126 protein-coding genes and 8 pseudogenes (1 of these 134 running past the window's edge) are annotated in these 115,343 nt (G+C 34.4%); 97 read left to right on the forward strand and 37 right to left on the reverse strand.

The annotated features are described in order from the left end of the window. The first annotated feature begins 238 nt into the window (after nucleotides 1-238). Nucleotides 239-1,186, forward strand: coding sequence for an HD domain-containing phosphohydrolase (locus tag CWS01_RS08930; protein WP_235852009.1), 948 nt, complete (start codon nucleotides 239-241; stop codon nucleotides 1,184-1,186). 54 nt (nucleotides 1,187-1,240) lie between these two features. On the opposite strand, the gene CWS01_RS08935 is transcribed toward CWS01_RS08930, so the two are convergent. The 3 genes from CWS01_RS08935 to CWS01_RS08945 all read right to left on the reverse strand — a co-directional run bounded on the left by CWS01_RS08935 (nucleotide 1,241) and on the right by CWS01_RS08945 (nucleotide 3,036). Then, nucleotides 1,241-1,924, reverse strand: coding sequence for a DsbA family protein (locus CWS01_RS08935; protein ID WP_101176851.1), 684 nt, complete (start codon nucleotides 1,922-1,924; stop codon nucleotides 1,241-1,243). 255 nt (nucleotides 1,925-2,179) lie between these two features. After that, on the reverse strand, nucleotides 2,180-2,686 hold the full coding sequence (locus CWS01_RS08940) for a GNAT family N-acetyltransferase (protein WP_101176852.1): 507 nt from the start codon (nucleotides 2,684-2,686) through the stop codon (nucleotides 2,180-2,182). A gap of 89 nt (nucleotides 2,687-2,775) precedes the next feature. Further along, nucleotides 2,776-3,036: a YueH family protein gene (locus CWS01_RS08945; RefSeq protein ID WP_157827608.1), complete on the reverse strand. Its 261-nt coding sequence runs from the start codon at nucleotides 3,034-3,036 to the stop codon at nucleotides 2,776-2,778. Between the two features lie 435 nt (nucleotides 3,037-3,471). Here CWS01_RS08945 and CWS01_RS08950 point away from each other — a divergent pair, with 435 nt between their 5' ends. The 4 genes and pseudogenes from CWS01_RS08950 to CWS01_RS23455 form a co-directional block, all read left to right on the forward strand. Beyond that, nucleotides 3,472-4,074, forward strand: coding sequence for a TVP38/TMEM64 family protein (locus CWS01_RS08950; protein ID WP_157827609.1), 603 nt, complete (start codon nucleotides 3,472-3,474; stop codon nucleotides 4,072-4,074). 103 nt (nucleotides 4,075-4,177) lie between these two features. Further along, a complete protein-coding gene (locus CWS01_RS08955; RefSeq protein WP_101176855.1) occupies nucleotides 4,178-4,393 on the forward strand; it encodes a hypothetical protein in 216 nt (71 codons plus the stop codon). Between the two features lie 707 nt (nucleotides 4,394-5,100). After that, the gene (locus tag CWS01_RS08960; RefSeq protein ID WP_101176856.1) at nucleotides 5,101-5,571 is read left to right on the forward strand and encodes a hypothetical protein; all 471 of its coding nucleotides are present in this window, start codon (nucleotides 5,101-5,103) and stop codon (nucleotides 5,569-5,571) included. A gap of 533 nt (nucleotides 5,572-6,104) precedes the next feature. After that, a pseudogene (locus CWS01_RS23455) lies at nucleotides 6,105-6,206 on the forward strand (acetyltransferase); the annotation flags it as partial. 73 nt (nucleotides 6,207-6,279) lie between these two features. Here the strand turns inward: CWS01_RS23455 and CWS01_RS08970 are convergent. Further along, on the reverse strand, nucleotides 6,280-6,582 hold the full coding sequence (locus CWS01_RS08970) for a hypothetical protein (RefSeq protein WP_101176857.1): 303 nt from the start codon (nucleotides 6,580-6,582) through the stop codon (nucleotides 6,280-6,282). 529 nt (nucleotides 6,583-7,111) lie between these two features. Here CWS01_RS08970 and CWS01_RS08975 point away from each other — a divergent pair. The 3 genes from CWS01_RS08975 to CWS01_RS08985 all read left to right on the forward strand — a co-directional run bounded on the left by CWS01_RS08975 (nucleotide 7,112) and on the right by CWS01_RS08985 (nucleotide 9,345). Further along, on the forward strand, nucleotides 7,112-7,933 hold the full coding sequence (locus CWS01_RS08975; RefSeq protein ID WP_101176858.1) for an alpha/beta fold hydrolase: 822 nt from the start codon (nucleotides 7,112-7,114) through the stop codon (nucleotides 7,931-7,933). Nucleotides 7,934-8,214: 281 nt separating this feature from the next. Next, nucleotides 8,215-8,856 (forward strand): YcnI family copper-binding membrane protein, encoded by a 642-nt coding sequence (locus CWS01_RS08980; RefSeq protein ID WP_101176859.1) that lies wholly within the window; start codon nucleotides 8,215-8,217, stop codon nucleotides 8,854-8,856. Between the two features lie 171 nt (nucleotides 8,857-9,027). Further along, nucleotides 9,028-9,345 carry an iron-sulfur cluster biosynthesis family protein gene (locus tag CWS01_RS08985; protein WP_101176860.1) on the forward strand — a complete coding sequence of 106 codons (318 nt, stop codon included), beginning with the start codon at nucleotides 9,028-9,030 and terminating at the stop codon, nucleotides 9,343-9,345. 50 nt (nucleotides 9,346-9,395) lie between these two features. On the opposite strand, the gene CWS01_RS08990 is transcribed toward CWS01_RS08985, so the two are convergent. Further along, the gene (locus CWS01_RS08990) at nucleotides 9,396-9,848 is read right to left on the reverse strand and encodes a YrvL family regulatory protein (RefSeq protein ID WP_101176861.1); all 453 of its coding nucleotides are present in this window, start codon (nucleotides 9,846-9,848) and stop codon (nucleotides 9,396-9,398) included. A 186-nt stretch (nucleotides 9,849-10,034) separates the two neighbouring features. Between CWS01_RS08990 and CWS01_RS08995 the strand changes: the two genes are divergently transcribed. From CWS01_RS08995 to CWS01_RS09010, 4 genes are all read left to right on the forward strand, one after another. Then, complete coding sequence (locus tag CWS01_RS08995) at nucleotides 10,035-10,373, forward strand: DMT family transporter (RefSeq protein WP_101176862.1); 339 nt, start codon at nucleotides 10,035-10,037, stop codon at nucleotides 10,371-10,373. After that, a complete protein-coding gene (locus tag CWS01_RS09000; protein WP_101176863.1) occupies nucleotides 10,373-10,684 on the forward strand; it encodes a DMT family transporter in 312 nt (103 codons plus the stop codon). Before CWS01_RS08995 ends, CWS01_RS09000 begins: the two co-directional genes overlap by 1 nt. A 32-nt stretch (nucleotides 10,685-10,716) precedes the next feature. Next, on the forward strand, nucleotides 10,717-11,292 hold the full coding sequence (locus CWS01_RS09005; protein ID WP_101176864.1) for a TetR/AcrR family transcriptional regulator: 576 nt from the start codon (nucleotides 10,717-10,719) through the stop codon (nucleotides 11,290-11,292). A 128-nt stretch (nucleotides 11,293-11,420) separates the two neighbouring features. Continuing rightward, entirely contained in the window at nucleotides 11,421-12,725 is a 1,305-nt protein-coding gene (locus tag CWS01_RS09010) for a GHKL domain-containing protein (RefSeq protein ID WP_101176865.1), read from the forward strand. Nucleotides 12,726-13,039: 314 nt separating this feature from the next. Here CWS01_RS09010 and CWS01_RS09015 read toward each other — a convergent pair whose 3' ends face one another. Further along, nucleotides 13,040-14,173, reverse strand: coding sequence for an IscS subfamily cysteine desulfurase (locus CWS01_RS09015; protein WP_101176866.1), 1,134 nt, complete (start codon nucleotides 14,171-14,173; stop codon nucleotides 13,040-13,042). A 157-nt stretch (nucleotides 14,174-14,330) separates the two neighbouring features. Between CWS01_RS09015 and nadB the strand changes: the two genes are divergently transcribed. From nadB to CWS01_RS09040, 5 genes are all read left to right on the forward strand, one after another. Then, entirely contained in the window at nucleotides 14,331-15,914 is a 1,584-nt protein-coding gene (gene nadB / locus CWS01_RS09020) for an L-aspartate oxidase (RefSeq protein WP_101176867.1), read from the forward strand. Then, nucleotides 15,868-16,701: a carboxylating nicotinate-nucleotide diphosphorylase gene (nadC, locus tag CWS01_RS09025; RefSeq protein ID WP_101176868.1), complete on the forward strand. Its 834-nt coding sequence runs from the start codon at nucleotides 15,868-15,870 to the stop codon at nucleotides 16,699-16,701. The genes nadB and nadC overlap by 47 nt, the downstream gene beginning before the upstream one ends. Nucleotides 16,702-16,733: 32 nt before the next feature. Further along, nucleotides 16,734-17,840, forward strand: a complete 1,107-nt coding sequence (nadA, locus tag CWS01_RS09030; RefSeq protein ID WP_101176869.1) for a quinolinate synthase NadA — start codon at nucleotides 16,734-16,736, stop codon at nucleotides 17,838-17,840. Nucleotides 17,841-18,062: 222 nt separating this feature from the next. Next, the gene (locus CWS01_RS09035; RefSeq protein WP_101176870.1) at nucleotides 18,063-18,467 is read left to right on the forward strand and encodes a hypothetical protein; all 405 of its coding nucleotides are present in this window, start codon (nucleotides 18,063-18,065) and stop codon (nucleotides 18,465-18,467) included. Nucleotides 18,468-18,670: 203 nt separating this feature from the next. Beyond that, complete coding sequence (locus tag CWS01_RS09040) at nucleotides 18,671-20,089, forward strand: sigma factor-like helix-turn-helix DNA-binding protein (protein ID WP_101176871.1); 1,419 nt, start codon at nucleotides 18,671-18,673, stop codon at nucleotides 20,087-20,089. Between the two features lie 74 nt (nucleotides 20,090-20,163). Here CWS01_RS09040 and CWS01_RS23155 read toward each other — a convergent pair whose 3' ends face one another. Next, entirely contained in the window at nucleotides 20,164-20,295 is a 132-nt protein-coding gene (locus CWS01_RS23155) for a hypothetical protein (protein WP_268877061.1), read from the reverse strand. Nucleotides 20,296-20,575: 280 nt separating this feature from the next. Between CWS01_RS23155 and miaA the strand changes: the two genes are divergently transcribed. The 9 genes from miaA to CWS01_RS09085 all read left to right on the forward strand — a co-directional run bounded on the left by miaA (nucleotide 20,576) and on the right by CWS01_RS09085 (nucleotide 29,275). After that, nucleotides 20,576-21,529: a tRNA (adenosine(37)-N6)-dimethylallyltransferase MiaA gene (miaA, locus tag CWS01_RS09045; protein ID WP_101176872.1), complete on the forward strand. Its 954-nt coding sequence runs from the start codon at nucleotides 20,576-20,578 to the stop codon at nucleotides 21,527-21,529. A gap of 36 nt (nucleotides 21,530-21,565) precedes the next feature. Then, nucleotides 21,566-21,802, forward strand: coding sequence for an RNA chaperone Hfq (gene hfq / locus CWS01_RS09050; RefSeq protein ID WP_101176873.1), 237 nt, complete (start codon nucleotides 21,566-21,568; stop codon nucleotides 21,800-21,802). 183 nt (nucleotides 21,803-21,985) lie between these two features. Continuing rightward, complete coding sequence (gene spoVK / locus CWS01_RS09055) at nucleotides 21,986-22,945, forward strand: stage V sporulation protein K (protein WP_101176874.1); 960 nt, start codon at nucleotides 21,986-21,988, stop codon at nucleotides 22,943-22,945. Nucleotides 22,946-23,062: 117 nt separating this feature from the next. After that, complete coding sequence (locus tag CWS01_RS09060; protein ID WP_157827610.1) at nucleotides 23,063-23,230, forward strand: hypothetical protein; 168 nt, start codon at nucleotides 23,063-23,065, stop codon at nucleotides 23,228-23,230. A 77-nt stretch (nucleotides 23,231-23,307) separates the two neighbouring features. Continuing rightward, on the forward strand, nucleotides 23,308-24,561 hold the full coding sequence (hflX, locus tag CWS01_RS09065) for a GTPase HflX (RefSeq protein ID WP_235852010.1): 1,254 nt from the start codon (nucleotides 23,308-23,310) through the stop codon (nucleotides 24,559-24,561). Nucleotides 24,562-24,571: 10 nt separating this feature from the next. After that, the gene (locus CWS01_RS09070; RefSeq protein WP_101176877.1) at nucleotides 24,572-25,849 is read left to right on the forward strand and encodes a methionine gamma-lyase family protein; all 1,278 of its coding nucleotides are present in this window, start codon (nucleotides 24,572-24,574) and stop codon (nucleotides 25,847-25,849) included. A 109-nt stretch (nucleotides 25,850-25,958) separates the two neighbouring features. Continuing rightward, nucleotides 25,959-26,378, forward strand: a complete 420-nt coding sequence (locus CWS01_RS09075) for a MerR family transcriptional regulator (RefSeq protein WP_101176878.1) — start codon at nucleotides 25,959-25,961, stop codon at nucleotides 26,376-26,378. A gap of 42 nt (nucleotides 26,379-26,420) precedes the next feature. Further along, on the forward strand, nucleotides 26,421-27,758 hold the full coding sequence (gene glnA / locus CWS01_RS09080; RefSeq protein WP_101176879.1) for a type I glutamate--ammonia ligase: 1,338 nt from the start codon (nucleotides 26,421-26,423) through the stop codon (nucleotides 27,756-27,758). Nucleotides 27,759-28,216: 458 nt separating this feature from the next. Then, nucleotides 28,217-29,275 (forward strand): PIN domain-containing protein, encoded by a 1,059-nt coding sequence (locus CWS01_RS09085; RefSeq protein WP_101176880.1) that lies wholly within the window; start codon nucleotides 28,217-28,219, stop codon nucleotides 29,273-29,275. Nucleotides 29,276-29,375: 100 nt separating this feature from the next. On the opposite strand, the gene CWS01_RS09090 is transcribed toward CWS01_RS09085, so the two are convergent. From CWS01_RS09090 to CWS01_RS09110, 5 genes are all read right to left on the reverse strand, one after another. Next, entirely contained in the window at nucleotides 29,376-30,563 is a 1,188-nt protein-coding gene (locus CWS01_RS09090; RefSeq protein ID WP_101176881.1) for a tyrosine-type recombinase/integrase, read from the reverse strand. 138 nt (nucleotides 30,564-30,701) lie between these two features. Further along, nucleotides 30,702-32,276 (reverse strand): hypothetical protein, encoded by a 1,575-nt coding sequence (locus CWS01_RS09095; protein WP_101176882.1) that lies wholly within the window; start codon nucleotides 32,274-32,276, stop codon nucleotides 30,702-30,704. Nucleotides 32,277-32,314: 38 nt separating this feature from the next. Then, nucleotides 32,315-33,379: a nucleoid-associated protein gene (locus tag CWS01_RS09100; RefSeq protein ID WP_101176883.1), complete on the reverse strand. Its 1,065-nt coding sequence runs from the start codon at nucleotides 33,377-33,379 to the stop codon at nucleotides 32,315-32,317. Nucleotides 33,380-33,405: 26 nt separating this feature from the next. Beyond that, entirely contained in the window at nucleotides 33,406-33,993 is a 588-nt protein-coding gene (locus CWS01_RS09105; RefSeq protein ID WP_101176884.1) for an ImmA/IrrE family metallo-endopeptidase, read from the reverse strand. 127 nt (nucleotides 33,994-34,120) lie between these two features. Beyond that, complete coding sequence (locus CWS01_RS09110; protein WP_101176885.1) at nucleotides 34,121-34,561, reverse strand: helix-turn-helix domain-containing protein; 441 nt, start codon at nucleotides 34,559-34,561, stop codon at nucleotides 34,121-34,123. A 159-nt stretch (nucleotides 34,562-34,720) separates the two neighbouring features. Between CWS01_RS09110 and CWS01_RS09115 the strand changes: the two genes are divergently transcribed. Further along, a complete protein-coding gene (locus CWS01_RS09115) occupies nucleotides 34,721-34,936 on the forward strand; it encodes a helix-turn-helix transcriptional regulator (protein WP_101176886.1) in 216 nt (71 codons plus the stop codon). 110 nt (nucleotides 34,937-35,046) lie between these two features. Next, nucleotides 35,047-35,301 carry a hypothetical protein gene (locus CWS01_RS09120; protein WP_101176887.1) on the forward strand — a complete coding sequence of 85 codons (255 nt, stop codon included), beginning with the start codon at nucleotides 35,047-35,049 and terminating at the stop codon, nucleotides 35,299-35,301. Here the strand turns inward: CWS01_RS09120 and CWS01_RS09125 are convergent. Next, complete coding sequence (locus tag CWS01_RS09125; protein WP_101176888.1) at nucleotides 35,293-35,604, reverse strand: hypothetical protein; 312 nt, start codon at nucleotides 35,602-35,604, stop codon at nucleotides 35,293-35,295. The two genes, CWS01_RS09120 and CWS01_RS09125, sit on opposite strands and share 9 nt — an antisense overlap. Nucleotides 35,605-35,675: 71 nt before the next feature. Between CWS01_RS09125 and CWS01_RS22315 the strand changes: the two genes are divergently transcribed. The 12 genes from CWS01_RS22315 (at nucleotide 35,676) to CWS01_RS09175 (ending at nucleotide 40,125) form a co-directional block, all read left to right on the forward strand. Continuing rightward, nucleotides 35,676-35,834, forward strand: coding sequence for a hypothetical protein (locus CWS01_RS22315; RefSeq protein ID WP_157827611.1), 159 nt, complete (start codon nucleotides 35,676-35,678; stop codon nucleotides 35,832-35,834). An 11-nt stretch (nucleotides 35,835-35,845) separates the two neighbouring features. Then, the gene (locus CWS01_RS09130) at nucleotides 35,846-36,358 is read left to right on the forward strand and encodes a helix-turn-helix domain-containing protein (protein ID WP_101176889.1); all 513 of its coding nucleotides are present in this window, start codon (nucleotides 35,846-35,848) and stop codon (nucleotides 36,356-36,358) included. Between the two features lie 13 nt (nucleotides 36,359-36,371). Further along, nucleotides 36,372-36,635: a group-specific protein gene (locus tag CWS01_RS09135; RefSeq protein ID WP_101176890.1), complete on the forward strand. Its 264-nt coding sequence runs from the start codon at nucleotides 36,372-36,374 to the stop codon at nucleotides 36,633-36,635. A gap of 13 nt (nucleotides 36,636-36,648) precedes the next feature. After that, nucleotides 36,649-36,957 (forward strand): hypothetical protein, encoded by a 309-nt coding sequence (locus CWS01_RS09140; RefSeq protein WP_101176891.1) that lies wholly within the window; start codon nucleotides 36,649-36,651, stop codon nucleotides 36,955-36,957. Between the two features lie 21 nt (nucleotides 36,958-36,978). Further along, the gene (locus tag CWS01_RS09145) at nucleotides 36,979-37,329 is read left to right on the forward strand and encodes a hypothetical protein (RefSeq protein ID WP_101176892.1); all 351 of its coding nucleotides are present in this window, start codon (nucleotides 36,979-36,981) and stop codon (nucleotides 37,327-37,329) included. Between the two features lie 149 nt (nucleotides 37,330-37,478). Then, nucleotides 37,479-37,850 carry a hypothetical protein gene (locus CWS01_RS09150; protein WP_101176893.1) on the forward strand — a complete coding sequence of 124 codons (372 nt, stop codon included), beginning with the start codon at nucleotides 37,479-37,481 and terminating at the stop codon, nucleotides 37,848-37,850. 22 nt (nucleotides 37,851-37,872) lie between these two features. Next, a complete protein-coding gene (locus CWS01_RS09155) occupies nucleotides 37,873-38,052 on the forward strand; it encodes an Arm DNA-binding domain-containing protein (RefSeq protein ID WP_101176894.1) in 180 nt (59 codons plus the stop codon). Continuing rightward, complete coding sequence (locus CWS01_RS22320) at nucleotides 38,046-38,279, forward strand: hypothetical protein (RefSeq protein WP_157827612.1); 234 nt, start codon at nucleotides 38,046-38,048, stop codon at nucleotides 38,277-38,279. The genes CWS01_RS09155 and CWS01_RS22320 overlap by 7 nt, the downstream gene beginning before the upstream one ends. Beyond that, a complete protein-coding gene (locus CWS01_RS09160) occupies nucleotides 38,221-39,297 on the forward strand; it encodes a DnaD domain-containing protein (RefSeq protein WP_157827613.1) in 1,077 nt (358 codons plus the stop codon). Before CWS01_RS22320 ends, CWS01_RS09160 begins: the two co-directional genes overlap by 59 nt. Before the next feature lie 2 nt (nucleotides 39,298-39,299). Beyond that, a complete protein-coding gene (locus CWS01_RS09165) occupies nucleotides 39,300-39,488 on the forward strand; it encodes a Fur-regulated basic protein FbpA (RefSeq protein ID WP_235852011.1) in 189 nt (62 codons plus the stop codon). A gap of 93 nt (nucleotides 39,489-39,581) precedes the next feature. Further along, nucleotides 39,582-39,902, forward strand: coding sequence for a hypothetical protein (locus CWS01_RS22635; protein ID WP_101176896.1), 321 nt, complete (start codon nucleotides 39,582-39,584; stop codon nucleotides 39,900-39,902). 19 nt (nucleotides 39,903-39,921) lie between these two features. Further along, complete coding sequence (locus CWS01_RS09175; RefSeq protein ID WP_101176897.1) at nucleotides 39,922-40,125, forward strand: XtrA/YqaO family protein; 204 nt, start codon at nucleotides 39,922-39,924, stop codon at nucleotides 40,123-40,125. A gap of 532 nt (nucleotides 40,126-40,657) precedes the next feature. On the opposite strand, the gene CWS01_RS09180 is transcribed toward CWS01_RS09175, so the two are convergent. After that, a complete protein-coding gene (locus CWS01_RS09180) occupies nucleotides 40,658-42,694 on the reverse strand; it encodes a tetratricopeptide repeat protein (RefSeq protein WP_101176898.1) in 2,037 nt (678 codons plus the stop codon). 330 nt (nucleotides 42,695-43,024) lie between these two features. Between CWS01_RS09180 and CWS01_RS09185 the strand changes: the two genes are divergently transcribed. The 24 genes from CWS01_RS09185 (at nucleotide 43,025) to CWS01_RS09300 (ending at nucleotide 66,468) form a co-directional block, all read left to right on the forward strand. Continuing rightward, nucleotides 43,025-43,609, forward strand: a complete 585-nt coding sequence (locus CWS01_RS09185; protein WP_235852012.1) for a hypothetical protein — start codon at nucleotides 43,025-43,027, stop codon at nucleotides 43,607-43,609. Nucleotide 43,610: 1 nt separating this feature from the next. Further along, the gene (locus CWS01_RS09190) at nucleotides 43,611-44,153 is read left to right on the forward strand and encodes a site-specific integrase (RefSeq protein ID WP_101176899.1); all 543 of its coding nucleotides are present in this window, start codon (nucleotides 43,611-43,613) and stop codon (nucleotides 44,151-44,153) included. A gap of 253 nt (nucleotides 44,154-44,406) precedes the next feature. Beyond that, a complete protein-coding gene (locus tag CWS01_RS09195) occupies nucleotides 44,407-44,724 on the forward strand; it encodes an HNH endonuclease (protein ID WP_407938551.1) in 318 nt (105 codons plus the stop codon). Beyond that, the gene (locus CWS01_RS09200; RefSeq protein WP_101176901.1) at nucleotides 44,725-44,907 is read left to right on the forward strand and encodes a hypothetical protein; all 183 of its coding nucleotides are present in this window, start codon (nucleotides 44,725-44,727) and stop codon (nucleotides 44,905-44,907) included. A gap of 195 nt (nucleotides 44,908-45,102) precedes the next feature. Further along, complete coding sequence (locus CWS01_RS09205; RefSeq protein ID WP_101176974.1) at nucleotides 45,103-45,597, forward strand: P27 family phage terminase small subunit; 495 nt, start codon at nucleotides 45,103-45,105, stop codon at nucleotides 45,595-45,597. Beyond that, nucleotides 45,575-47,230 (forward strand): terminase large subunit domain-containing protein, encoded by a 1,656-nt coding sequence (locus CWS01_RS09210; protein ID WP_235852017.1) that lies wholly within the window; start codon nucleotides 45,575-45,577, stop codon nucleotides 47,228-47,230. Before CWS01_RS09205 ends, CWS01_RS09210 begins: the two co-directional genes overlap by 23 nt. A gap of 15 nt (nucleotides 47,231-47,245) precedes the next feature. Beyond that, a complete protein-coding gene (locus tag CWS01_RS09215) occupies nucleotides 47,246-48,418 on the forward strand; it encodes a phage portal protein (RefSeq protein ID WP_101176902.1) in 1,173 nt (390 codons plus the stop codon). Continuing rightward, nucleotides 48,415-49,146, forward strand: a complete 732-nt coding sequence (locus CWS01_RS09220) for a head maturation protease, ClpP-related (protein ID WP_101176903.1) — start codon at nucleotides 48,415-48,417, stop codon at nucleotides 49,144-49,146. The genes CWS01_RS09215 and CWS01_RS09220 overlap by 4 nt, the downstream gene beginning before the upstream one ends. A gap of 35 nt (nucleotides 49,147-49,181) precedes the next feature. Further along, nucleotides 49,182-50,411 carry a phage major capsid protein gene (locus CWS01_RS09225; protein ID WP_101176904.1) on the forward strand — a complete coding sequence of 410 codons (1,230 nt, stop codon included), beginning with the start codon at nucleotides 49,182-49,184 and terminating at the stop codon, nucleotides 50,409-50,411. Between the two features lie 18 nt (nucleotides 50,412-50,429). Further along, entirely contained in the window at nucleotides 50,430-50,699 is a 270-nt protein-coding gene (locus tag CWS01_RS09230) for a hypothetical protein (RefSeq protein ID WP_101176905.1), read from the forward strand. A gap of 11 nt (nucleotides 50,700-50,710) precedes the next feature. Then, complete coding sequence (locus CWS01_RS09235; protein WP_101176906.1) at nucleotides 50,711-51,022, forward strand: head-tail connector protein; 312 nt, start codon at nucleotides 50,711-50,713, stop codon at nucleotides 51,020-51,022. Beyond that, nucleotides 51,009-51,368, forward strand: a complete 360-nt coding sequence (locus CWS01_RS09240; RefSeq protein ID WP_101176907.1) for a phage head-tail adapter protein — start codon at nucleotides 51,009-51,011, stop codon at nucleotides 51,366-51,368. Before CWS01_RS09235 ends, CWS01_RS09240 begins: the two co-directional genes overlap by 14 nt. Further along, entirely contained in the window at nucleotides 51,352-51,741 is a 390-nt protein-coding gene (locus CWS01_RS09245; RefSeq protein WP_101176908.1) for a hypothetical protein, read from the forward strand. The genes CWS01_RS09240 and CWS01_RS09245 overlap by 17 nt, the downstream gene beginning before the upstream one ends. After that, nucleotides 51,725-52,156: a hypothetical protein gene (locus CWS01_RS09250; protein ID WP_235852013.1), complete on the forward strand. Its 432-nt coding sequence runs from the start codon at nucleotides 51,725-51,727 to the stop codon at nucleotides 52,154-52,156. Before CWS01_RS09245 ends, CWS01_RS09250 begins: the two co-directional genes overlap by 17 nt. Then, nucleotides 52,156-52,737, forward strand: coding sequence for a phage tail protein (locus tag CWS01_RS09255; RefSeq protein WP_101176909.1), 582 nt, complete (start codon nucleotides 52,156-52,158; stop codon nucleotides 52,735-52,737). Before CWS01_RS09250 ends, CWS01_RS09255 begins: the two co-directional genes overlap by 1 nt. A gap of 14 nt (nucleotides 52,738-52,751) precedes the next feature. Further along, a complete protein-coding gene (locus CWS01_RS09260; RefSeq protein ID WP_101176910.1) occupies nucleotides 52,752-53,255 on the forward strand; it encodes a hypothetical protein in 504 nt (167 codons plus the stop codon). A gap of 164 nt (nucleotides 53,256-53,419) precedes the next feature. Beyond that, complete coding sequence (locus CWS01_RS22925) at nucleotides 53,420-55,063, forward strand: phage tail tape measure protein (protein ID WP_235852014.1); 1,644 nt, start codon at nucleotides 53,420-53,422, stop codon at nucleotides 55,061-55,063. A gap of 145 nt (nucleotides 55,064-55,208) precedes the next feature. Next, a complete protein-coding gene (locus CWS01_RS09270; RefSeq protein WP_101176911.1) occupies nucleotides 55,209-58,421 on the forward strand; it encodes a hypothetical protein in 3,213 nt (1,070 codons plus the stop codon). A 1-nt stretch (nucleotide 58,422) separates the two neighbouring features. Continuing rightward, entirely contained in the window at nucleotides 58,423-59,262 is an 840-nt protein-coding gene (locus CWS01_RS09275) for a phage tail family protein (protein ID WP_101176912.1), read from the forward strand. Between the two features lie 10 nt (nucleotides 59,263-59,272). Further along, a complete protein-coding gene (locus CWS01_RS09280; RefSeq protein WP_101176913.1) occupies nucleotides 59,273-61,609 on the forward strand; it encodes a phage tail protein in 2,337 nt (778 codons plus the stop codon). Between the two features lie 46 nt (nucleotides 61,610-61,655). Next, a complete protein-coding gene (locus CWS01_RS09285) occupies nucleotides 61,656-64,625 on the forward strand; it encodes a hypothetical protein (protein ID WP_101176914.1) in 2,970 nt (989 codons plus the stop codon). 42 nt (nucleotides 64,626-64,667) lie between these two features. Beyond that, nucleotides 64,668-64,967: a hypothetical protein gene (locus CWS01_RS09290; protein ID WP_101176915.1), complete on the forward strand. Its 300-nt coding sequence runs from the start codon at nucleotides 64,668-64,670 to the stop codon at nucleotides 64,965-64,967. A gap of 84 nt (nucleotides 64,968-65,051) precedes the next feature. Further along, nucleotides 65,052-65,429: a phage holin family protein gene (locus CWS01_RS09295; RefSeq protein ID WP_101176916.1), complete on the forward strand. Its 378-nt coding sequence runs from the start codon at nucleotides 65,052-65,054 to the stop codon at nucleotides 65,427-65,429. A 61-nt stretch (nucleotides 65,430-65,490) separates the two neighbouring features. Further along, nucleotides 65,491-66,468 carry a glycoside hydrolase domain-containing protein gene (locus CWS01_RS09300; protein WP_101176917.1) on the forward strand — a complete coding sequence of 326 codons (978 nt, stop codon included), beginning with the start codon at nucleotides 65,491-65,493 and terminating at the stop codon, nucleotides 66,466-66,468. 43 nt (nucleotides 66,469-66,511) lie between these two features. Here CWS01_RS09300 and CWS01_RS09305 read toward each other — a convergent pair whose 3' ends face one another. From CWS01_RS09305 to CWS01_RS09320, 3 genes are all read right to left on the reverse strand, one after another. Next, nucleotides 66,512-66,811 (reverse strand): hypothetical protein, encoded by a 300-nt coding sequence (locus tag CWS01_RS09305; protein WP_101176918.1) that lies wholly within the window; start codon nucleotides 66,809-66,811, stop codon nucleotides 66,512-66,514. A 416-nt stretch (nucleotides 66,812-67,227) separates the two neighbouring features. Beyond that, a complete protein-coding gene (locus tag CWS01_RS09315) occupies nucleotides 67,228-67,512 on the reverse strand; it encodes a hypothetical protein (RefSeq protein WP_101176920.1) in 285 nt (94 codons plus the stop codon). Between the two features lie 135 nt (nucleotides 67,513-67,647). Then, nucleotides 67,648-67,848: a helix-turn-helix transcriptional regulator gene (locus tag CWS01_RS09320; protein ID WP_101176921.1), complete on the reverse strand. Its 201-nt coding sequence runs from the start codon at nucleotides 67,846-67,848 to the stop codon at nucleotides 67,648-67,650. 200 nt (nucleotides 67,849-68,048) lie between these two features. On the opposite strand from CWS01_RS09320, the gene CWS01_RS09325 reads away from it, so the two are divergent. From CWS01_RS09325 to CWS01_RS09340, 4 genes are all read left to right on the forward strand, one after another. After that, nucleotides 68,049-68,909 (forward strand): ParM/StbA family protein, encoded by an 861-nt coding sequence (locus tag CWS01_RS09325; RefSeq protein WP_101176922.1) that lies wholly within the window; start codon nucleotides 68,049-68,051, stop codon nucleotides 68,907-68,909. Next, nucleotides 68,906-69,160 (forward strand): hypothetical protein, encoded by a 255-nt coding sequence (locus CWS01_RS09330; RefSeq protein ID WP_101176923.1) that lies wholly within the window; start codon nucleotides 68,906-68,908, stop codon nucleotides 69,158-69,160. Before CWS01_RS09325 ends, CWS01_RS09330 begins: the two co-directional genes overlap by 4 nt. 140 nt (nucleotides 69,161-69,300) lie before the next feature. After that, the gene (locus CWS01_RS09335; RefSeq protein ID WP_168714374.1) at nucleotides 69,301-69,693 is read left to right on the forward strand and encodes a hypothetical protein; all 393 of its coding nucleotides are present in this window, start codon (nucleotides 69,301-69,303) and stop codon (nucleotides 69,691-69,693) included. Continuing rightward, a complete protein-coding gene (locus CWS01_RS09340) occupies nucleotides 69,693-70,283 on the forward strand; it encodes a hypothetical protein (protein WP_101176925.1) in 591 nt (196 codons plus the stop codon). Before CWS01_RS09335 ends, CWS01_RS09340 begins: the two co-directional genes overlap by 1 nt. A gap of 295 nt (nucleotides 70,284-70,578) precedes the next feature. Here CWS01_RS09340 and CWS01_RS09350 read toward each other — a convergent pair whose 3' ends face one another. After that, nucleotides 70,579-70,836 (reverse strand): tyrosine-type recombinase/integrase, encoded by a 258-nt coding sequence (locus tag CWS01_RS09350; protein WP_101176927.1) that lies wholly within the window; start codon nucleotides 70,834-70,836, stop codon nucleotides 70,579-70,581. Nucleotides 70,837-71,533: 697 nt separating this feature from the next. On the opposite strand from CWS01_RS09350, the gene CWS01_RS09355 reads away from it, so the two are divergent. Further along, nucleotides 71,534-71,797 (forward strand): SprT family zinc-dependent metalloprotease, encoded by a 264-nt coding sequence (locus CWS01_RS09355; RefSeq protein ID WP_101176928.1) that lies wholly within the window; start codon nucleotides 71,534-71,536, stop codon nucleotides 71,795-71,797. A 9-nt stretch (nucleotides 71,798-71,806) separates the two neighbouring features. Here the strand turns inward: CWS01_RS09355 and CWS01_RS09360 are convergent, their stop codons facing one another. Beyond that, nucleotides 71,807-72,034 (reverse strand): hypothetical protein, encoded by a 228-nt coding sequence (locus tag CWS01_RS09360; RefSeq protein ID WP_101176929.1) that lies wholly within the window; start codon nucleotides 72,032-72,034, stop codon nucleotides 71,807-71,809. Nucleotides 72,035-72,241: 207 nt separating this feature from the next. Between CWS01_RS09360 and CWS01_RS09365 the strand changes: the two genes are divergently transcribed. Beyond that, entirely contained in the window at nucleotides 72,242-72,508 is a 267-nt protein-coding gene (locus tag CWS01_RS09365) for a hypothetical protein (RefSeq protein ID WP_101176930.1), read from the forward strand. 625 nt (nucleotides 72,509-73,133) lie between these two features. On the opposite strand, the pseudogene CWS01_RS22930 reads toward CWS01_RS09365, so the two are convergent. Further along, nucleotides 73,134-73,199, reverse strand: a pseudogene (locus CWS01_RS22930) (YjcZ family sporulation protein); the annotation flags it as partial. A gap of 847 nt (nucleotides 73,200-74,046) precedes the next feature. Here CWS01_RS22930 and CWS01_RS23460 point away from each other — a divergent pair. The 3 genes and pseudogenes from CWS01_RS23460 to CWS01_RS09385 form a co-directional block, all read left to right on the forward strand. Beyond that, nucleotides 74,047-74,151, forward strand: a pseudogene (locus CWS01_RS23460) (DUF3850 domain-containing protein); the annotation flags it as partial. A 499-nt stretch (nucleotides 74,152-74,650) separates the two neighbouring features. Further along, a complete protein-coding gene (locus CWS01_RS09380; RefSeq protein WP_101176932.1) occupies nucleotides 74,651-75,082 on the forward strand; it encodes an Rrf2 family transcriptional regulator in 432 nt (143 codons plus the stop codon). A gap of 76 nt (nucleotides 75,083-75,158) precedes the next feature. Further along, a complete protein-coding gene (locus CWS01_RS09385) occupies nucleotides 75,159-76,064 on the forward strand; it encodes an NAD(P)/FAD-dependent oxidoreductase (protein WP_101176933.1) in 906 nt (301 codons plus the stop codon). Nucleotides 76,065-76,426: 362 nt separating this feature from the next. Here CWS01_RS09385 and CWS01_RS22640 read toward each other — a convergent pair whose 3' ends face one another. Then, nucleotides 76,427-76,594, reverse strand: a complete 168-nt coding sequence (locus tag CWS01_RS22640; protein WP_168714375.1) for a hypothetical protein — start codon at nucleotides 76,592-76,594, stop codon at nucleotides 76,427-76,429. A 333-nt stretch (nucleotides 76,595-76,927) separates the two neighbouring features. Between CWS01_RS22640 and CWS01_RS23160 the strand changes: the two genes are divergently transcribed. From CWS01_RS23160 to CWS01_RS09430, 10 genes and pseudogenes are all read left to right on the forward strand, one after another. After that, nucleotides 76,928-77,053, forward strand: a complete 126-nt coding sequence (locus CWS01_RS23160; protein WP_268877062.1) for a hypothetical protein — start codon at nucleotides 76,928-76,930, stop codon at nucleotides 77,051-77,053. Nucleotides 77,054-77,292: 239 nt separating this feature from the next. After that, nucleotides 77,293-77,775, forward strand: a pseudogene (locus CWS01_RS09390) (DUF2975 domain-containing protein). 10 nt (nucleotides 77,776-77,785) lie between these two features. Further along, nucleotides 77,786-78,007: pseudogene (locus tag CWS01_RS09395) on the forward strand (helix-turn-helix domain-containing protein). Between the two features lie 85 nt (nucleotides 78,008-78,092). Next, on the forward strand, nucleotides 78,093-78,863 hold the full coding sequence (locus tag CWS01_RS09400; RefSeq protein WP_101176934.1) for a DUF817 domain-containing protein: 771 nt from the start codon (nucleotides 78,093-78,095) through the stop codon (nucleotides 78,861-78,863). A gap of 837 nt (nucleotides 78,864-79,700) precedes the next feature. Further along, the gene (locus CWS01_RS09405; RefSeq protein WP_101176935.1) at nucleotides 79,701-80,039 is read left to right on the forward strand and encodes an ArsR/SmtB family transcription factor; all 339 of its coding nucleotides are present in this window, start codon (nucleotides 79,701-79,703) and stop codon (nucleotides 80,037-80,039) included. A 234-nt stretch (nucleotides 80,040-80,273) separates the two neighbouring features. Beyond that, nucleotides 80,274-80,600, forward strand: a pseudogene (locus CWS01_RS09410) (ArsR/SmtB family transcription factor). Nucleotides 80,601-80,615: 15 nt separating this feature from the next. Further along, nucleotides 80,616-81,914 (forward strand): arsenic transporter, encoded by a 1,299-nt coding sequence (locus tag CWS01_RS09415; RefSeq protein ID WP_101176936.1) that lies wholly within the window; start codon nucleotides 80,616-80,618, stop codon nucleotides 81,912-81,914. 123 nt (nucleotides 81,915-82,037) lie between these two features. Further along, the gene (locus CWS01_RS09420; protein WP_101176937.1) at nucleotides 82,038-83,684 is read left to right on the forward strand and encodes an FAD-dependent oxidoreductase; all 1,647 of its coding nucleotides are present in this window, start codon (nucleotides 82,038-82,040) and stop codon (nucleotides 83,682-83,684) included. A gap of 627 nt (nucleotides 83,685-84,311) precedes the next feature. Then, a complete protein-coding gene (locus CWS01_RS09425) occupies nucleotides 84,312-84,950 on the forward strand; it encodes a trimeric intracellular cation channel family protein (RefSeq protein WP_101176938.1) in 639 nt (212 codons plus the stop codon). Between the two features lie 591 nt (nucleotides 84,951-85,541). Then, nucleotides 85,542-85,874, forward strand: coding sequence for a hypothetical protein (locus tag CWS01_RS09430; RefSeq protein ID WP_101176939.1), 333 nt, complete (start codon nucleotides 85,542-85,544; stop codon nucleotides 85,872-85,874). 494 nt (nucleotides 85,875-86,368) lie between these two features. On the opposite strand, the gene CWS01_RS09435 is transcribed toward CWS01_RS09430, so the two are convergent. The 4 genes from CWS01_RS09435 to CWS01_RS09450 form a co-directional block, all read right to left on the reverse strand. Beyond that, entirely contained in the window at nucleotides 86,369-87,076 is a 708-nt protein-coding gene (locus tag CWS01_RS09435) for a DNA alkylation repair protein (RefSeq protein ID WP_101176940.1), read from the reverse strand. Between the two features lie 106 nt (nucleotides 87,077-87,182). Beyond that, the gene (locus tag CWS01_RS09440; RefSeq protein ID WP_101176941.1) at nucleotides 87,183-87,614 is read right to left on the reverse strand and encodes a VOC family protein; all 432 of its coding nucleotides are present in this window, start codon (nucleotides 87,612-87,614) and stop codon (nucleotides 87,183-87,185) included. Nucleotides 87,615-88,045: 431 nt separating this feature from the next. Beyond that, nucleotides 88,046-88,549 (reverse strand): DinB family protein, encoded by a 504-nt coding sequence (locus CWS01_RS09445; RefSeq protein ID WP_101176942.1) that lies wholly within the window; start codon nucleotides 88,547-88,549, stop codon nucleotides 88,046-88,048. Nucleotides 88,550-89,027: 478 nt separating this feature from the next. Further along, nucleotides 89,028-89,540: a hypothetical protein gene (locus CWS01_RS09450; RefSeq protein ID WP_101176943.1), complete on the reverse strand. Its 513-nt coding sequence runs from the start codon at nucleotides 89,538-89,540 to the stop codon at nucleotides 89,028-89,030. 516 nt (nucleotides 89,541-90,056) lie between these two features. On the opposite strand from CWS01_RS09450, the gene CWS01_RS09455 reads away from it, so the two are divergent. Continuing rightward, nucleotides 90,057-90,581, forward strand: a complete 525-nt coding sequence (locus CWS01_RS09455) for a GNAT family N-acetyltransferase (RefSeq protein WP_101176944.1) — start codon at nucleotides 90,057-90,059, stop codon at nucleotides 90,579-90,581. Between the two features lie 349 nt (nucleotides 90,582-90,930). Here the strand turns inward: CWS01_RS09455 and CWS01_RS09460 are convergent, their stop codons facing one another. The 3 genes from CWS01_RS09460 to CWS01_RS23465 all read right to left on the reverse strand — a co-directional run bounded on the left by CWS01_RS09460 (nucleotide 90,931) and on the right by CWS01_RS23465 (nucleotide 93,011). Further along, entirely contained in the window at nucleotides 90,931-91,608 is a 678-nt protein-coding gene (locus CWS01_RS09460; protein WP_101176945.1) for a cupin domain-containing protein, read from the reverse strand. A 901-nt stretch (nucleotides 91,609-92,509) separates the two neighbouring features. Then, entirely contained in the window at nucleotides 92,510-92,779 is a 270-nt protein-coding gene (locus CWS01_RS23165) for a putative sulfate exporter family transporter (protein WP_101176947.1), read from the reverse strand. Continuing rightward, on the reverse strand, nucleotides 92,763-93,011 hold the full coding sequence (locus tag CWS01_RS23465; RefSeq protein ID WP_101176948.1) for a putative sulfate exporter family transporter: 249 nt from the start codon (nucleotides 93,009-93,011) through the stop codon (nucleotides 92,763-92,765). Before CWS01_RS23465 ends, CWS01_RS23165 begins: the two co-directional genes overlap by 17 nt. A 174-nt stretch (nucleotides 93,012-93,185) precedes the next feature. On the opposite strand from CWS01_RS23465, the pseudogene CWS01_RS09480 reads away from it, so the two are divergent. From CWS01_RS09480 to CWS01_RS09490, 3 genes and pseudogenes are all read left to right on the forward strand, one after another. Then, a pseudogene (locus CWS01_RS09480) lies at nucleotides 93,186-93,401 on the forward strand (RtcB family protein); the annotation flags it as partial. Nucleotides 93,402-94,596: 1,195 nt separating this feature from the next. Beyond that, nucleotides 94,597-96,519 carry an endonuclease MutS2 gene (locus CWS01_RS09485; RefSeq protein WP_101176950.1) on the forward strand — a complete coding sequence of 641 codons (1,923 nt, stop codon included), beginning with the start codon at nucleotides 94,597-94,599 and terminating at the stop codon, nucleotides 96,517-96,519. Between the two features lie 164 nt (nucleotides 96,520-96,683). After that, on the forward strand, nucleotides 96,684-97,184 hold the full coding sequence (locus CWS01_RS09490) for a CBO0543 family protein (protein WP_101176951.1): 501 nt from the start codon (nucleotides 96,684-96,686) through the stop codon (nucleotides 97,182-97,184). 735 nt (nucleotides 97,185-97,919) lie between these two features. On the opposite strand, the gene CWS01_RS09495 is transcribed toward CWS01_RS09490, so the two are convergent. The 5 genes from CWS01_RS09495 to CWS01_RS09510 all read right to left on the reverse strand — a co-directional run bounded on the left by CWS01_RS09495 (nucleotide 97,920) and on the right by CWS01_RS09510 (nucleotide 101,818). Continuing rightward, nucleotides 97,920-98,774, reverse strand: a complete 855-nt coding sequence (locus CWS01_RS09495; protein WP_101176952.1) for a manganese catalase family protein — start codon at nucleotides 98,772-98,774, stop codon at nucleotides 97,920-97,922. Nucleotides 98,775-99,020: 246 nt separating this feature from the next. Beyond that, nucleotides 99,021-99,128, reverse strand: a complete 108-nt coding sequence (locus CWS01_RS09500) for a YjcZ family sporulation protein (protein ID WP_101176953.1) — start codon at nucleotides 99,126-99,128, stop codon at nucleotides 99,021-99,023. A gap of 122 nt (nucleotides 99,129-99,250) precedes the next feature. Further along, nucleotides 99,251-99,724, reverse strand: coding sequence for a CBO0543 family protein (locus CWS01_RS09505; RefSeq protein WP_101176954.1), 474 nt, complete (start codon nucleotides 99,722-99,724; stop codon nucleotides 99,251-99,253). 260 nt (nucleotides 99,725-99,984) lie between these two features. Then, complete coding sequence (locus CWS01_RS22330; RefSeq protein ID WP_157827616.1) at nucleotides 99,985-100,152, reverse strand: hypothetical protein; 168 nt, start codon at nucleotides 100,150-100,152, stop codon at nucleotides 99,985-99,987. Nucleotides 100,153-100,321: 169 nt separating this feature from the next. Beyond that, a complete protein-coding gene (locus CWS01_RS09510) occupies nucleotides 100,322-101,818 on the reverse strand; it encodes an MDR family MFS transporter (protein ID WP_101176955.1) in 1,497 nt (498 codons plus the stop codon). Nucleotides 101,819-101,941: 123 nt separating this feature from the next. On the opposite strand from CWS01_RS09510, the gene CWS01_RS09515 reads away from it, so the two are divergent. Next, complete coding sequence (locus CWS01_RS09515) at nucleotides 101,942-102,589, forward strand: TetR/AcrR family transcriptional regulator C-terminal domain-containing protein (RefSeq protein WP_101176956.1); 648 nt, start codon at nucleotides 101,942-101,944, stop codon at nucleotides 102,587-102,589. 106 nt (nucleotides 102,590-102,695) lie between these two features. Here the strand turns inward: CWS01_RS09515 and fabF are convergent, their stop codons facing one another. Beyond that, the gene (fabF, locus tag CWS01_RS09520; RefSeq protein WP_101176957.1) at nucleotides 102,696-103,940 is read right to left on the reverse strand and encodes a beta-ketoacyl-ACP synthase II; all 1,245 of its coding nucleotides are present in this window, start codon (nucleotides 103,938-103,940) and stop codon (nucleotides 102,696-102,698) included. Nucleotides 103,941-104,055: 115 nt separating this feature from the next. On the opposite strand from fabF, the gene CWS01_RS09525 reads away from it, so the two are divergent. From CWS01_RS09525 to CWS01_RS09540, 4 genes are all read left to right on the forward strand, one after another. Continuing rightward, nucleotides 104,056-104,898, forward strand: a complete 843-nt coding sequence (locus CWS01_RS09525; RefSeq protein WP_101176958.1) for a helix-turn-helix transcriptional regulator — start codon at nucleotides 104,056-104,058, stop codon at nucleotides 104,896-104,898. A 57-nt stretch (nucleotides 104,899-104,955) separates the two neighbouring features. Continuing rightward, the gene (locus tag CWS01_RS09530) at nucleotides 104,956-105,537 is read left to right on the forward strand and encodes an LOG family protein (protein ID WP_101176959.1); all 582 of its coding nucleotides are present in this window, start codon (nucleotides 104,956-104,958) and stop codon (nucleotides 105,535-105,537) included. A gap of 348 nt (nucleotides 105,538-105,885) precedes the next feature. Continuing rightward, complete coding sequence (locus CWS01_RS09535) at nucleotides 105,886-107,556, forward strand: ATP-binding protein (protein WP_168714376.1); 1,671 nt, start codon at nucleotides 105,886-105,888, stop codon at nucleotides 107,554-107,556. Between the two features lie 47 nt (nucleotides 107,557-107,603). After that, nucleotides 107,604-108,125 (forward strand): YfiT family bacillithiol transferase, encoded by a 522-nt coding sequence (locus CWS01_RS09540; protein WP_101176961.1) that lies wholly within the window; start codon nucleotides 107,604-107,606, stop codon nucleotides 108,123-108,125. 119 nt (nucleotides 108,126-108,244) lie between these two features. Here the strand turns inward: CWS01_RS09540 and queF are convergent. Both queF and CWS01_RS09550 read right to left on the reverse strand, forming a co-directional pair. Next, nucleotides 108,245-108,574, reverse strand: a pseudogene (gene queF / locus CWS01_RS09545) (preQ(1) synthase); the annotation flags it as partial. Nucleotides 108,575-108,799: 225 nt separating this feature from the next. After that, entirely contained in the window at nucleotides 108,800-109,009 is a 210-nt protein-coding gene (locus CWS01_RS09550) for a tunnelling fold family protein (RefSeq protein WP_407938552.1), read from the reverse strand. Nucleotides 109,010-109,563: 554 nt separating this feature from the next. On the opposite strand from CWS01_RS09550, the gene CWS01_RS09555 reads away from it, so the two are divergent. The 4 genes from CWS01_RS09555 (at nucleotide 109,564) to CWS01_RS09570 (ending at nucleotide 114,158) form a co-directional block, all read left to right on the forward strand. Further along, nucleotides 109,564-110,019, forward strand: coding sequence for a hypothetical protein (locus CWS01_RS09555; RefSeq protein ID WP_101176962.1), 456 nt, complete (start codon nucleotides 109,564-109,566; stop codon nucleotides 110,017-110,019). Between the two features lie 507 nt (nucleotides 110,020-110,526). Further along, on the forward strand, nucleotides 110,527-112,848 hold the full coding sequence (locus CWS01_RS09560) for a xanthine dehydrogenase family protein molybdopterin-binding subunit (RefSeq protein WP_101176963.1): 2,322 nt from the start codon (nucleotides 110,527-110,529) through the stop codon (nucleotides 112,846-112,848). Continuing rightward, complete coding sequence (locus CWS01_RS09565) at nucleotides 112,845-113,669, forward strand: FAD binding domain-containing protein (RefSeq protein ID WP_101176964.1); 825 nt, start codon at nucleotides 112,845-112,847, stop codon at nucleotides 113,667-113,669. The genes CWS01_RS09560 and CWS01_RS09565 overlap by 4 nt, the downstream gene beginning before the upstream one ends. Continuing rightward, nucleotides 113,670-114,158, forward strand: coding sequence for a (2Fe-2S)-binding protein (locus CWS01_RS09570; RefSeq protein ID WP_101176965.1), 489 nt, complete (start codon nucleotides 113,670-113,672; stop codon nucleotides 114,156-114,158). It abuts the gene before it with no gap. Nucleotides 114,159-114,221: 63 nt separating this feature from the next. Here CWS01_RS09570 and lepB read toward each other — a convergent pair whose 3' ends face one another. Further along, a complete protein-coding gene (lepB, locus tag CWS01_RS09575) occupies nucleotides 114,222-114,767 on the reverse strand; it encodes a signal peptidase I (protein WP_101176966.1) in 546 nt (181 codons plus the stop codon). A gap of 155 nt (nucleotides 114,768-114,922) precedes the next feature. On the opposite strand from lepB, the gene CWS01_RS09580 reads away from it, so the two are divergent. After that, a protein-coding gene (locus CWS01_RS09580; RefSeq protein WP_101176967.1) for an NUDIX hydrolase crosses the window boundary here: on the forward strand, nucleotides 114,923-115,343 show its 5' portion. The gene runs 206 nt beyond the window's last position; the window shows 421 of its 627 coding nt (coding positions 1-421); the start codon lies at nucleotides 114,923-114,925; the stop codon falls past the right edge of the window.

Below are 115,343 nucleotides of genomic sequence, written 5' to 3' on the forward strand. Positions count from 1 at the left end.
CCATAAAAATATACTAACTCCAATATTAATTAATACATAGGAAAAAGGTGATATAATATTTATGTAATTCGTAACAATATGAAAAGACAAATAATAATGGAATTCCCTAAAATATGTTATTATCTATAAGATAATAGCGGGAGAATAAAAGCCTAATGTTTACACTAATAAAATGAGGAGAAAGAAGGTAGTTTTTCTGGAACAGGCAAAACAGCTGCCTCCTATCTTAGAGGGATATTTGCAGTTAGCGGATGCAGTTATGATTACAGACGATAAACATATAATTTTAGATGTAAATAAAGAGTATGTCGATACAACAGGATATAAAAAAACAGAAGTGATTGGACAACAAGCTGGTTTTTTTAAATCCTATCTTACTCCAGCCAATACGTATGTCTCTTTAAATGAAGCGTTGCAGGCAAAACAGCCATGGAAAGGTGTATTGATTAATAAAAAAAAATGCGGCGATCTTTGGCATTCCTCTTTAACGATTACTCCTATGAAATATGAGAATACTTTTTATTATATCGGTATTTTTAGAGAATTGGAGCAGCTGAAAGAAGGAGTATATATTCCTGAAAATGAGAAGGCAGGAACAGAACGGGAATTATTGCGGGTGCTTGCTATTTCTTGTGAAATTCGAGATCCAGGAATTGAAGATCATCTATTAAATGTACAGCATTTAACAGAGCAGCTAATCATATCATTTCAAAAAAAGCATAGTAGTCGTTTTCCAAGTGCCTATCTTTATCAAATTATTCATGCGAGTATTCTGCACGACATTGGAAAAGCAGGCATTCCCGAGGGCATTTTATATAAACCTGGCAGTTTAGCAGAGTATGAAAGAAAAATCATTGAAATGCACCCATTAATGGGAGAAGATATGCTTAGCAAAATCTCAACAGGCTTACATAATGATTTTATTAAAAGTCTGGAAGTGGCAGAGAATATTATAAAATATCACCATGAAAGATGGGATGGAACTGGTTATCCTTATGGTCTTAAGGGAGAGGAAATTCCTTTTGAAGCAAGAGTTGTTGCTATTGTGGATGTGTATGATGCGTTAATATCCCGAAGATCATATAAAGATTCATGGCCAAAAGAAAAGGCGATTGAATATATCATCGATCAAAAAGGAAAGCATTTTGATCCAGAGCTGGTGGATGCATTTATGGAGATGTTTTAGCAGAAAAAATACAAAAAAGTGGCCTAGTTTGTTTAGACCACTTTTTTGTATTTTTTATTTTGATGCTTTTTCAACCATTTCTCGGAATTCATCATAAGTTTTTCCTTCAAATTTAACGCCGTTTACATAAATGGTTGGAGTGCCGGTAATATTTAATGTGTCTACATAAGATAAGTCTTTGTCTACTCGTTTTTGATAGTTTTCTTCTTTATAGACAGAAGCAACCTTTTCAGCATTTTCTTTTGAGGTCACTTCTTTTAGCGTGTCTGTTAAAAATTCTTCCGTATTAAGCTCTACATTTTCCTTGCTTGTATCATCTGGCTGTTTTTCATAAAGTAGCTCATGGAATTTCCAAAATGTATCATTGCCCAATTCCGCATATACGGCTTCTGCAAATACAGCAGCTCTTGTTGAATCGACTGGATGGATAAATGGATAATTCATAAAATAAAATTTTGCTTTTCCTGTATTAATAAAATCTTTTTCAATTAGTGGGAAAAAGGATTGATTAAAACTTTTGCAGACAGGGCATTTATAGTCGCCAAATTCAACAATGTTCACATCAGCTGCTTCTTCGCCAAGAAAGGGCTGGTCTTTGTAATCGAAATCAAATCCATCTTTTGGCTTATTAGCTAATATAACCAATCCAATTATGCAAACAGCAACAAGACCTATCATCCAATAGAGAAATTTAGAAGTTTGCTTTTTTTTTGCCGTTTTTTTTTGTTTTTTTGCCATTTTTTAGCTCCTTTTCTGTTTCAAATGGTATTTTTCAAGGATAAATTGACTGTGTTAATAAATAATGCAGATAAAATATGTATATAGCCAGTAAACGAAGCTATTTTTCATTTTAGGATGCTTCACTAAGAATCGTCAAGCTTTCTGTTTTTAATCCCATATTAACAGGCAGTAATACCCTAATTGTTCGCTTTGCGTCATTGTCTCGAAAAAACATCTGACTAAAAAAACTTCAGATGTTTTAAAGAATACTTGTTAGTTAAAATTTAAGGAAAAAAAAGCCTCTTCTTGTTCTACATCTTCTACATATTGAATGCCTTTATAGTCAAATCCTATTTTTCCAAGAATACGAAGAGCTTGTTTATTGTTAATTGTGCTTGAAGCTGTTATTGTCTGTACAAAATTTAAAGAGTGAGCATAGTTTAAACAAGCAATTGCGGCTTCTGTTCCGTAGCCTTTATGCCACATATCTTTTCTTAAGTGAAAAATAAGTTCTACATTCTTTAAAGATTCTTCAATATTAAATCCAGCGGCACCGATTACTTCTTCTGTTTCAAGGTGAACCACCCCGTAAACAGATAAGCCATATTCCAGTTGGGACTGCTGATAAAAAGACAGGACATCTGGGAGCAGCTCTAAAGACATGCTTCCACCGCAATCGCTCATAACCTCTTCATTTCCCCAAAAAAATCCGCATGCTGAGGTATCTTCTTGCTGCAATAATCGAAATCCTAATTTTTCTGTCGTAAATAAATAGCTCAAAATAAAACCCCTTCGCCATATGCTTTTAAAATTCTACTATAGAGGAAAGGGAGAGAAAAGTAAATTATCGTGTAAAACCAAAAGGGAATTTAATGAATATATTCATCATAATGCATGGTATGCGATGTAATATTGTTTGCAAGCAGATCAATATTACCATCATACATATGAAAGGTGAGGGAGGCATGGATGTGTTCAAATCTTTGTTCCGCATCATCTGCTTCTTTTAATTCAGCAGACCAATGAATTTTCGGAATGGCAATAATAAAACGGCCGTTATCTGTTTTCATCATATAAAGCTTTGTATTTTTCTGTCCACATTGAGAAATATCTTCTAATAAAGCTATCATATGGAAGCACCTCCAATATACATTAATCATAACACAATAAATGTAGGGTATAAAAAAGGAAGGCATTTTTAACTAAAATGTAATATTTATGTAAATGAGAGGGAATTTAGTCTGTTTTTGTCGCTTCATTTGCAGAGATAGAAACATAGTAAAAATAAAAAGACATAAAAATGAAATGGAGAATATAATTATATAACTTATAATTATCCTTTATACTCTTTTTTCTTTGCTTTTTTATAAAAAAGAGTATAATAAAGTTTTGTTTCTAAAAAAATGGGGTATCAACAAACTGAAATGTGCGCATTTATAAGTGTCTTTTGAATGGTAAATGCCATATATATATGAAAAAGGTGATTAACTATTAAAAAATACTGGAAACTTATAACCTTTATTGGAATGGTACTGCTTTTTGTTTTTTTCTTTTTCGAAACAGGCATGTTTCAAGCGATTCAAAAGGGAGAAATAAAGGCAGTTTCTTCGTTAAGCGAAAATATATTTTATACTTTACTTATTAGCCTAATTATTATGATTATCCAAAATACATTTACCCTCATTCCATTAATTTTTGTTATTACATTAAATTATTATTCTTTTGGATTTCTTAATGGATTTATTTGGAGTTGGCTTTCTAGTGTAGTGGCGGCTGTCATTGTTTTTTATGCTGTTCGTTTTTGGTTTCAGGATATGATTATTCGCCAAAAGCATCATGATTTTATCAAAAAAATCGAAAAAAAAGGGACCCATTATGTATTTTATGGAAGAGTATTTCCGTTTTTTCCTACAAGTCTCTTAAATATAATTGCAGGCATCAGCACCATATCAATAAAGGCATTTATTATAGGTACGTTGATTGGAAATTTTATTTATTTTTTTATTTTAAGTCTTATTCCATTTGGTTTATTTTCTACAGATATTCCTCCTGCTTTAATAATTATCCTTATTGCTTTAGCTATTCTTTTATTTTATTTGTTAAAAAAAACAAAACCTGCTTTTTTGCAGCAGCTAAAAAAGGAGAAAGAAAAAAGCAGCAATATCTAACTAAACCTCTCCTCTTCTATAATTTGGTGATTTTTTGAAACTTTTTTATTTGATGCCCGTATGCTTAGAGAGGAGAACTTTTTAAGCAGAAGGAGGAAGATAGATGTTATTATTCGTATTCATTATTGGAGTATTTATTCTTTTATCTTTTCTGACGAAATCTACTAATAGAACAAGGAATCATTCTACCAATTCTTTTATTCCATATCAAGGGAGCCATGATCATAGCAATTACTCTAGCACAGATGGAGGAAATGACTGCGGGGGATCTTTTGGTGGCAGTGACGGTGGTGGATGTAGCGGTGGCGGGGGAGATTAGATTACCTAAAACAGAAAAAATGCAGAGGGCAAACTATTCCCTCTGCATTTTTTCGTATTATTTCATAGAGCAGAAAGTTGTTATTACTAATTAATAAAACCAATTACGTATAAAGAATATATCAATATTAGTCATTACATTTTTTTATAAAGTAAGTAATAGATAGAAATATATGAACATATTAGGAAAAGGAGGGATAAAGATGAAGTCAAAACTTATAAAATAACCAAAATGAAATAAGCTTGCTTCTATGTTCGTAGGGCTAAGCCTATTTTTAACTTTCGAATAAATTTAACATAGCCTATAAATTAAAACATCATAGTATTTGTTAGTTTCATTGTTTTAATAAGTTTTAATTTTTAAATGAAAATACATAATGGAATATAAAAAAGTGTATAGTCACTGTGTTTTTTCATGAAATGCCTAGAAATAGCTTGCTGCAGTTGAGTTATCTAATTTTTGTAAAAGGACAGATTGTGATGGGCACCAACAAGGATCGAGCACAAATGCAATAGAAATAATAGTATGCATAATAAACAAAAGTATAAGATTTTTTCTGTTTTATCCGTATCTCTTCTGATTCTTTTTATCTATCATATCGAAAATTCAGGAATGATTTTTTACAGAAAATAAAAAAGTCGAAGTTAAGATAAAGTTAAGGAACTTCTATCATAATGAAGATACATTAGAGATAGGAGAGAATAAAAATGAACTTAATGAAAAAAGCACAATACTTTATTGGAATTATTGCAATGGCATTTTTGCTTGTACAGGGAGTAATGGATATAACGAACTACTTTAGCAGCGACAGTGAATCTCAGATGGCTACGATGGAAATGGGACAAATGCCAAGTATGGGGCAAAATGGAGATAATACAGCAAACGACAGTGGAAATACTTCAGGAGACACTAGTACTAGCAGTGATTCAAGTACAGCAACTGATGAAGAAACAGCTGGCAGCGATAGCGATACGCAAAGCCAAGCTCAAGGCCGAGGTCAAATGACGCCCCCATCTGGTGATTTCAGCGGCAATGGTCCACAACAAGGCGGCAGCGGTTTTAACAGCATCCATCAAGGGACTTCTGGTTTAGTTACAGGTATTATATTAGTATTGCTTTCTGGTGCAGGTTTAGTATTTACTGGAATGTCAGTAATGAGTAAAAGAAAAGAAGCTTAAAAAGAATAGAGCCATCATCCAAATTAATTTTGATAAATTTGGATGATGGCTTTTTTATTGAGATGCAACAATAGATTTTTCCAGCAGGTTATATGTATAATGAAAACGCTAATGCTAACCTTTAGTTGAGAGAGATGCAGACAACGAAAACAGAAAAAGAAAAAATGATTGCTGGTGGAATGTATAATCCATTAGACAAGGTTTAAGTAAAAGAAAGAGACCATACTTGTTGTATGACAAGTATGTTTAATAATACGATAGAAACAGAGTAGGAAAAAAGAGTGGAACTTCTCAAAAAGCTGTTTGGCTCAACAGAGGAGCAATTATATACAGAACCAACTTTCCACTGTGATTATGGCTATAATATTCATGTTGGCGAAAATTTTTATGCCAACTTTACTTGGTTATTATTAGATTTCTGTCCGATTATAATAGGAGATTATTGTTTTATTGCGCCAAGTGTTCATATTTATACAGCAACACATCCATTTGATCCGTTTAAGAGAAATTCTGGAGCGGAATATGGAAAATCAGTGACAATCGGCGACAATGTTGTTGTTGCATCAGATTCTGTTGTAACAAAAAATGTCCCAGCAGATATCGTTGTCGGAGGAAATCCTGCCAAAATAATAAAACAAATAGAATTAAATAAGTAAGTGAAATGCTAGGTAATGCAGTTTCTGCTATTCCTAGCATTTTCTTTTGCAGTTAATAATATGTCGGAATACTATTCATGTAATAATTTGGGTAGGCTGGATACGTATACTGCCCATAATTGCTATAGTGAAAGTTTGAATGATAATAAGGATTTTGGGTTATTAAAGTATCAGGAGTAGTGTAAAAGGGAGCAAAAATAGCTGGGTTTAGACCTCCGGGATTGGCGACAGTTGGAACAGCGCCTGTAGGGACAGCTCCGACACCAACAGCTCCAAAACCAATAGCGGGAGCAACTGGAACGGCGCCTATTCCTGCTCCACCATGTACACGATTAATAGAATGTATTGGAAACATATTTCTTCACCTCTCCTTACTATATGTGAGGAAAATAGAGATGTTACCTCAGCTTGTAAGCTCGATATTTTTGGAAAAACTATTTCTGGAAAGAATTTCATAAAGGGTTCAAACGATGATTTATATTTTCTTTTGGTAATAGGACATGAATCTATGTTTGATTGGATTGATGCAAAGCAGTGTGAAAGGGACTGATGATTAGAAGTCAGGAGTGTTTTTGATAAAGTCTTTCCATAATTTTCTCATTTTCCTTAATCGCTGGGTACAGCAGTGGTGCTGCAGCACCACTGTTATAGCCTTGAAAAAATACCGTCAGCAAATTCATACAATGGTTATCCAAATGCATGGAAGCCAGACCTGCCAAAATCAGTGTTAACAGCGGGAGAGCTGCAAAATAAACTATACACAAAAAAGAAAAAAACTAAATGCTGGACGTTCTTGCTGTTAAGGTCCGTTTTACCGTTCCCGTCTTAGGGTAATTAAGAAAAAGAATAGAAACGAAACATTCACAAAAATAAGGAGTGAAGAAATGGGAAGATATGTGGAAGTTGAAAAAAATGTATCATTATACGTGGAAGATATCGGCGAAGGGCAGCCAATTGTGTTGATTCATGGTTGGCCATTATCACAGCAAACTTTTGAATACCAATTGAATGAACTTCCTAAGCATGCTCGTGTGGTTGCCATTGATTTAAGAGGGCATGGAAAATCAGATTGTCCTATCGATGGATATACGTATGATCGTATGGCAGATGATATTAGGGCAGTAATTGATGCCCTCGATTTAAATAATATCGTCTTGGCTGGGTTTTCTATGGGTGGTCCAATTGCAGTCCGCTATATGACAAGATATGCTGGATATCGAGTGGAAAAACTCGTATTAATGGCTGCAGCTGCGCCTGTTTTTACACAAAGAGTGGATTATCCTTATGGCATGAAAAAAGCAGAAGTAGATGAATTGATTCAGCAAATAGAAGCAGATAGACCACTTGCTTTAGCTGGATTTGGAAAAAAATTCTTTAATAGCGACATTTCAAAGCCATTTTCCAACTGGTTCCAACAAATTGCATTAAGTGCATCTTCTTATGGCACCATTCAAGCAGCAGTTTCCTTGCGTGATGAAGATTTACGGATAGAATTGCCTGCTATACAAGTTCCAACTCTTATTATGCACGGCAAAAAAGATCAAATTTGTCCATTTGAATTTGCATTAGAAATGGGTGAGCTTCTGCCAAATGCAAAACTTATTCCTTTTGAAAACAGTGGCCATGGTTTATTTTATGATGAAAAAGAGGAATTTAATAACCAATTAGTGCAGTTTATCCAATCGAATCGAACGATTGCTTTCTAGTGTCGGGATTCCAATTACTTTAAGCTTTGACTCTCCCCCCTGGTTTATAACATCAGGGGGCTAACCTGTTTGTTTAATTTTTGCTGTTTTTGGAAATTATGGGGGGGAGATGTTTAACAAGAGTTTAAAATAGCAACTTGTTCATAGAATTGTCACAGTTTAAAGGAAGAAATTCTTTTCCTATCGATAGCCATTTGTTATGATGAAAATTGAAAACACTATCAAGATGTTGTTTACAATAGATTGTGAAAAAACAAACAGATAAAAGAGGAGAACATACAATGCTACATAAAAAAAATCTATTATCCATATTTGCCGCAGTATTGGCTATATTTTTAGTTGCTTTTCCTGCCAGCGCTCATGTTACGGTGAAACCTGCCACTTCGATCACAGAAGCTTGGGAAACATACAGCATGAAAATACCTGTTGAAAAAGACATTCCTACAACAAAAGTTGTCCTAAAGATTCCGTCTACTGTTGAATTTAAAATGTACGAACCTGTTGACGGCTGGAAAACAACAACACAAACAGATGACAACGATAAAGTGACAACGGTAACGTGGGAAGCGGAAAATGATGCTGCAGCAATTCAAGCAGGACAATACCGAATTTTTACTTTTACTGCACAGAATCCTGCTGATGCAGGCGAGGTCGCATGGGATGCTTATCAATACTATAAAGATGGAAGCATTGTAGAGTGGACTGGCGACGAGGATGCAGATCTTCCACATTCTATAACAGAAGTTACAAAATCAAATGCTGATGTAGACAGCCATGGACACAATCATGATACTGCAGATGATGAAGCAGCAGAAGAAGACCATGAGCATAGTGTAAGCACTTCTGTTGGAACAATCCTTTCTATCATTGCCATTATTGTTTCTATCGCTGCGATTATTCTAACATTTGTTAGAAGAAAATAAGAATGAAAAAAAACTGATTCGTATATGGGTCAGTTTTTTTGTAAGCAAATAAATAGGTAATTCAAACGATAGTCATTATACTAATAGTATGGAAATAGGTTTAACTATGCTGCTTTAATGGAATAAAAAGAGTGGATGACTATTTCCATCTGAAAAAGGAGCTGAAGTGGCATGAAATTTACAATTACAGATCAAGCAAAAAAAAAACTAAAAACATATGACTTGCCAGAAGATGCAAGTTTTAAAATAACGTCTATCTTTAGCGGTGGCTGCAGTTACACGTATAATTATGAATTTGTTTTAGATCATATCCAAGCAGATGACACAAAATTTGAAGATAATGGCATGACGATTTATTTGGATGCATTAACACTAAAACATATTAATGAAGATTTAAAATTGGATCATGTAGATGGAACTGGTTTTCGCTTAATTGGACCAAGTCAAATTTATTCTTTTCATTTGAATGTAAAACGCAAAATACAATAAAAGCAAAAGGTGCAGCTAATTAGTGGCACCTTTTTTTGAATGGAAAATTTTTATTCTTCCGAACCGTCTTTTTTCGGACCATCAAAAGCCAACTCTACTAAGCTAAAAATAAGGGTCGTGATAAGTTGGACCGAACTTCCCAATTGGACTGAATCCATCCAGTTATCTGCAATAGAAAAACAAGTCCATATAATAGAAAAAATAAGCAAAAAGGACAAAAAGAGTTGTAACCAGTTAGATGGGATAATAGCATGTATAAAAATTCTGAGGACTTTAATGATAATATCTCCAATAACGCTTATTAAAAGAAAAACAAGAACAAATAAAAACAGGGATTTAAGTGAATCATAGTGTACATTTAATAAATGAAAAAGCCCTAATAAACCAAAATAATAAAGACCAATTATCATCAGCAAAATGACGGATACAGCAAACGCAATAATGGCAATAATTATTATTTTTTCTTTTAAAGGCTCTTTCCTAAACGGTTTTTCTGTCTTCATATATCAGCACTCCTGACAAAATTTTCTGATGCTTGTTATTTATAGTATAGACGGTGTCAGATCACTTTTTAAGAGGGGATTTATACATAAAGCAAAGAGCAGTTTCTTGACAAATTATAGATAGTATTAGACAATAACTACCGAACGGTCGTTAGTTAAAAACAATAGCTTAAAGGAGGAAAACAGATGAACCGTTATTGGATGATGGTGTTTGGAGCAGGATTTATTGAAGTAGCTTGGGTATCTGGATTAAAATATGCGGCGACACCACTTGAATGGATTGGAACAGGGCTTGCAATCATTGTTAGTTTTTTTATCTTAATTATTGCAACAAATCATTTGCCTATAGGAACGGTGTATGCGGTTTTTACAGGACTTGGAACAACAGGAACGGTTATTGCCGAAATTATTATTTTTCACGAACCTGTCCTCCCGTTAAAATTAGCGCTAATTGCTATGCTGCTTATTGGCGTTATCGGATTAAAAATTGTGACAGATAGGCAAAAAAAAGAGGGGGATATGTGATGGCTTGGTTTGCTTTAATTATTGCGGGTTTATGTGAAGTGTTTGGCGTTATCAATATTAAACGTCTTACGATGAAGAAATGGGATGCACTGATTTATCTTACAATCGGTTTTATTTTAAGTTTTGCGATGTTAACATATGCTATGAAGACAATTTCTATGGGAACAGCCTACGGAGTATGGACAGGAATTGGCACAGTAGGCTCTGCGCTTGTTGGCATGTATATGTATAATGAGCCAAAGGAGTGGACACGAATATTTTTTATTGGATTGATATTAGCTGCGACTATTGGCTTAAAAGTGATATCTTAGTTTGTTTATACCCATAAGTAGGAGGATTATATGTGAAAAAAGAGGAACTGAAAAAAGCAGCACTTAAATTTTTTGCTCTAAATGGTTATGAAGGAACATCATTAAATCAGATAGCAGATGAAGTAGGCATCAAAAAATCTTCCATCTATTCTCATTATAAAGGCAAAGATGAGCTCTTTTTAGAAGTAGTAAGAGAGGCTAAACTAACGGAACTTCAAATGAAAAAGGACTATTTTCAAAAGAATAGCAAACTAGATGCAAAAGAATTTTTGTATGGATATTTAGTGTATATAAAAGAGATCTTCCAGCAAAATCAAAGCCTTAAATTTTGGTTGAGAATGGGTTTTTTTCCACCGGTACATCTATACACAGTTGTCCAAGAAGAAGTAATGGAAGTGGAGATTTTTCAAGAAAAATGGCTAGAAAAGATGTTTTTGCATTGGATAGAGCAGGGAAATATTATAGTAGAAAATGAAAGAACAGCCACGATTGCTTATAATGGCGTCTTAATAGCGATGATGGTAGAACTGGTATATTATGAACAAACAAAACGAGTAGATGAAAAAATAGCGGCACTATGGACGGTTTTTTGGCAGGGAATAAGCTAACTGCAACCCGGTACATGCAGTTGTTTAGTCTGCAACCACAAAAATAACTAATGTATTTATTAGGACAATATAGTAAAATACCTTAGGACAGTTGCAGTCTTTTTAGAGAATTGAGGTATTTTTTTATTATGCGAAATAAAAAAATTAGAATAATCATCGTACTATCCATTGTTATGCTTCTATTTTTTATCTGCTTAAATTTAATCATTTCCTATATGTCTATGAAAAATTCGGTGGAAGAAGCGATTGCCAATCAAAATTTGAAAAGCGCTAAATCAATCGCAGAAAGCATCGATACAGAGAAGTATGAAACCTTTTTAGAGAATCCTGTCAGGAATAAAGAGTATTGGGAAATTAGACATTTTTTAAATGACTCTCGTGAAAAAATTGGCGCATTATATGTGTATACATTAAAGATAGATAATAATATTTATTCAAAAGACATGATTATTGGAGTGCCTAATGATGTGTCAGGATTTCCTATTGGCGAAAGATGTACGGTTCCAACGAAACAGGTAAGACTTGCCTTAGAGGGAAAAGACTATACAACAGGTGTTTTAAACGATCCAAAATACGGAGATTATCTATCTGTAGGTGTACCAATCAAAGATGAGAATCAACAAATAATTGGCTATTTAGGCATAGATATCAGTACAGAATTAGTCAAAGATATTGAATATAAAGTCTTAGTAAACAGCACTCCTATTATTTTGATTAATATTTTATTTGTTTTTGTTCTGCTTATCGCCTTTTTTATCATGAATCGCTGGTATCATAAAGAATTGCAGAATGAAATCAATCATACAGAGGATACGTATCAAAAAGAGGTCCTTTCCTTAATGTCATCTGTTCATTCCTTCCGCCATGATTATTTAAATCATATTCAAGTGGTTCAAGGTCTTTTGAAAATCGGAAATCAGGAACAAGCACTTCAGTATGCGAATCAATTATTAAAAGAAGCGAATGCCCTAAAGACCAGTGAAACAATTGTGATTGGCAATCCAGCCCTTTCTGTTTTGCTGCAAACGAAAAAAATGGCGGCGCAAAATCGTAATATCATTATGGAAGTAAAGTCCACAGACACTGACTTTATGAAAATAAAATCCATTGATATTATTAAAATTCTCTCTAATTTAATTGATAACAGCATGGATGCAGCAGAAGAACTCCCAGAGTCTTCTAGGAAAATTTTTGTATCGTGTGAGGAAAAAGAGGACCACTATGTATTTCGTGTATCCAATACAGGTCCTCTTATTGCTAATCTAGAAAAGATTTTTGAAAAAGGATACACAACGAAAAAATATTATCCTTCTGTCACACGAGGCTTTGGTCTTTCGATTGTAAAAGAAACGGTAGAGCGCTATAAAGGAACGATACAAGTGGATTCTAATGAAGAAAAGACAACTTTTATTGTCACTATTTCTTTGATTTAATTAAGCGTTGCTTGCGGCAGGGCTGTCCAATAAGTCGATTTTTTCGGCTATTGGATGGCTCTTTTTTTATAGTTGGTTTGAAAAGGGGGTGGCCGCGAATAAATTGGGTAGTTGCTGATTTTTCAGCATGAAATGGTCAAAGTATTTGTTGCACAAATGAAACTAGCCAACAAAAACTGGTGGCGTTCTCACAAACTGTTCAAAAAGAGGCAATAATAAATAAGAAGAATGCCTCTTTTTGGAATCTATCCATATTTTTAATTTTCTATTTTCCCTAAATTTTTCCTCTTGAAAACAGCTTTTGTCGGTTTAGCTTAGTTTGTCTGGTGAATGTTTTTGGCAATGTCTTGCAAACTTGCAGCAAATTGTTCGACTTCTATTGGAGAAGTATTTCTTCCAAAGGAGATGCGCACTAATTCTTTTGCTTCTTCGTCAGAATATCCTAATGCTTTCATCGTTTTAGAAGGTGCCTGCTGGCCAACTTGACAGGCGCTTCCAGTTGAAATGGCAAATCCTCTTCGATTGCTTTCCAAAAGCACCCATTGCCCCTCCGTTTGTTTTATTCTTAATGCAATAATAGATGGAAGCTGTGCCTCGTTTTCTATAACAGACAGGGATGGATAATTTTTTATTTTCTCTAAAAATAGCTGACGCAATTTGTTATAATGAGTGGATTCTTCCGAAATAAGCTGATTTGCTTTATTTGCTGCAATAACCATCGCTACAATTCCAGGTGTATTTACCGTACCAGGGCGAAAGCCATTTTCATGGGTGGTATGTGGATAAAAGCTTTTTCCATTTAATCGGGGGTGGATATAACAAGCGCCAACCCCTTTAGGACCGTAAAATTTATGGCTGGATAAAGAAAATCCATCTACCATTGTGCTTAAGTCAGGAATTGGAAGCTTGCCAAAACTTTGCACAAGATCACTATGAAATAAAAGCTGATATTTTCGGCAGATAAAGCTGATTTCTTCGATTGGCTGGATGGCTCCTGTTTCCGAATTGACATGTTGAATGGAAACAATAGCGGTATTTACTTGAATGCTACTTTCTAATACAGCAAGATCAATTGCTCCTGTTGCGGTATATGGCAGATACGTAATTTCGTAGCCTTTTTGTTCTAGTATTTTCATGGTGCTATGAATGGAAGAATGCTCTCCCATTGCAGTAATAATATGATTTTTAGAGGAAGGCAAACTAGACAATAAAGCATGGATCGCTAAAAAATTGCTTTCCGATCCGCCGCTTGTAAAATAAAGCCCCTCTTTTTGTGCGCCTAATATGCTGGCTAATTGTTTGCGGCAATTCTCCAAAATATGCTGGGCATCCCCACCGATATCATGAAGACTATTTGTATTGGCAAAATAGTTTTTTGAAATTTCTATATAAGCTAAAAGAGCATCCTCATCAATTGGACATGTTGCCGCATAATCTAAATAAATCAAAATAGTTTCCTCCTAAAAGGGATTATAAATAGTGTTTAATAAATAAGCATTTAGCTAGATAGAAATAATCATATCTTTTTAGAATAAAATGCTTGTCATAATTTTAAATCTATGTAAATATAAGTGTCAAGACACCTGTTAAGAAAAGAGGGCGAAAATGTTGAAATCAGATGTACTGATTATTGGCAGCGGAATGGCTAGCTTACAATTGGCAAAATTATTATCTCGTGACCTACATGTGATTATTCTCACAAAATCTAAGCAGAATGACAGCAATTCCTATTTGGCACAAGGAGGCATTGCTGCATCAATCAGCCCACAAGATAATGATGATAAACATGCCCTCGATACATTGGAAGCAGGCAGATTTCATAATAATAAACAAGCAGTGGAAGAAATGACTAAACATGCTGCCGTCCTTATTTATGAATTGGCAAATAACGGCTGTTTATTTGACCGTAATAAAGATGGCCGGCTGCTCCTTGGCATGGAAGGAGCACATAGTGAATCGAGGATTGTCCATGGCGGCGGGGATGCAACAGGAAAAACAGTAGTGGAGTTTTTAAGCAAGCAATTAACGGACAATATAACCATAGTGGAAGACTTTTTTGTAGATGAACTGCTATTAAATGACAAGAATGAATGCATCGGAGCAAAAGGATTAAATGCACAAAATGAAAAAGAAGCTTATTTTGCCACACATACAGTAATTGCTGCAGGAGGTTGTGGACAAATTTATGAGTACACTTCAAGTGCTGAGACCGTAACTGGCGATGGAATAGCTCTTGCCTATTTGGCAGGAGCAAAAGTGTATGATATGGAGTTTATGCAGTTTCATCCTACCCTTCTTTCTGTTGGCGGAAAAACAGTTGGTCTTGTATCAGAAGCGGTTAGAGGAGAGGGGGCTGTTCTCATAACAGAAGCGGGTGAGCGAATTATGAAACATATTCATCCCTACGAAGACCTTGCCCCTCGCCATATCGTTTCCCAAACGATATACAGCTATTTGAAAAAGGGAGAAAAGATTTATTTAGATAGTAGCCCAGTAGAAAATTTCGAAAAAAGATTCCCTTCCATTACGAAAATGTGTAAAGATCATCAAATCAATTTGGCAGAAAAAAAACTTCCCGTTGCACCAGGCAGCCATTTTTTAATGGGAGGAATTGCAGCAAGTTTAGATGGAAGAACATCGATCAAAGGGCTATATGCAATCGGTGAATCTGCTTGTACAGGTTTTCATGGAGCGAACCGCCTTGCAAGCAACTCTTTGCTAGAAGGTTTATATATGGGAAAAGAACTGGCAAATCTGATTAATAGGAATAAAGAGACAAAAAGAAGCTGGAGGATAAAAGAAGGAGTACTCCCATCTATGCCGATTTATTTACCGGAAAAAAGGGAACTAAAAAGGAAAATGATGGAGCATGTTGGCATTGTCCGTAATGAAGCCAGTTTGGTTAATCAGCTTGAATGGATAAAAAGCTTTGGAATAAAAGATTATCGCATGGTGCAAAAGGGAAATTACAGTAAACAAGAAAAAGAAACAGCATTTATGCTCCTTGTATCTTGGCTCATTACAAAATCTGCTTTAGAAAGAACAGAAAGCAGAGGAGGACATTTTAGAAAAGACTATCCTTTTGAACAAACAGAATGGCAGAATCGTTTGATTATGCAGCAATTGGAAAGGAATGAACAAAATGAACAAGTTAAAACTCAAAAAACAGCTGGAATCCTTTTTTATTGAAGATATTGGCGAAGGAGATATTACGACAGATACGATATTTCCTAGCAGTAAGAAGGGGGAAATTGTATTTATAGCTAAAAGTAATGGCATATTTTGCGGTAGAGATGTGATTGAAACAGGCTTTCAACTCCTGGATCCAACAATGGAGATTGCTTTTTTTAAGGAAGATGGCGAAACAGTAGAAATCGGAGAAAAAATTGCCACAGTAGCTGGCAGTGTTGTTAACCTGTTAAAAGGTGAAAGAGTCGTATTAAATCTTATCCAAAAAATGAGTGGTATTGCAACGATCACCAATCAAGCGGTAAAAACATTAAACAGTGTCTATACAAAAATTTGTGATACAAGAAAAACAACACCAGGACTCAGAATGTTAGAAAAATATGCCGTAACAAAGGGGGGAGGCTATAATCACCGCTATGGATTATATGATGCTGTGATGATTAAAGATAATCATATTTCCTTTGCAGGCTCGATTACAGATGCCGTGAAAACAGTAAAAAAATCGATTGGCCATACGGTGAAGGTGGAAGTGGAAACAGAAACAAAAGAACAAGTATTAGAAGCCCTTGAAGCAGGAGCAGATATTATTATGTTTGATAACCGCAAACCAGATGAAATCAAAGAATGGATCCAACTTGTGCCAGAAACGGTAATAACAGAGGCCTCAGGAGGGATCACTCTTGATAATTTAGCGTCATACCGAGACGCAGGGGTGGATTTTATTTCACTTGGGTTTTTAACCCATTCGGCAGTGGCATTAGACATTAGTGTTAAAGTCAATTTTTAACGATTAAAAAGGGTTAGAGGGGGAAATGGTGGATGAGCATGCTAGAGCAATTACAAGTGAAAACGGGTAGACTGCCAGAAAAGTATACAAAAATGGCAACAGCAGAGCTTGAAGAAAGAGTAGCGAAAGTAAAACAGGAACTCGGCAAACGATTATTTGTGCCAGGCCATCATTATCAAAAAGATGAAGTGATTCAGTTTGCAGATACTACTGGGGATAGTTTAAAACTTGCACAAGTGGCTGCTGAAAATAAGGATGCAGAATTTATTGTGTTCTGCGGTGTCCATTTTATGGCAGAAACTGCCGATATTTTAACAGAACCACACCAAAAAGTATATTTGCCAGATATGCGGGCAGGCTGCTCTATGGCCGATATGGCCGATATTTATCAAACAGATCGTGCGTGGGAAACGCTGCAAGCAATGTTTGGTGATACAATTATGCCCCTAACCTATGTAAATTCAACAGCTGCGATTAAAGCATTTGTCGGCGTTAACGGGGGAGCAACGGTTACATCCAGCAATGCGGAAAAAATGGTTTCATGGGCATTGACGCAAAAGGAAAGACTATTATTTTTGCCTGATCAGCATTTAGGAAGAAATACGGCCTTTAATTTAGGCATTCCTTTAGCAAATATGGCGGTTTGGAACCCTATACTGGATCAATTAGAGTACGATGGGGAGATGGAAAATATTCAAGTGATTTTATGGAAAGGGCATTGCTCTGTCCATGAAAATTTTACGGTTGAAAATATTAGACAAGTCCGCAGCGACTATCCAGACATGAAAATTATTGTCCATCCAGAATGCAGACGGGAAGTGGTTGCTTTGTCTGATTATGCAGGATCTACTAATTATATTATTGATGTGATAGAAAAAGCAGGACCAAAAAGCTCCTTTGCGATTGGGACAGAAATGAACCTTGTAAAACGAATTATAAAAGACCATCCAGATAAACACATTATTTCTCTAAATCCAAATATGTGTCCATGTTTAACGATGAACCGCATTGATTTGCCTCATTTTCTCTGGTGTCTTGAATCGCTAGAGACAGGATTTGAAGATAATCGCATTATTGTTAATGAACCAACTGCAAGCAATGCAAAACTTGCGCTTGAAAGAATGCTTGCTTTTTCTTAAATATAGAGAAAAACAAAAACCTGCCCCCAAAAAAAGTGGCAGGTTTTTGTATAGAAAAAATAAATAGCAGTGCTATAATTAACTATTTTAAAAAAAATAATAGAAAATTTAATAATATTGTAACTTTTTTTCTTTTCATTCGTTTAAGTATATAGATAGAAAAAATGGATGTTATTTTCCAATTATGTTTGTTGAATAAAGAAAAAGGAGTTGTAGTGTTACATGTGGCTGTCGATAGGTATTCTGCTAATCTATTTTGTCCTGTTTTATCGTGATTTATTTTTCGCAAAAAAAGCGCAGTTAAAGAGAGTGGATATTGCCGAGCAGGATGAAGTAGAAAAGAAGCGAATCGAAGATATAAAAACGCTGCATGAGCTGCAATATGTTTGGGACCATGCATGCTGGCAAGAAGAGAATGTCAGCATGCCCAGGCTAGAAGATATGGATATACATCTTTGTTATGTATACAGCCCTAATATCCCAGAGTCAATTGAAAATTATAAAATTTGGTTCTCGAGCAGCAGCACTGAAATCATTAATCCTATTGCCCATACATACGCATATTTAGAGGGAGAAGCTGCTAATAAAGTGAAAGAGATATTATTAAGTCAGTCAAAGTGTATGTGAATGTTGATCTCCATACCAGTTCATTACATATTTTTTCATTAGTTGCCATTAGTGTAAAGATAGAAATGGCTTCTTTACTCTGTATTTTTGTGAATGAATTCACAATATGTATTTTTTAATGACAATAGGTTCAGGATTCTTTACTATTAAGGTAAATATTGTATTATTTTCCGATAAATCTTAATAAGAGGAGAAGAAATAAATTGTTTTTCCAAAAAGATAAAAAAAAAGCTTCTATACCTTGGCAAACCAAAAAGGAAGTATATCTTATAGCCTATTTCCTGACAGGCAATAAGGAAAAAGCGTATTTTTTAACGGAAAAAGTACTGCTTAAGAAAAAGTTTACATATCAGCAAAAGCAGTTCGAGGACTATGTTAAAAACCTTTATAAGCTATGGAGGAAATTTGAAGAACACGATAAGAAAACAGGGAAAGACGATAATCATTTTTTGCTTTTGAACTTGCCGAAACTGTCAGAAGAAGAACAAATGATTATCCTTCTTCGTTATGGAAAAAACTTTCCTATCGATAAAATTGCCAAAATTCTGCATATGTCAGTCCGTAAAGTGAGAACCTGTTTAATAACTACGTTGTCAATTTGGAGAGATTCGAAACGCTTTTCTTCTCTAGAAACATATCGAGAAGCTTTTCAAAAATGCTGGGGCCAAGTGGAGGTGGATGAGCTAAAACTTTCTTCTATTGAAGATGGCAGCAATCATAAGACCAGCAAGGGTAATCGAAAGAAATGGATCGCTGTGCCTTTTTTTATCTCTTTTATTTTCATAACCGGAGGAACAGTTGATGCTGCTCTTATCAAAAAAACAAAAGTTAGTGCTGGTCCGGATATTATCAAACTATTTAAAGAAGGAACAATAGAATCAGAAATAAATAAAAAATTGGAAAAGCAGGGGTTTTATAATTTTTATCTTTCTGTTTATCACGAAGAAAAAGTTATTTACATGTATTTGGATAAGAAAAGGAATACCAACGAAAATAAAAAAATGCTTGCAATTGTAAACACCGTGCTAAAGGAGAGGAAAGCTGAGTATAATGTTGTTTTAGATTATTTTGATACGGTAGAAACAGAAGATACAGATAGTAAAATAACTGAAAAAGAGGAAAACGAACATCAAATGATGGAAGAAGCGTCTGACTTGAGGGTGCGCCAGGTCTCCATTTTTTCTGTAGATATGGAAGAAGAAAAATGGACCTTATGGGTTCCCAATGATTTTTCAGGCAAAGAAAAAGTGGATTTGCTAGAAAAAATGGAGCAAATACAAAAAAAGTATAAAGACAAAAGAAAAATTTCTTTTCATTATTATAATGAGAAAAAAATAGAAAGTGAAGCAAGATGGAGTCAACTGTTGCCATATATAACAGAAGCATTGGAGCTAAATGAAAACTATCATTTTCGTAATGTAGAACTCCGTTATAAGCATGGTGTAATGGAGGTCGCTATCTATACCGATCTGCTGAAAGAAAACAAAAAAAGTAAAGAGACAGCTCAAGAAATGGAAAGAGGAGTTAGAAAATTTATTGAATCAAAAGAATTGGCGGATATTACAAAACAAGATAAGTATCAACTAAAAATAACTGGAGCTGGTGGAGACAAGTTAAGATAGAAGGAAAAGAATAAGGGTGGCTGAAATAAGAATCTATTTTGAGCTAGGCAGATGCTTATATTCAGCCTCCATTTCTAATATTTTGGTGAATGATTTTCACTTAAGAGTTCTCCTTGTTCATCATCATAATCAGAGTCATCAAGATAAATAGAAAAGTCTTCGTCTTCTTCGTTAATCTGAAAAATGCTGAGCAATTGTCGAAGCATTTATTTAAGCCTCCTTCTCTATAATTCAATGGGATATATTATTAATATATCCTTATTTTTTGCTGATTATTCGAACATGGGATGTTACAGAAGGCGTTTTTTAAAATGAAATAAACAATCGCAACAGGCAGAGGAAAGCAGGATAAAGCAGTGGTTTTTACGTATAAAGTTAGAACATTTGGCAATAATGCTATAAGATGTGAAGGAAGTGCATTTGTGGTAAAATAAAAGATATCATGGAGTGATTACCAAAAATGCAAGTAAAGGCAGTTGAAATGGATTGACAGAAAAAGAAAAGGTAGTGGTTTTGATAGGTCCTACCGCTGTTGGCAAAACGAAATTAAGCATTGAACTCGCCAAAAAATTTAATGGTGAAATCATTAGCGGTGATTCGATGCAAATTTATAAAGGAATGGATATTGGCACTGCCAAAATCTCAAAAGAGGAAATGGAAGGAATTCCCCATCATCTTATTGATATTATCGATCCAGATGATTCCTTTTCTGTTGCAGAATTTCAAAAATTAGTCAGAGAAAAAATCAGCGAAATTACAAAAAGAGGGAAAACTCCTTTTATTGTCGGAGGAACGGGCCTTTATATACAGGCAGTTCTTTATGATTATCAATTTGAAGAAACAAAAACAGACTTAGATTATCGCCGTCAAATGGAAAAAGCTGCCGAAGTGAAAGGAGCAGAAGCCTTGCACCAGCAGTTAATGCAAATAGATCCAATAGCTGCCGAAAAAATTCCTTATCAAAATGTCCGCCGTGTTATCCGGGCTCTGGAAATACACCATGTTACGGGAAAAAAGGCTTCTGAATGGCAAGAAGAGCAAAAAAAAGAATTGCTTTATGATGCAGCAATTATTGGTTTAACAATGGATAGAGAGCTTCTTTATAGCCGCATTAATGAACGAGTGGATAAGATGATTAATCAAGGGCTTTTAGAGGAAGTAAAAGGCTTTTATGAGCAGAATTTGCGAGATTGCCAATCTATTCAAGCAATCGGCTACAAAGAAGTTTATAAATATTTTGACGGCCTTTCGACAAGAGAAGAAGCAGTCGATGAATTAAAACAAAATTCAAGAAGATATGCCAAAAGACAATTTACTTGGTTTCGCAATAAAATGAGTGTACAATGGTTTAATATGACAGAATGTGTGAAAAATAATAACATTCAAAAAAAAGTAGAAGAAATTTCGAACTTTTTGGAAGGAAAGCTCGAACGGAAATAGAATACATACTAGTAGCGAGAAAAGAGGAGGATATTCATGAAGCAATCTGTTAATATTCAAGATCAATTTTTAAACCAACTAAGAAAAGATGGTGCAAGTGTTACCGTATTTTTAATAAGCGGCTATCAAATTCGCGGCGTGATTAAAGGATTTGATAATTTTACTGTCTTATTTGAATCAGAAGGAAAACAGCAACTTGTCTATAAACATGCTATTTCAACTTTTTCTCCGTTAAAAAATGTGCATATTGATTTAGAAGGAAATCAAGCTTAATAAAATAATCCAAAAAACTTCACACAAACTTTTGTGTGAAGTTTTTTTGCGCAAGTTTTTAGGATTTCAAAAAAATCATAATGATTGCACTTATCGTTGAATATATATATTTTATGGGGGAATTTGAGAATTATTTTGCATCATAAGATATAAGCCGGATTGGTCTATTAGGAGGTGTGGCTTTTGGAAAATCCGATAAGGATGAAAAACAATGGACAGATTACGGTAATGATTAACTCGCAGAAAAAAAAGGTTCTTCCAAGAGAGCTGCCAGAAAACAAGCCAATCCCTAAAAATCTGCCAAGTGAACATGCAGCACTTAGGGAAATAGAAGAGGAATTAGGAAGCCTTGTTGGTATGGATGAGATGAAAAAAATGATCAAAGAGATATATGCTTGGATCTATATAAATAAAAAAAGAGAAGAGAATGGTCTGAAATCAGGCAAGCAAGCACTTCATATGATGTTTAAAGGTAATCCAGGAACAGGAAAAACAACGGTTGCAAGATTAATTGGCAAGCTATTTCAAAAAATGAATGTTTTATCAAAAGGACATTTAATTGAAGCAGAAAGAGCTGATTTAGTAGGAGAATACATTGGGCATACCGCCCAAAAAACAAGAGATCTTGTAAAAAAAGCAATGGGAGGAATTTTGTTTATAGATGAAGCTTATTCCCTTGGAAGGGGAGGAGAAAAGGATTTCGGCAAAGAGGCAATTGATACCTTAGTCAAGCATATGGAAGATAAACAGCATGATTTTATTTTAATTCTTGCAGGCTATTCAAGAGAGATGGATTTTTTTCTATCGTTAAATCCTGGTCTTCATTCCCGTTTTCCCCTTGTCATTGACTTTCCAGATTATTCAACAGAGCAGTTAATGGAAATCGGCTATCGAATGCTGGATGAGAGGCAGTACACACTAAGCCATGAAGCGGAAAAGGTGATAAAAGACCATTTAGCTTCTGTTCGAAGTGAACAAAATACAAAAACATTTTCGAATGGAAGATATGTGCGCAATATTATTGAAAAATCCATAAGAGCTCAAGCAATGCGTCTTTTAATGCAATCTAACTATGACAGGCATGAATTAATGACAATTCGCAGCAATGATTTAATTTTTGAAAAAAAGGATAGTGATTATTAAAACGCCACTAACTGTTTGATAGTTAGTGTTTTTTTTCGCATATTAACGGGCAATATTAAAAGAAGAAGGAGGAGAAATCTAGATAGGGAAAACGTCCGCTATTGGATGGTTTTTTTTATGGAAAAATTAGAATTTTGTCAGTTTTTGTTGTTTTCCTATTATAAAGAAAAAGAAGGAAAAAAAGCTGTAACTATTGAAAAGAGTATGCTAGTGTATAGAAACATGGATATACTAAAATTATTCTATCCTTTTGATAGTGTTGATGGATTTTTATATCATGGATAGATAAAATAATGGGTTTTTTAGAAAGAAAACGTTTTTTTTGCTATCATTTAAGTAAAAAGGAAGGAGGTCTGCTTACATTGGAAGAAACAAAGGAAAAAGTTATATTAGTGGGCTGTCAAACCACAGATGATACGAAAAGGTTTGACTATTCAATGGAAGAATTGGCGAGCTTAACAGAAACCGCAAATGGAGAGGTGCTAGTGTCCTTGACACAAAATCGCGACCGCATCCACCCGTCTACCTATATTGGAAAAGGAAAGGTAGAAGAATTAGAAGCATTGGCGGAAGAACTAGAAGCAGATATTATTATTTTTAATGATGAATTATCGCCAAGCCAAGTGCGGAATCTTTCCAAAAATATTGAAGCAAGAATTATTGACCGTACTCAGCTGATTTTGGATATTTTCGCAGGGCGAGCGCGCTCTAAAGAAGGAAAACTGCAAGTAGAGCTAGCACAGCTTCAATATTTGCTGCCAAGATTAGGAGGCCAAGGGCTGCAGCTATCTAGACTTGGTGCAGGAATTGGAACAAGAGGACCTGGTGAAACAAAGCTTGAATCAGACAGACGTCATATTCGCCGCAGAATTGATGACATTAAAGGGCAGCTTCAAGTAATTGTACAGCACCGGGACCGTTACCGGGAAAGAAGGAAAAAAAACCGCGCCTTTCAAATTGCCCTTGTCGGTTATACAAATGCGGGCAAATCGACGTTGTTTAATCGTTTGGCAGAAGCTGATTCTTTTGAAGAAAATATTCTGTTTGCCACACTTGATCCAATGACAAGAAAAGTAATATTGCCAAGTGGTTTTACCGCCCTTATTACAGATACAGTTGGATTTATTCAAGATTTGCCGACAACATTAGTGGCGGCATTCCGTTCTACATTAGAAGAAGTGAGAGAAGCGGATTTGCTGCTTCATGTTGTGGATATGTCTAATGAAGAATATTTTCAGCATGAACAAACTGTACATAAACTGCTTAATGATTTAGATATGCCAGAAATGCCCCAACTTACAGTCTATAATAAACGAGACTTGATGTATAAAGAATTTGTGCCAACATCCACTCAAGATAGTATCATGATGTCAGCATTAAATGCAGATGACCGGGGAACTCTGAAGCAAAAAATCGAAAGCATTATGATTGAAAACATGGATTATTATGAAGTGGAAGTGCCAGCTGAAAATGGCAAACTGCTATCTCAGTTGAAAAATGAAACAATATTAAGAAGCTTATTTTTTGAAGAAGAAAAACAGGTATATGTGTGTAAAGGCTATTGTTTAAAAGAGCATGCATTAAACACCAAGCTAACACAGCTGAAAGGAATTTGAGGAGAAAAAAATGTACGAACAATTATCATTTGGAAGTAAATTAAAAATGTTGGCAGAAGAAGTCGAAACGCAAATTCGTCCCGTTCACCAGCAGATTGAGGCAAGGATAGATGAAAATCAATTTCGTGTGCTGCAAAGCTTTCAAAACCATAAAGTCAGCGAATCCCATTTTATCCCGTCAACAGGATATGGTTATGACGATATTGGCAGAGATACATTAGAAAGCATCTATGCAGAAACCTTTGGTGGGGAAGCAGGACTTGTACGCCCGCAAATTATTTCAGGAACACATGCAATCAGCATTGCACTGTTTGGCGTTTTGCGCCCAGGAGACGAACTTTTGTATATTACGGGAAAACCATATGATACATTAGAAGAAATTGTGGGCATTAGAGGCGATGGAGTTGGTTCTTTAAAAGAATTCAACATCTCTTATGATAGTGTTAATCTTAAACAAGATGGCACCGTTGATTTTGAGGGTGTTGCTGCAAAAATAAAACCAAATACAAAAATGATTGGTATACAACGTTCGAAGGGGTATGCAACAAGACCTTCTTTTACCATCAGTGAAATCAAAGAAATGATTTCGTATGTAAAAGAACTAAAAGAAGATGTTGTTGTGTTTGTTGACAACTGCTACGGAGAGTTTGTGGAAAGTCTAGAACCATGCCATGTTGGCGCAGATTTAATGGCAGGATCTTTAATAAAAAATCCTGGCGGAGGAATAGCGAAAACAGGAGGTTATATTGTCGGAAAAGAAAACCTGGTCAAAGCGTGTTCCTACAGGATGACGTCGCCAGGAATTGGTGCAGAAGCAGGAGCGTCCCTTTATAGCCTGCAAGAAATGTATCAAGGTTTTTTCCTTGCTCCACATGTTGTAGGCCAAAGTTTAAAAGGTGCCGTGTTTACAGCGGCCATGCTAGAAAGATTAGGCATGAACTCCACTCCAAAATGGGACGCGTTAAGAACCGATTTAATTCAGTCTGTTCAATTCGATGATAAAGATAAAATGGTGGCATTTTGTCAGGCAATTCAATATGCTTCTCCTGTAAACTCCCATGTAACAGCCTATCCAAACTATATGCCAGGATATGAGGATGACGTTATTATGGCGGCTGGGACATTTATTCAGGGGGCAAGCATTGAACTGACAGCAGATGGGCCAATACGACCTCCTTATGTGGCATATGTCCAAGGCGGATTAACTTATTCCCATGTGAAAATTGCTGTATGTATGGCAGTAAACCGCTTATTAGAACAGCAGTTAATTACAATAAACGAAGCATAAACAAGGTACTGACAAAGAAGAGGGAGAAACTGTCACATTAGTTGACAATATATCTTACAAATTCTATAATGAATTTGGGTAAATTTATATATAAAAGGAGCCGATTACTATGTCTGGTAGTCAAATTCGTCGGTCGATGCCTCTATTCCCAATAAGTATTGTTATGCAGTTAACAGAGCTGTCTGCTCGACAAATTCGCTACTATGAAGAGCATGAATTAGTGGCTCCAGCAAGAACGGACGGCAACAGAAGACTTTTCTCATTAACTGATATTGATAAACTACTGGAAATCAAGGATCTAATCGATCAAGGAGTAAATCTCGCTGGAATTAAGCAGATTTTCTCTGTAAAAGATAAGCAAGTGTTAACAGATGAAGTGAAGAAAGAAGCAGAAAAAGCTCGCCGGGAGTTGTCAGACGAAGATTTGCGCAAACTGTTGCGCAAGGAACTTCTAAATGCTGGACGCTTTAACAATTCAAATCGACCATCGATGCACCAGGGCGATATGACAAGATTTTTTCCAAGATAATTAGCATATAAAAAACATATGGGAATCAAGGAGGAATATGGGATGGCTAAAAATTATACTAAAGAAGATATTAAACGATTTGCAGAAGAAAGTGATGTTAAATTTATTCGTCTTCAATTTACAGATATTCTAGGAACAATCAAAAACGTGGAAATTCCAATTAGCCAACTTGATAAAGCATTAGACAATAAAATGATGTTTGACGGATCATCTATTGAAGGATTTGTGCGCATTGAAGAATCTGATATGTACTTATATCCTGATTTAAATACATGGGTAGTGTTCCCATGGACAGCGGAAAAAGGAAAAGTGGCACGTTTAATTTGCGATATCTACAATCCAGATGGCACACCATTTGAAGGAGATCCACGCAATAACTTAAGAAGGATCCTTAAAGAAATGGAAGCGCTTGGATTTACAGATTTCAACTTAGGGCCAGAGCCTGAATTCTTCTTATTTAAATTGGATGAAAAAGGCAATCCAACACTTGAATTAAATGACCACGGCGGCTATTTTGACTTAGCTCCAACAGATTTAGGAGAAAACTGCCGCCGCGACATCGTTCTTGAGCTGGAGGAAATGGGCTTTGAAATCGAAGCATCTCACCATGAAGTAGCTCCAGGACAGCATGAAATTGATTTTAAATATGCAGATGCTGTAACTGCATGCGACCAAATCCAAACATTCAAATTGGTTGTTAAAACAATCGCACGCAAACACGGTCTTCACGCAACATTTATGCCGAAACCATTGTTTGGCGTAAATGGTTCAGGAATGCACTGCAACCTATCTTTATTTAAAGATGGACAAAATGCTTTCTTCGATCCATCAAGCGAATTAGAATTAAGCGAAACAGCACTACAATTTATCTCAGGTATCATCAAACACGCAACGAGCTTTACAGCAATTACTAACCCAACTGTAAACTCGTACAAACGCCTAGTGCCAGGTTATGAGGCACCATGTTATGTGGCATGGTCTGCACGCAATCGCTCTCCTCTAATTCGCATCCCAGCATCCCGCGGATTAAGCACACGCGTTGAAGTGCGCAGCGTAGACCCAGCAGCAAACCCATACTTAGCAATGGCAGCACTTCTAAAAGCAGGACTTGACGGCATCAAAAACGAGATGTTCCCGCCAGCTCCAGTAGACCGCAACATCTACATCATGAGTAAAGAAGAACGTCTAGCAGAAGGAATCGTCGACCTTCCTGCAACACTTTCTGATGCATTAGTAGAGCTAAAACAAAACGACGTAATGATTGATGCACTCGGAGAACATATCTTCGCACACTTTGTCGAAGCAAAAGAAATCGAGTGGGACATGTTCCGCACGCAAGTCCATCCATGGGAAAGAGATCAATACATGGAAATGTTTTAATAAAGAAAAGCCTTGGCGCTGTAAGCGTCAGGGCTTTTTTTATGGGGGCAATTATCATAAAGGGGCATTAGCCATTTGATTTATGCCCCAATTCTGCCCCCAAAATAATTTTTTTCGTATGGTTTTCAAAACGCTGGATAGAATCTATTGTAAGATTTTTAATTAAATACGTGTAAATATCTGAAGTGATCTGCATAAGCAATTAAGTATCTATTAAATTTGTGTTTGATTTTTACAATGAATTTTTTATTAATTTCTATATCGAATTCCTTTTATTAAGAAAATTAGAAAATAAATACAGTAAAAACATGCTAGGAATTGATAAAATATAAAAATAATAAATTCCCTAATAATTGTATGAAATGGAAGATAGATATTGGCTAGATTAATGCTGAATCAGGAAAGAATAAAAAACATCAAGTGATGTGAAAAGAATATCTATGAATTGAGGGAGCGCTTTGACGATAGCTGTATTTTTAGATACTAATATTATTATGAGCGATTATAAAATGGTTGGACATACTTTTACTAGCCTATTAAATGCAACAAAACAATTTAGAGAAAATGAAACCTGTAAGTTATTAATAACTGAAATGAATAAGCAAGAAGTAGAAAATAACTATGCATCTGAGTTAAACAAAGCTTTTAAAGATTTAAAAAATTACTATGAAAAATCTAGAAAGTTACTTTTAGTAGAAGCACCAAGACTTAATAAAAACGAGTGGAAAGAAAATAATATCTCAGAGTTTCTTACAAAATTGTTATCAATTTTTGATGTTCATGTACCATCTGAAAATGAAGTCTATTTAAATTCGATAAATAGATTTTATAATAAAAAGCGTCCTTTTAGAGACAACAAAGAGGAATTTAAAGATTCTATAATTTGGGAAAGTATTTATGATTATGCTGTCCAAAATATAGAGGAAAATATATACTTTATTTCATCAAATTATAAAGAATTTGCAATTAAAGAGAATGAATCATTTCGATTACATGAAGATTTTGATGATTTAAATGGGAGAATAAAATATTTTGAAACTATCACTGATTTTCTAACAGAAATTGATTACCTGAAGGTACATCATTTTGATTTTAGAGAAGAGAAAGAGATTATAAGTGTTATTACAGAGCACTTGAAAGATAATAGAGAAAATGATATATCATCTCTAGATTCTGCTTTATTCAACTTTTTTAATAATAGACAGTTCTCTTCAGAATATATTGAAGGTTGGGGTGTTGATTATTATATCAGTAGTTTCAAGAATGTCTGCATTATAGATGAAATGGACATTTTAGAAAACGAACAAGAGTTTATTATTCCTGTTGCTATTATTGCTGAAATCGAATATGCAGTCGAGACAATCAATCCCGTGTATGATAATGAAATTGATGATGATTTCTTTATTCAATCAGAAAGAATAGCTAATGACTTTTTTATTGATTGTGAAGTTGTATATAATCCTCAGAGCAACACAGTGGAAAGTATAAATAATGCAAAGGTACATTTTGAAGTTTAATTATGCTTAACTAACAAACTGGAATAAGCTATAGAAGTTTACAAATAGTCAGAAGCCTTGACGCTGTATACGTCAGGGCTTTTTTTAGAGAGACAAGCCATTAACCATTTGAGTTGTGTCCCAAGTCGGTTCCTAATATTATATTCTTTGTATGGTTTTCAAAACGCTCAATAGAATCTGTTTCGATCTTTTTACTGACATGTGTGTAAATATCTGAAGTAATCTGCATCGATCCATGCCCTAAAGCTTCCTGGATATATTTCATCTCCACATTTGATTCTAATAACAGCACTGCATGCGTATGACGTAATGTATGGATGCTGAGAGAGGGCAAGCCAGCCTTTTCTAGGATTCTGCGAAAAGCATTAAACAAAGTGGACTTTGGCAGCGGCGATCCATTTTCTCTGCAAAAGACCAAATCCAAATCACTTTTATAGGCTTTCTTTAAGCGAAAGATATTATCGTTCTGTCTGACCTTGTGTGAGCGTAAATCCATCGCTAAACGATTGGTGATAGGTATTTCCCTTACAGAGTGATAAGTCTTTGTATCGCTGAATAATTCATTGTCTGTCGCTGCTTCATAATCTAAGGATTGTTCTATACGTATACGGTTAGAAGAAAGATCCACATTACTCCATTGCAGGGCAAGGGCTTCACCTTTGCGGACACCTGTTTCGATTAAAAAACGGAAGAATATATAGTGCGTATAATTGTCAGCAAGAGCAGCATCTAAGAAAGGTTCAATTTTATCATAAGGAATAAATTTGATGGCGGCCTTATTTTCCTTTTCTCTTTTTTCTTTAGCAGAGTAAATGGAAACATCGGTACATGGATTATCATGAATCTTCCTCAATATTTTTGCCTTTTGCATAGCCCCATACATTGTGCCATGTACGATTTCCACCGTTCTTTTGCTGTAATCGCTCTCGATTAAATAATTAATGAACTTTTGATACAATTTATAGCTTAGATCATCTAATTGAATGTTCTGGAAGTAGGGGACAATATGGTTTTTGATATTTCGCTCATGTATTCGATACGTATTTTTTGCTATTTTGCCTTCCTTATATTCCTTCAGCCAAAACTCTAGAAATTCAGCAAGTGTTTCATTAGAAGCTGAGTCGAAGCCTAACTGTATACTACGTTTTGTTTCTTCATAAGCTTTTTCAGCAAGAGGCTTTGACTGAAAACCTTGTCGTTTTACTTCACGCTGCTTTCCGGTTATTTTGTCTTTATATTTGTATCGGAATGACCAATTGCTAGGGGATATTCTTTTAAAACTAGCCAAAATTCCACCTCCAAGATATTTTATTTAAATGATAAATATAGTAACGGGACAAAAATAGATAATTTTAGGTACATTTTCATTATAAGAACACATGTTCTTTTTGTAAATAAAAAAATAAACCTTGAAATTCCTCAAGATTTATTTTTCATTTACATATTCTTTAATTAAAACACTCTGATTGATATTTTTATTGATGTTGTTTTTTTCATCTTTTTCAGGTTGTGAGTAGAGATGATATGATATTAAGATAAGGAGTGATATCGATAAAATAATCGGTATCATCCATGTATATTTTTTCATCTTTTTAATTGTACTATCTAGTAATCCAAATTTATCAGTAACAATAGTACCAATGATTTTTTCTTTTTCTTCAGTACTTATCCCATCAACTAAATTGATAAAATGATTATAGGAACTCGATAAGGATTCTTTTTCTTTTTCAGCTATCCAAACAGAATACTTAAGTGTAGCTACTGATAAAATGCCAAAAATTATAAAGAAAAAAATTAATATGAAAATGTTACCCCGAGAGGAGTAGGTGATAATCCCTGCTATTAAAGCCCCAGCTAATGTTAACCAACTTTTGTTTAAGTTGTCAGATGCTGCGGTAATTTGTTTGCTGATAGATTCACTAGTATCCCTAATATATTTTTCTAAATCTTTCTTTTTATCAAAAAATGATTTTACTTTGTCTTGTACATAACTATCAAAATTCGCATTAACTGAAGCAAATAATTCTGGAACTAACTCAATAAATTCAGAAATAGTACTTTCACTTGATAAATGAATAGAAAGTACATTTCTTGTTACTAATAATTTATCTTGTGTGTGTACATTATAAATTGTATCGTATAATTGAAAAATTAAATCGACTGTTTCATTAGTTATATTTTTTGTGTTCTCTTCCGATAAATGAATGTTTTTATATCCATGAATGAAGAATTCTTCTTTAGCTGAGATGTTTGCAATATAATGTAAGCATAGTAGCATAGTATAATAATTTAAATGATTTGCTATACCGGTTACATCTTTTATAGGCAGTTCTTTAAAAAACAAATGATCTGGTAATATACCATCCATTAAACTTCCCATATTACAATATAGTTTTTGCTTTTTTGTTATTGATAATATTCTTTCTTGAGTGACTATTTCTACAGTTTCATTCAGAAACTTAAATAAATCATCTTTATAGAGATTCCCTATAATAGATATGAAATTATTTTTATATAATGTAATATTATAGAATGGAAGAAGTACAAAAGTGTATCCATCATTGATAATGAGAGATTTTTTTATTTTTTCATATGAAATAGAATTTTTAAACTCATCTAATTTTAAGAAAAATACAATGTTTTTATTTGCTTGGTTAGTTATTTTTGTCAGCATATCTTTAAGGAACTCTTTTTTTGAAAACTTAACTGTTAATTGAATATTATTTTTATTCTTATTTGCTTCGATCCATTGTTCGATATCTTGTAGGTTTTCATCGGTACAAGTTGCTGTTATTTGTCGTAAATCCAATGAACGAAAACTAATTGTTAATGAGTTCGCTAATTCCAGGCAAATATTACGTAGTTCTCTTACATTTAAGTAATTTAAATTGTAGTTAGGAGAGTAAAAACTAAAAATATCCATGTCTTCATTAAATGAATTTAAAGATAGATTTAAAATGTCGAGCATATCATTTATATTTTTATTAATGCTATCTAACATAATTTTCCCCCCTAACATAAGTAATAAATCCTAAATTATTACTTAATATTAATATTTGAAATCGTAATATTTTGCGTGCCATCTTCATTGTCAGTGATTCTAACTTTTGTGTCCAATAATTCGCTCGGAAAACTTATAAGTATATTCTCGGTAGTTTTTATTTTTTTAATACCTAGAACACTTTCTATTTTTGATGTCATTGCTCCTTTTAATACTGTATCTCCCATACCTTGCTCCATTACGACTCTTTCTAATTGTTCAACAGCATCATTAAGTTGTTCAGGATGTGAATAATATGGTGATAAAATTTGCAGAGCAGCTTCTTCTACTGTAAATTCCTCACCATTAATTATTTTATTACCAAAACTTTGTAAAACTGTATGCTGCTGATGGTAGTCTAACTTAGCATCTATATTCAAATATTTTACTATCCCATCCATAAGTTTTTCAGATTTATGTGTATCTGTTAATAAAAAATTGGATTTCAGAAAATCTCTATAGAAAAACGTAGAGAAATCTGCAACCTGCTTATCTAAAACAATTAAACCCGGTTTGGTATCCCATTCAAGGTCAGTAATGGTAGTAGTATCTCTTATAATAGCACATTTTTGTAATTTGCTTTTTTTATTTGGTAATGGAAGAGATGTACCTTTTAAAATTAACTCATAATTACCAAGGTTGTTTTTTTCATAAGCAATAGCATCATTTTTATCTAGTTTTATTATAGCGATTAAATTCTCTAGCGTATTTGTGTATTCAACAACAACGATACAACCTGCAGCAGCTGACTGAGGAGTTGCTGCAAATAAATGATTTGCTATAAGTTGAGAAGATTTAACAAAATTTACTTCAGGTTGTTGTAACATTCCATTTATTAATTCTTGCACCCTTGTTTGTCGATTTTCAAACTTAGCCAATTTACTTTCTTGATTTTGTACAGATGTGCGTATATGTTCTGTTATAAATTTATTGATTTCGGGTACCAAATTTTTTACATCAAATTCATCTTGGCTTTTCTCAGCTCTGCTACTTTCTTTATGATCAATAACGTGAACAATTCCTTTTAAAAGTTCAATTGATCCTACTTCTCTCATAATTTCCATTCTGATCTTCCTTTGTAGTTAATTATTTAAAATATCTCCAAACTCCACAATCTTTCCCGAATCTGAACAAACCCATCGACCTTATGTTTATAAATCAACTCCAGCCGATAGTGTGCAAATTCTTCTGTCACAAGGAAGTGATTGGCAATATCGCTTATTAATATTGGTTCGTTGATTGCAGCTGCATAGATGTCTTTTAGAAAGCGGTGGGGCATAAGCAGGTATGCCGACATTCGCCGTGCTTGGCTCTCTTGTTTATCTAATGTAAGCTTGTCCGTTATTAGCTGGGAAGAGTAATGAGAGTAGATATGGCAAAATTCTTCGGCTAATAGCATTCTTTTTTCGATTGGATCTAGATCGGGGACAATATAGATGGTGCCACGACGACCGTTTTTGTTCGGAATAGAGTACGATTTTAGATGATTAATAGATAAAGATTTATCAATTTCTGATAAATAATTCTTATCGAGTGGTTTAATTACAATTCCGTACTTCCAGCAAATATCATACATATCAATTTCATCGGGGTGTTGGTAATGAAATCGAGACAGCACTTTATTGGCTCGTTTTTCCCAATCATCAATATGTTTCTTTTCTGGACTTAATATGTGCATAATGCTTACTCCAAACTCAATAGATATGTACTAGATAATATCCATTTTAAAGTAAAAAATAGTCTATTATTACCATGTGTAGGCTAAAAAGTAACACGATTTTTACATCGTGTTTTTTTATTGCATATTAATCTTCGAATTCTCCAAAACCATCTCCACGGTTTTCTTCTTCATCGTCATCATCCAAGAATAGATTTTTAGCCTTCTGCAGCTTAATAAGCTCTTTTATTTTTTTTTCTGGATTTTTTGCTAAATCGTGAAAGAGGATAGGATGTTTCTTTAATTCTTCAAATACTTTGTATTCTTCAGCAGTTAAAGTAATTTCTTCTCCTGCAACGATAATCTTAGCTATATCTTTAGACGGAATATCTGTTTCTCCTAATAGATAGGATGTATTCACATTATATTTATCTGCAAGGATTTTCAAAGATGCTAAAGATGGTTCGTTTCTACCCTGTTCGTAGTAGCCATAAGCACTTTCTGAAATACCTAAGAATTCTGCAACATTAGATTGGGTCAGTTTATGTATTTTTCTTAGTTCTTTTAGCCTTTCTTTTAAACTAGCCATTAAAACAGTCCTTCCAATGCTTCATTATAAATTAATTATACAACTATGAGTTGGGTATAGAAACTTTTTTTATTAAAACAACAAAAAATTGTATTTTGTATTGACTCTCAACAAAAAGTTGGGTTATTATAAAAACAACAAGAAGTTGGGAGGGTGGATATGAGTAAGAAAAGAGATATTTTAATAAATCTTCGTAAAGAAAAAGACTTAGTACAAAAAGATGTTGTGTTTTTACTAGAAAAGATGCATGGGATTAAAATAACAGAGAGTTATTACGGAATGATTGAACAAGGAGTAAGGACACCAAGTTTGAATATTGCACTCGCTATTTCAGAATTATTTAAGAAAGATGCTAATGAAATTTTTTTTAACTAATAACACAACAAAAAGTTGGGTTGTGTGTTTGGTATATTCAATAATTTTAATATTTTGTAAGTCACAATTCTAAATAAAAAATGTGACATGTGAATAAGGGAGGAAATGTTGTGAAGGAAAAACAGCTTTTAACTGAAAGTAACAAATCAAAAGCCACCGCGGCAACGGTAGCTAATGATTCAGTAATTTTAGATGGTGAGAAAATAGCAGATGAATTGTTTAAAAAAATAAATGTAAAACAACCCTCAAACACTGCGGCAACAGTGAATGAGAGTGAAGTAATTAACGTGAATAGAGAACGGAAAAAATTAGGTTTAGTACCAATAGATGATTCTTTAGCAAATGAGAATCTTAAATTAAAATAGCTCCACATAATAGCCAGCAAGTTTAGAATGGTCTTCAGCTAAAACAAGTGCTTCAAATTTCATTTCTAAACTAGAAAGTACTTTGGGCATTTCATTAATCATATCTTCAGTAGATATTTCATAATGAAAAACTTTTGATAAAGAATGTCTTAGTTCCATAGTGTTAATTTTATTGAATTTACTACCAACAAACATAATATCGTATTTGTCGACAGTTTCTCTATATTCCAATTCATTAGTTATGGACATAGCAGCAGATTTCAACTCGGTTAGTACTTCAATTAGTTTCTGTGAATGGTTCATTATTCCACCTCCTTCCATGTCAATATTCGACAAGAAGTGAGCAAAACCTTTAAAAAAAGGGGGGAATTATTTTGCTGGAAACAAACATTCAAGAAATGCTTCATAAATCAGAAATGAAAACAGACCTATTGTCGATTGCCTACAATCTTTTGACAGATGAAAAATACTCTAAGCAAGAGGCTAGTAAAGAATTAGTTGAGTTTTTAGATAAACATGGTTTTAACGAATAGGGGGAAATGGGATGGCCATTGGCGACTTATTATCGAAAGCTAGGAAACGCCAGGGCATGACGCAGGAAGATTTAGCAGCCGATGTAAATTACAGCCGTGAAGCGATTGCCAAATATGAAACAGGAGCAAGGAACATGCCAAAGGAGCTTTATCAAGAAGTGACGCAATCAGTTGATGATCCACAATTCTATTTTGAAACATGGGAAGCAGTTAGTGGGGTGGTTAGTATTCCTTACTTCGACGGTGATTACATAGATCAGCACCCAGCTAGTATGCATTACTTAGTCAGAAAAGAAACCGCCGAAGCTTTGGAACAATTGAATACCATCTGCTGGGTGAAGCCAGCAAATGTCCGAACTGCTGATGAACGAGAAGAAATGAAAAAGGTACTGATGGAAGTATTAGATGCAGCAGCCAGTATGATTAATTTAGTGGCATGCATTTGCAAGGAATACAGATTTTCTATGAAAGATATTTTTCGAGCATGGAATGTATCGATGAAAATACGAAAATTCAATAAGTAGAGAGGTGGAAGAAATGCTAAGTATCCAGATTGATAAAGAAGAAGTAAAGCAACTATACATGGAAAAATTGAAAGAGAAAATATCGGAAGTAGATGCTGAATTGGTCTTTTGGGATGCCAATGAATTAAAAAGAAGAACTTGCATGTGCTGGAATACGATTCAAAAAGAGTTTTTCTTTGATCCACGATTTCCAAAATACAAAGTGGGCAATAAATGGTATTTTCCTGCAGATAAAGCAAAAGAGTTTTTGCTGCAGTGGATTACAGAAAAGAGATAAGGAGGGATTGTGAATGGTGGCAGCAATACCTATAGAACTAATGAATGACCGGTACTGGAAGAGTCTGCTTCATTTATTTATGAATCATGACAAGTTAAACAGTGTTTTTACTACTAAATATTTTGATTTTCATAATAACACCATTAGAATCCAAGCTTTAAAAAGAAATGCTGCACCTTGGTCTTATTCAGAAAAAGTAATGTTAAATCTTGCCCTGCATCTATTTAACGAAAGAAACAAGTTTAATTTGTCGGATATAGATTATTTAGATGCCTTTAATAAAAAACTGGCATTTGAAGCAATGGCAAAAAGGTTCTCTTAATCAGAAAAGGAGTAAACAACTATGAAGCAAGCAATCTATCTGTTGAATACACAAAAACAAATGGTCATAACAGCAATGGAGTTTCACCGTTCTACCCTGCAAGGGATGAACAAAAAGTTATTTGATATTGCTTTTAATAAAGTGAACCGAATGGATGAGGTATTGGAACTGGATGGCATGGAAATGATTTATCTCACGCAGTCTATGAACAGATATGCAAAGTACTTATCCAAACTAGGGGAGATATACGAGTCCAAATTATACCGTGCAGCAGCTGAAGGAATTGAAATCATTCGAATTAAATTTCAAATGGAAAATGGACCTAAAGTGAAAAAGGAAAAAGCAGCTAGTGCTGGAACACTAACTGCTTAATCACTATTATACGCCTAAATCAAAAATACCACAGATTATGGTGGACGGCAAGTGCTTAATCGGCTTAATCGGGCTTGTCGTAATGGTTAGGACTTATTTTTTCCTAACCATTACGGTGCGCACCGATTATATGAAAAGGAGACATTATTTTGGATAAAGGAGAAAAGAAAAAAATTCGTCTGGAGATTATCGGCATTTTGAATACTGAATGCAGTAATTGTCCCTATCTAAAAGACAATCAATTTAATAAGATGTGCCATCATACTTGCACCTTTGGAAAAAGAATGCAAGAGCTACAAGTAAAGATGGAAACAAAAGCAGAAGAAGTGAAAGTCATGAAGAAACAATCGGTAAAACCATATAACAAGGGTAGGTATACCCCGGAAGAAGAGTTCTATTTGCTTCATCATATGGATTTATACAGGCTCACTCATTTGGCCAATCGCCTTAATCGTTCTTTAAGTTCCGTGAGTTTAAAGATTAAGCAATTGCGTAGGAAAAAGAAAGAAAAGGTCTCTTAAGAAGGAAAAGTAGGTGGGAATGATGCTATATCAAGTTGATTTTGCTATTAGTGTAAAGGGAGCCTATCAAGATATCTATCAAGCTTTTATTTTTGCCATGAGTCTTAAAGAAGCGAAGGCAGAAGCGGAAGAAATAAAAGCAGAGGTATTAGAAGGCATAAAACAAAAAATCCATGTTTTTATTGGTGATCCTGCTTGTTAAAGGTAAAACAATCTAAAGTCGTTTTACCAGCAGATATTCTGGAAGCAGAGGGGCAATCAAATTTTGCGGAAAAAGTACAAGCGTATATGAAACGTTATGACGGTTATAAAGTAATCGCGGTAGAAAATGGATTGGCGATATGTGAAGTATTCGAGAGGAGAGAAACTAGTGGCAACCAAAATAAAAAGGGTCATCATCAAAGAAGAACTAGTGGAGCTAACGGGTGATTTTAAGCTTGCGATTGTTTTGAATCAAATGATTTATTGGTCTGAACGCAAAGAGGATGTAGAAATCTTTGTGCAAGAAGAGGTGGAGCGTCTACAAAAGTATGCAGATAACGCTAAGGATGCAGAGGTGCTGTCTGTCAATCTACTAGAAAGCCATGGTTGGATTTATAAAAAAGCAGAGGATTTAGCTGCTGAAACGATGATTAATGTGAAGCCTAAAGCTATGCGTGAATATTTAAAGGTGCTTGTTGCCAATGGCTGGTTGGATGAAAGACGTAATCCAAAATTAAAGATGGATCGCACGCTGCAGTATCGTGTGAACATCCTTAAAATTCAACTGGATTTGAATAAATTAGGCTATAACTTAGATGGTTATCCATTGCCGATTGTTCTTGACGAAAAGGAAAATACGAATTTTCCTGAGGAAAACTCGAACGGTGAAAAAGAAAATACAAAGGGCGAAAAAGAAAATAGAACGGTCGAAAAGGAAGCTAGAAAGGGCGAAAAAGAAAGAGCAATACCAGAGATTACTACAGAGATTACTTCAGAAAGTACTTCAGAGATTTTAGAAGAAGAAGTAGAAGAAGGTGCGCCATGTGCAAAAGTAAATCCATTTCAATTTTTCGAACAAAATGGATTTGGCACAATTGGAGGTCATATCGACGAAAAGATTGATATGTGGTGCCAAGATCTTAGTGACGAGCTTGTAGTGAAAGCAATGGAGATGGCTGTGGAACGAGGAGCCAAAAACTTCGTGTATGTAGAAACGATATTGCGTAACTGGGCAGATAAAAAAATTCAAACAGTGGAGCAGGCAGAAGCTTTAACTGCGCAGTACAGAGAACAGCGCTCGAAGAAACAGGCGGCTCCTCAGCAAAGAAAAGCAATTCGGACGGAAAAAATACCGGATTATTTTAATATGCCTAATTATGAAACATTACCGCAGGCACAACAAAAAAAGAATTTTGAGGAAGAAAAGCAAGAGCTAGAAGAAATGATAAAGGGGTTAAGAAGCTAACAATGGCCAATAGAGAATCGATGATTGAGGAGCGGAAAGATTTTGTTATTGGTGAATTGATCTGCTTTGGAATAACAAAATTGCAAGACGGGAGACAGCTGTATGAAGCGCAATTAGGAGAACTGGAGCAGCTATACATACAACAGCAGGTGAAGCAGGCCAGAAAAGTGGTGATGGAGCAAGTCCGATGAAAGAATTAACGCTTGGCCAACTCTATTATTTAGCAAGATATTCAAACGAACATCGTTATGAAGCCCTTGCTGAAATCTGTAGGAGGTTAAATCATGTTGTACAGCCAGTGCAGCTGTTGCGGTGACACATTTACTTTAGCAGCTAGTGACGACTACTTATTTTGCTCAAAGATATGCGAAAAGGCACATGATCTTTTTCGAGAGGAGGGTGAGAAGAATACAGCATGCTGCTTACCAAACTATCAAACAATGTCACTTTACGACCTACACAAAAGCTGCGCAAAAGGCAGCAATAAAGCACAAACTGAATGGAAAAGGCGCTGGGAAACGCATTATCCAAATTTAATCGACAGAAAAAAGACCGAGCATACGGAAGCCCGGCCAAACATCGAATTGAACATACCATCATTATAACAAAATTGGAGTGTTCAATGTGAAAAGAACAAAAGAAATTATCATTAACCAAGATATGTCCATTCAAGAAATCATAGAACCGGGAAAAATAAAAATTCTTGTCCTGGACGGAAACAAAGGCACTGCCTCATCTTGTGAAGCAGTAAACCACGGCGAAACAGTGATCGAGACAGTTAACGGGCAAAGCCGCCGCATTCACTTTAGAGAAAGCGAGCTTATTTAGGCTGCTGAATCTATGAAATAAGTATAAATAAAAGCTTGTACCGATTATATAGAGTGGTTGGTACAAATATACATGTATGAGACCATTGTGTATAAAGAAGTGAGAATAATTGGAGAGAAAAGACCTGTTTTTAAGAAACAAGAATTGGAAGACTGTAGGGGAACGTAAAAGATGATGAACAGAGATTCAGTGGTTGGAAAGGAGACCATAATTAAAGCATTATCTGTCTAATATTTATTATTTATGTTTTAGAAAATGAATAACAAATTAAAGGGAATAAATACTACGCATCCAATGTTGTTAAAAGAAAGTAGTATTAAAATTACAATTTAGAGATTTGTCAGAACAAAGGATTTTATTTGGTGGTTGATAACAGTATATAATGCACTTCTTGCTCTAGATATAATCTGCAAAAGGGAACACCACTATTAATTATCAATGGTGGTGTCATTTAAAAAAATTATTAATATATAATTTTTTGTTAAATGTATTTTGAAACATAAATTAACAAGAAAAAATTTGTAATAAATATTTAAAATTTGCCTAACATTTCAATATTAATATTGTCCATACTATCAATAATAAATACCTTTGAAGTTTCGAGGCATTCTAAATGTATTCTATATTTGCCTATTTTTTCATAGTTTTGAATAAAAGATGCTAAACCACCAGTTTTTCTATCAGTTATACCAATTATTCGATAGTTTTTATTGAAAGTTATTTCAATAAGAACATATTTCTTACGTTCCTTAACACTAACTTCAATTTGTTCTTCAAAATTTATATATATTGGATTATCGAAAAACTGGAATAAATCTACTGAACTCTTAATATGCTCTATAACTTCGTGAAAATCCTTGCCTTTTTCGTAAATTTTACCAACAGTGGGATAAGGTATTGTTCCTGTATGATCGGTAAGTTCGGGACTTCCTATAAAAATATAATTGGTTTTATTTGTGATTGATAAAGGTAAACACGCATTACAAATGTAAACATTTAATTTATTTTCATTAATAAGTTCTACAGTTGAATATAATGTTCTTTTTTGTCCAATATCTATAAGTCTTACTTTTTTACCTGTTTTATCATCAGGTTTAAAAAAATTATCGTAGTAATACTTAAAGAAGGTACTAAATTGAATTATTGCTTCTGAAAGTAATCCCTTTTCAGAGAAACAAAGAGAGATTCCTAAAAGTGCTTGATAATTAGTTTTATCTATAGATAAACATTTTTCAAAATACTGTATTGCATCATCATATAAACCTAAATAGCGATATATTTCTCCTTTGCGAGCATATGCTTGATACATATTAGGTTCTAGTGAAATAGCTTTATTTACATGATATAAAGCTATTTTAATATTTAACTCTTCAAAATAACATAGGCTAATATTCAAATGTGCTGAAGAGAAATTATTATTCAATCTCAGACAAGAGTTATAATATTCAATAGCATTAGAGCGATTACCTTGTAGCCAGTTGGTATAAGCCAAATTATAATATAACTCTGGTGATTTTTTTAATGTTAGTGTATATTCTAGTTGAATTATTGCTTCAGTATATTTATTAAGTGCACCTAAAGAAGAACCTTTTATAAAATTTGCTTCATAATTACTAGGATTTTCAATAATAATTAAGTCACTATATTTAATGGCTTCTTCATATTGTTTGCATAATTCATTTAACATAGCACATTGAAGGTATATTTCAACTTTTGGAAAAAAGGTTGCTAAACTTATATAAATATCAAGAGCAGGTTGATATTCACCATCTTGGATTAATTTATCCGCATATTTAAGTTTTTCTTCTAATGGTTTCAATATTGATTCTTGTGTATCTCCAAGTATTGATAGAATTTCGGATGATTTGATTACCTTGCTTTGATAAATTTCATTAATTATTTTAGTTGCAATAGAATGAATAGAGTGTTGCTTGCTTAATTCTTCTATATCTTCTAATCTTAAATGGCCTCTTTGGCTTCGCAAAGATTGAATTTTTACTTTTAAGCTATTTAAAAAATTTGGAATGTCTATAGAGATATTTTGTTTTTCTGTCCAAGTCCAAACAGATGCTAAAAGTACATCTTCTATAGTTCGTTCAGCAAAAGGTCGGAATTCACAGTTGAGAAACAAATTCTTTTGTTTTTCCAACCCTAATTTAGCTAGATCTTTATTGAACTCGGCAACTATATTTTGTTTCCAATTTTCATCTATATCTGACTTGATAATATCAAGAAATTGATCTCTTTTTTTTATTAACTTATCTAGTTCGTCTTGAAATTGAGAAGCAACAATCATGATATGATGGCTAGTATCAGTATATGTTTCTTTTAATATTTTTTTAACTTGAGATATTGTCAGTGTAGTTTTTTTCACTTGGGCAGAAACTGTACTATCTTTTTTGTGAATGACAAAATCATTAATAGTTTCAATACCTAGGCTATTGATGAAATTCTGTCTATTTAAACATTGAAAAAAGCAAATTAGTGCACATGCATCTTGAAAATTTAAACCGGCAGAATTATTTGATCCGCCGGATAATTTCTTCCCAAAATAAAAAGGTATTTCCATACAAATCTTTCCTTTCTCGAGAAATCATTACTATTACAATAGTATAATTTATTGTTTGAAAATTTTCTTCCCAAACTTTATTAACTACAAAAATAATTAGATTAATCTTGTGTATTTAATGAAAAATGAGGAAAAGAGCAGATAAAATAAAGAAAACTGGTGTTAGTACATAATAATAGTATAATATATAGATAATTAAAAAAGTCCAAGACCGAAAGCGTGCGGACACTGATACAAACAGCATTTCTATGTTGTTTGTATCAGTGTCCGTTTTTTTGTCTATTGAATTGTTGAAATAAAGCCATTTTGTTTAGAAAAGGGGATAAAATCATGATGGAAGATTTATTAAAACAATACAAGTTATCATTAAAAGGCATTAAGAAGAAACGGGAGCAATTTAAAGAGCAAATTAATTGTCTTCAAGAGGTTATAAAAGATAAGCGGAATAAGAAGAAGGATAGATTGTTGGCCAAGGAAGAGAAGCAGCTATTAGAAGCAGAAGATATTATTTATGCTGGCATAGAAAGTGATTTGTTGTTTGCAATTGAGTGGATGAAAACAGGAAAGAATCCGGGAAATAGAAGGGCGATTGAACGGAGATCTGTTTATCAGAATACAAAGCCTGTTGATCCAGTATTAATGCAGCGTTATTTCAGAAGTACAGAAAACTGTTATGAATGGGATAGGGAAGAAAAGGAATACGCTGCTTCTTATTCTGAGCGTGTACATATTGATGATTTATTATCTGTATTAACGGAAAGTGAAAGAGAAATTTATTTAATGAAAAAGGGATATGCTCTTTCTTTAAATAAAATTGCAGATGAACGAGGCATAGTAAAGTCTGTTGTTTCTCGCACATTAAAGCGGGCAGAGAAAAAAATTGAAGAGCAATTATTATTAGTAGGGGGAAACTAATATGGAGTATGTTCAACCAATTAGGGATCCAGAGCTGTTAGAAGAGCTGAAGAAATATTTAAAAGCGGGAAATGAACGGGATTATGTCATGTTTATGCTGGGAATAAATACAGGGCTAAGAATATCAGATATTTTGAAATTAAAAGTGAAAGATGTTCGTGGCGATTTCATTAGTATTAGAGAGAAGAAAACTGGCAAAGCAAAGAGGGTAGTCATTCGGCCTGTTTTGAAAAAGGTATTAAAGGATTATATTGCCAAGATGAAAGCTCATGAATATTTGTTTAGAAGCAGGAAGGGAAGAAATAAACCAATAAGAAGAGAGTCTGCTTACAGCTTATTAAAGAAAGCGGCAGCTGCAGTTGGCATTGAGGAATTTGGAACACATACGATGAGAAAAACATTTGGATATATGTTTTATAGACAGACGCATGATGTAGTGGCATTGCGAAAATTATTTAATCATAGGGACGATTCTACAACACTAAGATACATTGGTGTGGACCAGGATCATTTAGACGATTTAATGCTAAAGATAAAAATTTAGCATTATTTTTTTATGTTTTTTTCTTCGAAAAAGGGACTGAAAAGATTGCTGCTGAACTGTTGAATATTTCATAAATGTACAGGTGTATGATTCGTATGTAAATATTTTTAAAATACTTATGTATCAAGGCTCCACAGCCTTTTTATGAATCTTACAGAATTACTAGATAAGAAAGATTCGAGGGATTTAGGGCAACCTTTGCCACCTATATATGAGAAAACAATTGAACGGATATAAGTTGGTGATGATGATGATGGCTTATACAACAGAGTACTTAATACAGTTGATTAGGGAGGACAAGCTCATTAAGTTCTATAAGAGCAGAGCTTGGAAGGACCTAAGAGAAGTAGCGTTAAGGCGTGATAACTATGAGTGTCAGAACTGCAAGGGGAGAGGGAGATATCATAGAGCGCAATGCGTTCATCACATCAAGGAAGTAAAGCCACATCCAGAGCTGGCGCTAACTCTTGATAACCTTATGAGCCTTTGCAATGCTTGCCATAATCAAGTTCATGATCGAGTAGCAGCTAAGCGGGGACAGCCTAAATTTGTTAATGAGGAGCGGTGGTGAATGATAATCTTTTATGAAACAACAGAAGAGATTGAGTTCTGGAACTCATTAGTTCGCCAAATTAATAAAGGATTAAGAACAAAGTTAGCAATGGCGATTTTTTCAGCTGAATATAAAAGCGAATGTTACGAAACTAAGCTAAATAATAAAGAAATTTATAGAAATTTTATTAAAAATATTTAATTCTTTCAGAATACCCCCCGGTCAAAAAGTTTTGGCTTTTTTAAGAAAATGTGACAACGGGGAAAGTTTTCGGGAGAAAAGATTTTTGGCAATTTTGCATAAGTAGGGGGGCAAAAAATGCAACGGGTTGCAATCCCCCGAAAAATCACCTTGTAAAATATTTACAACAGTTGGGAGGTGGTCGATTTGGATAGGATGCCAAAGAAGCATGAACTCGCGGTAAATGACTATTTGAGGGGTTCCACAGCCAAAGAAATTGCGCTTAAATATGGGGTTGCGGTAGGTACAGTGAAGAGCTGGAAAGCGCGTTATAAATGGACCGAAAAAAATGCAACTGCACCAGAGGCAACAGGCGAAAATGAAACCCTAAATACAGAGTATCAAGAAGCCCGGGAAATAATTTTAGATAGTTTGGTAGATCAATTGATTGCTAATGACATAAATCTTCCTCATTACAGAGATTTGGTGGAGGATTATATGGCATTATGGGATATTAAAAATAATTTAATAGCTGATATAAGAGAAAGAGGAGTAGCAGTCGTTTGGACAAATGGAAAACAATCTGGGAAAAAGAAGAATGATAGTGTGAACGAGTTAAATAAAACCAACAAACAAATGCTAACACTTCTTTCGGAATTAGGATTAAAGGCAGCTAATCTTGAAAAGGATGATACGATTGAGGACGCATAGTTATCATCCCTACATAGATGAATACATGGATATGGTGGATCAAGAGAAAATCCAAACATGTGAAGAACAAAAATTCTTGATGCATTTTTTGCGTTGGAAGCTAGATCAACCCAATATTGTTATCGATGCAGAAGCTATTGAAAAATCAGTAAGTGTGCCCGAACCATATTTTCCTTATAATTTGTTTCCCTGGCAGAAATTTATTAATGCTTTTATTTATGGAGTTAGATATACAAATGGGCAATTAGTATTCAATCGGTTTTTAATCGAGATTGGCCGGGGAGCAGGAAAGAATGGATATATCTCTTACAATAGTTTTTTCATGCAAACAGGTCACCACGGAATTAATAACTATGATATTGATATTGTTGCTACTTCTGAAGACCAAGCGAAGACATCATTTGAAGATGTTTATAACGTAATAGATGATCCGAAGAATTCTAAAAAGCTAAAAAAGATTTTCTATCAATCTAAAGTATTAATCCAGCATAAAATTACTAAATCAAAATTAGAATTCAATACTTCGAATGCCAGGACAAAAGATGGTAAACGAAGTGGCGTTGTTATTTTTGACGAGGTTCATGAATATGAAGATTACTCGAATATTAAAGTTTTCACTTCAGGTCTTGGGAAGAAGAAAGATCCTCGAACTTTCTATATTACGACAGATGGGAATGTTCGCGGCGGTGTTCTGGATGATTTAAAAGATGAAGCAAAGATGGTCCTTAATAGACAATTCCCTGAGAGCACCTTATTCCCGTTCATCTGCAAACTGGATCATGAGGGTGAAGTGGATGATATGAGTTTGTGGGAAAAGGCAAATCCATCTTTCCGATATAATCCAAATCTGCAACACGAGATGAAACAAGAATATTTCCTTATGAAGAAAAACAGCGCACTTCGAATGGAGTTCATGACAAAAAGAATGAACTTGCCAATGGAGGATGTGCGAAAAGAAGTTGCTACATATAAGGACAGATTAGCGACTGAACAGCCGATACCTGACTTGAAAAATTCAGAGGCTATTGGCGGATTAGACTTTGCGCAAATTCGAGATTTTTGTGCGGTTGGTCTTTTATTTAAAGCGAATGGAAAAAGATATTGGCTACATCATACTTTTATGCATCATACAGCACCGAAAACGCAAGATATTAATCCAGATATTATTGATTTAGCCATAAAAAAAGGCTTACTTACAGTTGTTTATGATAAGTCTATTAGCGCAGAACATGTTGTTAATTGGTTTATAAAGATGGCCAAAACATATCGGATTAAAAAGGTATGTATGGACTTGCATCGTTCTTCTATTCTAAAGCCAGCATTTGAGGAAGTAGGATTGGAAGTGGAGATAGTAAGAAGAGGAACGATTACTCATAGTATGCTTTCTCCTATGGTTGACGAGATGTTTATCAAACAAGAGGTTGTATTTGGCGATGATCCTTTAATGCGCTGGTATGTAGGGAATGTATATAAAGAAGAAAAGATGAATGGCAATATTGAATATAAAAAAATAGAACCTGAGAAGCGGAAAACAGATGGATTTTTCGCCTTTTTGCATGCCTTAAATTTTGATTCGGAACTGGTGGAATATACCCCGATTAGAAAAGGCATGTTTAGAGCAAGGACTTATTAGGAAAGGTGGTGGATTATGGGATTCATAGATTGGATAAAAGGCTTTGTAACAAAAGATGATGGTTCCATTAGTTTGAAAGAATATCATTATGAACTATCTGTAAAAGCCTATGCGAAGAAATTAGCAATTGAAACATGCATCGATATTATTGCTAAAACTTTAGTCAGATGTGAGTTTCAAACATTTGATAAAGGCAAAGAAACAATTGGCAATAACTATTATTTGTTAAATGTTTCGCCAAATGATAATCAGAACGCAAGTGAATTTTTACATTCCTTGGTTAACAAGCTGATAAAAAACAATGAGTGTTTAGTCATTATGCAAAGTGATCAATTGTTTGTAGCAGACAGTTTTACAAGAACAGAATATGCACTGAAAGAAAATGAATATAAAAATGTTTCTGCAAAGACGCTTAATTTTAATAAGACATTTTATGAAAGTGAAGTGCTTTATTTTAAATTAAATGATACCAACATCATGAATGTGATTAATGAGCTGCATGAGGATTATGGAAGGATTTTAGACTCTGCCATAAATATATACAAGCGTTCAAATGCGAAAAGAGTTTTACTGGAAGGCGATTTTCTAAGACCGCAAAGTGAAGAAGAACAAAGCATGATTGATGAAATGTTTAATACCCAATTTAAAAATTGGTTTGAAGCAGATAACGCTGGTGCAGTCTTTCAATTGCAAAAGGGATATACGCTAACAGATATGTCCGGTTCTGGTAAAAGCGGAACCCCGTCCACCACTAGCAGAGATATAAGAGCAGTTATCGATGATATATTTGATTTTATAGCAATGGCCTTTCATGTTCCTAGAGGAATGTTAAAAGGAGATCTGGCAGATGTAGAAAAGCAAACAGATAATTTTTTAATGTTTTGTATTATGCCTTTAATCGAATTAATATCAGATGAATTCAATCGTAAGATGTACGATAAGAAGCAATTTATTGAAAGGACGTATTTAAAGATGGATTCTTCCCGTATCAAGATAATTGACATTGTACAATTGGCGACTGCAGCTGATAAATTCTTTGCAATTGGCGTTAATAATATCGATGAGAACTTACGAATGATTGGGCGTGAGCCATTAAATGAAGATTATTCACAAAAAAGATATGTTACTAAAAACTATGAATCTGTTGACTCTATCGGAGAAGAGTCGAAGGGAGGTGAAGGGACATGAAAATTAGGCGATATAAAAATGAGCAGTATAACAAGCTGGCAGAGATTACTCCAAAGTTTAAAGCGGAAGCGAAAGAGGATATGTCCAGTTTAACTATATATGGTGATATAGGGGAGTCTTGGTGGGGAGATTCTATTTCAGCAAGTCAGATTGAACGAGCGTTAAAAGATATCCAGTCTGATACCATTCATGTTCACCTTAATAGCGGAGGCGGGGATGTATTCGACGGTATCGCTATATATAATCAATTGAAAAATCATAGTGCTAAAATTGTCATCCATGTGGAAGGTCTTGCTGCAAGTGCGGCTTCTTTAATATTAATGGCTGCTGATGAAGCGATTATCTATACAGGGGCAATGGTGATGATCCATGAAGCTTCAACAGGGGTATGGGGAACTAAAGCAGATATCAAGAAAACTTTAAATGCGTTAGAAGGAATTGATAAATCACTTGCAGATATTTATATGACTCGTTTTCAAGGAGAGCGTGCTGAGGTAGAAAAGATGATTGAAAATGAGACTTGGTTTACAGCTGGAGAAGCAGTAGATATCGGTTTAGCAGATATAGTGGACGAAAAAGAAGCTGAACCAGTAGAAGAAGATCCAGAAGAATTTAAAAATAGTGTTCTAGAAAAAATTCGTAATCGGAATGGTAATAAGATTAACAATCAAGTAACGAAAACAAACAACAGCATATTAGATAAATTCAAGCGCGTATCGAATGAATAGGCGTTTTATTTATGTGCTTAAATAGGAGGAACATAATGAAAAATGTATTTAACACTTATAAAAAGCCTTTGCTTGGTCTTAATTTACAACTTTTTGGAGGCATTAAAAACCTCGATAATAATAAGCCGGTTATTCAAAATAAAGATGAACAAATAGCAGCAATGCAAGCTGCCTTTGAAGAAGGTGATGCTAAAGTAGTAGCAGAAAAGTTGTTGGAAAACTTTGAAGGGAACTTTGTTCATTTCCAAAGCATGATGAACGATGTTGTGAAAGATGCGAAAAGAGCAAAAGAAGAAAATTGGGATGCAAATGTATTGGCAGCTCGCGGTGTTCGTGTTCTTACAAGTGAAGAAAAGAAATTTTATAACCAAGTAATTGAAGTACAGTCTTTTAGCGAAGTACAAAAATTAATGCCGCCAACGGTTTTCGAAAGAGTTTTTGAAGATCTGGTTATTGAACATCCATTATTATCTAAAGTTAATTTCCAAACGACAGGAGCAACAACAGCATGGGTTCTTCGTAAGCCTGGTGCAACTACCGCATTCTGGGGAGATGTAACGGCTGCTATTCAGGAAATGGTGGATGAAGGATTTTACACGATTGAACAAGGGATGTTCAAACTAAGCGGCTTTTTAGTTGTAGCTAAAGCGATGTTTGAACTAGGACCTGAATGGTTGGATCGTTATGTTCGTACATTCTTACAAGAAGTTATTTCTGCAGAACTAGAAGAAGTTATTGTTGTAGGCACAGGAAATAAGCAGCCTATTGGAATGATTCGTGATTTAGATGGTGCGGTAGTAGGTGGAGTTTATCCTGAAAAAACAAAAATTCCATTAACTGATTTTACGCCAAAGGAAATTGGAGAAAAGATTCTTGCTCCAACAACTAAAAATGGTACTCGCCGTTATACAGGTGTGACATTAATTATTAATCCATTAGATTATGCTACTAAACTTTTCCCGTTAGGAACTAAGCGGAAAGATGATGGTACTTGGACGTATGATAATTTTTCTGTTCCGGGATTAGAGATTATCCAATCTCCTTCTGTTCCATTGGATACCATGATTTCTGGTAAACCAAAAGATTATTTTATGGGAGTAGCAAGCGAGCAAAAATTAGAAACAACAGATGTATTGCGTATGGTAGAAGATCAACGCTTATACCTAGTACGTCAGCTTGCAAATGGACGTCCTTTAGATGCTGATTCATTCACCGTTTTTGATATTAGTGAATTAGGACAAGAAGAAGCAGTAGCAACGCCTTAATAAAGAGGAGGAATTAACATGCCCTACGAGGTACTAAATGATTTTATTGAAAATGAACATAAAGGATTGCGATATCAAAAAGGAGAGCTTTATCCAAAGACAGGGTTTGAAGCGGATACTGAAAGAGTTGCCTTTCTGCAGGAAAAACATGAGAAATATAAAAAAGTATTTTTGGGTCCTGAATTAGAGCCAAAGGTAAATGAAACTGTAGATGATTCGAAAGAAATAGAATCAGAAGAAAAATCAAAACAGAAAAAAAGCACATCTAAAACAAAAGCTGATAAATAGTAGGTGTGTAAATGAATGAGGAATTATTAGCTTCGTTATTGGAAGAAGTAAAGAATAGCCTTCGCATTACATGGACAGATGAAGATAACGATTTAAAGAAATTAGTTAATAGATCAGTGGCGTACCTGGAGGGTTTAACGGGTACGTCTTTTGATTATGCAAAGGATGAACAGCCGAAGTCATTACTATTAGAGCGCTGTCGGTATGTATATAACAATGCTGCAGATGAATTCGAAAAGAATTTTCAGCAGGAGTTGTCCAGACTTATTCTAAAGGTTGCTATTACTAAACGGGCAGAGGTATTAACAAATGGAGAGGTATAGAGAAACGCTAAATGATGGATTTTTAACTTATGGCCATAAAAAAACGATTCGAACTGCAGATAAAACGGTAATAGGCAGTGAGTTTTTTTCAGAGGGAAAGCTTGCTTATAAAGAAATGTCGGCACGAGATAGTGATTATCAACTGGCAGATATTAAAAGTGCCAAATTAGATAGGAAAGTAAAAACGCTATATCCTCCTAGTTTCCGAAAGATCAATAAAAATAAGCTGAAGATCATCCTAAATAATACGGAATATGACGTTATCAATGTGGATTCAGATGCTACAAAAAGCTATCTGTTTTTTTATTTGCAAGAAGTAGGTGTTTCTAATGAACGAAAAGATTAAAGTGTATATAAAAAAACAAAATCAAAGTTTAGTCGATACATTGTCTTCTTATTTTTCCATAGAAGTTTATAAAGATGAAATGGCAGAAGATGAAGAACCAGAAATTTATCATTTCTTTATTTATGAGTTAGGAAATATTAAGCCAACTGGTAATGATGAATTCCTAAGCCAAGATGTGTTTGTTCACTATATATCAGAAAAGCGAGTAGATATTGAAGAAAATACATTGGATATTATAGCACTATTAAGGAACAAAAAATTTCTTTTCGGAGGCAGCACAAAAGGCAGACACCAGAAAGCAAATACCGATGCTTATGTAGATCGAGTCAGTTTTGCTTTTAGGAGGATGATTAAACTTGGCTGTCCGATTTAGTATCGATTTTGGCGATTTTGTAGAGTTGGAACAAAACATGGCACGTTTGCCGGGAAAATCCGAAAACCTAATGAATGAGTTTTTTCATAGTGAAGGGATTGAAATGGCAACCAAAGATATTACAGAGTTGATCCCTATTTCGAAAGGGAGAAAATCAGCACGTAATAAAAAACATGCTAAAACTAGTGATTGGTCAAAGAGCGAAACTTTTAATTTAGGTTTTATTATCAAATCTAAAGGCGGTGCAGCCAAGAAAAAAGGTTCATTTGGCTATTTAGTTTTCCCAGATCAAGGGCGTGGTCCTCATAATCTAGTAAAACAAGATTTCATGTTAGAAGGTTTAAATAATTCGATTAATAAAATTGTAGAAAAGCTTAACTTGAAATTAGTTCAAGCTATCGAGGAGGAATTATAGTGCCAACAACTATTCAAGAATTTGATGCGGTAAGAATATCGAATGCATCTATTCAATTTTTTAAGGATGGAATAAAACAACCAGGTATTAAATTTGGCTGCCTTGGGACGGTAGAAGGCGAAACAGAAGTACAGGAAATTGTAAAAGTTTGTGAGGGGGTAACTGTAAAGAGAAAAATTAAACCTTTGCGAATGACTGTTACTGTTTCAGCACATATCCCTGTTGCTGTGGCGCGAACTTATTTTGGTTTAAAAGATACTTATGGAACGAAAGTATATACCTATGGAACAGATTCTAATGGAGAGAAGTTTATCTTTACTGCAGATGTAATTGATGATTTTGAAGATGTAGTGAAATTAATTGCTTTTTCCAATTGTACGGATAATACAGGTCTTAAAATTTCTATCGAAAACGGAGCAGATGAAGTGGCTTTACTAGAAGTGGAGTTTACTGTGCTGCCAGATGAATTGAAACAAATGTATTATGAAGCGTTTGTTGATGAATTAACAGATGCAAATATTGCATCAAAATGGCATTCGGATTTTACAGCAGACTTAGTAAAGGGCACACCAACGCCTTAATTTAGGAGGATATGATGAAGAAAATACATGCTGTGACGTTAAAAGAAACTGAAATTGTGGAAGATGGGCAAGGTGGATTTAAACAAATTACGAAAGGTGTAAAAAAAATTCCATGCTTCATTACCAACTATTCTTTAAAAATGGGTAAAGATTTAGGACTTACAGAAGGTTCCTTGATTGGTGATTTGCTGAAGCTAATGCCTTTAGCGAAACTGGATAAAGATGATTTAAATGCTATGAACAGTGAAGACTTTGATCGTGTCGATGAAGTGGAAATGATGAAGCTTATTTATCTTGGCTGTATTGGAGCAGATAAAAATTTAGAGGAAGACTTTGACGACTTTGTATCGAAATATCATGGGGATTTCTCTGAAACTCTTATTCTATATGTCGCATTGCTGCAAGATACTATTGGAAATATGAATCAAAAAAATAAAAACAAATTTGCTAAAGGTTTGCAAAATAGCGTAAGCAAAACGCCTGATAAAAATAAAAAAAAATTAAATCACCACAGATAGATGTGGAATGTGTAGAAGACAGATATGTTCTCTATGTTTTATCTGCAGGGATTGATCCAGAAACTTTCTGGCATGAACCTTACTCAACCGTTGAAAGAATTTACGATGGGAAAATGGCAATGGATGCTTGGAAAAATAACCCTCAAGAAAGGTAGGTGGGGAACATGGCTGGAAATAATCAAGAAGCTAAAGTAACGTTTAAAGCATTTAATAAAGATTTTAACAAAGCACTTGTTGAAATGAGGCAAGAGTCTACTAGATTAAAGGCAGAAATGAAGCTAGAGCAAGAACAATTAAAGGCCAATGGTACAGAAGCCGAGAAGCTACAATCTAGAATCAAATATTTAGAGTCTGCCCATCAAGTAGCTGCAAGGAGAGTAGCTGAAACGGCAGCACAAGTAGAGCGTGCTAAAACTGTTTTTGGGGAAAATTCCGAGGAAGTACGAAGATTAGAAAGTCAATTAATTAATGCTCGTACAGAAGAGCAGCGTTTTACCAATGCTTTAAGAACAACTAATGAACAATTAGCTGATGCTACAGACGAAACAAAAAAAGCAGCGGCAGCATTGCAAAGTGATTTTAGCCAAGCTATCAGCGAAATTGACCGAGAGAGTGCGAGATTCAGAGCAGAGTTACAATTGCAGGAACAACAATTGCGTGAAAATGGTTCTGAAACTGATAGATTAAGAGCTAGAATCAATTATTTAGATAGCGCCCATCAAAATGCTACTAGGAAAGTAAATGAGACAAATAACGCCTTACAACGCGCCAGAAGCATATATGGGCAAAATGCTAATGAAGTTAGAGTATTAGAGCGACAATTATTAGAAGCGCGTACTGCAGAACAGCGATTTGCCAATGATTTGAGAGAAGCAAATGCAGAATTATTAGAACAGGCTAATGTTGCAAGGAGAGCTGGACAAGCTGTTTCAGAAACTGGTGAAAAACTAAAAGATGTTGGAGCCAATATGTCTGCAACTGTTACACCAGCAGTCATTGGTGTTGGAATAGCTGCTGGTGATGTTGCTGCAGAAGTAGACGGAGCTACAGCAAATATTAAGAATTCTCTTGGTGTTACTAGAGAAGAAGCAGAAAAATTAACCGATAGTGCTAGGGAAATATATAATCGTGGCTTTGGAGAAAGTTTAGAAGAAGTAGAAGATGCCTTAATTCGTACTAAGCAGAACCTTAAAGGCTTAAAAGATGAAGATCTTTCAGAAAAGACAATTCAAGCCCAAGTGCTAGGAAAAACTTTCGAGTCTGATGTAAATGAGGTTACAAGAGCCGGAAATAATATCATGAAAGGCTTTGGTGACTCAGCAGATAAAGCATTCGATTTAATGGCCTACGGTGCCCAAAACGGGCTTAATTTTTCAAATGAGATGTTTGATAACCTTTCCGAATACGCGCCTTTATGGGCTAAAATGGGCTACTCTTCAGAGGAATATTTTAATACGCTTATTAGTGGCAGCGAGGCTGGAGTTTATAATCTCGATTACATAAATGATGTAATGAAGGAATTCCAGATAAGGGTCAAGGATGGTTCGAAATCTACTGATACTGCAATGGGCCAATTATCTAAAGGTACTCAACAAGTATGGAAAGACTTCTTAGCTGGGAAAGGTACTGTTAAAGATGTTAATGATGCTGTTTTAGGCGAACTAAAAGGCATGGATGATCAAGTAGCTGCTAATAATATTGGGGTAGGTCTTTACGGTAAATTGATGAAATTGTGCCGTAGTAAAATCGCGGAATTAAGCGGGAAGGCTAAGGGATTAATTCCTAGGCTAATCCGAACCGAAGACTAGTCAGAGGCTAGTCAGGGGCAACGCATAGAGGGTGAAAAGATATAATCCCTCCACGAGGCCGCGACAACTTTTATAGTTGAAAAGATATGCTGAGCTTACCGAAAGGCTAAGAAGTAGAGGATAAAAAGCCTTTACGATAACAAAATTGACAAAATGGGAAGATCTTGAAGCAGATGTCATGTATTCGCTTGGAAATGTCGATGGCGAAATAAAAAACCTTGATGGTACCATGAATGAAATGGTTCAGACTCAAGAAGAAACATTTGGCCAAAAATTTCAATCCATGCTGCGAGAATTAAAGGTAGCTTTATTACCTTTAGGGGAAGTGCTTCTTCAATTAGCAGAAGATTATCTGCCGAAAATATCGAGTGCTGTTCAAAGTGTTGCAAAATGGTTTAGCAATTTGTCACCATATTTTCAAAAATTAATAGTAATTGTAGGGGCTATAATAACGGTTTTAGGTCCTTTTTTGTCGTTGTTAGGATTTATGGTTCAAGGAATTGGTGGATTAATTGTTCCGATTATTAACGTTGTAAAATGGCTTTCTAAAATTGGTCCTACTGTAAATATAGTTAGAACTGTTTTGACAGCTTTAACAGGTCCCATAGGAATAGCTATAGCGATAATAACTACATTGGCTATTGTTATTTATAAAAATTGGGACAGTATTAAAGCCTGGACAATAGCTGCCTTTTCTGCAGTTAAGGATTGGATCTCTAATACATGGACATCTATATCAAATGCTACCAAAACAGCACTTGCTTGGATTGTTTCCACTGTATCCAGTTGGGGAGAAAGCATAAAAGGATTCTTTTCCAGTGTGGGTACTTGGATTGCTGGAGTATGGGGGAAATTAGTAGAAGGCACAAAATCCATTTTTTCTGCCATCATTTCTACCGTTTCTGGATGGGTAGAGAGTATAAAAGGCTTTTTTGCCGGATTAGTTAGTGGGATTGCTACTATATGGAACAGTGTACTGACAACTATTTCTAATGTATGGAATACGATTATCGCTACGGTTGTGCCAATAGTAATGAATTTTGTTAATTCGATTATTTTGGCGGTGCAATCCTTTATTACAAGGCTTGTTGCTTTCTTTCAGCCACTAATTACTTTTTTTATCAATACATTTAACAACATAAAGTTAGCTGTACTATCTATTGTTGGTATATTTTTAAATTTATTAATTTTAAATTTTGATGGATTAAAAGTATCCTTATTAGGGCTTTGGACAGCGATTAAAAATCAAATCATTAATATTATTACAACATTTAAAGATATGGCTATCAATATTTTTAATGTTTTTATAAACGGGATTACAAACATATTTAATACTGGTAAAGCAGTATTGCTAACAATCTGGAACGCCCTAAAAATTTCTGTTATTACTATCATATCAGCCTTGAAAACGGGCGCGATAGCAGGGTTTAATGCTATAAAGACTGGAATCACAACTGCTATTAGTACACTGAAATCTTGGGCTATTGCAGCATGGAATGGTTTGAAATCCAGTATTTCTAATTCCATATCAGCTATTAAAAGTGGAGCAGTTAATGGATTTAATGCTTTAAAAACTGGAGTTATGAATGCCATTAATACTTTGAAAAATTCAGTAATATCAGCATGGAATACGTTAAAAAGCAGTGTGAGTAATTCTATTTCAGCAATAAGGAATGCTGCTACTAATGGATTTAATACAGTGAAAAGTACAGTAACTAATGCAATTAGTGGAATGAAGACTGCGGTATCTGATGGGATTTCTAATATTAAATCCAAATTTACTGAGATGAAATCTAATATTATATCAGCTGTAAAAGGAATTGATTTAGCTCAAATAGGTAGTGATATCGTTCAAGGTTTAATTAATGGTATTTCTAGTAAGATCGGAGCAGTAAAAGATAAAGTAACAGAGTTGGCTAATAGTGTAACAGACAAGGTTAGAAAATTATTGGATATACATTCTCCATCTCGTGTGATGCAGGCACTTGGTCAATATGTTGGGGATGGATTTGTTAAAGGTATTTCTGGAACTCAAAAGGATGTAGAGAAAGCTTCTTCCACTTTAGCAAGTAAAGTTAACTCAGCAGTTCAAAGTGGATTAGATGCCAAAAAGACTAAAGGAACACAATACAATACTTTGGTTAAAAGTCTAAAAGATCAGCAAAGTAAGTTGGATGCCATTGCAAAGAAAAGAAAGGCTACTGCTAAGGAAATTGGTAAGCTTAATGATAAGTTATCCAGCACTAAAAATAGTAAGACTAGATCTTCTTTATCCAAGCAATTAGCATCTCAAAAGAAACAAATGGATTCATTGAATAGTCAATATAAGTCTTTACAGACAAAAATAAGTTCCACGAAAACCAAAATTTCAAATGTTTCACAAGACAAAAAGGCTGCTCAACAAGCTTTAGGGTTAAAATCTCTACAAACCTATTTGTCTAGTCAAACTAAAAAATTAGACAGTATTGCAAAGAAAAGAGATACCGTTAATACAAAGCTGAAAGATGCTAATAAAAAATTATCCGATTTAATTAAGGAATCCGATAAATATGCAGATGATATTGCTAATAAAGCAAAATCTTATGGTTCTGTTGCATCAATACAGGTGAACAACGGACAATCTTTAAATGCTAACTATATTAAAAAAGAGATGGAAATTCGATTGAAGAACATTCAATCTTTTGCAGCCAATGTTGAAGCGTTACGAAAAAAAGGTGTATCTAATTCTATTATCGATGACATTCTTCAACAGGGCGTTGAGAGTGGTTCTAATTATGCTGCAGCATTAGCAAATGCTGATAAAAGCACAATTAAATCCATTAATAGTACACAAAGTAAAATCAATAGCGCTAGTGACACGTTAGGGAAAAAAGCTGCTGATGCAATGTACAGTGCTGGTATTAATGCTGCTAAAGGGCTTGTTAAAGGGTTAGAAAGCCAGAAGAAAGAATTAGATCAAGCAGCCAATAAAATTGCGGAATCAATCAGTAAAGCCATTAAGAAAAAACTCAAAATACATTCTCCATCCCGTGTAATGCGTGATGATATTGGTAAATTTATTCCTTTGGGATTAATCGAAGGAATCGAGTCCCTAAAATCACAGGTCGTAAGCCAGGCACAAAAAATGAGTGAGTGGGCAACTCCAGAAACACAAACTGCGGTAGCTGATGCTAAAAATAGCATTATTACAACGGAACAAGCATTGCAATTGTCTGTTCCTAGCTTTAATTTCCCTAAAGAAGTTATTGTATATAGCGTTTTAGATGGAGAAGTAATTGCGAAAAACCAATACCCATTTATTAATAAAATGATGGGGAACGATATACAGTTAGAAGGAATATTTAACGGAGGTGATTGAGATGGAAAAGAGCATTTTCAATTTTAAAATTGAATACCTGGATGGCACCGTACTAGATCTGCATGAGGATAAAAATTTATGGGTAAGCTCTTTTCGTATCAGCTCACCAGAACCTGAACATATTACTAGTACAATCGAAGGGCAGCATGGCTCTAACTATCAAGGCACCATTTTAAAAGATCGAAAAATCGTCTCCAGCATTTCTATTGAAGCTTGGGACGATATTGATTTTGATATGAAAAGGGACGAGATCTTTAGAATCTTTAATCCATTAAAGCAGTTTTATATTATAAGAGATTTACAGCGTGGAAAGCGGATGAAAGTATCTGTAAGTAATAGCTTTGATATAGATTATATTACGCTTGAAGATGGGGAGTTTTCCATTGAGTTTGTCATCCATTCCGTTTTTTTGGAATCAGTAGGAAGTACAGAAGATCCCTTTACCTTTGAAGCGGGGAAATGGCAAATAGGACAAGGGTTAATTGATGCGGAATTAAAATATACGCATGATACTACTACTTTTCGTATTTTTAATGCTGGTGATATTGAGATAGATCCTAGAAGTTGGTACTTACCTTTAAAAATTATTTTCAAAGGGGTTTCCAATGGATTATCAATAACAAATCAAACAACAGGTGACTACTGGAAATACAACGGCACCACTTCCAGTGGAGATACCATTATTTTAGATCGTGTAAAAGCTGAAAAAAATGGAGTAAGTATTTTTAATGAAACGAATGGAAAAGTGATTAAATTAGCAGAAGGATGGAATGATTTTGTTGTGAGTGGGGTAGATTCTGCTTTTACTATACAAATGATATTCCATTTTTATTATTTGTAGGTGAAACAATATGGACTTATATATTAAAAGCTTAACAGGCCAAATTGAAATGCTTACAAATTATGAAGTGGCAAGAAAATTTTCTGAAGATGGGAAGAAACAAATTACGGTTTCAATCACGAAAACAGAAAATAATCTCCACTCTTTCCCATTAGTCATTAATGAAAACATTCTTATGTATGGAGAAGACCAATATGTTATAAAGCAACATGCCGAATCAACAGTAGGCAAATCAACATCCATTAATTGTACTGCTGTTCATAAAATGTTTGAGGATTTTAATCATAATTATATTTATGAGCAGATAACAGGCACATACTCTATTAGTTCGTTATTGGAATTTGCAGCTGCAGGAACCGGCTATTCTTTTATAGTAGATACTACCGATCTAAAAAGTGAAATTTCCGTTGAGAATTTTGGAGATGGAAATACACAAAATTTATTTAAAACAATTCAAGATTTGTTTGGTGTCGAATTTGATGTAAGAGGAACAAATATTTATATTGGCAAAGAGGTTGGAGACAAAACAGATTATCAATTTCGATATTTATTAAATATTGATGGTCCTCAAAAGGAAATTGATACAAGCAGTTTAAAGACTTATATACGCGCTTTTGGACAAAAATATTCAGACGGCACTTATGTTGCACAAACGGAATATACAAGTCCACTAGCTGCAGTATATGGAATAAGACATGCTGATCCTATTAGAGATGATCAAATAAGTGATAATGATACACTTCTGGAACAGTGTAAAAGCACATTAACAGATAGTATTGAAATGTTTATAAAATTGACCGCCACTGAAATCAAAGAATTGGGATGGAAGAAAGTAAATCGAGGAGATTACGTCTGGTGTATTATAGATCCATTTGATCTTTTTGTTTATATTCGAGTAGTGGAAATTGAGGATTATTCCAATAAGTATAAAGATGCTGTATACACTTTTGGTGCAATAAAAAATGATGCTAAAAAGATAATTGCTAATTTCAATAAATCTAATAAGGTAATTAGTACGGTTATTGATACAACTACTAAAAAAGTAAAAGATACTGCGCTCAGTTCTAATGTTAAAAGTGCACTAAGTAAAGCAAACAGCATTAGTGATATTGTTGGTGATATTACAATTTTGCCAAGTTGGGCACAAGAGAGTTTAGCTTATGCAGTATCTAAAATGTATGATTCTTTTACGGAAATAAACGTAAAGCAACCACCTTATAATCTCAGTGGAAACAGTGCAAATGAAATGGCCAAACTACAATCTCTTTTTGATTTAGCGAGAGATAACGGTTCGGTTTATTTGTATTTTCCAGAAGGCATTTATGGCATGAGTGGTTATTTACGGTTATATAGCAATACTTTTGTTCGAATGCATAACAAGGCAACAATAAAGAGATTAGGTTCAGGATATAAGGTATTTGTGAATGGCGAACTAGGGAATGCCAATTATGCAACGGGTTATAACGGAGAAGGAAATATTCATTTTGTTGGCGGCTGCATTGACTGTAATGCTTTTGAAAATCCATTGTCTGCAGAAAAAGGAACAACAGCTTTTGATCTAAGTCACGGAAAAAACATTTCATTCACTGGTGTAGAAATGAAAAATAACCAAAATGGCCATTTTGTTCAGGTTGCCAGCTGTAGTAATGTTTTGTTTAATGGCTGCTATATTCATGATGTAAATCATCTGGATTCAGAATATATGAACTGTGAAGCTATTCAAATCGAGGTAGCAACTGATGTTTCTTTCCCAAGCTTCGGTGGATATGACAGCACGACTAGCCAAAATATTAGAATAATTGATTGTAATTTTGAGAATTTGATAAGGGGAATTGGTACACATGGTTATCCTGCAGCTGAAAACGGGTTACCGTCCATTTATTGTTCGGATATCGTCATAGAAAGATGTCAATTCAAAAACATAGTGGATAATGCTATATCTCTTCTTGCCTATAAACGTGTAACTGTACAAAATGTTCATGTAGAAGATATTGGCGGATATGCTTTGTGGACCAGATATTTATACGATTCTTCCATCGATAAGTTTAGCTGCGACCACACAGGGAAGAGCGGCATTTATATGCAATACTCTGATGATATTGAATTTGGAAAATTAACATTAGAAAATACATGTGAAAATGAAGGGTATTCTGCAATTAGGCTAGATAACGCCCATAATAATGTATTCCGTAATCCAGTTGTAAAAGGGTCGGCGCATAATTGGGCATTCTTTGCGACAGCCTGCGAGAATAACAGATTATATGATTACAATTTTGATATAGGGATTGTAGGTATGATTGGTGGAGATTCTTTGCCGTTATCTCCTTCATTTTCAGAAATAACTTAGGATGCTGAGCAAGCATCCTATTTTTTACAAAAGGATGTGAATATTAATGGCAAGATGGCCTTATCGTGTTTTAAAAGATTTATACGATACAGTTTTTAGAGTGGATTTAAATAAGAATTTTGAAGATGTTGCTGCAGATATAAAGGATACAAATAATCGATTAGATACTATTTTAGCAGAACCAAATGATGCTAATCTTGAAATCGTGGATGCGAGAGATGGTGAGAAATCTCTAGGCAACAAAATACGCCTATTTAATGCGCTAATGGATTCTTTAAAGCAACAAAAAGCTGATATTAATTATGTAAATCAAAAAATGACGGGTACACCGAAAATTGTAAAAGCAACTTTAGCGGAATTAACATCTTCTTTCCCAAGTGGCAGCACAGAATTGGCCTTAGTAACGGCAGATGGTTTCTTGTATCAATGGACAAGTAATACATGGAAAAAAACTATTCAATATCAAAGTTTAGGAATTGCAGATGGATCAGTAACATATAAGCAGCAAACAAAATTAGGAAAAGTCGGCTTTATTATGCCAAGTCAAACAAACAGTATACCGGATTATGATCCATCAACATTTATATTTGACTTTAAAAGTACACTTGGTGCTGAACCATCTATTGTGTACGGCAACGAAACATATGTAATTCCTCCTGGAACAACAGTTAATTTAAAACCAGAAAATCAAACATCTACATTCAAATTATATTTTAATACGGTTACCAAAGAGTTTAAAACACTAGATGTTAATGCCAATACAGGTTTAAATGAAGACGATATTATAATAGCAACAGGAAGAAATACAACAGGAAGAATGGCAATAAGTTGTCCATATACAGTTAAAGGAGTGATACCAGCCGAGGATGGTTCTGTAACTTATAAAAAACAAACGAAATTAGGAAAGATTGGATATATCCTACCTTCTCACACAAATGGTGTTCCAAATTACGAAGTTTCGACAGGGATTTTAGATTTCAAGAGTACATTAGGAGCAGAGCCAACCATTGTCTGGGGAAATGAGTCGTACGCTATTCCTCCTGGAACAACGGTAGATTTAAAAACACCGATCGTGCCAAGCAGTACTACTTTCAAATTGTACTTTAATACGAAAGATAAAACATTTTTAGTGTTGACTTCTACTTCAACAAGCGGGATTACGGATGATCATATTTTATTAGCAACAGGGAGAAGTTCTACTGGACTGATGTCTATATCTTGTCCATATACAATTAATGGGTTACCAGCACATGCGGCGCTGGATAAAGATCTTTCCAATTACAGTATAATAAGCACAACAGAGCCAACATTTTCAGTGAAAACGGGCGGTATAGTTTCTATAACACCACCTAAATATCTTTATTTATTAACTAGTACAGGAAAACAAACGGCTGTTTATACAGATACAACTACTGTATCTTACGATGTAGGGCAAAATCAAATGTTAATCTGGAATGTTGACGATAATAAACTTGTTGTACAAGGAAACAATGTTTCTAGAAATCCTAGAAATATAGTATTAGCTTCTGTATATAACAGTAAAATTCAAAATGGTTATTTAAAGCCTTGGTTTGATATAGTAAAAATGCCTACCAAACCATATACACATATTGTTTTTGGTAATTTAACAACTATTAAAATTACAGGAAGTTTAGTTGATATGGGTATGGTAACTATGTATGCGATTGGATATGATGGCCAGAACGCAAAACAATATACATTCCTGACGAATAATAATAAATTTACTCTTGAGCATAACCAAATACTTATTTGGGATTGGGATAATAATATTGTTAAAGTCGCTGGAAATAATGATGTTAGACCGATGAAATTCTCCATATTAGCGTATTATCGTGAAAATATCATCACACAAGGCGAATTACTTCCATTCGTAAATAATGGCTATATACAAGATGGTAAACCAGTAACAGCAGAAAGTAGAGTGTGGAACATTCCAAATAAAGTTGCGGATCAAGGGTTAACCATTGTAGGAGAGGAAATTTGGGTATTCCGAGCGAGTTTATATAATCATTCTAATACTGCTGCTATCCATCGCTATGATAAAAATACCTTTGAAGAAAAAACTGATTATGTATTACAACACAATTTAGGACATTGCGCAACAGCGGATTATAACCATAAAAATGATATTTTAATAACTGGAAATGGCGAAAGTGCCCCAACCGTAAAAGGCACAATGCACTTTATTAAAAATCCATTATCTTTTGTAGAAAATAAACAGTTAATCGATTTTTATAATCCTGGTGATAAGATTATGAGTATCGATTTTTTTGAAGAAAATGAGGATGGAACGATTAAACGAGAAATAGGTGGATCGGGCCTCATAGGTTGTTGGGGAGAGAGAGATAATATTATTTACATCATGACTGGACAAGATATCCCGCATAGAATTTTCCGAGTTCGCTTAGGTATGGGGGCGGAGGACCTTTCTAATGCATCCGGAGATGCTGCCAATATTACAAATTGGGGTGTGTTCCAATCTGGGAAAAGCGATACGGAATACAACGGAACAGCAAGAATAGAAAAAATATTTACCGGGGTAGAGTATGGAGTTTCTCAAGGTATGGCATGGTATAACGGAAGAATTTTTTATTGTGTAGATAATGCAGAAACGCTAGAAATTGAATTACTTCCTAACGGAACATTTAAAACAGTAAAGGCATATCGCCATTATGAAAACAACCAAGCTGATGGATTCTATTGGGAACCAGAAGGGTGTGCGATCCTTGACGGAAGATATCTATTAATGGGTAGAAGGAATTCAACAGGCATGGCATGGAGCATTTTTCCTTTATATAATGAGCAAGGCGGTAAAGGAGCAACAGGACAACAAATAATCTTACCATTCCCATGTAATAGCATTCCACAAATCAGAATTACAGCAACTTCACCAACAACAGATTTATATGTATCGCAAGTAGATAAAAGCACCTTTACTGTTTTATCAGCAAGTGGAGGGACAGGAACATTTAATTGGGAATGCAGGATTTCATAAACAATCTTTTAAGTGAAAATTATAGAAAGAAGGTGTAGGAGAATGCCATTACAAATAAAGTATTCGATAGATGCCTATGGAGAAACATTAGTATTTGAAGAAGCTTATTTAAAGATTGTGCAATTGTATGGAAATGAAGAATTGTTGCAGTTTGATTATGCAATATATAAAGATTCAAGTAAACAAACACAAATAGACTATAAAATGGGACAATTTGTACCATCTGTTGAAGAGGATTCGCCTAATTTTATCAAACAAATATATGAATATCTAAAAACATTAGAAGAATTTGCAGATGCTATTGATGTTTTAGAAGAAAATCTAACACCACTTATTGAGTAGGTGTATTTTTTATAAATAAATATAAAATCGGAGTCCTTCCGTAAGGGCTCTTTTATTTTGCTCAAAAATAAGGGGGAATGAGAAATGTTAGATATGATGGGTTTGCATGTTCAATTGCTGGAGGTATTTCCTAAAGCAATTAAGGGAATGTTGGCTGTTTATTTTATATTTAAAGTTTTAGATTTTGGATCGGGTTTATTAAAGACCTGGAAAGGCGTTGTAGATTACAGTTCCCGTGTTATGCGAGATGGCATTATTAGATGGATTGGCGAGCTAGTTGGAATTGTTTTTGTCCTCACTATTGATATGGTATTGGGCCTTAACTTTTTCCTAACAGGCTTTGCTTTATCACTATTTATTTACAAGGAAGGTGGCAGCATCGATGAAAACTTAAAAGCAATTGATGTTAACTTACCAGAAGCAGTTAGTGAAAAATTAAAAGTTTTTAATAAAGGAAAGTAAGAGTGGCCAAAACGGTTGCTCTTTTTTATATAAAAAATAAAAATTAGGAGTGTGTTTACACATGGCAAAAGGATTCGATTGTGCAACTAAATTAACAGCAAAAACAGCAAAAGCATTAAAAGCATTAGGTTTTGAGTATGTGGCGCGTTACTTGGGGAATAGCTGGAAGTCGTTTGATAAAGCAGAAGCAGCAGCCATTCAAGCTGCAGGTTTAAAATTAATTAGTATTCATCAAAAATCAGCCAATTACAGTGCGTATTTTACCGAAGCGCAAGGGATTTCAGATGCAAAAGAAGCAATGAAAAATGCTGCAGCTGTTGATCAACCAAAAGGAACAGCTATTTATTTTGCGGTAGACTTTTCTTCTCAAGCAAAAGATGTGAAAAACATTGTGAAGTATTTTAAAGCAGTGAAAAAGACTTTGAGTGGCTATAAATTAGGGGTGTATGGCTCTTATAACACCATTACTGCAGTAAAAGGTCTTGCTGATTACTACTGGCAAACATACGCTTGGAGCGGTGGGAAAGTAGCCGATTTCATTCATATGCACCAATTTAAAAATGATGTACTGGCAGGCGGTATTAAAATTGATCATAACGATGTTAAAAAGGTTCCTGGTCATTGGACAGAGGAAAAAGCAGTATCCGCACCAAAAACAGCAGTAAAAGCAACAACTAAAGTAAGCACTTATGATGTGGTGAAAACAGTAAATGCTTATGTTAATGCTGCCGATGCAAAAGCTAAAAAGAGTAAAAAAGGCACGGTTGCGAAAGGTGTTTATTATGTATTTAACGAGTCTAAAGGCATGGTGAACGTAACTAATAAAAAAGGAGTGCCGGGTTCTTGGATCAATCCAGCAGAAAATAAAAAGTCTGCAGCTAAATCAGCAACGATTAAATACCATGTTGTTGAAAAAAACGAAACAGTAACCAGCATTGCAAAAGACGCAAAAACAACAGTTGCTGCTATTAAAAAGTTAAATCCAAGTATTGAAAATATTGATTTAATCTTCCCTAATCAAAAAATCCGCATAAAATAAGGTGGGTATAAACTAGTTGTACAGCATGAGTTATCACACTGCCCTACTCTTCGGAGTGGGGTATTTTTTTATGTTTAATAAGGAAAGATGTAATTGTAGTCTTTAACGAGGCATAGGAGCCAATTGCTGCATAACCATAAAACCATCCCATAAACAAACCGGCAACTAAACTATGACGATGACTAATAAAAATAGATATGCATAAAGCTAGGATTAAGGCAATCGTGGGAACATATTTTTTAGGAATTTTAAAAAAAATCTTTATTAATTGTGTAATAAGCATAACAATAGGAACCGCGATAACCGCGTCCAAAAAGTTTGTATGGATAATAGGAAAATCCAAAAAAATCACCTCAAAACTAGTATGCATCAAACAAAAAAATTCATTCGATAAGTCTTAGTATTGATGGATGAAAAGTAAGAACTTTTTGTGAACTAACAGGAATATGGACCTAATGAAAAGAATCTTTCCTAGTAAGAATGGAGGGATTAGGTGTTATCAATTAAGTTAAAAAGAAGGCTCAATTATTACGATGGATTAATACGCTGCCCACATTGTCGTGAGTATTTTTTTCTAAAAGATAATGTGAATATGGACATCATGCATACGCTGACCCACTCGCATTGTCAACCATTACTTACAATCAAAGACTCCGGAACGTTTCAAAACATCTTAGAAAGGCACCCACAATGTTTTCCACAGCCCACTCAGCAACAGCAATTAGCAAAAGCCCAACTCGTTTGAGAAGGGCTTTTTGTTTAAGCAATTATAGATCTAGTTACTAATAATTGTTTATCTGTTTCAGAAGATGGTTCATAACCTTTTTCGATGTAACTAATAACTGTTTTTTTATTAGTTGTCCAACATTGAGCTAAACCCCAAATACCTAGAGTTATTGGATTTAAGAAGAACCACTTTGCTACTTCTCCCCATTGTCCTCTAAACATTGCTACCCAACCACCAAAAAAGAAAGTTGTCCATGAAAAACCAACTTTTAACTCTTTCACAACTCCAACAGTGTTTTTAAGTCTTACTTTTGCCAAGAAAATTCCCCCAAAATATAGATAATAACTGTAAATAAATAGCAAGTTATATATTATCTAAAATGTGAAAGAAATACTATAGATTCGACAAAATTAGTCGGTTTTCGACAAGAGTAAATGTATCTTTCGATTCATTTACTCTTCATTCCACTCATATAAATCTTCAATTCTCTTTTCTAGTAATGCAGCCAACTTAAATAATTCAGGTACAGAGGGATAACTTTTTCCTGTACACCAATTGGAAATGGTGTTACGAGATTTTTTGAATTCTTTTCTTATGTATTCTCTTTTATAAGGAGATTCATCGATTGCTTTTCCAATTTTACTTATTATCATCTATATCACCCTTTTAATACTAATTCCACTAATCTATTTTAAATCCTTTCACAATTTAATTTTGATAAATTGCATAATTATTTTTGGATAAACTGTAATATTTTGTGCTGAAAACCCATAGCTATTTATTACAGCGGTAATAAAAACTAAAACAGATATGAGATTTATTACTGTGGTAATAAAATACTGGAGGAGTTAACATGGCAAAAGAAATTTTAATGCTAGATTGCGGAAATAATGGAGGGAAAACTGTTGGATGGCATGGATATGATTACTTTAAAACAAACATTTGTGATTGGTTTGAGCGTAATATTGATGAGAAATTTAGTGAAGATGATCTCGAATTTGAGATCGATGGTAAAAGAGGCTTTGCAGGACCAATTGCAGAGTATGAGAATGAATTTGGTGGATCTTCCATTTATGGAGATAGTAAAGCGCATGGAGATATGAAAATACGTGCATTAATCAGTGTTCATAGATATGTAGAAAAATTTTGCCCAGGGACAAAGGAATTGTACATAGTAACTGGACAGCCGATAAAAGGTCATGTAAAAGAAGAAAAGGAAAAAATCCAAGATATGTTGGGCGGCCGTCATGTTTTTGGAATTAATGGAGAGCAAAAAGAAATAATCATCCAGGATGTTAAAGTTGGGGCAGAGGGCAGCATGGCATATTGGGCAGCAGATTTAGGCGACGATGCTTTAATTGTTGATATTGGAAGCGGTACGGTAAATGCAGCTGAGATAAGAGATAGGAAGCATATTAATAGATCGTCGGATACGTTCAATTTTGGCACGGATACCATAAGCCAAAAGGATAATTATGATTCCTTAGCTCGCGGGGTCGCTGTTAATTTAACAAAATTGAAATGGAATAGGAAAACGATGGTTCACGTATGCGGAGGGATTGCGGAAAAGTTTGATAATTCATTTAAAGAATACTATCAGAATACTAAAATGCTCATTCCAAAATACAAGCAAAAAGCAAAAATAACGCTATTACATCCGGTATATGCAAATGCAGTTGGCGGTTTTGAACTGGCAAAGAGGATATACAAATGAGTAAAAAGGATTTGGTTGCAGTAATAGAAGAGAAAAAAGCACAAGGAAAGGACCGCATTGTAATTAGTGTGTCTTTTAAATTTACCGATGATTTTGAGTTAGGGTTGCTGGAACATTTATGGCAGTACAAACATAGTCACCATTTAAAGCGGCTTTTACAAAGGGATAAGGAAGGCGTAATGACAGTTTCTTTTTATCCTGTCCCTATAGAGGAGGAAATAGAGGAAGAGGACATTTCCAGTTTCATATAGCCTCCCTCCTTCTCATTTTCTATTGAACCCGGAAACCCTAAGACCCCAAAACCCTAAGCTATTTTATAAAAAGAGGGCAATTTTGAAAGGAGAGAGGACCTTTGGATAACAGCAGCACGATCTTTGGGAGAAAAGATGTTGTGGCTCAACCAAGAAAAGTTAACTCTTCCCCACCGAAAAAAATACGAAAAGAACGATGTGATAGAAAGATAGATACCAAGATAAAATTAAGCGCCGAGGATAAGCTGTTGCTGAAAAGAGAAGCACGCAAATATAATTTAAAGTTAACGCCATTTGTTGCCATGCTAGTGAAACATGAATTGGCCAAAACGCATGAATATACGGAGAAGCATTTTTATGATGATACTGGAAGCTTTGTGCATGTGAAATTAGAAAAAGTATTTTTTGAAATGATTGAATCGATGTCAGATGAACTGGATGTAACTTATAGAGAAATTATACATCGTATTGTTAAAACATATATTGAACGCATATCAGGTATTAAAACACATGACAACAGGGGTGGTATTTAATGATTTTTAGCGCATTAGATATCATTGGAAAAGAGAAGGGGATTTTAGAAAATAGAAAAGGATTAGAGGCAGCAGGATTCTGGGAGAGAATAACGAATAGTTTCTTTTGCCCGCGGAATCCGAAGCACACATTCACTTTTTATGTACCAGAATATTTATTTCTTCGTTCTGTTTCTTTTTGCGAGGATATTTCAGAAGAGCTAGAAAGAAAATTTGAAACAAAAGATCTTGCGAAGATACTATATGAAGACTTTTTGGAGCACTTTAAAAAGAAAAATAATCTACATGAAGTTTATAAAAAACTAACGATCAGAGATCTTTCTCCTTCTATTATAAAGCCATTTCAAACAGAGGAAATTTATAAAGGGGTTTTATTTGAAGAACAAAGGGGATTTCAAAAAGTAAAAGTAATCCTATCGCACCAGCAAGCACTCAAAGGGGAATTTATCTTAAGAGATATGTTGGACATTTATCAAGAGCACCAATTTACATTAGAAAATATATTAGAAATAACCTATAGTAATTTTATCGATGACTATCGTAAAGGATTGATAAAAAATCCAATTGAAAAGATAATGCAATATATTTAATTGTGAGGAGTGCCCCCAATCTTGCCCCTTTTTTGCCCCCTTTTGATGAAAAGGTATGAACAAAAGTGAAAAATTCTATTTTGAAAATTGTTGTATATCAAGGGATTCATAAAAATTATGATAATGAGTAAGAAAAAAAGACATGTTCCGCACGCAAGTCCATCCATGGGAAAGAGATTAATACATGGAAATGTTTTAATAAAGAGAAGCCTTGGCGCTGTAAACGTCAGGGCTTTTTTTCTATTGTGGGTGAAAGTGAAGAATTTACAATTTAAAATTTTCACCCAAAATTCACCTATAAAAATTTTAAAAATATCGTGGAAATATAATCGTCCAAATCTTGTATAGACTCATAATTAATTTTTTTACTTACATGAGAATAAACATTCCAAGTAATCGTGATGCAGCCATGACCTAGTCGATCTTGAATAAATTTCATACTTGCTCCTGATTCTAATAGCAAAACAGCATGAGTATGTCGCAGTTCAGGGAAAGCGAGCTTATTTAAGTTACTAAATCTATAAAAGAAGTATAAATAAAAGCTTGTACCAATTAATTATAGGGAATAGTTGATACAAGTATGTATAGATTGGATAATTGCTGGATTAGAAGGAGAATGCTAATGGTTTGGGAAGTGTTTGTGCAAAAATCAAAACATACTGTATTCGGGTTATTTAATACAATTTTATTCAAGAAGGAGTACAAAAGGCAAAGAGATTCGAAATAGTTATTGGCGCTAAACTTAGTGTAACAATGAATGATTAAAGTTATAGCTAGGAGGATTATTTACGATCGGAAAAGTAACCGTTTGTTTGGTACATAACAGAAGAAGAACGTTTTGCTTATATCAAAAAACACCCGCTTATACCAATGGATTAACCAAAAGGAATGTCTTTTGAAAATATATATTCTGGGGAAATAATACCTGAAATTATATTAACAAGAACTTATATTGAAAAAATTCCCATTAAGCATTCCCCGTTTCAAAATAAAATGAGAATCTGCAATTACTAATATATTCTCGAGTCTATAAAAGATGAAAAGTTTTAGTTGAAAAACAAAAGAATTATTAAGTTTCATAGAAAGGGGACATTTGGTGAAGCAGTTAAATATTTTCGGAGGAGAGGGTGAACTAGAATGTCCTCACCTTAAATGAACTGTATGCATTTGCTCATAGAAAAGCAGCAAAGTTTTGGAATAGAGAATTTGATCTAGCAATTATCTTATATAAAAGAAATTGGAAAAGACGATTGGGAGCTTATCGGATATATCTGGATGGATTTAGAAAACCTGTTATAGAGATGAGTGAAGTAGTTAATCAATCAAGTGCTAGGGAAGATGTTTTCGATACTTTGTTACATGAAATGGTTTATTGTCATCTTCATACAACAGGTCAACCATATAATGACGAAAATCTAAATTTTATTGAAGAATGTTATAAAGTTGGTGTTTCCATAAGGGAAACGAAAGCAGCACAAAAAGCATTAGAAAAGTTTGAGAAAACACAAGAGTAATTTTGATTATTAATAAAATGGTCGAAGGTCGTATCTAATACTAATAGGTACATTCGGCCCCATATAAGGAAAGTAGTATTGGTTGCCTGGTGGTCTAGGTTGAATATTTAGTTGATAGCCTCCAATACCATAGTAATAAGGCGGTTCTCCAATGAGCATTTGATTCCATGCCCCATACATTGGATGTGGAAAATCTTGATAAATAGCCCCATTTAATCCTGTAATAATTGCCCCCATTTAATAACACGTCCTTAATAAGTTTTTCATATTTTATGTGCTTCATAAATTATTGGAGCTTGTCTTTTACAAAATAGGTAAGGACATAAATAAAGCGGGATGCTCGCTAGCGCAGAAGATGTATTCGGTTGATGATAAATTATAAGGTTGTATGCATAGATCGTGTTAAATATAGAGAATAGGAGCTGTTGGTATGCAAATAGGTGATTGGGTATTAACTCCAGAATCTCAACTGGCTTTATTACAGATATGAACGAAGTTAAAGTGAAAATTAAAACGCTCTATAAAAGAATTGGATATGGAACGGAATTAAATACAAGAGTTATATGGAGAGAAAAGTTAACCTCAGCACCTATTGTTAAGAAATACAGCAAAGAAGAGATCCACTTTCTTATGCATCTAGTAGTGAACACTAACGATAAAGCATGGTTTGAAGAGCTTTCTAAAAAGCGAGAATTCTTGTCTGTTAACTAGTAGACAACTATGATGCAGTGGACGGGAGGATTGATAATGATTAAAATTCTAGGATTATTAAGTTTCCAAATGAAAAGAAAGAGCATAGTTGCTCTTTCACTTATCTAACTTATCTAGTTTCATTGATAGCTCCTTAAGAATTTTATTCTTTTCCTTAAAGAGCTTATAAAATTTAACTATAGTATAGATTGTTAAGACTATAGGAACTAAGTATGTAAGTAAGCCTAATATTGGCATGACAGTTACCCATGAACTTGTTGACATATTGCCCCCAAAATATTTGTAATCTATCCAAGTTTACATTTTTAAGGAAACTAAGTAAATAATTTTCATATGAAAATTAGCAAACAAAGGAGTAATGAAGTTTAGGGGGGAGGGAGCTGCACTTAATAAAGGATATTCACTGAATCGAATTTTACACTAGAAAATCCAAAGAGTTGGGTACTGTTCATCTAACTCAAAGGGATGCTCGCTGATGTAGAAGATGTATTTGGTTAATTAATTATAAAGCTGCTATGCATAGATTGTTTTAAATGCTTTATAGAAGAAAACAAAGGAAGCACTTTTGATTAACGCTTCCATAAAATTGACTTAAATAAAAATTATTGTTACAGGAGAAGTTAATTTCCAAAAAGGATGCACCTACGATGATCAACAAAATAAATAAAACAACAATTAAAGCAAAGCCCATGTCGGACCCTCCGCCATTTTCATAACATGACCTAAACGTGTCACCCCTTTAATTGGATTAATAACATTTTATGCTTGTCTTTTGTTTTTGAATTGGACAAAGATACATTAGAAATTACAAAAGGCAAGGAACTGATTCATGAAAGAGGGGGGAAAAGTGTATCTATATGAATCTTTGATAACAACTGTGAAGTAACAGATAAAAAAAAAGATAGAATTAGTTATCCACTAATTGCACCCATAATACTTAAAATGTCTGTTAAATCGAAAATCCTTGGTGAAATATCAGATAGTCCCTTTGCTATGTATACAAGAATTATTGCAGTAACGACTAAGAGCACCAATAAAATAATTTTATAAAATATTTCAAATTTATTATTTACTTAAATTTACTTTATTTAACAATATTATACAAAATCATCAGTTTAATAGATATTAAAAATAAGTCTATGTCACAGTTCGAAAAAAAGTTGCAGCAAAAAGCCCAGTATTCAATCAGAAAGGAGGAAAGGGATACTGGGGTGCAATTTTTCCATAAGGCAAGTATGAGAATTGAGAGGTAAGTTCTTATGTAACTTATGAATTTTTAGTGAAATCAGTTAAAAATATGATTGTATATTATAGCTCTTTAACTTAAACGTGTTAATTCTGATTCGTGTATTAGTTTAAATTGGATAGTATCTAAAGTTTTTAACTCACAATATCCTGTTTCATATTTATTAGTATATATTCTTTCTCTTGGTATAGGACTCTTATTCCAATCCGTTTTAGTGATTCGTTAACTTAAGAAACAAAATGATAGTTCAGTTGATTAGGAGGGAAAGCAGTTTTCTAATGTCCACAAATTAAAGTTATGGCCAGAATACTTTGCTGCAGTTGCAGACGGTAGAAAGCTGTTTGAAGCAAGAAAAAATGATCGTGATTATCAGGTTAGGGACATGTTATTCCTTTAAGAGTATGTACCGGACAAAGGCTTTACTGGAAGATTCTTAGATAAAAAGATTATCTATATAACAGACTTTGCTCAGCAAGATGGATATGTTGTGATGAGGATAGGCGATTTAACGGAAGGTAAAAACATATTAAATGGACTGACTTTTTTGAAGAAGAACATTATTTTATTGAAGGCAAGGTGATCATGTCTTTCATAGTCTTCCTAAGTGCTATGATGAAGAAGGAAATTCATTTACTTTTCTTTTCAAACAATCGCTAAAGCTAAGAGATCACTTTTTTGCAATAAAACGTATTACCAAACCGATTATCACAGAAACCAATAATCCAATTGTAACAAATAACTTATTTGTATTCTCTTTATATTAAAGATATAGAATTACTTCTCTGTATATTTGAATTACGATTAATCAATATAAATAACTTGTGATTTATTTTATGTTCTTGTAAAATCAATTATAGACATTAAAGATCTTTAATATATTTACAAGGAGAACAACAATGAAATATTCTAGAGCTACGAATTACGCTTTGCACACAATGGTATATTTAACTTTAACAGAAAAGGGAAAGGCTGTTGGAGTAGAGCAATTAGCTAAAATTCAAGACCTCTCCTCAACATATCTTTCGAAGATTTTAACCAAACTTGTTAAAGCAGGGTTGATTGAATCAACTCCAGGTGTGAAGGGCGGCTATAGTATCGTAAAGCATTCACATGATATTTCTTTTTTAGATGTTATATATGCTATTGAAGGGAAAACCAACTTATTTAGTTGTTCATTGGAACATGAAGAGGAAAAAAGTGGAGAATGCTTAATTGAAAATGTAATGCTAGATGCCGAAAGAAAGATGAGGGATGAATTAGCTGAAAAATATCTTAAGGATATCGCAAAAGAAATCGAAAAGAAAAAAAACATCTATAAGAAACGGTAGTCATACACCTTTCTTTTTTAATTAAATTATAGATATTAAGAGTCTTTAATATATTTTATTTTAGGAGGAAGATAACTTGGTATTAGATTGTGTAGTTATTGGCGGAGGTCCATCAGGCTTAAATGCTTCTCTTGTCCTGGGAAGAGCAAAAAAGAATATCATTCTGTTTGATGAAGATAAGCCGAGAAATGCTGTCACATATGAATCTCACGGTTTTATAACCAGAGATGGCATCAAACCTTCAGAATTTAAACGAATTGCTAAAGAAGATTTTAAAAAATACCCGAATATATCCATTTACAATCATCGGGTAATAGATATAAAAAAAGAAAATCAATTTTTCATTATTCATACAGAGAAGGGGCATTCTTATCAATCTCGAAAGATCATTTTATCTACAGGTCTTAGAGATGTTATGCCTCGTATAGAAGGAATTCATCATTTTTATGGTACGAGTTTGTTTAGCTGCCCCTTTTGTGATGGATGGGAATTAAAGGACCGTCCATTAGTAGTGATTTCAGAAGATGAGCGTGCTTTTCATATGGCAAAAATGATTTTTAATTGGAGTAAAGACCTTGTTGTTTGTACAAATGGGAAAAATATTTTCACTGATGAGCAAAAGCAATTATTTACTAAAAAAAATATACAGGTTATCGAAGGGGAAATAGAAGCTTTACAAGGTGACAATGGCCACTTGCAAACAATTAAGTTTAAGAATGGGAAAGAAATAGAAAGGAAAGGCGGCTTTGTCACAACGGAGCTGAAGCAAGCATCTTCATTGGCGCAAGCTTTAGGTTGTATGATGAATAAAATAGGCGGAATTGAAACGGATAATATGGGGCGAACCAATATTGAAGGAGTTTATGCGGGTGGAGATAATGCTGTGATAGCGCCTGCTCAACTCATAATTGCTGCAAGCGAGGGCAGTAGAGCGGCTATGGGAGTGGTAGGAGACTTAGTGAACGAAGATTTTAATGCTTGATGCTTTAGTTTTCTGCTGCTGATGTACTGAAAAAGGACTATGCAAAACTATTCTTTACCTGCTATAGGAAGCAAACATTTTAGATAGCCCTTATTTTAAAACATATAAAAAATTTTTGTGTTGATTACAGAGTGTAAAAGTCTTTAATACGGCTCCTTCAAAACCTGCTATAGAATAAAAGAATTAATTTATTTGCCCACAGGAAAATTATGCTCCATCTTAAACTGGGCATATTGATTAATCCTTCATTGTAGTATGAAAAACATAAATTATATTCTTAATTCCAACAAATTCAGAAATGCTAATAACTAAGATTAAAAAAGTAAGTTTCTAAAGTAAAAGAAAAAAGTATAATTGCTCTTTCACTTATTACGAATTTCTAGTTTAGTTGCTATTTCTCTAAGAATTTCATTTTTTTCTTTTAGTAATTTATAGAACTTTAGGACAGCAAATATAATCAGTGCTACTGGGATCAAATAAATAAAAACCATCAATAAAAACGGTAAGAGGGAAAAAACATTGGCATTCATTTCAAAACCTCCCATTTCTGTATGTATATCATGTATACGAATTAGATTCGATTAAGTTCCTATAAATGTTATTTTTTAAGTGAATATAGGAGTAGATGTGTATAGAAGTAGACTATTGTGCATCAATATTTATTAGTATGTATGATAAATTTGCAAAGTATGCCGATGAGAAAGGTATCAAAATCTCAAGGTGGATCAACATCAAATTTATCCAAACAGAAAAAATGATGGAAGAATATCGAAATAAGAAACGCTCTGAATAGGTGCTTGAATATACTGGGGGTTAGAATTATGAAATGAAAGTAAAAAAGAAAATTTTATTTGGAGGTACCCATGAGCAATAAAATACCGGAAAGTGAGTTTCAAGAGATTATTCGAAGAAGAAGTAATGGGCTTATAAACTTTTCTCAATTTTTAGATTATTTGTATCAAGGAGGAATAAATGAATACAGCTTGTAAGGTTTTAATGTCAAATAACATGATAAATATGATACTCGATTGTTAGTTGAACAATGTATAAATTGAATAGTTTTAAGTTTTATAGAGCATTTCTTTGTGACGAGGAATGCTTTTTATATTTGTCTAAAAATAATATATGTATAACAATAAAAAAATATAAAAAATAAATAAAAATTTATTGTTAAACGATAAAATATGTGTTAAATTCAAATTGGGAATAAATAAATGAGGTGCTTTTTATGGAACGAAGTTCAACACTCTTTTTAAAGGTAGCTGTTATTTTTATTGGCATTCCGGTTCTTGCTTTGTGTCTATTTTTGTTGCCTCAAATAGCAAATGAAGCAGCAGAAAGAGGTTCAAATTTGGCTTAGGTGGTATATGGCATTTTAATAGTTATGTATGTTTCAGTTATCCCATTTTACTTTGCTTTGTATCAATCTTTTAACCTTTTAAGCTATATTGACAAGAACCAAGCTTTCTCGGAATTATCTGTAATAGCTCTAAAAAAAATCAAAAACTGTGCCATTATTATCAGTGGCTTATATGTGCTAGCTATACCATTCGTCTATATCATAGCGGAGGTAGATGACGCACCGGGTCTCATAATCATCGGAATGGTCATGATTTTTGCTCCCATGGTGATTGTTGTTTTTGCGGCTGTTCTTCAAAGACTTTTACAAGAAGCCATCGATATAAAATCAGAGAATGATTTAATAGTCTGAGGTGAAAACAATGGCAATAATAATCAATATTGATGTGATGCTGGCTAAAAGGAAAATGAGCGTAACAAAACTTTCGGAGAGGGTTGGAATAACAATGGCGAACCTTTCTATATTGAAAAATGGAAAGGCAAAAGCGATTTGATTATCAACTTTAGAGGCGATTTGTAAGGCTTTAGAATGTCAACCTGGAGATATTTTAGAATATCAAATTGATGAAGACACGCAAGATTAAATAAAGTGGGAATATTTCAATGAATCAAATTCATAAAAGGAGAGCTACTCATGAATTTAACCATTCAAAAATGGAGGTGAGAATCATGAGAGTACTAAAACAACTGGTTTGTTTTGGCTGGCAGCAGGTCTTATCATGTTTGTTTCCTGTCGTTATTTTTGCCTCTTTGGCTTTTACACAAATCATGCCACTTCCCGTACTACCACGTTATGATTGGCTGCTTATCATCTGTCTTCTGATGCAGTGGTGGATGGTGCATTTTGGGCTTGAAACACGGAATGAACTAAAAGTTATCACATTGTTCCACTTTATTGGACTTGTTCTTGAAATTTTTAAGGTACATATGGGCTCCTGGTCTTATCCAGAGGAAGGATATTTCAAAATTTTTGGAGTGCCTTTGTATAGTGGATTCATGTACGCAAGTGTAGCAAGTTATCTTTGCCAGGCGTGGAGGAGGTTAAAGGTAGAACTGATTAAGTGGCCACCGTTTTTGGTGGTTGTACCTCTTGCAGCTGCGATTTATTTGAATTTCTTCACCCACCATTATTGGATTGACGTTCGTTGGTGGTTATCTGGACTTGTAATTCTCGTCTTTTGGCAATCTTGGGTCACATACGAGGTTGATGGAACTCGTTACCATATGCCACTCGCGCTTTCTTTTGTGCTCATCGGATTTTTTATATGGATAGCCGAAAATATCGCAACGTTTTTTGGAGCTTGGGAATATCCAAACCAAACCGATGCATGGAGTCTCGTTCATCTAGGAAAGGTCAGTTCATGGCTCCTATTAGTGATTGTTAGCTTTCTTATAGTAGCGACGTTAAAGCAGGCTAAGAGAAAAATTCCACTAGGATAGATACTAGTTAATTTTTATAACTGGTAAAAACCAGCTTTAAAAAAAGTCTAATTCCTTAGCATAGTGAGGAATTAGACTTTTTTAGGTTGAAATTCTTCTAGCGTGCAAAACTCTGAATAAGATAAATGGAAAAAGCAACGTTCGAATTATTGCTTTTTTCTTTATAAATAGCTTTTGATAATACTGCCGGAATGCATTTATTAGAAACTCTTGTGAAAATAAACTATAGGATGCTTTAGCTGAAAATAACCTCGAGGACTGTATTTTAGAAGTAACAACTTTTTTAGAAAAAATTAGGTCTTACTATTTTAAGGTGCCCCAAATCTTGCCCCTTTTAATGAAAAGTTATGAAGAAAGTTGAAAGATTTTATTTTAGAAATTGTTTTATATCAAGAGATTCATAAAAGCTATGATAATAATTAAGAAAAAAAGACATGTTCCGCAAGTATATCCGGGATTATCTTAGAAATAGCCTATAGTAATTTTATCGATGACTATCTTAAAGGATTGATAAAAAATTCAATCGAAAAAATAATCTAATGTGTAGAATAGCATCATGTTTAGAATCCAAGTCCATCCGATCAATACGGAAATGTATTAAGAAGGAAAAATCCCTGGCGCTGTAAGCGTCAGAACTTTTTTATAAGGGCAATTATTATAAGAGGGGCATTAGCTATTTGATTTCTGCCTGGTTTTCTTTTTCTTGGCAGAGTAGAATGTATAAAATATAGAGAAGATAAGGCTCAAGCAGTTCTTGTCTTCTATTATCTTGCATGAAATATATATCAAGTTTATTATTATAAGTAAATAACTTTGTTAAAGGAATGGATGGTTTATATGTCTAATGAACAATTAGAAGCAGCCGCAAATATATTAAAATTATTAGGTGATAAAACAAGACTATCCATGATGGGAATGTTATTAATAAATGAATGCTGTGTATGTGAATTTGTAGACGTTTTTAGCATGTCTCAACCTGCAATCAGCCAACATTTAAGAAAATTAAAAGATGCAGGATTGGTTAAGGAGCAAAGAAGAGGGCAATGGATTATTTATTCACTTGATCAGGATAATAAACATTTTCCAATGGTGAAAGATGTCTTAAAGTATATACCTAAGCAAGAAGAAAAGTTCCTTTGGCTAGAAGAAAAAGGATTAAGGATATCTTGTGATTAAATGGGAGATCAATGGTCTGACATTAATCTCCTTATTTTTTTATATAAGTATATAATTATATATTAAATAGAATTGATTAGTTCACCTGGTTACTGAAACAAATATACTAAAGAGTTTTTTATGAGAATATCGTTAATTGACTTTTTTATTTTATATAAGAATATAATTATATGCGTATTAATAGTGGTGTATAGAGCATTTCCAAGGAGCCGAAGCAAATGACAAGAGAGTTTTCTGTCGAAGAAACAGCCTAATATACTTAAACTGTTCGGGGATAAAACAAGATTGTCTATGATAAGTCTATTAGTTAATCAAGATTGTTGTGTTTGTGAATTTGTTGAAATCTTTAACATGTCACAACCTGCAATTAGCCAGCATCTACGTAAAATGAGAGACACTGGAATTGTGAAGGAACAAGGAAGAGGCCAATAGGTTGTTTATTCAATAAACCAAACAAGTAAGTATTTTTCTTTTGTAAAAGAACTAATAAAGCATGTCCCAAGTCAGCAAGAAAAATTTATTTGGTTAGAAGAACAAGGATTAAGAATTTCATGTAATTAATGGAGGTAGTTCGTTTTGTTGCAAACGGTATTAGCAGTAATTATTTTTTTATTAACATTAACATTAGTCATTTGGCAGCCTAAAAATCTTTCGATTGGTTGGTCTGCATGTGGAGGAGCAATTTTAGCACTGCTAGTTGGTGTTGTTGATTTTAAAGATGTAGTAGATGTAACGGGGATAGTTTGGAATGCAACATTTGCATTTATTGCCATAATCATTATTTCTCTTATTTTAGATGAAATCGGATTTTTTGAATGGTCTGCTTTACATATCGCTAAGGCTGCTGGTGGAAATGGCCTGAAAATGTTTGTTTATATTTCCCTATTAGGTGCTATCGTGGCAGCTCTTTTTGCAAATGATGGAGCAGCTCTCATCTTAACACCAATTGTTTTAGCAATGGTAAGAGCACTGAAATTCGATGAGAAAATGGTGTTTCCCTTTATCCTAGCAAGTGGATTTATTGCAGATACTACCTCTTTGCCTTTAGTAGTCAGCAATTTAGTCAACATCGTTTCAGCAGATTTTTTTCATATAGGTTTTGTAGAATATGCGTCTCGGATGATTATTCCTAATCTCTTTTCTTTATTAGCAAGCATATTGGTTCTTTATTTATTCTTTCGCAAGAGTATACCAAAAAATTATGATCTAAGTCAGTTGAAAAAACCAACAGATGCGATAACGGATATAAAAATGTTTCGGCTGTCTTGGGCGATTTTAGCCATATTACTTACTGGCTATTTCGGAAGTGAATTTTTCTCCATTCCAGTTTCCATTATTGCAGGTTTAATTGCCATAATTTTTCTTTTATTTGCTCGGCGTAGTTCAGCAGTATCCATTAGGCAAGTTATTAAAGGTGCTCCTTGGGCAATTGTATTCTTTTCGATTGGAATGTACGTTGTCATATATGGGCTTAAGAATGTGGGTCTTACAAATCTGCTTACCAATTTAATTCAAGCAACTGCAGATCAAGGGCTATTTGCTGCAACAGTAGGAATGGGATTCATCGCAGCTATTATCTCGTCCATTATGAATAATATGCCGACTGTTCTTATCGATGCATTAGCAATTGCAGATACAAATACAACTGGAGTCATAAGAGAAGCCCTTATCTATGCAAATATTATTGGTTCTGATTTAGGTCCGAAAATTACTCCGATAGGTTCGTTAGCTACATTATTATGGCTGCATGTTCTCTCACAAAAAGGAGTGGGAATTTCGTGGGGTACTTATTTTAAAACAGGAATTATCTTAACGATACCAACGTTGTTCATTACCTTAATTGGTTTATATTTATGGCTAATGATTATTTCTTAATTGATAAGTGTCCTTGGTTTTACTGAAAAGTATTTAGTACTTTTTGGTTTATCAGAGCAAAATGGTTAAAAAGTAAAAAATATAATCCCTATTCGTTAAATCATTTTATTGGAGGATATATAAATGAAAATAATCATTATTGGATCAGTAGCAGCAGGTACATCAGTAGCAGCAAAAGCAAGAAGAAATAACGAAAAGGCAGAAATTACACTTTATAACGCAGACTATGATATATCCTATTCCATTTGCGGAATTCCATACTTTCTTGGAGGAGAAGTGGAGGAGCTAGAAACACTAACGCCAAGAAGTGCAGCTTGGTTTAAAAAACGTTATAATGTTGATATTTTTACTCGTCATGAAGTAACTAAAATCGATGCAGAACAAAAAAGAGTTATAGTGAAGAATCTAGATACAAATGAAGTAAAAGAAGACATATATGACATACTCGTATTTGCAACAGGTGCTACTCCGATAACACCAACTATTTCTGGTGTCGATGAAGAGCATGTTTTTCAGGTAAGGACCATACAAAATACTGCAGCTATTGATCAGTTTATAAAAAGAAGTGAGCCTAAAAAAGCAATAATTATAGGTGCTGGCTATATCGGATTAGAACTGGCAGAACAGCTAACAAATAGGGGACTAGACGTTACAATAGTCCAACGCAGTAATCATGTTATGCCTCATTTGGATAAAGATATGGCTTTTCGTGTAGAAGAGCATTTGGTTAAAAAGGGAGTAGCGCTTTTATTAAATGAAGAAGTAACTGCGATAAACAAGGAGGAAGTACAAACCAAGTCTGGAAAAGCAATAGCGTCTGATATAGTCATTTTAGCTACAGGAGTTCGTCCGAATACAAGACTAGCTAAAGAAGTTGGGATAAAACTTGGGCACACAGGGGCAATTGCAGTCAATCATAAAATGCAGACAAACCTGCCTGATATATATGCGGTTGGAGATGTTGCAGAAAGTTATTCGGTTATAACAGGAAAAGCAATATATCGTCCTTTAGGTTCTACAGCTAACAAGATGGGAAGAATCGCTGGTGATGTTATAACTGATGGCTCATTAGAGCATCGAGGCATCTTGGGAACAGGTATAGTAAGGGTTTTTGATTTAGCAGTTGGTCAAACAGGCCTAAATGAAAAGGAAGCAATAGAAGAAGGATATGATATAGAAGTATTGCATAATGTTAAACCTTCAAGAGCAGAATACCTTGGTGGAAAAGATATAGTGATAAAAGCCATTGCAGATAAAGAATCAGGGAAACTTCTAGGAGTACAGATTGTAGGAGAAGATGGAGTAGATAAACGTATAGATGTTTTCGCAACAGCTATAACTTTTAAAGCGAAAGTGCAAGATTTATTTCATTTAGATCTTGCTTATGCGCCTCCATTTAGTACCACTAAAGACCCTGTTATGTATACAGGAATGGCTTTGCAGAATGCGATAGAAAAGAAAAATAAATTAATTACACCAAAAGAGTTAGAGGAACGTCTTTTAAAAGGAGAGGCTATTCAAGTTATTGATACTCGAGCTTCAAAACAATATAATGTTTCAAAAGTGGAAGGTGCTATCAATATTCCATTAGGAGATATAAGAACAAAGGCTAAAGAGTTAAATCCTGAACTACCAACTGTTACTTATTGTAATGGGGGAGTAACGGGAAATGCAGTCCAAAATATATTACGCAACCTGGGCTTTTCAGACATATATAATCTTTCAGGTGGAAATAAAAATTATCAAAGCTATTTAAAATCAAAACAATAGATAGAATAATAACTAGTCTTTCTTTAAGAGGACGGGTATTTGTTGTGTGCCCGGCATGGATGTAATATTGGGCTACGCCCTTCGTGGGAGTCTTCTGTCGGGAAATGATAAAATTGTAAAAAAACAATATTTACGAAAATAACCATTCCAAAAAACTTATCATTTATTTGATAAAGTTTTTTGGAATGGTTTTCATTTACCTTTATCTTTTCTTTTTTCTATTTATTGTTTAGTTCATTCAATTATTTCCTTTTCTAAGGATTTAGTTTCATTTATAATAGATTTATAAATTTCATAATTTAGCAAAACAATATCTTTATAACTTACTACTCCCTTTTCTTTTATAGCTTTTTTGAAAATTTGATTAAATAGTTTATTCTTTTTTTGTTTTATTATAGATTTTTATTGTGTCATTTCTTTTTTATCCTTGTAGGCTGGTTCTACTAATTGATGTAAAAGCTAGTTATCCCCTATCTATATTTAGGTGGAATATATTCCTTAATACTCGGCTATTAAAAGAAGAAATAGTACTTATTTGTAACAAAAAGGGTTTTTGATTTTCAAATCTAACATCCAAATGAATAAACAGAAATACAATTTTTAAACTTAATGAATGTAGGTGTACGTATGTCGTGGGAGATTTTTAACATCATTGGAACGATTGCTTTTGCATTAAGCGGAGCGATTATTGCATCAGAAGAAGATTACGATTTAATAGGTTATTATGCTTTAGGATTTATTACAGCATTTGGAGGAGGAGCTTTACGTAATTTACTTATTGGTGCTCCTGGAACAACTCTTTGGAGCCAAGGAACCTTATTCCTTATTAGCTTTTTAATCATTACTTTAATTTATGTTCTTCCACTTCAAAATCTGACTAAACGGAAACATTGGGAGCTTACTTTCGGTCTATTGGATGCTATTGGATTAGCTGCTTTTGCTATTCAGGGAGCATTATTTGCAAAGGAATTAAATCTTCCTTCAAGTGCCATCATAACTTCAGCTTTATTAACTGGAGTTGGCGGAGGAATTATTAGAGATGCCTTAGCTAAGAGACAACCCTTTGTTTTTAAATATGATTTATATGCGTTTTGGACTATTATGACCGGCATTATCATCAGTTTTAGAGATACGACGAACAAATGGGAACTTTATATTTTATTTATTTTAATTGTTTCTTTAAGAATGTTTTCTTTAAAATACGGTTGGCACATTCCTAGACCTAAAAAAACTTCCAATACTTTAAATACCAATAGCCGGACTTAAATATCCGGCTGTTTTTTTATCTACTAACAAGTTCTTATACCTCGAACAAAGTAAAAAATTTAGTTAAAAGCAACAATATTTATGAAAATAGCCAAATGAAAAAAATGAAGCAGAAACGGTAGGAAAACAGGTATACGCGCCTATTTTAGAAGGAGATGGAGAACGCGCTCGCGAACTTGTTGGAGACAACATAAAAGTACAAGAGCGTCTTTTGCTTGTGGATGTTTTAATCTTAAGAGCTATGTAGAGCAAACTATATTGTTAATAGAAGCATACAACTGAATAAATGTACAATAGATTATAGATTTTTGTATCCTAAAGAGGATTTACTTATTCCTATTTTCTTTACATGTTCTAAAGCAAAAATGAAGATATATATACTAATAGAAATATTCAATGGAAACTGAAATCTTTTTAAAGTGTATAAATCTTCTTTGAAAATTCGTCAGGAACCTTTTTCAGGTTTCTTTTTTTAGCTTTATATTTGTTTTGCAAGTTGAACGGCAAAAAAAATAGCGATGGACAAGCATACAAGCACTTATTATATAAATTAATATATTAATAGCATATTAGATAAGGGGGTGAAAACACTTGAGTAAAAAGAAAGATAAAAACAAAAAGAAAGATGAAAATAAATATCCAAAAGAAAGCATTTCCTTCAAGCATGATAAAGAGGGGCTTAAAATTTATGTAAATATTTACAATACTAATAATCTTGCAAACCAAGGAAGTAATGCTGGAGTAAAACAAAAAGCATCGGAAGGCTCACAGAACCTGACTGGAAAGGATGGAGAGAATGCAAGTCAAGGTGGACAGATTGCTGATAAAGGCAGTCAAAACGCAAATCAATTTGGTCAGGTTGCTAAAAATGGTGGAAAGAACAAAATCAAAGATGCAAAAAATAAGCCCGGTTCTAGCGAATAATTTAGTGAAGATAAATCTGCCTCATATCTTCCAATAAATTACTCCTAATTTTTCTTATGAAAAACCAAGGAAATCCAAAAGAAGCACTTCATATAGGTAATTTTCGTGACCACTACTTCATTTTCTTTCCTTCAATTCTCTATTTAATAGGTTCTCCAATACCTTTGAATTTTTCCTGCTAAAAAGCGCCGTGTCTTTCTAATAATAATTGATTAAATACCTATCTCATGCATGAGGCGATAAATACGCTTATAATTTGGAACTAAATCATTCTCCCTAAGAGCTATTTTCATTTTTGGATACTCATATTCTTTATAGCAGTATATTTTTGAACAGAAAAAAGCCGGAAATATGCAAAAATGAATAAAAACTTGCATGTTTTCGGCTTTTGATACTGTTGGATATAAACCAAAAGCTCCTAATTTCTGAAGAGTTACCAGCCCTTGAGCGGTGGAGCTCTCCTTTCCATTAGTGCAGTTACACTACAAACGATACTAACATCTTACATGTTTGCGTTTGAAACCAAGCTGCCCTCTATCTATAGCTTTTTGAATAGTTTCAGAAGCAAGCAGAATGCTACTTTTTTTCTTGCCCTGTTTGATTTCGACTGATCCTACAGTCTTAGCGGTTTCAACTGCCTTATCATGTAGCGGCAAATAGGAAATCCCGACAGTGTAAATAAAAGTATTCATAGCGGATTTCGTTCGATCAGGAGAAGAGTGAATTGTATTTTTTACCTGATCAAGCATCCTGGTAATCTTGCTGGCGCTAAATTCAGCATCCGAACGATTACCCAAAAGCCAGCAGTAACAGCTCCAACCTGCCGACATTTGCAATTCTTCACCGCTTGCAATCCATTTATCGGCAACCACTTGTGCAAATTCAGTTTCTGCTAAAGTTACTGCAACTACATAATCGGACAGCATATAAAAATAAGCAGCATTTATCCAACGCTCAAAATCTACCTCAGTCATTGTCATTGGGTCTGCAATGATGCCGGCAAAGTACATGGCATCGTAATTTCCGGTGGTGTAAAGCTGCTCGGCTAATGGCTGATTTTTTTTAATTTTCTTTGCGAGCGGCTTCATGGCGCCTGTAGCCACACCAAAAAGCGGTTCGTGTGCACCATTCCTTATGTAAGCCTTTTTACTTCGTTCTTTGCCGAGCAATTCTAGTTCCTGCATAACCATTTCGAAATCCATCGTTTTTCACTTCCTTTTTTTATAATCATACCCAATTCATTGTAGCCATCGAGCTTCTATTCTTGATCAAGTATGCTGAAGTTGCAGGAAAAGGTTTTTCCAGCAATTAATTAAAGTTTTCTGCGATGGTGGAGATTTGCCAGGTTATGCCGAATTTATCTTTTATTTGACCATATGATGGACTCCATGGAGTTTCTTGAAGTGGCATGATGACTTCGCCTCCGTTTTGCAGTTTTTCAAATACTTCTTTTGATTTTTCTGCATCATTTAAGGTAATCGCTACGTCCACTTGTGATCCAGTTTGATACGGTTGACCTGGGAATGTGTCAGATAGCATAAGGAATGTATTTCCAATTTTTAATTGTGCATGCACTATACGGTCTTTTGCTTCAGAAGGAAGGGTGAATTCTGGGTTTTCAGGCAATTCCCCATACGTTTGTACTCCTAGAACGTCTGCTTCCAGTGTATTTTCATAAAATCTTACAGCTTCTTTTCCATTACCATTCATTCTTAAATAAGCATGAACTCCTAAAATCATCCATATACACCTCTTCTTTTTTATTTTTATCATGTACTTTTTATATACAGAACGTATATTCGTAATATTATCACATATTTTATGGATATGGAATTACCATATTAAAAAAATTTGTCCAATTATTCACGTCATATAGCCTGAAAATGTTCCTCCACAATCTGGCCAGTTTGTTCAGCAAGCATGGTGTAATAAAATCTATATAAATAGGGATGCCGATACAGTTTTTTTTTGAAAAATATTGTATAAATATACTGAGGGAAAATACGGTGATCCAATACCGGAAGCGAAAAGGGGAAGAAACGGGCTAAAGCAGTTTAGGGAGAAAATAGGAAAGGCTGTAATTCTATAAATATTTTATGGATAAAATGAAAGGAAATCCAATATCGAAGGGATTTCCTTTTCTATTCTTAATAAACCCATTTGTAAAAATATTAAAGCGGTGGATTTTCTGCACCTAAATGAATCCAATCTTCTTTTGGTGCTCCATAAACTCCAAAAGGTTTAATTCCAGCTTGACGCATAAGAACTGTAGCTTGTCCACGATGATGAACAATATGTTTAATCAGTCCCATTAAAATTTGAGCATTTGTTTCTTCTCTTCCAAATGCAATTTGCACTTCCTTCAAAGATTCGTCTGTCCATTGCTGTTCAATGGCTTTGGCAATATAAGAACTGATATATTTAAAGGTCTCAGCAATTTCTTTCGCTGAGGTTGGGACATCTGCTGAATTTTTTGCTTGATTTACCTTTAGCCCAAAATGAGCTAGATATTCTGGAATATTGGTCGTAAAATGCCAGACAATTCTTCCTAAGGTACGTCCTTCTGGGTAAACTTTTTGTTTTAATGAATCATCAGTCAAATCTTCCAAAAGTTGTTGAGTCAGCCTTGCTTCCCAATTCCATTCCCTAATAAAGTCTGCAATTGTTACATACATAGCCCCTACCTCCATAATCAATAACTCGATTGGTATTTTTATTTCAGAAACCATATTATAAAACGTTTGTTCGTATATTTCAAACTTTATTCGTGACTAGGTAAGCGATAAGACTTCTAAGTGAAGACACTAGGGGAATGGCGTGCAAACTATAAGGTGGTTAAGTGGTTGATGGGCAATGCTTAAGCAGAGGAACTAGAAATAGATTGGAAAAGGTAGGGATTTATTGTTTCATTTTTTCTAAAGCTAAAAACCGACCGTATCAATAGATGAACTATCTTTCGGTCGGTTCTTCATAGAAGGATGCCCAATTACTTAAAGAAATAAGCCATTGCCATTTGCTTTATTGGTCATTGGTAAAGGATAACAGGGTAATGGATCATGGATAATCGGTTTGTTCCATCGCCATTAAAACCATGTGAGATACACACCAAATGATCCTTCTAAGCCTTGAATAGGAGTCTCACCTATTCAAGGCTTAAAAATATTTATCTGCTTCAAAATCTAATTCGATTTGATAGTTTTTGCTGTTGATTAAATTGGACAGCCGATTTGCTTGTCTTTCACATTCCATGCTTTTTACGCGATATTCCTCTGGATCAAAGGTAGCAATCTTCATCAACTGAATAGATTCATAGGAATAGAGATATTCCTCTTGCTCAGCTGCGGCAAATTCTTTATATTTCCTTGCTTTTGCTCTTAATTGTGTCGCGAGTTCAATAGCCTCGACAATCGGAAGCTCTTTATTTTCAAACATAATAGTATAATCAATATTCGCTCGGTACATAAGCGTATCTAACAGACGATAATCTGTACGAACTGCCTCTATATCCTTTTCCACATCTTGCACGGTCCGTTTTTGTGTAGGCATTTTTTTGCCTGCCTCAACTTGCACAAATGCTACTCGATCCATTTCTTCTTCTAGCTCATGAATTCTTTTTGCTAAGACACTTTTTAGTTTAACCGCTTCTGCTTGAGTAATTTTATTCATACAGACCTCCATTTTAAATGTTGGTACAACTGCTTATAATTGGAAGTATTATTATCATGCTTTTCTATTTTACTATCAAAAATGAAAAGATTTCAAATAATAATCTCTGAAAATAGTGAAAAATTAAGAAGATGATGCGTTATGTATTTTGCAGCTAGACATAAATTGGCAGTAGACTCGTTTTAGTAAGGAGGGGAGGAGAGCCTATTGCTGCCTCTTTTTATATTCTAAAATGCTTAGATATTTTCTATCATGCAGCTTAAAGAAAAATAAATGAACTTCAGAAGACAAAAATATAGTTTTGTTAAAATAAACGAATTGGCTACCGAAGGATATTTTGATGGCGCAGCAGGAAAGAGGATGCTTTATATATAACAATAAACATTATAGTAATATGTATGGATACTATTGTGTGAGTTGATAGAAAATTGAAAAAACAAGAACTGGAATACCTGTATTTTAACTAATTCATGCTAAACTTATAACATATACACTTTATTATGGAGGGGCAGAACTATGTTTCCGATTATCGTATCAGAGCGTCTTGTTTTAAGAGAACTGACAGAAAAAGATGCAGCAGCAGTTTTGCGATGTTTTTCTAATGAAAAAGTATTGCAGTATTATGGGCAGCAACCATTAAGGAATATAGAGCAGGTAAAAGGCATTATTCAAAATTTTCATGATAGTCTTAAAGAGAAACAGGGGATAAAATGGGGGATTCAGCGAAAAGAGGATGACAGCATGATCGGGACGATCGGGTTTCAAAATTGGTCTGTTGAGCATAAAAAAGCAGAATTAAGCTATGCCCTTTTGCCAGAATATTGGGGATATGGCTATGCAGCAGAAACAGTTTCCGAAATCGTTCGTTTCGGATTGGATAAAATGGACTTACTCCGCATTGGCGCTGTGGTATTTACAGAAAATGAAGCGTCTAATAAGCTGCTTGTAAAGCTGGGGTTTGAAAAAGAAGGGGTGCTGAGAAAGTATTTGCACCAAAATGGTGTTCCACATGATACCAATATATATTCGTTCATAAAGTGAAGTTTCTAAATAGTAGGGGTTAACGGGCTAGCGGCGATGATCAGTTATCTGTTTGCTGAAAGGAATGGGAAAAAATTTTTATGTACGTTTTGTAATTAATGCATAAATATTTTTTAATAATTTGCTTCTTTTAAATAAGGGTCTCTTTTTATGAAAAGACCCAATTTGAAAATTAATTATCAATAATGCAATATTTTTTCTATTGATGTTTTACTATATCTATCAAAACTGTCTAATTATAAGTTTTATAGTTATATTGTTTCCCTTTCAAGCAATCAATATTCGTGCGTAAAATTAATAAGTTAGATTTCTTTATAAGGGACATGACAATTAAACTAAATAATGAAATTTAATAATCAATCAGTTTATTATTGATATTAATAGATATCTTTTCTGCTTTGTTGCTTTTATTTTCAGTGTCTTCTTGTTTTAAAGAAAGTTTGTTTGATGAAAAATCTTCCGGAATAGCAAAACGGTTTGAATTCGGAGAACTTATCACGACTGACTCTGTAATAGATGAAAGGACATTGGCTATTTTCTCGGAATCTAGACCGTAGGCGATTTGGAAAACTTCTGGTGGTGTTAAGCGCAGTGTATCAGAACCTTCAGCAGATTCAAATTGATCATTATTAAAAAAGAGATGAAGATGCAACTTTTCAGATACAGGTCTAATCCAATGCCACCAAGCCATTGGAATAAAAACGACATCACCAAGTTTCGCATGGTAATTATGCAGCTTTTTTGTATCTGGATCAACGATGGAAATCATCGCTTCTCCTGCTACAACAACATCTAATTCCCAAGAGTTCGGATGCCAATGAGGTTCTCTCATATGTCCTTTTGTTAAATGAAGGTCAACAAATGCTCCACCAATCATGGCAGGCAACTGAGTCGAGGTGACTTTATAAGCAATATTATCCGCATCTCTTTCAAAGAATACATTGTCACGCGAGTTGAAAATCAGATTAGGCGTTCCACTTGTTTGTTTGATATTGGTATTATCAGGGACATAACCTGATTTCGACATAAAAATCCCCCCCTTTAACGAAATTACATTAGCTTTTGATTTTTATAAAAGATTACTATCATATTTTTTATATGTTTCATTAGTAAGGAATGTGAATTAAAAGTATAAAAAGGAGTGCTCACGAAAAGAAATAGATGCTTTGTATTTCATGCAGGGCTCGATAAAACGGATAGTATATTGGAATAAAAAGATGGTAGATTATAAAATATACAGTATGACATTAAAAGAGAAAATGCTGAAGAAAAGGTATTTGGATCAAGAACTATTTTAGAATCGGCTATGCATGAAGTCGAATATATATAAAGTACAGAAGGAAATAAGGAAAGAGCATAGGAGCAAATAAAGTGAAACTTCGATCTGTGGGGAGATTAATTGAATCACTGTTAATTGTTTTATTGCTGTTGCCTATCAATTTTTTAGATAAAACAATATATCTTTAACAGAAATGCCTTGATTAGCAATATACGAATTGCCTGCCTCCATTAACAGAAGCTCCGCTATAATTATATATGGATTTATTATATTCACCCCCTTAGAAGTATGGGAGACGTTTACTTTCATAGTTTTTAGATGGAGTGTGAAAAAGAAAAGGAATAAGGCGTTTTTCCTTGGAACATTAACATAATGCAGCATGATATGATTTTATGAAAGAGGCTATTCAAATTATTTTGAAGAGTTGGAGTGGTCAACAACTGAAACGTTAATTCCTTTATTATTAATTTATTTCTTCCTCCATTGTTTTGTTCCTAGCATTTTTTGCAGAAAAGAACATTTAGGGATTGAAACAGTTCTGTTGGGCTATTCATATGGCAATACACATGATGATGTCACAGCGATTGTCAAAAAAGCAGAAATAGAGCAAGTTTTTTTGCCTGCTCTATTCTTCTAACCTTTTCGGCTATTATTTTATCCCCATTACTACACCAGCACATACAGATCCGATAAATTCTGCAATGAAGAGGATAATCCCTTGTTTCTTAAAGTATTTTATATCTACATTTAAGCCCAAACCTGCCATTGCCATTCCAATAAGTATATAAGCGATTGTCACAATGAATTCTGCTGCTTGTTCAGGAATAATGCCAAGTGTATGAATTCCGCTCATTAGTATAAATCCAATAATAAACCATGGAATAGCTGCGAAGGAGGAGTAACTATTCTGAAAATTCATAAAATAATGGCGATGGGACTAATAAGGCAACAGGTGTTAATTTGACAATGATGGCTATTTCTACTGCATCACTGCCACTGACAGCAGCGGCGGCGATAACATGCCCTACTTCATGCAAAGTTCCTCCTGTAAATATTCCGTATGCTGTTTTGGATAAGTTCAAAAATGAAAACAATAAGGTGTCAGCGAAAGTGAAGATGGTTCCTAATAAAGCAACAGTTGTGGCTGCAATAGCTGTATCTTTTTTTGTTGCTTTTAATTAAAATATATTAAGTTTAAGATGGAACAAATTTTTTTAGGAGGGGAGGAAGGGGAAAGGAAAGTGTTTCTTTTAAGCAGTCATGAAAACTCAAAAATAATCATAAAGATAGAAAATTGCTTGTTGGTTTAGAAGGAGGGAAAACAAATGATTGAATTAAAAGGAATATACAATGAAGCAAAGGTATTTACAGATACATTGGAAGAAACGGCGAGGGGGCAAATTATTGAATTATGCAATCAGCCTTTTGCAGAACATGCAAAAATTAGAATTATGCCCGATACCCATGCCGGTGCAGGCTGTACGATTGGAACAACGATGACGATACAAAACAAGATTGTGCCCAATCCCGTTGGGGTTAACTAATTCGGCTCCAACATAAAAAAACTCGCTTAATTGCTGGGACCCCTAACGTAAAGTCGAGAGCAATCAGCAGCCAGGGGCTAAGGCGACGTAGTCGAATGGTTCAGAGACTTGTACACTATTGGCAGATTTATGTGCAGAATTATTCTTCCATTGAAATAGCAGAAATTATTAAGCCTTTATATAATTTTAAAGCAAATTAAATGTAAAACAGGTGCAAATTCTCATTTGAATGTAGTTTTGCACCTGTTTTTACATCTCAATGCAGCAAATGCCGCAGCTCTTCTGCATGTTTTCTGCTGTCATTTATCACAGATTCAACTATATATTTGCTTTCTTTGTCTCAATCCCCTTTAACTAGTTTTTCTGAATAATGAATGGCATATTTGTCAATACCTTGATTGCTTCTTGGAGCATTCGCTTTCATTGTCTGGAACCGTCATTTTTTGCATAAAACTGTGAATGAATCTAGAGAATCCTTCATCGTCAGCAGGAATTCCGCCGAGATTTTGAATGCGTTCTGCAATTTTTTCGGCATTTTGTTTGACTTTTTTTTGGATAAGCTGAAACTAATTTTTCAGCTTATCATTTGTTGTTTTTTGAATATAGTGCTCGATTGAACGAATGCCCATAAATTCGCCCGCAACGATGTATTTAATTATTCAATGACAATATTGCTTTTCATAAAAGGTCAACTCCTTTTTTAGTATGCTGTCTCTAATATGGAAATATTTCTTTCTTTTCATAAAAAGAGGCTAGTTTCACTCTTGACAGCTGCCATTAAAAACCAATACACTAAAAGTGTAAAAAATATGCCCTTTTAAAGGAGATTGTTTTATGAGTGTGTTTGTTCTTAACTAAACCGTTAATTATATACGGCCTTAAAGTGTAAAAAATCGGGAATTGGCTCGTTTCTTTGTTTTGCACTTTTTTAAGGGATGTTAAGAACACGATTCATAGCAAAGTAATATGGTAGCTCGCTATGGCTTGTTTGTCATAGTTTTTTTGTGTTTTTTAAATATGGGTTTTAGAAGGAAACAACATAGATACATTTGTATTTGTTTTTTTCTGAACTATTTTTTAGTGAACACAAAATAAGAGGGTACTTGTTTCTTAAGCCGTCATGAACGTTTTGTTCATGACGGCTTTTTTTTCGATTTTAAAAGGATGATAACAAAAAATTGGAGGGAATAAAATGAATAAGCAAACAATCGAAGTACTGGGATATGAAACGATTTTAGGAGATATTGCAAATTTTGCGAAAACAAATCTTGGAAAAAAGACAATTAAAGCAATGCGCCCTATGCAGGAGAAGAAACGCATTGAGCAGTCCCTTAAAGAAATTGCGGAAGGAATCAAGATACTAAAAAAATCCAGCAGTGTGCCAATCCATACATTGGATGAAATGCTTTTATACGTAAAACAAGGCAAAAAAGGGATTTATATTCGCGCAGATCAATTTATGTTTGTTATTTCCTTTTTGGAACATTGTACAAAGTTAAAGCAATTTATGAAAGATAAACAATATGCGGCACCAACTGTTTCCATGTATGCAGAATCTATTCCTGATGTTCGCATGCTAGTAGAAGAAATATCGAGATGTATTCGCCACGGCAGAGTAGATGATTATGCATCAAGTGATTTGGCTTATCTTAGAAGACAACTTTCTATTTTAACGAATAAGCAAAAAGACAAAGCAAACCAGCTTGTGAAATCCAAATGCTACTCCTCGTTTTTGCAGGATACACTTGTTTCAGAACGAAATGGGCATTTAACATTATCGGTAAAAAAAGAGTATCGTTCTAAAATACAAGGAACCATTTTAGATACATCTGCTTCTGGTGCGACAGTGTTTTTGGAACCGACAGAACTTTCTGCAATCCAAGAAGAAATTGATAGGATGAAAATGGCAGAAGAAAGTGAAACAGAACGTATTCTTTACGAATTAACAGAAAAATTTTTAGAACATGAATATACCATTAATATTGCCATTGAGGTGATGCATCATTATGATGTGCTTTTTGCAAAAGCAGAATACAGCCGCAAAATCGATGCAGCCATTCCTGTTATAACAGAGGATTTTACGATGGATTTGACAGAAGCACGCCATCCAATGCTAGGAAGCAAAGCTGTGCCATTATCGATTGATTTTGGAGAGGAATACCGAGTACTAGTGATTACAGGACCTAATACTGGCGGAAAAACGGTGACATTAAAAACGATCGGACTTCTTTCCCTGATGGCGCAGAGCGGTTTGCCAATACCAGCAAAAGCAGGCAGCAAAATTGCCATCTTTAAGCATATTTTCGTCGATATTGGTGACGGTCAAAGCATCGAGCAAAATTTAAGCACTTTTAGTTCCAGGATTGTCAATATTATTGATATTTTGCGAGAAGCTAATGATTGTTCCCTTGTGCTGCTTGATGAAATTGGTTCAGGAACAGATCCAGGAGAGGGAATGGCCCTTGCGATTGTTATTTTAGAACAGCTTTATAAAAAAGGAGCAACCCTGTTTGCGACAACTCATTATAGTGAAATGAAGGAATTTGCTGACCAAACTGACGGTTTTTTAAATGGTACGATGGAATTTGATTTAAAGACACTCAAGCCGACTTATAAGCTTTTGCTTGGGCAAAGCGGACAAAGCCAAGCTTTTGCGATTGCCAGTAAACTAGGATTACATCCTTCTTTGATTGAAAAGGCCCATATGTTGACATACAAAACACATCAAAGCTATTCAATGGGGCAAAATTTACGTCATCCAGCATTTGAAAAACAGGTTGCTGTAAATAAATATGCACATTTATTTAAGCAAAAAAAACAAAAATTTGCACATGTGCAAATTTTTGAACAAGGAGATAATGTCATTTTAACGGAAACAAATGAAACAGGTATCATCTACAAAGGTCCCGATGCACAAGGGGAGTATATCGTACAAATTCGCGATGAAAAAAGAGGGGTGAATCATAAACGTTTAAAGCTTTATATTAAAGCAAGTGAGCTTTATCCAGCTGATTATGATTTTGATATTATCTTTCAATCAAAAGAATATCGCAAAATCAGCAATCAGCAAAAGCGAAAATATGTGGAAGAATCTTGGGTGGAAAGAGAAGAGTAAGCAAAAAGAAGTTTTGGTGCGAACAGCACTAAGGCTTTTTTGTATAGAAGTTGTGAAATTTTGTTTAAAAAAAGGAGTGTTTGGTAAAAATAGGTGCGATATTATTTGGAATTTTTGATGAAGAATCTTCATTTTACTATACTCATGTATTCGAGGCGAAGTGAATGGCAGAAATTATTGGCGTAACAATATGGATTGCTGCAGCAATAAAGTGGGGCGATTGGCGAAATTGGCAGAAATATTATCCAACCATTTTATATTTTATTTTTTGTGATGTAATGTACTACTATTTGACAGCCTCTAAGCCACTATGGATGCTTCGTCCTACCTGGCCATTACAGCATAGTCTTATTAGTTTGATTGGAGAATTTATTGTATTTGCCTCTACGGTATTAATCTTTTTAGGGAGATATCCATTCCGTCCATTTATCTCGATTTCTTGGACATTTATTTGGGTAATCATTTATACCATAAATGAATGGGTATTATTAAAGACAGGAACTTTTACTCATCACAATAGCTGGACACTTGTAGACTCTTTTTTCTTTAACATTCTTATGTTTGTTTTTCTCCGCTTGCATGAAAAAAAACCACTGATGACACTGTTATTATCTATCCCAATTGGATTTCTAGTAATGTACATATATTTCATTCCCATTAGATAGTTATTGTAACTTCAAGATAAACCATGGCGATAAAAGCTATTGGTTTATCTTCTGTCCATTTATAAAAAAACTTGCTAAAGCAATAAAATAATTAGTAGTATTGGCTCCTCCTTCGCCAAATACCATGATAGCCACGCATGCTATCCCCACTAGAATTAGAATAATATAGCAATATTAAAATAGAACAAGTAAATTATTGAGTAATTGTTAATGTTTGGTAAACTATTGCTAAGTATAGGAATAGAAGAGGGGAGGACCATAAAAAATTTAATTTTTTTCTGCAGAAAAAAGGACAGCCAATTTCAGGAAGTCCATCTAGCTTTTATCTATGCTATGTAGATGCTTTAATCAATATCGTGTAATAACGCTTGCTAAATTCTTGTATCTTATCTTGTTTTATAGGAGATATTTTAATAATAGGCTGTTTTCTCAAAGTTTGTTGTTTTTAACAGACAAATTGAGAGAAGAAGGACGTATCAGCCTGAATACACGTAGATCCTGTGGTAATGAGAGAAAGGCGAGACCTGAGCAGAAACGTATGCGAGACTGCTGTATATAAATTGATTTATTTTAATGGTTGTTTTGCCCTGAGAAATGGTTTTTATCTTGAATAGGCGAGAAGATCTTCAAGGAATGAGGAGGGGATAATAAGTAAGGTGGGAGTTAAAAGTCCATTAATGCGTGATAAAAAAGATGCCTTTGCCTCTTTTTTTTAAAGAAGCAAAGGTTATTTCATTATGAATTTAAATCATACAAACCTGGGGCATGTTCATTAGGCATCTCTGGCATTTCAGGTACTGGATAACCTTTTGGAGGATCTACTACTTGTAATGGCTCTTTGTTCCTGCTTGGTGAAGGGCCTTGGAAAACCTCGCCGATTCTTGTTTCATCTAAGCGGAAATTGAATTGTGCATTGTGAAAGCCCATGTCCACATATTTTTTGCATTCTGGATACTTATTAAGGTCATAATTTGGGACTGGAAATAATTTCCCCCAATCTACACCTAATGTTTCTAGTGCTTTTGCAAAGGCGTTTTGATGGGCATTGTCACGAACAATTAAAAAGGCTAACGTTTCTCGGAATGTTTTGTTGGAGCTCATTTCATAAAGACGGCTTTTTTGCAGCACACCTGTTGATTCTAACATCACATTGTTTAATAAATCAGCCACTAAATTTCCATGACTGTATACATAAGAGCCAGACCATGGGTTTCCAGCCGCATCAACTGGAAGAGAGGCTTGTGCTCCCATAATATAATGATGGGGGTTTACATTTTCAAGGGCAATATCAAGTGGTGCCCCGTCTTCTCCGTTGTTTCCAACACCTTCATCTCCAGAGCCATTTAATAGTTGATTGATGGTAGTCTGCACTAACTCCACATGGCTTAATTCTTCTATCATTACTCCCCTGATCAAATCCCTGTATTGTTTTGCTTTTCCTCTGAAATTGGCGCTTTGAAAGGAAAACTGCATAAGTGTCCGCATTTCTCCAAATCTTCCGCCAAGCGCTTCCTGCAATACTTTTGCAGCAGCTGGGTCTGGTTTATCTGGCACAATCATGTTAATCAAATCTTCTTTATAAAAATACAAAGAAATTCCCCCAATTAGTTGTTAGTTTGAAACAATATTAGTATGCATCTAATAGTCAGCAGTTATTCTGTCAAAAAGGAGGAGAAAAAAGGAAATGAGAAATTATGTAGACACGAAAGGGATTTTAGCGATATGTTATTTTTAAGTCAGCAGGGAGCCAGACATATCAGCAACATTCAATAGAAAAAGCAAAAAAGTCCTAAAGTGGTATTTTTGCTTTTTCTTTAGGACTTTTTTTGTTATGAATTAGTAGCCTCCCCAATAAGAAGCCCCGATGATGATAAGCAGTATAAATAATACTACTACTAATGCAAAGCTGTTGTTATAGCTGCCGCCATTATTAGAATTTGACATAACCACACCTCCCTCTAACAAGTTCTATACATTATATGTTGTAATAGAAATTGCGAAAGGGACAAGGATACATATTTCAAATAAAATAGAAAAAAGGATTAAATAATGAAAGCAACTATATTTCAGTTTCTGCGATAAAACCATTTATTATAGAGATGGGATGTATAATAAGTCAGCCAAATCGTAATAAAAGTCCAATGCCAGTGCCATTTATTATATTTAATTAAAGAAGTATATTTTTCCAAAACAGCTTCTGTAATAGTGATTCCAGCGCTATGGAGGAAGAAATACAAAAATTTAAAACCTAAATTTTTGTGATAGGGATAATGGGTATTAAAAAGTGCACAGAGTGATGGATATACAAAATATTCAAATGTAAAACTAGATTTATTCGATTTAGAAAAAAAGGTTCTTGTAGGGTATGTAATCAAATTCCGTTCGACTACTATTAATCCAAAAATCCAAGTTAGCAATTGTTTAAATAAAAAGGATACTTGTGCCTCTCGGATTTTATTTTTAGGGATAAACACTATTAATAAAAAGCTGGTTACAATCCATACAGCTATTTCAATTCGTTTATCTCGGTTTTTATTCACAACGAAACCACTCCTATAACGTAGGTTTTAATCAAAGGAACGATAATATCCTTCTGATTAAAACCGAACCCGGTATATCTAAATGAATGAGAAAAGGAAATTTCTTTATATGCATCCATAAAGTAAGCATAAAAATAAAAGATAATGGAAAAAGAAATTTATTAATATTTTGTCCTCTTTCTATTTAGAATGGTATCTTTTTATTATTTTATGTAGTTGTTTGCAGTATGGAAAAAAACCTAGCAAAGATTCGCTAGGTTTTAAATAAGATTATTGCAAACCTTACCAGTATGTGCAGATGTTAATTCTGAGCAATGAACAAGCTTTACTTTACATGAGTTCGTTAAATCTCTTATTTCACAGTAACCTGTTTCATAACGAAAAAGGATGGTATATATTTGTCCTTTATATAGTACTTTTTTGCTCATAAATGCCCCCTCTAAAAGAATATAGTTTGCTGTTATTTTATGTAAGTATGTTTCTATACCCCTAATCAAAGATAGATAAACTTATATTCTAAAAAAGTTTATATAAATTGCCTTGGAAGTAAAAAAACCGTCTCTAAATTAGACGGTTTTTGACAGTATAATCACATAATCAAGATTCGTTTTTTGGTGTGTGGCCAAAACTGCCTGCTTTGTCATTGGACATGTATAATATACACAAAAATGAAATGGCAAGTGGTATAAAGGTCCATAAAAAGGTAGCGGTAATTGAGTTGGATAAAATCTCCGTAATCGATTTCAGCACATCAGCAGGAATTTGTTCACGAGCTTCTGGTGAAAGAATAGAACCGCTGTCGATGCTGTTTCCATTTTGAATCATTGCAGGAAGTCCATCTGTAAAGCTGTTTCGCTGAATAATTCCAAAAACAGTTATTCCTAAAGTCATGCCAAGGGAACGCAAGAAGTTGCTTGTTGAGCTGGCAATTCCTCGTTCTTGTGGAAGTGCGTTTTGCAGAGACGCCATTCCGAGAACAGAAAAAGATGGTCCTACACCGAGCCCAATAATCATCATATAAATTGTTAAAATCCATCTTGGCGTGGAAGGATCTAATGTCGATAATAAAAAGGTTCCTATACCCATGATGATGCCAGATATAGTCATAATTCGTTTGTAAGAGATTTTATTTGCCAATCCTCCGCCGATTGCAGCCCCAACACTTGATGTAACCATCATCGGCAATAATAATAATCCAGAGTTTGTGGCCGTTCCACCAGTTACCCCTTGGATATATAAAGGAATATAAATCGTTGAAACCATAAAAATAGCTCCATAAAACATGCCTGTTAATACACCTGTTGTGTATAGTCGTTCTTTAAATAGTTTAAATGGCAAAATAGGATCTTTTATTTTTGTTTCTACCACTAAAAAAACGATAAAGCAAACAATTGCTAATGCAAATAAAAAAATAATTTGCCAGGAAGACCATGCGTAAGTATGCCCTCCTAATTCTAAGGCGAACATAAGAGCAACGGTAAAGCTGACAAGTAAAGTCGCGCCGCCCCAGTCTATAGCTGCTTTTGTATGATAAGAGGATTCTTTGTAAAAAATAATAATTAAAGCTAAAGCTATTAAACCAATTGGGATATTAATGTAGAAAATCCAGCGCCAATTCAGATGATCGGTAATAAAAGATCCTAATAGTGGTCCTGCAATACTAGACAACCCAAAAACGGCTCCAAAGATGCCGCTCATCTTTCCTCTAGTTTCCGGTGGCACTACGTCCCAAATAATTGTAAATGCAATTGGCATAAGCGCACTGCCGCCAATGCCTTGAATCGCACGGAAAATACAAAGTTGGATCATTGTCTGAGCTGTACCGCATAATATTGAGCCTATTAAAAATAAAATAATTCCAATGATAAAAAAACGTTTGCGTCCAAAATTGTCGGATAATTTTCCGAAAATAGGCATACCTGCCATTTCTGCAACTAAATAAGCAGAAGTTACCCATACATATTTGTCCATGCCACCTAAATCACCTATAATCGAACCCATGCTGGTTGCGACAATAGTGTTATCTAAGGAGGCTACAAATATGCCTAACAATAAGGCTGCCATAACAGGGACAAGTTTTGTTTCATTTTTCATTAAATAAACGCCTCGCATTCCTTAACAATGTTAAATAACATGTAGAAGTCTAACATTGTTAAATTCATTAGTAAAGCACAAACTGAAAAATTGCTTTACAATGAAAGCAATGAGGTGACAAGAGTGGCTAAAAAGAATATAAACAAGGAATCTATTATAGAAGCAGCTTTAGAAATTTTGCATGAAAACGGAATGGCTGCTTTAACCATGAGAAACATCGCAGCAAAACTAAAAGTGCAAGCACCAGCTTTATATTGGTACATAAAAAATAAACAAGAGTTGCTGCAATTAATTGGAGAATATATTTCCAGCCAAATCACATTTCCAAAGCAGTCGAATGACTGGCAGGAGGAAACGACGGAGCTCGCACTTAAAATTAGGAAAGTCCTGCTTTCTATTCCAAATGGAGCAGAAATTATGATGGATACATTGCCAATTACAAAAAAACGACTACATTTAATCAATAGAACATTTGAAATATTCTATCGTGCACAATTTCCGGAACATAAAATTTTTCAATATGTACTAGCGATAAATAATTATATAACAACATTTGTTTTAGATGAGCAAAGACAACTGCAAATGGTAAAAACGATAGGTGTAGAAGAAATTCACAAACAATTTTTTGAATCTATCAGTCAAATACCAGAAGAAGAAATACCCTATGTGTATCGCCATATGCTAAAGCAAAAGGGAGTAATTAATAATGAAGATAATTTTCTCTCAGGACTAAATATTATTTTAATGGGGATAAATGGGGAGCTAAATTGAAAAAAATCTTCGAAGGAAATAAAGGGATTTATCAATAAATTGAGAACTATATAATAAAGTAAAAAACATTAGCAAAGAATAATTGCTAATGTTTTTTACTTTATTATTAGATTAGTGGATATTTTTTTATAATAATGGAAGAATTATGGCCGCCGAAACCGAAAGAATTAGAGATTCCAATTTTTAAATGATTAGCGGGACGAGCTTTGTTAGCAACATAATCCAAATCACAATCTGCATCAGGTGTCTGAAAATTTATGGTTGGTGGGATGATTCCTGTTATTAAACTTTTAACGAGCGCTATTGCTTCGACCCCGCCGGATGCACCAAGCATATGTCCTAGCATAGACTTATTTGCCGTAACGGGAATTTGGTAAGCTCTTTCTCCAAATAATTTTTTGATCGCAAGTGTTTCCGAACGGTCGCCTACAGGTGTACTTGTTGCATGTGCGCTTATTACATCAATATCTGAAATGGTAATGTTTGCAGATTTGATCGCTTGATTCATAGCGGCGTATGCACCTAGGCCATCTGGGTGAGAAGCTACCATATGATAAGCATCCGAACTGGCTCCATATCCGATTATTTCCCCATATATTGGGGCATTTCGAGATTTGGCATGTTCTAATGATTCTAATACAAGGATGCCAGCTCCTTCACTCATAACAAATCCATCTCTTTGTCTGTCAAAAGGACGACTTGCCAAATGTGGTGCAGTGTTATTTGTTGATAAAGCTTTTGCATTGCTAAAGCTAGCTAAAGACAAGGGAGTAATGGCCGCTTCAGCTCCACCGCTAAAAATAATATCTGCATTACCGTTTCGGATGGAATTAAAGGCTTCTCCGATTGCAGTATTTCCAATGGAACAAGCTGTAACAGGTGACAGAGATGGCCCTTCTGCTTTTAAACGAATGCTAATTTGGGCGGCGGCAGCATTGGAAATCATCATCGGCACTAAATTAGGACTTACCCTGCTTGGACCTCTTTCGTTTAGCGTTTGTACATTGTCAATTAATGTTTGCAAGCCGCCAATACCAGACCCGACATAGACGCCTATTCTTTCCGGATTAATATTTTGTAAATCTAATTGAGAATCAGCTAGTGCTTGTTCAGCTGCAGCTAAAGAAAATTGTGTAAATCGATCTAATTTTTTAGCCTCTTTTTTTCCAAAAACTTCAGCTGCATCAAAATTTTCTACGAGGCCTGCTATTTGTGTTTTTTGGTTAGTACAATCAAAGTGTTCAATTTTTTTTATGCCTGAACTTCCGGATTGCAAAGCTTCCCATAAAGTTTGGACATTATTTCCTAAAGGAGAAATAACACCCATTCCTGTAATGACAACTCTTTTCATTTTGTTTCCTCCTTTTGTTTGGTATTTTCATTTTTAACTATTTTTTATCCTATTACAAGTTGTAGTTTATCCTAGTATAATGAGTAATAGATTAGGGACAAGAGGAGATTATGATATGAATCAAGACGTTAGGTTACAAGCACTTTCGGAATTTTTAAAAACAAAACGAGGGAAATTAACTCCTGGAATGGTTGGTTTGCCTGTTGGGTCAAGAAGGCGTACACCTGGTTTAAGGAGGGAAGAAGTTGCACAGCTTGCAGGTGTCAGCACCACTTGGTATACATGGCTGGAACAAGGAAGGGATATTAAAGTTTCCATGTCAGTACTAGAAAATATCGCAGATGCGCTGCAATTAAATAAAGATGAACGAAAATATTTATATGGATTAGCGTTGGAGGAAGCAGAAAAAATTGATTTGGGGCATGAAGAAAGTTTCTCTATTACTCCTTCTTTGAAAAAAATAATGGAAGAACTTCGTTATTGTCCTACCATTATTTCTGATAGACGTTGTAATATTGTCGGCTGGAATGAAGCAGCAGCACATGTGTTTTTAGATTTTGCACAAATTCCTGAAGAAAACAGAAATATGCTTGAATTGCTTTTTTCAAGAAAAGAGTTTAAGTCGTTAGCTGTTAATTGGGAGCATTTCGTCAAAGGGTTTATAGCTATTTTTCGAACCTATTATGGACAATATGTTGCAGATGAATGGTATACAAATTTTATTGGAAAAATGGAAAGGCAATATGAGGATTTTCGCAAATTATGGAATGAAAGCGAGATAAGTTCTGCACCAGATGTTCTCATAGAATTCCGCCATTCCAAGCAAGGGAAGATGTTGTTTAATTTAACTTCCTTTCAAGTCCATGGAAATTATGATCTAAGAATTAGTGTATACACACCAGTAGAGGATACGCCAACAGAAGCAAAATTAAAAGGGTTGCTAAAGGAGAAAAAATGATTTTTCTTATGCTAGGATGCAAGTATAGAGTGATTTAAAAAGGAAAGGTGATTAGAAATGAAAAGAATCGCTGTATTTTGTGGATCAAGCAATGGAGCATCTCCAATGTATATAGAAGAGGCTAAATCATTAGGAAAAGAAATGGCTAAAAGGGAAATAGAACTTGTTTATGGTGGTTCTTGTGTTGGGTTGATGGGAGCAGTTGCAGATGCAGTATTAGAAAACGGAGGTAAAGCAATTGGTGTTCTTCCTGATTTTCTCGCAGAAAAAGAAATTGCTCATAAACAACTGTCAGAATTAATTGTTGTAAAAACGATGCATGAACGAAAAGCGAAGATGGCTGAGTTGGCGGATGGTTTTATTACCCTTCCAGGAGGTGCTGGGACAATGGAAGAGTTTTTTGAAATATTTACATGGGGGCAATTAGGCTTGCACCAAAAGCCTTGTGGAATATTAAATATAAATAATTACTATGAACCCCTTATTCGCTTAATACATCATATGGCAGATGCAGCATTTCTTCAAGAAAAGTTCCGCGATATGGCATTAGTAGATGCGACAAGTGCAGGGCTATTGAATCAATTTAATACATACAAAGCACCGACTGTAAAAGTATTTTTAAATGAGCAGCAAACATAATAAAACTTCTGGAATCGCTGCAAGACGTGCTCAAGCCAATCTGGCTGTTAAATAGAGTTACGAGGATTTGTTACCCTTATTTAACAGCCAGATATAATATAAAGTTTCGTTTAATAGGAAAGGGAGTAAGCAGGGTTCTTACTCTTTTTCTTAGGAAGGAAGAGTATTGTTAAAAATACTAGAACAATGAAAAATCAATATCTTGTTAGTAAGAATAGGTATTAGCAACATATGCCTGTGATCTTATTGCGAATAGGGAATAATCAAAGGATGATAGCTGCATTTACCTAGAGTCTATAGGAAACTGGAAATATAATGGGAGATGAATATATAAAAAGAGGTGTTATAATGAGCAGTAATTTCATTTATCCAAAAAGTAGACAAATAGTGGACTATAATAGTAGACAAGGCCATATTCTCTATATGTATGAACGAGTGGACAAATATGTAGAAAATGCAGTTGCTTTTATTGTAAATGGAGCTGAAAAGGGACATTATGTTTTATGGATAGATAAGGAAGAATTATATCACTCTATTTATCAGAAAGTTAAAAGTATATTGAAAACAAATGAATTACCCTTCATCCATTTTATTCAGGATAAGGAGTTTACGGATATTTTTGTCGATTCTCCAATAAATAATATTCAAAGTTATTACAGTGAGATTATTCAGGCAATGGAAGTAGACAAATTATCTATAAGTAGTTGGTTTCATGTTTCTGGCAAGGTGAAGAAAAATGAATATACTAATTTATATCAGATTGGCGAATACTTAACGGAAATGCACTGTTCAACGGAGCAAAAAATAGTGCTTGCAGTAGAGGGGGACGATGTTTCAGCATCTTACCAAAATAGATTATTACATACGTATCCAAATTTAATGACTGATCTCCAAATTGTAGAATCTCCACTTTATATGCCTGATAATGACCCTACTCGAACAAATTACAAGGAAAGGGTGAAATTAGAAGGAATATTAAAAGCTACCAATCAGCAACTAGAATCCTTTATTATGAGAAATTTAGATCCTGTTATGATCTTAAATAATGATGATGATGTATTGACGATTAACGATGCATTTGAGAAAGTATTCGGCTGGACAGCGGCAGAAACGGTGGGGAAAAATTCGCTTCAATTGCCTCATATACCAATCATCAATCGCAAAGAAGTTTATCAGAATAAATGCATCACACTGCTTGGAGAAAATGTTGGGGAATACGAAACAGTTAGATTAACTAAAGAAGGCATCAGTCTTCATGTGCAAATCTCTTGTTTTCCTCTAAGAGATGAATACGACCGTGTTAATGGAAGAGCAGTAATTATTCGCGATATTACAGAAAAAAAACAAGCACAAGAATTATTAATAAAAACGGAAAAATTATCGATTGCAGGAGAATTGGCAGCTGGAATTGCCCATGAAATTAGAAATCCTGTAACGGCAATAAAAGGATTTTTGCAGCTGATGGAACATGGAAATATGAACAATAAAACATATTTTGAAATAATGGAAGCAGAGATAGAAAGAATTGAATTGATTCTTAGTGAGTTATTGATGTTGTCGAAGCCACAAGTGATTCAATATGAATCTACTAATATTTCGATGTTAATTCGTGATATTGTCATTCTTCTGGAGGCACAAGCAATTATGAATAATGTGGGAATAGAATTAGACTTTGAATCGGATGATATTATCTTAAATGGGGAAAAAAATCAATTAAAACAAGTGGCCATTAACTTTATTAAAAATGCGATCGAAGCGATGCCAAAAGGAGGAAAACTGATGGTGCAGCTGAGAAAGTATGAGGAAAAACAGTTATTAATTCGCTTTATTGATGAAGGCTGCGGGATCCCAGATTATGTACTATCTAAATTAGGGCAGCCTTTTTATACAACTAAGGAAAAGGGAACTGGATTAGGATTTATGGTAAGCAAACGAATTATCGAAAATCATAATGGAACAGTTTCCATATACAGTAAAGAAAATATCGGTACAACGATTGATGTAATGCTTCCACTTTAGCAAGTGGTTAATTATTTATATTTTTTAATGCCAAGGAGGAGCAATAGATGGATGAAAGATACCCCATCGGCCATTTTTCTTATCAGGAAGATGAAGCAGATAAATTGATTGACACATGGATCACAGAAATAGAAATGCTTCCTGAAAAACTAGCGAAGGCTGTAAGCGGCTTATCTGAGGAACAATTAGAGACACCTTACCGGGTGGGAGGGTGGACCGTACGCCAAGTTGTTCATCATCTAGCAGATAGTCATTTAAATGCATACACGCGGTTTAAATTAGCAGTAACAGAACAAAATCCCATCATTAAGCCTTATGAGGAAGGCGAGTGGGCAGAACTTGCCGATTATAAAGAGCCGATAGAAGTTTCCGTGCAGCTTCTTCAGGCATTGCATACTCGATTGGTTGTGCTTTTAAAAAGTTTAAATCAGGAACAATTACAGAAGGTTTTTATCCATCCAGATTCGGGGCAAGTATTGGTGAAGGAAAATATTGGCATTTATGCATGGCATGGAAACCATCATCTTGCACATATTACTTCACTCTGCAAGAAAAAGGGCTGGTTTTAAAAAGAATGGATTAGCAAAACACAATAGCTCATTCTTAGTTCAAGAAGAATGAGCTATTGTGCACAAACAGGTTTTTCTATTGTAAAATGGATTCCATCCAATAAACTTTTACTGGGAAATTAGCGATTATCAATTTTTTCTGGATACAAGTCATGATTCATTAAGCGGTTTGTTGCCATTTCCTCAAATTTAGTTCCAGGTTTTCCATAATTGCAGTATGGATCAATGGAAATACCGCCCCGTGGTGTAAATTTCCCCCAAACTTCAATATAACGAGGATCTAATAATGTAATTAAATCATTCATAATGATATTTACACAATCTTCGTGAAAATCCCCATGGTTGCGGAAACTAAATAAATATAATTTTAATGATTTGCTTTCTACTATTTTTTCATTTGGAATATAGCTGATATACATAGTAGCAAAGTCAGGTTGACCAGTAATTGGCACTGCCAAATAATTAGCAGCTGGACTATATCATATTCTTATTTTCCTTGCGAATAAAAAATAAGAACCCTCGCGCTTCCATCCGTAGATGTACTCTACTTTCTTCTATAAATAGTACAAGATTCGCTTCCTATTTATATGATTTCGATAGTCTCTGCACCTTCTCCCTATAAGAGAGCTTGGCTCAGGATTAGAATTTTCATTCCTTCCCTGAATTCACGAGGTTTAAGCGACAGTGTTTCCACTGAAGTGTGCCCTATCCTGACACAGACTGGTAAACTCTGGACAATTAAATTTTACAAAATAATCGCGCTTCGCATGCAAATTATCAACAGCTTCTAAAATATCAGGGCTGTATTCAAATAAATATTTTGTGCCTTGATTTCCAAGCAATGTTAAATCTTCTAAACCTTCTTCTTTTTTTCTGCCAGACATACAAATACCTCCTATATTCATGTGTACAAAAAAGGCAGGACCCATAGCAAAAAAACTAATATATAAACAAAGGGAACTTCTTATGTTATATGCTTCTTGGCGATTTCAGCAGGAAGAGGCTGCATTTGTTAAATCGCTTCTTTTTTGCTGAAAAAAATATCGAAAACAGTCTAAACAAAAGAAAAAGCCGCATCCTTATGGACATGGCTTTTACTGTCATGTTTCCATAGTTTTTTATAGAGGGTATCTGCTATGAACCTCTGATTCGTCTCTGTGATGTACAAAAGAATCATAACGAATTTTTAAGACTTCGTCAAATGCCTTTTTTAGGAAGGACTTTATGAAGGTATTTTAGAATCTTTTAGCAGTGTACCAAAGCATTTTATCTAACAGTCGATAAAGTTGAAAAATAGCAATTTTAAGGAAGTATCGCAGTGGAATGAACAAAATGACTATTCGAACATATACTGAATTTTGAATATCGATGTACTTCATAAGTTAAAATATTCTAATTCAGAAAAAAGTTTGTTTTATGATTGCTAGGATGTGGTTAAATGATTGATGATTTATCGTTGAAAGAGACAATAATAATTCGTGATATTCAAAGAGATATTGATATAATTGTTGCTTCCTTGCTTTTAACTGGTCAAATTACTTTAACAAGAATATATTTTGGCCCAGGCTATTTTGGAGTAACAGTAGGTGGGCCGTTAACCGGCGCCAAAAGATTGGAAACGAAGTTTAATGAAACGGAAAAAAATTTATCTTTAGATATCATTGATATTTTGCTTGCTCTTTTTTTAGTAAAGGACCTAATTAATGTAGTAGGGCTTTTTATAGCATCTGATGCAACTTTTTCAATTAGTATAAGTGGACCATTATTTGGAAGAGCAAAAGTGGTTCCAATCTTTAAGCATCTAAAAAATAATGAAACTACATTAAAAAATATTGTAAAAGATGGTTATTTTATTCATAACAAACTTCTAAGGGAATTAAAAAATACTAAATAACCAGAAAGGACAGATAAAAATGGCTTTATCTGATTTACCTACGATTAAACCTTCGAAAACAAGTATTTTTCTTATTGCTCTTCCACTTACTCTTTTTATCTTCTTTTTTACACAAGACAAAAAAATAGATGAATAGACAAATAGAGGTGAGTTATTTTCTAAAGTTTATAAATGTATGGAAAATAGAAGCACCTTCTATTTTCCTGTTGAAAAGAATTTTCAAGACTTTTTTTTGTTATTTTTACATATATATAGAAGGAAACTATTAATAATACGTTTATTTTCGTAAGAATAGGAACTTATTCTTTTAAAAGGAAAAAGGCAAACAAAAAGTTAGCTGGTTCAAATTTCCGTTAACACCTTTTTTTACACAACAAAGTGGGGATAAAGAAACCCTATTGATTGAAGATTCAGTTTAATTTGCAAGATGTAATGCCCCTATTATATAAGAAAAAAATGGCGGTAAACATTATAACTCGTTTAAATGGAGAGTAAGGAGATGAGAATTTGTCGCTGATTGGAAAAAGCGTGGTTCGGAAAGAAGCCTGGTCGAAAGTGAACGGGACAGCGAAATATACAGGTGATTATTTTGCTTCTGATGCGTTATTTGTAGAAATGGTGAAAAGCTGCTATGCACATGCATGGATTCAATCAATCGATACAACGGAAGCGGAAAAAATTGGAGGAGTTCGTGCGGTCATTTTAGGAGACAATCTCCCATTGATTGGGGAAGAAGTAATAGACCGTCCCCCATTAGCTACTAAAAAAGTTCGTTATTATGGAGAAGTAGTGGCACTTGTTGTCGCTGATTCTTACGAGATCGCCAAAAAGGCTGCAAATAAATTACAGATTGAATATGAACCAATACCTATTGTAAATTCCCCGTTAGAAGCACTAAAAAAGGATGCTCCTCTTATTCATGAAAATATTACAGCATATAAAAAGGATGAAGGCATTTATCCAGAAGAGGGTACGAATATTATTAATCGCACAAAAATTCGCAAAGGCAATCTGGAAAAGGGCTGGAATGATAGTGAATTTGTGATGGAAGCCAGTTTTTCTATACCCCTATCTGATCATGCAGCAATGGAAACAAGAACGGTTTTATGTGAAATCATTAGTGAGGAAAAAATACATATTGTGACAAGTTCCCAAGCTCCCTATATGGTAAAAAAAATTATCGGCCGTGATTTTAATATTTCTCCAGGCCGTATTGTTGTAGAAACACCTTTAGTTGGCGGTGGTTACGGGGGAAAAGCATCTGTGCATTTAGAAATATTTGCTTATATTGCATCAAGAGCAGTAGGCGGCAGAAAAGTAAAAATTGTTAACAGCAGAGAAGAGGATATTGCTGTTTCCCCTGTACATATTGGTTTATCTGCGACGATTAAACTGGGATGTGATTCAAATGGAAAACTGCAAGCTGCCCAATTGCAATATATTTTTGACGGAGGTGCATATGCAGATAAAGCTCCCCATTTAGCAACAGCTGGGGCAGTAGATTGCACTGGGCCATATAAATTGGAAAATATAACATGCGACTCTCTTTGTGTATATACAAATCATCCTTATGCAGCACCTTTTCGCGGATTTAGCCACGGAGAAGTTCATTTTGCATTTGAACGGGCAATGGATTTGCTGGCGAAAAAGGCAAATATAGATCCACTGGCATTTCGGGAAATAAATGCAATTAAACCAGGTGATACAACACCTACGCAAGTAAAAGTAAACAACAGCAATGTTGGTAATGTAAAAAAATGCATTAAAAAATTGAAAGTGTTAATGGATTGGGACGGTGGAACTATAAAAGAACTTGGAAAGGATCTTGTTCGGGTGAAAGGGATTTGTTGTATATGGAAAAATTCTACAATAGGCCCAGATGCAAGCAGTGGCGTGGTTCTTACCTTTAATTCGGATGGAAGCATTAATCTGATGAGTGGATTAGTAGAAATAGGAACAGGAACAAAAACCGTTTTAGCGCAAATACTAGCTGAAAAAATGCGTATGGATGTGAATAAAATTTATGTACGGATGACAGTAGATACACAAACAGAACCAGAACATTGGAAAACAGTTGCAAGCCGAGGGACTCTAATGGCAGGAAGAGCAGTAATGGCTGCAGCAGATGATGCGATTAGGCAGCTAAAGCAAATGGCTTCCATTGTGCTGCATGCACCAGCAGATGACTTTGAGGTTGGATATGAAAAAGTGTTTTTAATCGATGATCCCAAGACTTTTATTGACATAAAAGATATTGCCTATGGATATGTGTATCCAAATGGCAATGCAATTGGAGGGCAGATTATTGCGAGAGGAACATATATGCTTCGGGGACTGACCAATCTCGATCCTGAAACAGGAGCAGGAAACCCAGGACCAGAATGGGCTGTTTCTGCACAAGGAGTAGAGGTGGAGTTTAATAAAAGAACATTTGAGTATACGATAAAAAAAGCAATAACCGTGATGGATATTGGCGAAGTGCTCAATACAAAAGCCGCCGAGGGACAATTAAAAGGGGCTATGTCTATGGGGATTTCCTGGGCATGTAAAGAAGCTTTTTACTTTGATGAAAATGGGGTGTTGCTCAATCCCCAGCTGCGCACCTATCGACCAATAAGATACGGCGAGCAGCCAGAATATTTGGTGGATTTCGTAAAAACCCCCCATCTTGAAGCGCCATATGGAGCAAGAGGAGCAGGAGAACAAGGGTTGATTGGAATGGCTGCAGCATTAGGGAATGCCTTATCTGCAGCTGCCAATGTTTCTCTGCAATCACTGCCATTAATTCCAGAGAATATTTGGAAGGAAAAAAGGAGGATGAACATGTGAGTTTTCAATATTTTTACTCCCAGGCAATTGAAGAAGCTACAAATAGATTTATAAAGGAACAGCAAAAAAAAAAACGACCGTTTTATTATGCTGGCGGAACGGAAATTCTAACATTAAGAAGATTAAGCATCATTCATCCCAAAGCCGTCATTGATATAAAAAATATTCCTGCTTGCAATATATATCAACTTGATGATAATTATTTGGTATTAGGTGCAGCATTGCCATTGACAGAAATTGAAGAAAAAAACTTATTTCCCCTCTTAACAGATGTTTCTAAAGAAATTGCCGATCATACTGCACGTAATAAAATTACGTTTGGCGGAAATATATGTGGCCAAATCTTTTATCGAGAAGCAATTTTGCCCCTTTTGTTAACAGATAGCTTGCTTGTACTAGCAAAAGATCAGACAATTCGAACAGAATTAATTCACAACGTGTTTGATGAGCAATTGCTTCTTGATGATGGAGAACTGTTTATTCAAGCATTTGTGGAAAAAAAATATTTATCAGCTCCCTATGTTGCCATAAAAAAAAGGCAGCAATGGACAGTCGGCTACCCTCTCTTATCCATTGCCGCATTAAAAATTGAATCCACTATTCGTGTTGCAATTAGCGGATTATGTTCCTTTCCATTTCGTTCATTAGCATTAGAAGTTGCATTAAATGATCGGACCAAAAGCAATGAAGAGAAAATAAAGGGAGCCATTGCAACGATTACAGAGCCTATCTTAGATGATGTAGAAGGTTCAAGTGAGTATCGTTTATTTGTGCTGGGAAATTTGCTGCATGAAGTGCTGCAGCAGCTCGAGGAGGAGTAGATGGAACAGGAGCCGAAAAAAATTACACTTGAATTAAAAATTAATGGAGAGAAAAGAGAAGTGGTTGTCACTCAAGATGAAACACTTTTGTCGACTTTAAGGAACGAACTTTATTTAACAGGCGCAAAACCAGGCTGCTATAACGGTGATTGTGGGGCATGTACGGTCCTTGTGGATAATAAACCGATGAAATCATGTATTATGCTTGCGGTAGAGGCAGCGAATACCCCGATTACAACAATTGAAGGGCTAAAAAATGCGCCTATCCAGAAAGCTTTTATTGAAGAGTTTGCTTTTCAGTGTGGGTTTTGCACACCAGGATTTATTATGAATTGTCACGGGTTATGCTTAAATAAGCCAAATGCAAAGGAAGAAGACATACGCGAATGGCTTTCCTCTAATATATGCCGTTGCACAAGCTATGAAGAAATAGAAAAAGCAGTGAAAAAAACTCTATCCTTGTATAGGTCAGAAGCAGTAACAGAATAAATCTAAAAAGCCTTTGAATAAGAAATCAAAGGCTTTTTAGATTTATATGAAATGCGTGTTGTTTTAAGGAGAACCAAATTCGGAAAGGGGATAAAACCGGAGTACTACTTTGCCAACAATAGATTTTTTCCGGATAAAGCCAAAGTCTCGACTATCTTTGCTTTTTAAACGGTTATCGCCCATAACAAAATAATATCCCTCAGGTACTTTGTTGTCTCCTGTTTTTTCCTCTAGAGTGAAATCTTCTGTAATTTTAGCTAACGTGCTATTTTTTTTGTTTTCTTCTAAATAAGACTCTTTATAAGCTTGTCCATTTACATAAAGAACATCATCTTTAAAAGAAATTTTGTCTCCTGGCAGACCAATTACTCTTTTAATATAATTATTTTCTTTCGAATCAGGTGCATGAAAAACAATCATATCAAAACGGTCAATTTTTCCTTGTTTATTCAAAATTACCTTATTGCCGTTTTCAAATGTCGGGGACATGGAGGCTCCTAGTACAGTCGTTGGGCTAAATAAAAATTGGCGGCATATAAAAACAAGGAAAACAGCAACAAAAAAGGACTTTATCCAGCTAAGTAATTCTTTTTTGGCAGAATGATTCATACTATTTTCTCCGTTCTATTTTTTACTTAAGTAAAATGTTACAAGGTTTTGAAGAAGAAATCAATGTCAAAATTACTAGAGTTTTATGTGTAAAAGAAGTATTCTGACAAAGTGAAGAATATAATAAAAAATGAATGCAGCAAAGGAGCTAAATAATGGAGCAGGAATTAATTACGATATATGATGAAAATTTAACAGAACTAGGAACAAGAAGCCGAAAAGAAATACATAAAAAAGGATACTGGCATAAAACTTTTCATTGCTGGATTCTTTTAAAGGAAAAAGAACAATATTCTATCTATTTGCAATTACGAAGTGAGCATAAAAAGGATTATCCTTATTTATTTGATATTACTGCAGCAGGTCATCTTATGGCACATGAAACAGTAGAAGATGGCATAAGAGAAGTCAAAGAAGAACTTGGCATCGCAATAAAGTATGAGGATTTGATTTCATTAGGTGTTGTTAAAAATACGATTAGAACAAGTACAATAATCGATAATGAATTTAGTTATTTATATTTATATATTTTGGAGGAAGAACCACCGTTTTTTCTGCAAGAGGAAGAAGTTGCTG

This window comes from Niallia nealsonii (genome assembly GCF_002835805.1).
GTDB classification, from domain to species: Bacteria; Bacillota; Bacilli; order Bacillales; family Cytobacillaceae; genus Niallia; species Niallia nealsonii.

Excerpts from the sequence above, each read along its gene's own strand:
- CWS01_RS08980 (WP_101176859.1), top strand. The coding sequence starts at position 8,215 with ATGCTACATAAAAAAAATCTATTATCCATATTTGCCGCAGTATTGGCT.
- CWS01_RS09295 (WP_101176916.1), top strand. The coding sequence starts at position 65,052 with ATGTTAGATATGATGGGTTTGCATGTTCAATTGCTGGAGGTATTTCCT.
- CWS01_RS08990 (WP_101176861.1), bottom strand. The coding sequence starts at position 9,848 with ATGAAGACAGAAAAACCGTTTAGGAAAGAGCCTTTAAAAGAAAAAATA.
- CWS01_RS09550 (WP_407938552.1), bottom strand. The coding sequence starts at position 109,009 with ATGTCTGGCAGAAAAAAAGAAGAAGGTTTAGAAGATTTAACATTGCTT.
- CWS01_RS09200 (WP_101176901.1), top strand. The coding sequence starts at position 44,725 with ATGATAATCTTTTATGAAACAACAGAAGAGATTGAGTTCTGGAACTCA.
- CWS01_RS09540 (WP_101176961.1), top strand. The coding sequence starts at position 107,604 with ATGGATGAAAGATACCCCATCGGCCATTTTTCTTATCAGGAAGATGAA.
- CWS01_RS09245 (WP_101176908.1), top strand. The coding sequence starts at position 51,352 with ATGAACGAAAAGATTAAAGTGTATATAAAAAAACAAAATCAAAGTTTA.
- CWS01_RS09185 (WP_235852012.1), top strand. The coding sequence starts at position 43,025 with ATGATGGAAGATTTATTAAAACAATACAAGTTATCATTAAAAGGCATT.
- CWS01_RS09530 (WP_101176959.1), top strand. The coding sequence starts at position 104,956 with ATGAAAAGAATCGCTGTATTTTGTGGATCAAGCAATGGAGCATCTCCA.
- CWS01_RS09230 (WP_101176905.1), top strand. The coding sequence starts at position 50,430 with ATGCCCTACGAGGTACTAAATGATTTTATTGAAAATGAACATAAAGGA.
- CWS01_RS23155 (WP_268877061.1), bottom strand. The coding sequence starts at position 20,295 with ATGCTTCGACAATTGCTCAGCATTTTTCAGATTAACGAAGAAGACGAA.
- CWS01_RS09435 (WP_101176940.1), bottom strand. The coding sequence starts at position 87,076 with ATGGATTTCGAAATGGTTATGCAGGAACTAGAATTGCTCGGCAAAGAA.
- CWS01_RS09225 (WP_101176904.1), top strand. The coding sequence starts at position 49,182 with ATGAAAAATGTATTTAACACTTATAAAAAGCCTTTGCTTGGTCTTAAT.
- CWS01_RS09380 (WP_101176932.1), top strand. The coding sequence starts at position 74,651 with ATGAAATATTCTAGAGCTACGAATTACGCTTTGCACACAATGGTATAT.
- CWS01_RS08950 (WP_157827609.1), top strand. The coding sequence starts at position 3,472 with ATGTTTCAAGCGATTCAAAAGGGAGAAATAAAGGCAGTTTCTTCGTTA.
- CWS01_RS08955 (WP_101176855.1), top strand. The coding sequence starts at position 4,178 with ATGTTATTATTCGTATTCATTATTGGAGTATTTATTCTTTTATCTTTT.
- CWS01_RS22640 (WP_168714375.1), bottom strand. The coding sequence starts at position 76,594 with ATGAATGCCAATGTTTTTTCCCTCTTACCGTTTTTATTGATGGTTTTT.
- CWS01_RS09300 (WP_101176917.1), top strand. The coding sequence starts at position 65,491 with ATGGCAAAAGGATTCGATTGTGCAACTAAATTAACAGCAAAAACAGCA.
- lepB (WP_101176966.1), bottom strand. The coding sequence starts at position 114,767 with ATGAATCATTCTGCCAAAAAAGAATTACTTAGCTGGATAAAGTCCTTT.
- CWS01_RS09405 (WP_101176935.1), top strand. The coding sequence starts at position 79,701 with ATGTCTAATGAACAATTAGAAGCAGCCGCAAATATATTAAAATTATTA.
- CWS01_RS09320 (WP_101176921.1), bottom strand. The coding sequence starts at position 67,848 with ATGATAATAAGTAAAATTGGAAAAGCAATCGATGAATCTCCTTATAAA.
- CWS01_RS09100 (WP_101176883.1), bottom strand. The coding sequence starts at position 33,379 with ATGGAAATTATGAGAGAAGTAGGATCAATTGAACTTTTAAAAGGAATT.
- CWS01_RS08975 (WP_101176858.1), top strand. The coding sequence starts at position 7,112 with ATGGGAAGATATGTGGAAGTTGAAAAAAATGTATCATTATACGTGGAA.
- CWS01_RS09425 (WP_101176938.1), top strand. The coding sequence starts at position 84,312 with ATGTCGTGGGAGATTTTTAACATCATTGGAACGATTGCTTTTGCATTA.
- CWS01_RS09290 (WP_101176915.1), top strand. The coding sequence starts at position 64,668 with ATGCCATTACAAATAAAGTATTCGATAGATGCCTATGGAGAAACATTA.
- CWS01_RS09275 (WP_101176912.1), top strand. The coding sequence starts at position 58,423 with ATGGAAAAGAGCATTTTCAATTTTAAAATTGAATACCTGGATGGCACC.
- CWS01_RS09145 (WP_101176892.1), top strand. The coding sequence starts at position 36,979 with ATGAAGCAAGCAATCTATCTGTTGAATACACAAAAACAAATGGTCATA.
- CWS01_RS23160 (WP_268877062.1), top strand. The coding sequence starts at position 76,928 with ATGAGCAATAAAATACCGGAAAGTGAGTTTCAAGAGATTATTCGAAGA.
- CWS01_RS09190 (WP_101176899.1), top strand. The coding sequence starts at position 43,611 with ATGGAGTATGTTCAACCAATTAGGGATCCAGAGCTGTTAGAAGAGCTG.
- CWS01_RS09280 (WP_101176913.1), top strand. The coding sequence starts at position 59,273 with ATGGACTTATATATTAAAAGCTTAACAGGCCAAATTGAAATGCTTACA.
- CWS01_RS09445 (WP_101176942.1), bottom strand. The coding sequence starts at position 88,549 with ATGTATGTAACAATTGCAGACTTTATTAGGGAATGGAATTGGGAAGCA.
- CWS01_RS09510 (WP_101176955.1), bottom strand. The coding sequence starts at position 101,818 with ATGAAAAATGAAACAAAACTTGTCCCTGTTATGGCAGCCTTATTGTTA.
- CWS01_RS09285 (WP_101176914.1), top strand. The coding sequence starts at position 61,656 with ATGGCAAGATGGCCTTATCGTGTTTTAAAAGATTTATACGATACAGTT.
- nadC (WP_101176868.1), top strand. The coding sequence starts at position 15,868 with ATGAACAAGTTAAAACTCAAAAAACAGCTGGAATCCTTTTTTATTGAA.
- CWS01_RS09455 (WP_101176944.1), top strand. The coding sequence starts at position 90,057 with ATGTTTCCGATTATCGTATCAGAGCGTCTTGTTTTAAGAGAACTGACA.
- CWS01_RS09115 (WP_101176886.1), top strand. The coding sequence starts at position 34,721 with ATGAGTAAGAAAAGAGATATTTTAATAAATCTTCGTAAAGAAAAAGAC.
- CWS01_RS09235 (WP_101176906.1), top strand. The coding sequence starts at position 50,711 with ATGAATGAGGAATTATTAGCTTCGTTATTGGAAGAAGTAAAGAATAGC.
- CWS01_RS09010 (WP_101176865.1), top strand. The coding sequence starts at position 11,421 with ATGCGAAATAAAAAAATTAGAATAATCATCGTACTATCCATTGTTATG.
- CWS01_RS09325 (WP_101176922.1), top strand. The coding sequence starts at position 68,049 with ATGGCAAAAGAAATTTTAATGCTAGATTGCGGAAATAATGGAGGGAAA.
- CWS01_RS09360 (WP_101176929.1), bottom strand. The coding sequence starts at position 72,034 with ATGGGGGCAATTATTACAGGATTAAATGGGGCTATTTATCAAGATTTT.
- CWS01_RS09130 (WP_101176889.1), top strand. The coding sequence starts at position 35,846 with ATGGCCATTGGCGACTTATTATCGAAAGCTAGGAAACGCCAGGGCATG.
- CWS01_RS09095 (WP_101176882.1), bottom strand. The coding sequence starts at position 32,276 with ATGTTAGATAGCATTAATAAAAATATAAATGATATGCTCGACATTTTA.
- CWS01_RS09535 (WP_168714376.1), top strand. The coding sequence starts at position 105,886 with ATGAGCAGTAATTTCATTTATCCAAAAAGTAGACAAATAGTGGACTAT.
- glnA (WP_101176879.1), top strand. The coding sequence starts at position 26,421 with ATGGCTAAAAATTATACTAAAGAAGATATTAAACGATTTGCAGAAGAA.
- CWS01_RS09260 (WP_101176910.1), top strand. The coding sequence starts at position 52,752 with ATGAAGAAAATACATGCTGTGACGTTAAAAGAAACTGAAATTGTGGAA.
- CWS01_RS09220 (WP_101176903.1), top strand. The coding sequence starts at position 48,415 with ATGAAAATTAGGCGATATAAAAATGAGCAGTATAACAAGCTGGCAGAG.
- CWS01_RS09180 (WP_101176898.1), bottom strand. The coding sequence starts at position 42,694 with ATGGAAATACCTTTTTATTTTGGGAAGAAATTATCCGGCGGATCAAAT.
- CWS01_RS08935 (WP_101176851.1), bottom strand. The coding sequence starts at position 1,924 with ATGGCAAAAAAACAAAAAAAAACGGCAAAAAAAAAGCAAACTTCTAAA.
- CWS01_RS09070 (WP_101176877.1), top strand. The coding sequence starts at position 24,572 with ATGTACGAACAATTATCATTTGGAAGTAAATTAAAAATGTTGGCAGAA.
- CWS01_RS09570 (WP_101176965.1), top strand. The coding sequence starts at position 113,670 with ATGGAACAGGAGCCGAAAAAAATTACACTTGAATTAAAAATTAATGGA.
- CWS01_RS09105 (WP_101176884.1), bottom strand. The coding sequence starts at position 33,993 with ATGCACATATTAAGTCCAGAAAAGAAACATATTGATGATTGGGAAAAA.
- CWS01_RS09140 (WP_101176891.1), top strand. The coding sequence starts at position 36,649 with ATGGTGGCAGCAATACCTATAGAACTAATGAATGACCGGTACTGGAAG.
- CWS01_RS09215 (WP_101176902.1), top strand. The coding sequence starts at position 47,246 with ATGGGATTCATAGATTGGATAAAAGGCTTTGTAACAAAAGATGATGGT.
- CWS01_RS09060 (WP_157827610.1), top strand. The coding sequence starts at position 23,063 with ATGGAAAAATTAGAATTTTGTCAGTTTTTGTTGTTTTCCTATTATAAA.
- fabF (WP_101176957.1), bottom strand. The coding sequence starts at position 103,940 with ATGAAAAGAGTTGTCATTACAGGAATGGGTGTTATTTCTCCTTTAGGA.
- CWS01_RS09485 (WP_101176950.1), top strand. The coding sequence starts at position 94,597 with ATGAATAAGCAAACAATCGAAGTACTGGGATATGAAACGATTTTAGGA.
- CWS01_RS23165 (WP_101176947.1), bottom strand. The coding sequence starts at position 92,779 with ATGAATTTTCAGAATAGTTACTCCTCCTTCGCAGCTATTCCATGGTTT.
- CWS01_RS09075 (WP_101176878.1), top strand. The coding sequence starts at position 25,959 with ATGTCTGGTAGTCAAATTCGTCGGTCGATGCCTCTATTCCCAATAAGT.
- CWS01_RS09340 (WP_101176925.1), top strand. The coding sequence starts at position 69,693 with ATGATTTTTAGCGCATTAGATATCATTGGAAAAGAGAAGGGGATTTTA.
- CWS01_RS09210 (WP_235852017.1), top strand. The coding sequence starts at position 45,575 with ATGATACGATTGAGGACGCATAGTTATCATCCCTACATAGATGAATAC.
- CWS01_RS09155 (WP_101176894.1), top strand. The coding sequence starts at position 37,873 with ATGCTATATCAAGTTGATTTTGCTATTAGTGTAAAGGGAGCCTATCAA.
- CWS01_RS09400 (WP_101176934.1), top strand. The coding sequence starts at position 78,093 with ATGAGAGTACTAAAACAACTGGTTTGTTTTGGCTGGCAGCAGGTCTTA.
- nadA (WP_101176869.1), top strand. The coding sequence starts at position 16,734 with ATGAGCATGCTAGAGCAATTACAAGTGAAAACGGGTAGACTGCCAGAA.
- CWS01_RS09035 (WP_101176870.1), top strand. The coding sequence starts at position 18,063 with ATGTGGCTGTCGATAGGTATTCTGCTAATCTATTTTGTCCTGTTTTAT.
- CWS01_RS09460 (WP_101176945.1), bottom strand. The coding sequence starts at position 91,608 with ATGTCGAAATCAGGTTATGTCCCTGATAATACCAATATCAAACAAACA.
- CWS01_RS08960 (WP_101176856.1), top strand. The coding sequence starts at position 5,101 with ATGAACTTAATGAAAAAAGCACAATACTTTATTGGAATTATTGCAATG.
- hfq (WP_101176873.1), top strand. The coding sequence starts at position 21,566 with ATGAAGCAATCTGTTAATATTCAAGATCAATTTTTAAACCAACTAAGA.
- CWS01_RS09500 (WP_101176953.1), bottom strand. The coding sequence starts at position 99,128 with ATGTCAAATTCTAATAATGGCGGCAGCTATAACAACAGCTTTGCATTA.
- CWS01_RS09440 (WP_101176941.1), bottom strand. The coding sequence starts at position 87,614 with ATGATTTTAGGAGTTCATGCTTATTTAAGAATGAATGGTAATGGAAAA.
- CWS01_RS09135 (WP_101176890.1), top strand. The coding sequence starts at position 36,372 with ATGCTAAGTATCCAGATTGATAAAGAAGAAGTAAAGCAACTATACATG.
- CWS01_RS09490 (WP_101176951.1), top strand. The coding sequence starts at position 96,684 with ATGGCAGAAATTATTGGCGTAACAATATGGATTGCTGCAGCAATAAAG.
- CWS01_RS09000 (WP_101176863.1), top strand. The coding sequence starts at position 10,373 with ATGGCTTGGTTTGCTTTAATTATTGCGGGTTTATGTGAAGTGTTTGGC.
- CWS01_RS08985 (WP_101176860.1), top strand. The coding sequence starts at position 9,028 with ATGAAATTTACAATTACAGATCAAGCAAAAAAAAAACTAAAAACATAT.
- CWS01_RS09330 (WP_101176923.1), top strand. The coding sequence starts at position 68,906 with ATGAGTAAAAAGGATTTGGTTGCAGTAATAGAAGAGAAAAAAGCACAA.
- CWS01_RS09205 (WP_101176974.1), top strand. The coding sequence starts at position 45,103 with ATGCCAAAGAAGCATGAACTCGCGGTAAATGACTATTTGAGGGGTTCC.
- CWS01_RS09420 (WP_101176937.1), top strand. The coding sequence starts at position 82,038 with ATGAAAATAATCATTATTGGATCAGTAGCAGCAGGTACATCAGTAGCA.
- CWS01_RS09450 (WP_101176943.1), bottom strand. The coding sequence starts at position 89,540 with ATGAATAAAATTACTCAAGCAGAAGCGGTTAAACTAAAAAGTGTCTTA.
- CWS01_RS09195 (WP_407938551.1), top strand. The coding sequence starts at position 44,407 with ATGGCTTATACAACAGAGTACTTAATACAGTTGATTAGGGAGGACAAG.
- CWS01_RS08970 (WP_101176857.1), bottom strand. The coding sequence starts at position 6,582 with ATGTTTCCAATACATTCTATTAATCGTGTACATGGTGGAGCAGGAATA.
- CWS01_RS08945 (WP_157827608.1), bottom strand. The coding sequence starts at position 3,036 with ATGATAGCTTTATTAGAAGATATTTCTCAATGTGGACAGAAAAATACA.
- CWS01_RS22635 (WP_101176896.1), top strand. The coding sequence starts at position 39,582 with ATGTTGTACAGCCAGTGCAGCTGTTGCGGTGACACATTTACTTTAGCA.
- nadB (WP_101176867.1), top strand. The coding sequence starts at position 14,331 with ATGTTGAAATCAGATGTACTGATTATTGGCAGCGGAATGGCTAGCTTA.
- CWS01_RS09240 (WP_101176907.1), top strand. The coding sequence starts at position 51,009 with ATGGAGAGGTATAGAGAAACGCTAAATGATGGATTTTTAACTTATGGC.
- CWS01_RS09165 (WP_235852011.1), top strand. The coding sequence starts at position 39,300 with ATGGCCAATAGAGAATCGATGATTGAGGAGCGGAAAGATTTTGTTATT.
- CWS01_RS22330 (WP_157827616.1), bottom strand. The coding sequence starts at position 100,152 with ATGAGCAAAAAAGTACTATATAAAGGACAAATATATACCATCCTTTTT.
- CWS01_RS22925 (WP_235852014.1), top strand. The coding sequence starts at position 53,420 with ATGGCTGGAAATAATCAAGAAGCTAAAGTAACGTTTAAAGCATTTAAT.
- CWS01_RS09110 (WP_101176885.1), bottom strand. The coding sequence starts at position 34,561 with ATGGCTAGTTTAAAAGAAAGGCTAAAAGAACTAAGAAAAATACATAAA.
- CWS01_RS09525 (WP_101176958.1), top strand. The coding sequence starts at position 104,056 with ATGAATCAAGACGTTAGGTTACAAGCACTTTCGGAATTTTTAAAAACA.
- CWS01_RS08995 (WP_101176862.1), top strand. The coding sequence starts at position 10,035 with ATGAACCGTTATTGGATGATGGTGTTTGGAGCAGGATTTATTGAAGTA.
- CWS01_RS09555 (WP_101176962.1), top strand. The coding sequence starts at position 109,564 with ATGATTGATGATTTATCGTTGAAAGAGACAATAATAATTCGTGATATT.
- CWS01_RS09125 (WP_101176888.1), bottom strand. The coding sequence starts at position 35,604 with ATGAACCATTCACAGAAACTAATTGAAGTACTAACCGAGTTGAAATCT.